We start from the raw sequence: 115343 nt of genomic DNA, 5'->3' as shown, positions 1-115343 counted from the left end.
GGGTTAAAGGGAGAAACGTGGAAAGCCTTATCGTTCTCCCAGTTTTTACCGGCTGGAATCGCGTAATAGTGACGCTGATTCCAAGGCGTATTGCTCACTTCTGCAAGCATGTATCGCCAGTTACCGTCTTCGTCATACAGGTAGTAAAAATTGACTGGGCTAAAATACACACCGAAATAGCGCAAATGGCATAGCGCCAACACTTTCCCGTTATGACGTTCTCCCGTCAGTTCAAATACCTTGTCTTGGACGGCTTGTTTTGTATCTGTACGACCTTGCAGATAATCGGGACGATGAAACGTGGCAACGCCCCACTTTCTCAGTGAAAACCCTCTCACGTTTTTCGCAAGTGATTCCACTTCGTCTAAATCAATCAATGGCATGAACATCGGGTATGTGAATCGATGCTCAACGGGCGTAAAGCGCCGATGACGAACACTGCCAACATACAAGCCACTGAGCGATTCCGTGCTCATGAAGCGCTCCTCAAAGGGATCGGCATGGAATGGATGCTCTTGACGACATCCAATGCGCTTCGAACGCCGTCTTCATGGAAACCGTTGTACCAGTAAGCACCACAGAACCAGCTATTGTTATCTCCAGAAATCTGAGCGCGTTTTTGTTGCGCATCGATACATTTCTGGTCAAACACTGGGTGGGCATAGACGAATTGACGCAAGATCTTGCTAGGGTCGATGTTGTCTGACTGGTTCAAGGTGACACAAAACGTTTCCGGCGAATCAATCCCCTGCAGAATGTTCATGTTGTAAGTCAGTGCAGCCGGTCTCTCTTCACGGCCTGTGCCTTCACCGAGGTGATAATTCCAGCTCGCCCATGCAGCTTTACGACGAGGAAGTAGTCGCGTGTCGGTATGTAAAACAACGTCGTTGTCTTGATAATCAATGGCGCCCAATATCGCGGTTTCATCTTGTGTTGGCTGTTGTAACAAGGCCAAGGCTTGGTCGCTATGACAAGCGAAAATCACCTGATCAAATACTTCTTCGCCATCTTCAGTCACCACGACAACGTGGTTTGCTGAACGCTCGACATGTTTGATTTTAGCGTTGAGCGTAATACGGTCTTCAAACGCCGGGATCATCTTGCGAACATACTCTCGTGAACCTCCAGGAATGACATACCATTGCGGGCGATTAGTAACGTCAAGCAAGCCGTGGTTTTGGAAGAAACGCAGGAAGAACTTGAGCGGGAAAGCGCGCATGTCTGACAACGTTGAAGACCAAATCGCCGCGCCCATCGGCAGAATATAGTTCTGACAGAAATACTCGCTGAAGTGGCGTCGGGTAAGAAAATCACCGAGTGTCTGCTCAATCAGCGGGTCGCCATGCGTTGAGATGCTGTATGCCTCTCGCGCTTCTTTGTTAAAGCGCAAGATTTCAGAGATAAATTTGTAGAACTTTGGATTCAAAAAATTACGCTTCTGAGCGAACAGTGAAGCAACGCTATGACCATTGTATTCAAGGCCATTGTCTTCGTTGCGAACGCTAAAGCTCATTTCAGAATCTTGCGCGCCCATGCCAATGTCTTTCATGAGGTTTTGAAAGTTAGGATACGTGCGGTCATTGAAAACGATAAAACCCGTATCAATGGCGTACTGACCAGACTCGACTTCTACATCGACAGTCGCGGTGTGCCCACCGACGTAGCCATTCGCTTCAAACAACGTAATATCGTGCTCTTTGTGCAAGTAATGCGCACACGTTAAGCCTGAAATGCCAGAACCGATAATTGCTATTTTCATTGTGCATCCCTTGTCATTTTTCTTACTAGCGCCAATTGAAATGCCATAGGCAAAGAGGAAATCAGTTTGAGGAAAAAACTAAACTTTTTCGGGAAGTGAACTTCTGCTTTCTTTTTCTCCAACCCTTCTCGAATAGCCAGCGACGCTTCTTCTGGGGTAATCAGCATGGGCATCGGGAAATCGTTCTTGTCGGTCAGCGGTGTCTTCACAAAACCCGGAGAAACAAGTGACACCGTCACGCCTTTCGATTCTAAATCAACAGAGAGCGAGCGTGCTAGATAAGAAACCGCCGCCTTTGATGCACCATAAGCTTCCGCTCGTGGCAAACCTAAGTAGGCAGCGGTCGAGCCCATCAGGGCTAAATGCGTTTGACTGGAAAACGTCGACTGGAGCGCTTGAATGCAGTTGAGTAACCCAAAGAAATTAATATCAAAAACACGCTTAAACATGCTCACATCAATCACACCGTGATCGACGTATTCGCACGTGCCCGCGTTAAGGATAATCAGGTCACAAGGTGCGCCTATTGTCCCCAAAGCACGCTGTGTTTCTTCCTCGTTGGTGGCGTCGAAGCCCAAGATGGTGACAGTGTCACGATCTTCAGCCCACCTTGAGAGTTGTTCTATATTTCGGCCACAGGCAACAACATGCCAACCTGCGCCTTCATAGTCTTTCGCCAGTTGTAAACCAATCCCTGACGTCGCACCGGTTATCAATACACGCTTCATTGGCCCAACCTTTTCTTAATCATTTTCACTGCAGAACCAAGCACCGGTAATGCTTCATACAGCATTTCGCCAAGGTCAAAGTAATCACGATGAAGGACTACTCGACCTTCTTTAAGGACCAAACGCGTACAGCCATTGACCTCTCGTTCCGCGCCACCGGACAACTTAGGATGAGACAGACTCATCGTCCAACTGATGAAAGCAACATCACCGTTAATTGCCTGTTCGTGAATATCAAATCGACAGTCGTTCACGTTGGTATACATCACTTCAAAATAACGCGATAAATTGTCATAGCCTTCGATGCGATGTGCAGGATCCTCAAACACAACATCTTGGCTATATATCGTGTTCAACGTTGATAAGTTATCTTTGCTGAGCGATGTATAAATCGATATAAATCGCTCTAGCGTGTCATGCTGGGGATTGGCGGCAGTTTGCATCATGATTCGGCCCTTTTCGTATTCTGTTGGGACTTAGCAATTTCAAACATTGAAATTGCCGTCTCGCGTGCGGCCTTGTGATCAACAATCGGACGCGGGTAAGCTAAATCAATTCCTTGCTTCTCTGCCCACCGATAAGGTTCGTGTAGTGCATTGTCCGGAACTGATTCTAATTCTTTCAACCATCTACGGATAAAACGCACATTAGGATCAAACCGTTTGCTCTGCGCTGTGGGATTAAAAACACGAAAATAGGGCTGGGCATCCGTGCCTACAGAAGCAGACCATTGCCACCCACCATTGTTGGCGCCGAAATCACCATCAATGAGCTTGTTCATGAAGTACTTTTCGCCCCAACGCCAATCAAGGTGCAAATCTTTCACGAGGAAGCTGGCAACAATCATTCTCAACCGGTTATGCATCCACCCTGTTTCGTTGAGCTGACGCATAGCAGCATCCACGATGGGAAAGCCAGTTCTCCCCTGCTTCCAACGTTCAAACTGCAACTCATCTTGGCTCCATGTAATCGAATCCGTCCATGCTTGAAAGCTGTGTCCTTTACTGATTTCCGGATAAGACGCCACGATGTGCTGATAGAACTCTCTCCAAATAAGCTCAGAAAGCCACACACTCGCCCCGCTGCTATTCATATCTATGCAGTCCGGACATTCTGTCAGCAATCTGGCTATACATTGTCGAGGTGAAAGCGCGCCAATCGCGAGATACGGTGATAGCTGGCTAGTGGCAGGAATAGCGGGGAAATCACGAGAGGCTTCATATTGGTCAACACGATAACGGCAGAAATCTCTGAGTCGTTGAATGATGGCGTTGTCGTCGACAGGCCAACCCACTGAGTCTGTTTGAGGGTAGGCAAATTCAATGCTGCCTTGTTGCTTAAATAACGCGTTAACCAAGGCATTGGTTGCCACAGGTGATGGTGTGGTCACCGGCGTGATATTTCCTCGGCGATAATGCTCAAGCCATGCTTTTTTAAATGGCGTAAACACGCGGTAAATTGTTCCTGCACCCGTTGTGATGCTGCCCGGCGCAAACACACATTTATAATCAAACATGTTCATTTTGGTGCTAGTGAGACTGAGCAAGCCCGCAATGGAATTATCACGACTCACTTCATCAACTTCGTAATCGCGAACACAGTAGATATCAGAAATTTGATATTGCTGGCAGAGTTCAGCCAGAGACGGATTAATGTCGCTAAACACTGGAACCCGTTTAAACAAAAGTGGAATATTTAACTTCTCAAGATCTTGCTGCAATACTTGTAGACGACGACGGATGAGATCAGCTTGGATGGGTGCCATACCATGAGATTGCCACTGAACAGGCGTTTCATAGTAAATCGCCATCACTGGCTCTCCACTTTCACACGCCTTTGAAAGCGCAATATTGTCTTTCACCCGCAAGTCTCGTCTAAACCATACTAATTTCATTGTCTACGCTCCCAAGTTGTCAGTTGATGGCGCAGCAGCTGAGCCAATCAAATCAGGATGAATGAGGCGACATTGACCCACCAAATCAGTCTCAAGAACTGCGTTTTCAAGTACTTCTTCAATGTCACGACGAAGCGGAGCAGAGAAGGACTGGTCGGAGTAAATCACTAATTTTTCGATTTTTTTCTCTGAAAGTGTCTTGAATAGCAACAACATTCCTGACTCCATGCCCTCTAAAACCGTGACGTTGTAACCTTCACCTTGAAGTTTCAACGCTTCGATGTACACAAGACACGTTTCATCACCGAACATAGACACTAACCAACAGCTCTTTTTCGTGTGTACTTTGTGGTTGTTGTGAAAACGATGAATCAGCACATTGCTTAACTGCGTTTGCCAAAAATCGCTGCACAATTTCGCCACTTCGCTATTTTGATGTTCGAATCCTTCGCTCAATGGTTTCAGAACCGTCGCGCTAAGTGTTTTAATCGGGTAGTTCCGAGTGAGATCTGCTAGCAAACTATGAACGGCTTTTGAATCGAAGCGTGTAATGGCATCTTTAAGGGCGATCAACTCAGGGACTCGTTGTGACTCACTAGACTCAGCAATCTCTTTTTTACCTAACAGGGTTTTCACTTGGCTTACGGCAACACCTTTTTCTAACCAAGAAAGGATTTCTTTAATAAGCAAGACATCTTGATCTGAATACAAACGGTGCCCTTTGGGTGTGCGCTGGGGCTTCAACAACCCATAACGCCTTTGCCATGCTCTTAACGTCACAGTGTTAACACCCGTGCGTTCTGACACATCACCGATCGACAAGTGCGCCTGACTAGAGTCCATAACGCAGCCTTAGCGTTTCAGGATAAGGATTGAGGTAGCTCTGCTGACGCAGATAATCATCAGGATGTTGTTGAAGGTGGTGGTTAATTAGCGTCAACGGCACCAGAAGCGGCATGATCCCTTTGCGGTAAGAATGAATAAGCTCTGCTAATTCTTCTTTCTCTGTCTTGTCCAAATCACGCTTGAAGTAGCCTTGCAGGTGCATTAACACATTAGTGTTATTTTTACGGCTAGCGCGATTGGCAATGGCTTGCATGAAGCGCGTGCGATATTCAACGTAAAACTCGTCTAGATCGTACTCGGCGATCTTAGCAACAAACTTACCGAGCGATTTATACTCCATTGGGCAGTGGGCCATCAGCACGAGCTTATAGCGGGAGTGGAACTCGACAATGGCACGGCGAGTCACACCATCAGCCATGCAATCGTAGAAATCTCTTAGCGCAAAAATTCTAAAAACAAAATTTTCGCGAAGTACTGGGTCATGAAGTCTTCCATCTTCTTCAATTGGTAACCAAGGCATGCGAGCAATAAGCTGCTGGGTGTACAAACCAACGCCGTTTTTCTCTGCCGCAACGTATCCATTTTCTTGATATACCTTGACGCGTTCCATGCCACAGGTCGGAGATTTCGCACAGACCACGTACCCACACAAATCCATACTTGCAAGATGATCAACTTTCTTGCGGCTGAATGCTGTCATTTTATCGGTGTAGTCTGCATCCGGATTTTTCGTCTCTACCAGTCGAACACCAATCTCATCACCACGATCTAGAAGGCGAATGGTTGGACGCGGCACAGACATACCGATACCGACTTCGGGACAAACGGGAACAAATTCAAGGTAAGGTGAAAGCTCTTCACAAATGAAGTGGTTGCGTTTATGGCCGCTATCAAAGCGGACCTTATCTCCGATGACACATGCGCTAACGCCCAATTTGATTTTCATGATTGCATCCTTGTTGTACACGTTTACTTATTTGTACAACAGAAGGAGGAAAAAGGATCATGAATTGTACAAAATAATTTTTTTGTACAACAAATAACAAGGGCTCGTCACACAAATGATATGACGAGCCCATGATATGTCATACGGTAAATTATTGATTATGTGCGATATTTTGTTCTTTCGCGATGGCAATATCAATTTGCACTTCAAAGGCTTTTAGGCGTTTGTAGATCGACATTAGCTCGACAATCGTGCTCCACGAGTGAACAAGAAATTGGAAAGAATCTTCAACTTTACCGAAGGCACGAAGAATTTGCTGCAGTACACCGAGGGTAATCGCACCGGATACAATGGTCGGTCCCATAAAGATATACGGCATGATCACGGTGTACTGAATGTATGACCATTTGGCGACGTCGAAATACAGATAGTGGCGGTAGAGGTTGAAGTAGTTACGACGTACGTTAACAAAAAGCTCTTTCACCGTTTCAGGTTCGGCGCGAGATTCATGGTCTTCCCCAAGTACCAACTCTTTTCGATAGGCCGCTTCTACTTTCTGGTTCTTAAACTCCAAGCCCGGCAGTTTAATCCCCACGACGGCGAGCAACACGGTACCCAAAATGGCGGACAAAATGGCTAAATAAACGAGTGAATGCTCAACCGGCCCGATCCAAGGAAGCTCTGTCACGTTTTTGCTCAAGGTCCAAAGGATGGGCAAGAAAGCCACCAGCGTCATTAACGAACGCATGAACGACACGCCCAAGCCTTCTACAATACGAGCAAACCGCATCGTATCTTCTTGCACCCGCTGCGATGCCCCTTCGATATGACGAATTTTGCTCCAATTCGACATGTAATAGTTGTTCATCGCCGTACGCCACCGGAACACGTAATGACGAACAAAAAACTCTAAAATAACGGCAATAATGATATAGAGGGAAACAATGTTGAAAAACTCTAGACAGGCGGCGAGAAACTCGTCGAACTCAACGGCATTTGGCGTGGTCAGTGCTTTTTGTACAAGGTTATAGAAAGAACCAAACCATTCGTTAACTTCAACATCTATTTCTACTTTGTACCATGTGACATACAGGATCAGTGCAGTGCCTAAAATAGACCAATGAAACCAGCGTCTATCGAGAAAAAAAGATTTAAACATGAACACACATCCTTAATATTTGTGCATTTAACTCTGAGTGCTTAAAACCCTAGCAACTTCAAACTTGGTGTACGCTCCATAATGGTGTTTCTTGACTGCCTCAGCGAAACGAAAAGACGATTTGATTCAGCATTCAGTAGACCATTTTTCCTTTTGGTTATTTCAAGTCTAGTCGTATAAATCCTCTTTTACTCGAAGTAAATGACATTATCTTATTGATTAATCTATCAAAAAACAGGAGGATTTCAATTGAATTTATCGCAATTTTCTCTTTGAAGGGGCACAGTGAAAACTGGGATTCAAAGACCCAGCGCAAACATACCGACGCGAGAAGGTAAGCTTAGCGCGACGCGATAGGCCTTACCGTTAACGGTAAATCGCCATCTAGCGCGTCATTGTCGAGGTCTTTTTTGAATAAATGAAACGGAATTGGGTCACCAAAGTAGGAACCTTGAAGCATTTCAACACCAGAGCGAATCAAGTATTCCGCTTGCACTTTGGTTTCGATCCCCTCTGCAACCACATGCAATCTAGATTCACGCGCAAAAGCAAGTATCGAGTCCAAGATAGTATTTTTGAAGTCTTCGAGTCCAATACCATCGACAAACATTCGATCAATTTTGATGGTATCTATATTGAGGATATGCAAATAAGAAAATGCTCCATAGCCCGTTCCACAATCATCAAGTTTTATCGAAATACCTTGTTCAGTGAGCGCTTCGATACATACTGCGGCCTTGTTGAGGTCGCTGAACTTTGTACGCTCAGTGATTTCAAGAGACAACAAATGAGGGTCTAATTCGTGCTCCGCCATTTTGTCGAGCAGCTTGGTGGCAGTATCCGTTTTTTCTAAATAACTAGGAGACACATTAACACTGACAAAGAAGTGTTTCGGCAAGGACAACGTCTTGATGTCGTCGAGGACATTGTCGACGAGCTGATCGGTGATCTTGTCAATCGAGCCATTTTGCTCAGCAAGAGGAATAAAGGTATCAGGGGGAATGTATTCGCCATTGCTGGCCAACCAACGTACCAAGACTTCTGCACCAACGATACGATACCCGCCCCCCTCAATGGGTTGAACGATAGGTTGATAAAAAGGGATTAATGCGTTGGATTCAATGGCCTCGTTGAGCAGTCCGCTCAACCCTTTTCGATCGGATTGGTTAAGCTCAACACCAACCGCTATCAAAGCACCAATCAACACCACTAAAATGGAGAATAAGCTAACGAGGTCTCCGACTAAATACTGCACCCCTTCTTCATTAATGAACAATTTTACGCCGATATTTTGCCCTAAATTACCATCGTAGATTTCATGGTATGGCGTTTCATTTCGCTGATAGAGTGTGATGTCTTTGTCGTTAACATGAACAACCATAAAAAGGCACTTTTCACAGTTGGACAGGAAGTTTTTTGGCTGCTGAAACACAAATCGAAGAACACCATTTTCTCCATGAAATCGCATTTCTTCAAATTGGCTTTCACTCAGTATTAGCGAGACATGTGAGAATTTAATTTCATTTTCAGGCTTCGACATCATTAATGCGCGGCCTGCTTTTTCATTATTATAAATAGAACAAGACCTACCATCGTTTAGATGAAGATCGACATATTCGATAAAAATATTATTGCTCCGTACCTGGCTCATCAACTCGATGTCGTCATTGTCACAACGGTAAAGAAGCATGTCTGATAAAGAATGCATTTGCTCGAAGCTTTGTCGATAAAGCTCAGTGTATAGCTGAGAGAGAACTGCAACATCTTCATGTATTTTTTTCTGTACAAGCCAGTTTGACACCACGACTTGCGAAAAATAAGAAAAGAGTATTGATATAAAAATGATAATTAGCGCTTTTGCGTGCTTCTTAAGCCATTCCACTGAGGCTTCCGTTTTATCCCTGAACGTTGAATTTAATAATAGGACATTTGCCACGAAGAAAAATGCAAAAATACCGAGACGAAGCATCAATTTTCGTACCGAGAAACCCATAAAAAAACAAGTCACTTGAAAATATGTGATCTCAGAGGCCATCTGTACTTTCAATTTAGGTGATTTATGCCGGCAATTGCCATTGTATTTCATCAGTCAATCAATACAGCGAACGCACCTAGGAGACCCTCTGAACGCTTGTTGGCGGTGTTCTCGCAGTTATCAAATCTACAGTTATCAAAATTGCGCTGCTATCCAGTTTGCTGACAAACTCCATGTGCGGGAGGAATCTACACTTCTTTCATCCATCGCGCTTGAATGTGCTTTGCGACATAGAAGTGCGGTATGAACCTAACAAGAGAAAGATAGCTCAAGCCTACTCTTTCAGTTTGTAAGATATCCGCAAGATAATCATGGTGTTGAGCTGTGTTAAACTCACCATCTGTCAATTTTCACTTTCATCGCATTAAGTTTGTAAAACTATGACATCAACCCCGACATCCCCAAGCGTCGTTCTTACCATTGCTGGCTCAGACAGCTCGGCTGGTGCCGGTATTCAAGCGGATCTGAAAACCATCTCAGCCCATGAAGGCTATGCATGTACCGTGATTACCGCAGTGACCGCCCAGAACACACTGGGTGTAAATGACGTATTGGCATTACCAGCGTCACTCGTTGCATCACAAATTGACGCTATCTTTTCTGATTTCAACGTCTCTGCGGTCAAAATTGGCATGCTGGCGAACATCGAGATTGCGCGCGTTGTCGTGGAACGCTTGCTGGCACATAGAGCAAAAAACATCATCGTTGACCCTGTCATGCTCTCAACCAGTGGACGTGAACTTTTAAGTGATGAGGCAGTTTCTTTTTGCAAAGAACACCTTTATCCCATTAGCACGTTACTGACTCCAAACCTACCTGAACTTGAAGCATTAACGGGGTTTGGCAAGTCTCTTGAAGTCACTTCGACAGCGCAAAAAGCGCGACAACAACTGGGCTGCGAATGGTTGCTGATTAAAGGTGGACATGGTGACGACCCCCACCACTCAACCGATTATCTTGTAGGCGCGGATACAACGACCAAGTATTGCTCACCACGCATCGCATCTCGCAATACTCACGGCACTGGCTGTACCCTGTCTTCAGCTATCGCCACCCTTCTCGCTCAAGGACACTCAATGGACGAGTCCGTTAATCAAGCGAAGCAATATCTGTCGCATGCTATTGTTGGCGCCAGCCAACAAAATCTGGGGCAAGGACATGGGCCATTACGACACTTTAACTAGCGTCGTAAACATACCCTGCATCCAATCCTTTCAACGTCGCTGAACATATTGGATTTTAGCGACTTTTTCTTTCCCTCACGTTGCGAATTGCAGGTTATGACATAGACTTATTTGAGAGACACTCGACGCACAAATGAGGTTACCACTCTTGTCATCAGATATAAGTCACTCTGACCGCGCTTCCGAACAATCCACTTCTTCTCCTCGATTGACATCCTTAGCTGCAATCACACTCGTTTGCACCTTCATTCTGGTTTCCACTTTTACGCTTTATCACAGTGCACAATCTCGTCAGCTTGAGCTACAAAATCACATGTTAAACGTCGAGACAAATCGTGTTCAGCGAGCCATTGAAGTTAACCTTCAAAAAGAAGCCTACTTCATTGTATGGCTAGCCAATAGTTTGCAAAATAAGGGAGAAATTACTGATCGCAATTGGCGTCACAGTACAATTGGTATCAGCTCATCGTTTCCTTTTTTTGCCGGCGTGTATTGGCTGGACTTAAACCATGATCCTCAATGGTCTGCGCCTGATAACTTCACCCCCTATCCAGATAATGCCGATTGGCATATTTCGCCGTCAGTTCCTCTCAACTCTATTCCTGTTCTGTCTAAGCTTACTACCTCGAAGGTTCAGCCTGGTGTCAACGGTAAGCTCACGATAGAAATGCTACACCCTGTTTCATTTGATAAAAGAGTCTCGGGCTACCTCGGTGCAAGCTACAACATCAAACTCATGCTCGAAGCAATTTCACAGGAATTTCTACGACCTGAACAGCATCTGGTGCTGAGTAGCAGTTCATCGACGTTTTATGGTGAACTCCCCGTCGAGCATGGCGCGCTAATCAACAGCGTTGATATCAACGCCCTCAACGGTCAATGGCAACTGACCATTTGGCAACGTTCCAGTGCAGATCAAGCCTATTTTTCGCTACCTATGCTGATATTTATCTCCGGTATTGTGGTGACGGGACTCGTGGCGATGTCGCTGTATCTTTTGGAAGTGAATATCATAGGACGTCGCGCAGAATCGAACATGGTGTGTAAATTAAAAGATGAAATAACTCTGCGGAGAGAAACAGAAGACCAACTCAAATTCATCGCCAACCATGATCCTCAAACCCATCTTCCTAATCGTTTCGCGATGGAGCAATACCTAGAAAGAAACCTGCGTTCAGACCAAGAAATGGTGTTGATGTGTATCGCGCTCGACAAGTTTCAAGAAGTGACCGATATGTATGGGCACCTTGTCGCCGATCAATTGCTGTTTGAAGCCGCTAAACGCTTTAAAACTGTCCTTCCACCTCATGCAATCTTGGCAAGAATTACCAATGATCACTTTATGATTGCGTGTGCAGGTACATCACAATTAGAAGCTGAGATGCAAGCCAATCAGCTGCGAATGTGTTTTGAAGAAGAATTCTACATTGAGGACAACGACATCCTCACGTCATGCGCTATTGGTATTGCCTACCGTTATGACAACCAGCTTCGCGCGGAAGACATGTTACGCCATGCGGATACCGCGGCAAATAAAGCGAAGGCGTTAGGCAATCGCAAAGTGGTGGCGTACAACCAAACCATGCAAGAGCAACTTAATCAAAAGAAAGAGCTTGAGCGTGCCATCCGACAAGCCATCAATAACGACGAATTAAAACTGCACTTCCAACCGCAAGTTGATTTAAGAACCCGACAAATTGTGGGCGTTGAAGCTCTGGTTCGCTGGGAATCACAAAATGGTGCGGCAATTAGCACAGATATCATCATTAAAACCGCAGAAGAAACCGGCTTGATGCAACGCTTAGGGCATTGGGTTGTAGACACCGCGCTAAAAGAATTCTCGCGCATGTTGGATGAGCGATGCGCCCCTAAATGTATCGCCATCAACGTGTCGGGCCATGAATTCCAAGATGGCTATTTGGCCGACTACGTTATTCGATCTGTTAACCGATATGACATTCCTGCGTCGCGCGTACAAATTGAACTCACCGAACAGGTGTTCATTGAAAACCTAGAACGCAACCAACACATTTTGAACCGTTTAACGGCGTCAGGGATTAGCCTCGCGATTGATGATTTTGGCACCGGGTATTCTTCGCTGGCTTATCTTAAGCATTTCCCTGTGAATACCGTAAAAATAGACCGCGGGTTTATCAAAGATTTACCGCAATCCAAAGATGATTTGGTGATCTGTCAGGCGGTGGTTAGTATGGCGAATTTGCTGCAGTTAAAAGTGGTCGCGGAAGGTGTGGAGACGATTGATCAACAAGAACTGCTGCGCAACATTGGTTGTAACTTCGCGCAAGGGCACTATTACTACCCCCCAATGTCATCAGATGCTTTGATGGTGGTACTTAAGGAACAAAGAGCCGGGCGTCTCTACCCGGCTTCTTAATGTACCCAAACAAACTAAAAGTCAGGATTCAGGCTGTCTGGGTCGTCATGCAGAATGCAAAGCATTCTGGTTATACTGCCGCAGTTTTCCATACATCAGGCTGGATAGACACCACAGCATCCCCAATCGAAAACCAAACCTGTCCGTCTTCGATGGTTGCTTGAATGGCCATCGTACGGGATGACGCAGCAGCTGCAGCGTTTAGCACTTCATCCATGATGTTAATAACGGTTAGGTTTTTGAATGGGTGAAGTTTATTCAGTTGTTGAGACTTCCACACATTGGCTGCGTGATCGTCATAAGTGAATAGCACGACTTCCTTTGCCAAAGAGCACGCCTTCTTCAAGCGTTTTTCGTCAGGCAAGCCAAGCTCAACCCACAGCTCAATTTCGTCGCTATAGTTTTTGATCCACAGCTCAGGCTCTGACTCATCACAAAGCCCTTTAGTAAACTGCAAACGCTCATCCGCATACAACGTCCACGCGAGAAGGCGAAGCATCAAACGCTTATCGGTTTCGGATGGGTGCTGCGCCAAGGTTACGGAATGATCGAGGTAAACACCTCTTGTCATGTCCGCGACATTGATTGACGCTTTATACACCGTTGCTTTAAGTGCCATGGTATTTCCTAGATTATTGTCTGTCGTTAAATAAGACCAAGATAAGGTCGCTTTCTTTGCAAAGACGCTCCTTGTCTCGTTTGGCAAGTCGCTTTATTTTCCACTCAAGCGACATAGCCTTTTGCTTCGCTCCGACCTCATGAGACCAAGCTAGCGTGAGAGGCTGTTTGCCTCTCAAATATTTAGCAGTTTTCGTGCCATTCTCTTGATGTTCACCAAATCGGCGCTGAACATCCGTCGTCACACCGCAATACAGCGCATTTTCACGGGTACGAATGAGATAGACATACCACGGCGCTTGGGGCCGTGGCGGTGTCTCTTCAAGATCGGTTTGGGTATCAGTATTTGTTATTGAACGCTTGTTGCTAGACACAAACTACTCTGAATCAGCGTTAAGTAACTCATTCACCAAGGCTTTTAGTTCTTCCACTTCACGCTCTAACGCTTCAACACGTGTTGTAAGCGAAGAGGTTTCGCTTGGTGTTTGATCAAAAACAGGCTGCGCTTCAGTCTCCGGCGTGTCAGAGCCAAACAAATGCACATAGCGGCTCTCACGTTTACCCGGTTCACGAGGAAGTTGAGCCACATAGCCTTTTTCAACCAAAGCAATCAAAGCAGATTCCACTTCCTTCACATCAGCAAATTCGCAAAGGCGGTTTGTACGCGTTCGAAGCTCACCTGGCGTTTGAGGGCCTCGAAGCAACAGGACGCAAATTATGCCCTTTTGCTGCGCTGTAAACTGCAAAGTACCGAATTCCGTATTGCAAAAGCGATGCTGGTATTTGGTTACTCGGCTACCGAAGCCTTCTACATCACTAACCATACGTTTGGTTTTAAGTTGCTCGACAGTATCGAGCACCTCTGCTTCAGTCAGTGAATAGACAGGATCACGATTACTCTTTTGGTTGGATGCAGTGGTTAAACTGTTCAACGTGAGCGGATAGAGTTCTGGTGTCGTCACTTCTTTTTCTAGCAAGCAACCGATAACACGTGCTTCGTTGGGAGTAAGTTCAATCGCCATGGTAAATGCCTCTGAATAATCCTTATTGCCCGAGGTTATAGCAATCAACTGTGGTGGCATCAATCACTTATATTGATAAACGCGTAAAAGACACAAACGACTGATAGATCTTTCGCCTAAATGCCGTATTCGCACCAATATAAGCATCCTCTTTCTTACCATTAGGCAGCAATACACCGGTCTCCACCCCTCTCATAATCTCTCCTTATTGTGATGGAATGATGAACATGTAAGCTCCCTCGGCCACTGTTCATGTGGCCAACCACTACAAACCAGCCTGAAGATGCTCAATCATTGATGACCATTTACCGAATACAGCTCTGCAAATTTGTCGCAGCCATGTGATTTCGCCTGAATCAGACAAATTTTTGTCACGCTATGAGTCAATATTCAGATAAGATCCTTTCAACGATCTCGTTAAGTAGTATTTGTCTCTTCCTCTTTAAGCGCGAGAAGAGACCAAAGGAGTAGTAAATGGGTCTGTTTGGTAAAAGTGCTGCGTCTATGCCAGCCATGTCATTAGTGGCAAAACAATGCCGCGTTGTCGGCGAGTTTGATTTGGAAGGTGACATTCAGTTCGACGGACAAGGTGAAGGCACCATCATCCGCGCACGTAATGTTGTCATCTCTTCTACTGGCCACTTTAAAGGCGACATATACGCAGAGCACGTTACGATAAATGGATTTGTCGAAGGCACTTGTGCTGCACGCGAAGTAAATATTTTGGGTAATGGCAAAATGAAAGGCCAAATCCAAAGCGAGCAACTCACCATCGCAAAAGGTGGTGTGCTGTTGGGTGAAAATAAGCTCAAAGAAGAACCGTCACTCAAGGTTGTTGCTGAAGAAAACGCCGCATCACCAAAAGAGACTGCAAAGGCGACTTCTGAGTCGAAAAAATCACACGCATCTGCTTAGTCGACGTTCAGAAGGTAGATATTGCTGTATTCGTCAACACTCGGCGAACATAGTGGCTATCTTCTGTTGACTTCATGCTTCAGCAAGCTAGGATGCGCAATAATATGCGTTATCAGGAATTAAAGAGATGTCTGAACAAGCTAACCAAGCAGTAGAAACCGTGAAGCTTGAAGATCTGTCTGCAGAACTTCAACAAGTGATTAAATTTGAGCAAGTACCTGTAGAACTGTTCACCATGCTAGCATCTGTTCACGAAGCGTCAGAAGACGTCGTTCGTGAAACGTGGAACACGCTACCAGCAAGTGCTCAAAACATTCTGGATAACTTCGAACAGTTCCATGCGCTTGTTAGCCTAAGCCAAAGCTATGCTGGCATTGATTTCATGACCGAAACTCAGGACATGAAATTTGACGATATGACTGACGAACAAACACAAGATTACAAAGCAGGTCTTTTGGACAAACTGCTTCATAACTGTGTAAAAGATCTGGCTAAGCAACTTAAGCAAGCTCGCTTGAAGCCTGCAATGAAGCGCGAATTCCGCGAGATCTTTACCAAGTAATGTAATGTCCCGTTAAATACGAGATATAGCGAAACAAAAAAAGGAGGTGACATTGTCACCTCCTTTTTATTTACCTTTTTCCAGGCGCTGCTATTAGTTCAGCTTCTAGTGCCGCTTCTAGTGCCTAAGTCCTGAAAAGAACCTTCACCACGTGGTAGCCAAACTTAGTTTTCACTAGGTGTGGTGTCAGCACCTCGCCGGTAAAACAAATCTTGTCAAATTGTGGCACCATCTGCCCACGACGAAACTCACCCAAGTCACCGCCGTTTTTACCAGAAGGACAGGTCGAGTATTTCTTCGCAAGCGTTTGAAATTTTGCGCCTTTTTTTAGCTGACCCATGATGTCGTCAGCTTGTTCTTTATGCTTCACCAAAATGTGAAGTGCATGTGCAGTGCTGGCCATAACGCACCCCTATTCTACTGCGTTTCGATATGGGCGCTGATTATACCCGTATACCCAAACAATCTGAAGATGCAGGATTCAGCGAAGTTGATTGGGTATATAACGCTCAGTGTCACACATCGCGTTTTGGAGGTAAGTCTGCCAATGGCAGCCAATTAACCTCAACACCTGCTTGCGAGAACATATCCGCACTCACTTTGATTTTCTCCCCCCAACGCGAAAGAAAGTCTTCACTTTGCTCAGGGCAAAAAACCTTAGTAATACCCGTTTGAATAATTTTCGCTGCACAGTTCGGGCAAGGAAAATGCGTTACCCAAATTTCGCACTCAGCCAAATCTCGTTTTGCGAAAAGAATGGCATTCTCTTCCGCATGAAGCGTTTTAAGAAGCTTCATTTCACGATCATCAGTATCGGCACTGTCTGAAATGCCATGAGGGTAACCATTGAAGCCCACAGAAACGATACGATTACCTTTGGTAATCACCGCACCTACCTGTGTTGAAGGGTCTTTACTCCAAGAGCCTACAAGCTCTGCCATTTGATAGAAACGTACTGCCCACTTAGAGATCATCGTATTTCCAATATGTTACCCATGTGTATGGCGCTATTTTGCAAAACTGCCGCCAATAGCTCAATACAAAAAAGCGACCCAAGTGGGTCGCTCCGTCGATTTTGTTCAATTTTTACTAGAACGCAGCGCTATTAATGAATAAATGGGTGAAAATGGAGGCGATATAGCCCAGCAAAATCACCGGTGCCCATTTGAGGTGACCAAAGAAAGTATACATGCCTCTCGCCTGCCCCATCAGTGCTACGCCCGCCGCTGAACCCAGAGACAGTAAACTACCACCTACGCCCGCAGTCAGTGTTACCAGTAGCCAATTGCCTAAAGACATATCTGGTTGCATGGTCAGTACCGCAAACATGACTGGAATGTTGTCGACCACGGCGGAGAGCAGCCCCACAATGGTATTGGCCCAGATAGGATCCCACTGCAAATACATCACATTGGAAACCAAGCTCAAGTAACCAATCAAGCTCAGGCCACCCACACACATTACAACGCCGTAGAAAAACAGCAATGTGTCCCACTCGGCGTGAGATACACGCCTGAACACATCAAATGGCACCACCGACCCTAAACGTTTCAGCGCGGCTTCATCTTGTTTAGCCTGTGCTTTCGCGCGTTTTCTTGCCAATGAGCGTGGCAATGTTTTGCGAAGGTAAAAACCAAAGAACTGCAAATACGCCAAGCCCATCATCATGCCGATGACTGGTGGGAAGTGAACAAGACCATGGAAGCCAACGGCTGTCACAATGGTAAGCAAGAACAACACGACAATACGTTTTGCTCCACGCTTTATCTCGACAAACTCCTGCACCACATTCGGCTGTTCTTTAGGAACGAACATCGACATGATAAAAGCAGGCACCAAATAGTTGACCACAGATGGAACAAACAGGCTGCCGAATTCTGCAAAAGAAACGATACCTGCCTGCCACACCATTAACGTTGTTATGTCACCAAATGGGCTGAACGCCCCACCAGCATTGGCAGCGACGACAATGTTCACACATGCCAAGTTGATAAATCGTGGATTATCCGCACCAATTTTCATCACGACCGTACACATCAACAACGCCGTAGTGAGGTTATCTGCAATCGGGGATATGAAAAACGACAAAATACCGGTGATCCAAAAGAGTTGTCGAAGATCGTATCCCTTACCTAAGATCCAAGCCTTAAGCCCATCAAAGAGCCGACGTTCCTCCATTGCGGAAATGTAAGTCATTGCCACGAGTAGGAATAGCATCAATTCGGCATATTCGAGCAGATTGTGTTCAATTGCGCTTTTAGCGACCTCGATATCACCTGAGCTTGAATAGGTAAAACCAATCAATAACCAGATTAATCCTGCCGCTAACAATACTGGTTTGGATTTTCTAAGGTGCAGCTGCTCTTCCAACATCACTAAGGTGTAGGCAGCAGCAAATATAATGAGGGATATATATCCCACGGGTGAGTTTGTTAAATCGAGAAAACTGGCATCACTGCCAGATGCGAGCGCATTGCTAGAGAATAGCAACATGAGCCCTAAAAAAAGCTTCATCCTTGTGCCTCCGAGCGAACCTAAAGTATTCCAATTCAGGGGCGGTCAAATGCGCAGAGTTCGTATCTCATTATCGTTCGCGCAACGCCCCAATAAGCCAATATTTTTATAGTTATATACCCAAGTAACCTGAAGATTCAGGATACTTGGGTATATGGATTCCCCATCAATCGTGCCGCGGGTTAAGAGAATGGTGAATGACGAGGATCATATATGCTGAGTGAGAATATTTCAGGGTAAATTACGTGCTTTTTGGTTTGCTCCACAAACATGCTTATATTTTCACCAATACCGAAAGGGGTATTGGTAAATGAGAGCAAGATCTTTCATTTCAAAGCCAAAAGGTGATATCGACCTAACCTTTCGGATCGGATGAGTCGTCAGGATCGTCAGTTTACAGTGTAAAAATCTGTTCGATCGTCATACGAAGATCAAACTTTCTTATAAAAAGCATACCTAACCAGCCGAATTACGTTGTGGCCTATCTTTCACTATCTTATAACTTAAAGGCGACATATTTATTAACAATTGAAGCTTGCACTAATTTAAACCTCTACCAAGGAACAGAGTGAGCGAAATTTGAGCACCAATGGGTTTTCTGATTTTATTCATATAGTTAACAGTAAATATGCAAGCAAAGGCATGATGTGGCTGCATCTATGAAACAACATAATGCACTTTAGTGCCTGATTTGACGTGAAATTTTCGATATAACAATGGATTAACACGTGACGGAGAAATTGGTGCATTTTACCAATGGTCACTCTTCAAGGAGAACGAGATGGATATTTCAAAACTACTTGTATCGGCGTGCTGTGCCGCGACACTTTTTTCAGCCCCTTTTGCGGTATCAGCAGAAACGGCCAAAGTCGCCGTTTCGCAGATCGTTGAACACCCAGCACTTGATGCAACACGCCAAGGTTTACTTGATGGCCTTAAAGCCAAAGGCTATGTCGACGGTGAGAACCTCGAATTCTCCTACCAAACGGCGCAAGGCAACCCAGCTATTGCCGTTCAGATTGCTCGCCAATATGTTGGTGAAAGCCCTGATGTACTCGTCGGTATTGCGACACCTTCTGCTCAAGCACTCGTAGCCGCAACAAAATCTATTCCTGTGGTATTCACAGCCGTGACAGATCCTGTTGGCGCAAAGCTTATTAAAGACATGAACAAACCAAGCGCAAACGTGACGGGTCTTTCTGACCTATCCCCTGTTGCTCAGCACGTTGCGTTAGCGAAAGAACTTCTGCCTAACATGAAAACTATTGGTGTGGTTTACAACCCAGGTGAATCCAACGCAGTTGCACTGGTCGAATTGCTTCAAGAAGCCGCGAAGAATCAAGGTTTGACGGTTATTGAAGGCACAGCACTAAGAAGTGCTGACGTTCAATCTGCTGCACAAATTGTCGCGTCAAAAGCCGATGCCATTTACGCACCAACAGACAACACAGTGGCAAGTGCCATTGACGGTCTTATCGGCGCGGCTAACCAAGCTAAGAAGCCGGTTATTGGCGGCGCAACATCGTACATTCCAAATGGCGCAATCGCCGCACTGGGTTTTGACTACTACCAAATTGGTGTGCAAACCGCAGATTACGTCGCTGCCTTGCTTGACGGCAAAGAAGTCTCTGCACTTCCTGCAAAAGTGGCTGTCGGTTCTGATCTTGTGATCAACCAGAAAGCCGCACAAAAACTTGGCATTACTGTGCCTCAGGCTCTGCTTGACCGTGCAACGTCTGTAGAAAAGTAATTAGGTAGGAGTCGTACAACATGACCTCAATTGCCTTTTTTGGCACGCTGGAAGTAGGTCTGGTTTATGGCCTAGTTGCTCTAGGCGTATATCTTACCTTTCGGGTTCTTGATTTTCCGGACCTGACTGTTGATGGCAGCTTCCCAATGGGAGCTGCTGTTGCAGCCACTCTCATCATCGCGGGTGTTAACCCTTGGATTGCCACCTTTGCTGCCATATTGGCAGGTGCGTCTACGGGGCTTATCACTGCGTTTCTGACCGTGAAATGCGGCATTCTTAATCTGCTCGCCAGTATTCTTACCATGATCGCTGCGTTTTCAATCAACATCCGCATTATGGGTCGCCCCAATATTGCATTGTTGGGCGTGGATACGATCTTAACGCCATTTGAAAACATGGGCATTGACCCCGTCTACGCTCGCCCACTGGTGGTGTTTGTGCTGGTGGTGTTAAGTGCGCTCTTTATCATCCGTTTACTCGCGAGTGATTTCGGCTTGGGCTTACGCGCTACCGGCGTGAATGCCCGCATGGTAAAAGCACAAGGTGGCAGTACCGCGTTTTACACCTATGTAGGACTTGCCCTTTCAAACGGCTTTGTTGGCTTCTCTGGTGCGCTGTTTGCGCAAACAAACAGCTTCGCAGATGTCACCTCTGGCGTGGGTACAATCGTCGTAGGTCTTGCCTCGGTGATTTTGGGTCAAACCTTAATTCCCGGTCGTAAAGTCTGGGTCGCTGTTGTCGCTGTTATTTTAGGCTCCGTGCTTTACCGTCTTGCCGTCGCATTTGCGTTGAGTTCCGGCATGTTTGGCTTGAAAGCGTCGGACTTGAACCTCGTTACTGCCCTTCTTGTGGCATTGGCATTGATCGCACCTAAGATGCGCCAGCAATACCAAAAGAACAAGAAAGTCAAAGAAGCAGGGGCAGCAAGATGATTGAATTAAAAGACATTCAGGTCACCTTCAACCCAGGTACCGTGCTGGAAAACCGAGCACTTCGCCGCGTGTCGCTGACCGTACCCAAAAATCAGTTTCTCACCATCATTGGCTCGAATGGCGCGGGTAAGTCCACGCTTCTCGGCGCTGTCAGTGGTGAAACGCCTATGGTGGGCGGCAGTGTGATCATTGATGGCATTGATGTCACCAAACAACAAGTCCACCAGCGCGCCAGTTTGGCAGCAAGGGTGTTTCAAGATCCCCTTGCTGGAACCTGTGCCTCACTGACCATTGAAGAGAATCTTGCTTTGGCTTTCAAACGCGGATCGCATCGTGGTTGGAGCATGGCACTCACCAGAAAGCGTCGAGATATCTTTAAAGATCGCATTTCGATTCTTGGGCTTGGGTTAGAAGATCGTCTCGGTGACAGCATTGGCTTACTATCTGGTGGTCAACGCCAAGCAGTGAGTCTGGTCATGGCAACGTTGTCTGACAGTAAGTTACTGCTGCTTGATGAACACACGGCGGCACTCGATCCGCGCATGGCGGCATTTGTGATTGATTTGACCAAGAAAGTCATCACCGAGTTTGGGTTAACCGCACTCATGGTTACTCACTCCATGAAAGACGCCCTCGCTTGTGGTGACCGTTCGGTCATGCTCCATCAGGGGGAAATTGTATTGGATGTGGCAGGCGAAGAACGCGCCAACATGGGTGTGCCTGATTTGCTCGAGATGTTTAGCAAAGTGCGCGGAGAAGAACTTGCTGACGACAGCTTACTTCTGAGCTAACCCTCTATTTCGCCTCACGAGATCAACAGTAATAACCAAAGCGGCTTCGGCCGCTTTTTCAATTATTGAAAAATACTCTGAATCCGGATGCGGGGATATACCCAACTAATCTGACTCAATTTTGATAATTCTGCGTGGCAGGCTTTAAGTGTTCTGACATCAAATCATCAAAATCGATAGGCTAGTTAGCGATACCCAAGCAACCTGAATATGCAGTTTGGGAACAAAAAGGAGCGAACATGGTTAGCATTGAGTTTTTGATCACATCACTTGTTGTGGTTCTGATCCCTGGTACGGGTGTGCTGTATACCGTTTCGACGGGGCTGTTAATGGGATTTCGATCGAGCATTTGGGCCTCTGTCGGTTGTACATTCGGCATTATCCCCTCTCTCATCGCCAGTATCACAGGCCTCGCCATTATTCTTCATACAAGTGCTCTAGCGTTTCAGATCGTGAAATACGCAGGTGTGGCTTACTTGATGTATCTTGCAGTGTCTATGTGGCGCTCTAGCGGAGCGTTGTCGCTCAGCGATAAAGCCAACAACAGAAGCATGTATGGCATAGCGATCAAAGGCTGCTTGATGAACATTCTGAACCCTAAGCTCACCGTGTTCTTCATGGCATTCTTACCTCAGTTTGTTCCAGCGAGTGTGGTTGAACCCACTGCTTACATGTTGCTACTAGGCGGTATTTTCATGACGATGACATTCGTGGTATTCATTTTTTATGGTGCGATCGCGGTCAGCGTGAGAGATTTCATTATTCATTCTGAACGCGCTTCAATCATATTGCAGCGTGTGTTTGCCGGGAGTTTCGCGGCGCTTGGCCTGAAATTGGCCTTCTCTGAAAAACAGTAACTAAGCCCCAACGCCGGCCGCTTAACGGATTAGTCTCTGCTGCATTGGCCCAACAGCCTCATTTCACAACAAACACCACCAACAAAAACGCCCCATCGAATGACGGGGCGTTTTTGTTTATCAAGGAGACGTATTATCAGAACCGTTTTAACAAACGTCCCATCAGCGATGGATGATAATCCCAAACATGATCAAACATGCTCATGAGTTTTGGGTTGCCATATTTGGACAGATTAACCGCATGAAAGCGATTGTGCTGACGCTTTAAACCATCGACCTGTGCTTGCACCGCTTCTGGTTGCTCAGGCGCAATGAAGTCTGAGATCACCACAAGATCCGCATTTCGATACTTATCGGTTCCCATCAGATCAATGGAATGCGTTAGAACGGGCGAAAGATCGGTGCCGCCATGAAAACTGTACGACAAGAAGTTAAGCGCCTCTTTCAAACCACCCTCACCCGTCAATTCATAACAAATGTGATCGGTTGAAAAGATCATCACAGTACAGTCACGATCTTCTTTCACTGCGATTTGCATCAGTGCATAGGCCATGGCCTTCGCGCATTGTTCAGGAAAGCCACTCATGGAGCCTGAAGCATCAACACAAATCAAAAACGGGCCTTTCTCAATATCGACCTGTTTGTTTTCCGGCTTAAAGGCTTTGACCTTACGGAGGGAGCGTTGCATCCCTTGCATGCGGTAAGTTAACAAGCGCTTATCTGCAAAATGCTTATAGAAAAGGATTTCCAGAGCAGGCTCTGCAAGGTAGATAATCTCATTTGGGACTATCTTTTCAAGATTATCACTTTGGTGAACACCCACGATATCATCGGCAACATTGTCAGCGGGCTCTTCTACCATTTGTAACTCTTCAGCTGGAGAGCGATGCAGTGAGGGATCATCGACATCATTAGCCATTCGACCCAATGTCTGAGCGATGTCTTGTAAATCCTGATTATCTTTCAGAAACGCCACGAATTGCTTGAGCAATTCTACGTCAGACTGAGTGACTTTGGACGAAGCCAAATCCCAAAGACGGCCGACTTTTTCAAGCGTGCCTCGCTCTTCAACGTTTTCTAGCGTCTTATACGTTTCTATTCGCTGATAAAGCTCATTAAGCAGCTTGTCCTTGTGCGCCTCTAACTCTTTTTGTTGGGCATCTTTTATAGACGCGGCTAGATGCTCATACCATTTATTGCAGAAATACGATTGGAACATGGGTGTTTCTTGAGACATGTTTTTCTCAAGCATGCCTCTCGCACCTAGATAGAATTCGGACTTCCCTTCAAGTTGCTTAATCATGCTTTTGGCGCGTTGCGAAAACTCAATTTGTGTCAGTTGCACCGCCTCTTGATACAAAGCGATCTCTTGCTTGAGTTCTTCAGTAATGCAATCGTTACTCAAACGACGTTTTACCGAGTGCCGCCACTTGCGGATATGCCTTCTCACGGCAGATTTTGCCGTCGGGCTAGTTTCCGTCACTAGCAACAGTTGCGGTTTTGCCATCACCTCAGTCACGGCATGTTCTAACATACCCGTTTCGGCGAGCATCATGCCGAGATGGAGACTTTCTGGACTTATCATTGTGCCTCCTCTTTACGCGAAGTAATCAGTCAGCATACGCACTCTAAATGCGCTTTTTTCAAATTTAACCGTCTGTCTTTGCAGCGACTCTTCTGCATCAGTAATGCTGCTTGCAATCACTTCAAGAAGATCTGAATTGGCAAAGTGATGCGGTAAGGCGGCATTAAGCTGCACTCGGGCAATACGAATAAGGTGCTTCGCTTCCTCAATTTTAGCGATGGCCGCTTCGTTCTTAGTTTGCCATTCGTCAAACGCATGGGAATCGTTATCGTCTACGCCTGCAATTGCGACGGATACCGGACGGTTAGCAATGTCTTTGATCACCAGACAATGCTCGCCATCTACATCAAATTTTAGCACACAGAGATTGGTGTTCTTGTTGACGTACCCATGGACGTCACAAGCGCCTCCCTTAATCTTCTTCTCAAACTCGGCGGCATCAACGTAAACCCAGCGGCTGTCCCCTTTTTCTTTCTCTGAAACTGATGGGTTGGAATCAAGCATGACAAGCTTGATCAAATCATTCGACATATTCACCGAATAACGACGCGCATGGCTCAAATCAACTTTGTTTTTCTCTTTGCGCATCGACAGTTCGGTATCTACCGTGTGGCCAAGCACATCAATGATCTCTTCAGACAGCGATTTGGTGTCTTCACCCGCTTCCAACGCAAGTGCCAAAGCCTCTTGTTGATTGAAACAGATGTTCGACGCAAATTGATGCATGATATTGCCAACCACTACGCGCGATTCAGGGCTGTGCCATAAACACTCTTGTAGCAGCAATAAATCCACCGGATTCACGTCTTTGCGTCCATTAAAGAACGCGCTTGCCTTCAGAAGACGCACGGCTTTCTTCCAGCGTCGGTCAGAGATATATAGCTCTTCGACAGGAAAGGAATGGCTAGGATCATTGGCTTCTTTTTCTAGGAGCATCTTCAATGCATAGATTTTCTCAAACACATCGTCAGACAATGACACATGATCAATCTGAGTTTGCCATTGCTGGTACTCTTGCGTCTTGATCGTAATGTCTGAGCTGATTTCAACGCGGGCATCGCCGTTTTCGTCAGTAAGAAGACGTTTAAAATTGCTCTTCTCTTGAATGCGATTGACGAATATACGCACCAACATTCGATCATAAAGTGCATCTAAGCCGCTATCTGGTTCAGGTAATTCATTGGATGCTGTCACCAGCAGTCGCATTGGGACGGGCAAGACTTCACTACCGTTGCGATAAACACGCTCGTTGACCACGGTAAGAAGGGTATTAAGAATAGCTGGGCCGGCTTTCCAGATTTCATCAAGAAAAACCACATCTGCGGAAGGCAGATAGCCTTCTGTTAAACGAACATACTTTCCATTGTCTTTGAGTTCTTGAATTGAAAGCGGACCAAAGACCTCTTCTGGCGTCGAAAAGCGCGTCATCAGGTACTCAAAAAACTGACTATCGTCGAAGGCTTCTATCAACCGCTTTGCTATGTAACTTTTTGCAATGCCTGGAGGGCCGAGCAAGAAAACACTTTCACCGCTTAACGCAGCGAGCAGGCACAGACGTATGGTATCTTCTCGTTCATACACGCCACTAGATAGCGCTTGAACAAGCTTTTGAATTCGCTCAGGAAGTAAAACGTTATTTGTTGTCATCGCGATTTGATTCGTCAAGTTGCTGCTCCATATTGATTAATCAACAACATGAAACCAGTCATAACACATTGTTAACACCATGTAACCATTAATACTTGGTTACATTCTGTATAACACTTCAACTTTGATCTGATCCACCCTTAAAACTTAGTTTGCATTTATGAGAACATCAAAAATCACTGCCTGATCATGGTTTTACTGAGAATTTTGTTCATAAAAAAACCTCCATTAAGGAGGTCTTTAACCGCTATTCCGACACAATGGGTAAGGATGGGTCGCTTCCCCATTCACTCCATGATCCGTCATAAACGGTGATTGGTTTGCCGAGCGTTATTTCACTGGCCAGAGAAAGAATGCAGGCAGTAACACCTGAGCCACACGAAGAAACGTTAAGAAGATCTTCAGACACGACAGGCGCTATCAGTTGTTCCAAGGCAGATTTGTCTTTGAATTTCCCATTCAAGATAAGCTTCCCAAACGGCAAATTCTTTGCGTTTGGCATATGACCACTGCGAACCCCTGGGCGAGGTTCTTTGACTGAGCCAGAAAACCGATCCACGGGACGCACATCGATGACATTAAGGGATACCGCTGAAATACCTGCAAGCAAGGTGTCTCTGTCTATCACACGTTCGGCATCTAACTCAGCGACATATTGTGTCGCGACAGGAATTCGCGGCGTTTCCGTATCTATCTCTCCGCCAGCAGATATCCATGCAGGAAAGCCACCATCAAGAACCGCTGCGGATTTATGGCCCATTGCCTTAAACATCCACCAAACCCGCGGCGCTGAAAAGATACCAGCACTGTCGTACACCACGACGGTATCTTCGTTACTAATACCCAATGCACTAACTGCCTGCTCAAACTGCTCAGGTGACGGTAGCATGTGGGGTAACGGTGATGACTTATCGACAATCTCCGCATCAAAATCAAAATACACCGCACCTGGGATTCGTTGACTCATCCATTCAGACTTTGCATTTCTCTCGCTGCCCGGCATAAACCAGCTAGCATCAATCATCTTAAGATTTGGGATATTTAGGTTATCCCTTAACCATTCGGCACTGACAAGTGCACTTATAACCTGTTGCAAATCACTCTCCTTGGAAGCCAGCATCGTCAACGTACAATGAATGGTATAGCATATCCACCAAAGCATACATTGGTCGCAATATTGGCGGTATAACCGCCTTTACGTCGAATATTAGGATTTTATGTTATCACGCAGCATTTTCGGGGCATCTCTCTTCGTCGTCCCTTTTCTTAGCTTATCTGTCCACGCCGCGTCAATTTCGTTAACGGTAGACAATGATGGCGCACTTGGAACCGACAGAGACTATACCAGCGGACTGGGTTTACGCTGGTCTTCCGACCCCGGAACCATCGGTTATAGCATCGAGCTTGCTTCGCAAATGTGGACGCCGACTGATATTGAGTTTGAAACGCCACAACCCAATGAGCGCCCTTATGCTGGCCTGCTCTATTTGCAAGGACGTGCTTACCACCAAACAGATACTGTCGCCTATCGTGGTAGCTTAATGCTTGGTACTGTTGGGCCAAGTTCAGCCGCCGATTCGGCACAATCAATCGTTCACGAGATTGTCGGCTCTACAGACCCTCAAGGTTGGGACTATCAAATCTACGATCAGTTCGTTTATCAGGCGGGCTTTGAGGCGCATCAACTGATTTCCAGAACACCCATTGGGGAATTTAGTGTTTTTGGACGCGGCCAGGGCGGTAATTTTCAAAGTGAAGTCGCTGCAGGCGGTACATATCGTATTGGTATCGACTTGCCCAACACCTTTGGTGCAACATCGGTCATCGCACAAAACAGCGTTGATGTGGGCATGTTAAGTCACAGCGATGATGGGTTCTTCTTCTTCACCACCGTTGAAGCTCGATACCGTTTTAACGACATCACCATTGAAGGCGACAAGCCACCAGAAAATGATGATCTTGAAATTCAACGCAACCAAGCGTCGATTTCAGGCGGGTTTTCTTGGTATTCACGTCATTGGGGGGCAGTTGCATCTGTCACCGCCTATAGCAAACAGTTCAAAACATCGCGTCTCGACCAACATGGCTATGGCAGTTTCACGCTATTCTATCGCTATTAACGTTTTCGACTGACTACCTGAACACATAGGCAAAAGAGGCTGGTTTCCCCAGCCTCTTTGCTTTCGTCACGATAAAATCTTAGTGGCTCTACCCAAGCAATCTGAAGATGCTGGATTCAGGGTGTTTGGGTATTATGACTGTCCGCTTATTTCCTTCGCAATCAGTTCAAGCAAATACGTTTCACGAACAATAGACAACCCTTGCTTATCACTTTCTGCCATGGTTTTTTTATTGTGTTCGATGGCTTCGTGAATATTCATCCATACTGGGCGCATGCCGTTTTTCACTTCATAATCTTCCAGTGACACTTCACCTAACTCATCATCAATATCACACCAAAAGCAGTAAGAGATCATGTGAACGACATCGAAATCTGGCTTATGCCACGGACGAAACTCTTCATATGAACCAAAAGGTCGAATGTTGCGGATATTTCTCGCGCCCGTTTCTTCTTTTAGTTCACGGACTAATCCGTCAACTTGATTTTCGTTTGCGTCTATTCCACCACCCGGTAACGAGTAGTCGTGATAACGCTCAGTGAATAGCAGTAGAATGTCATTATCACGGACAACAATTGCTCTCGACGCTAATCGTTGAAATAGCGATTTACCTTCAAGAGGAAGTACATCTGGATGGGTCGAGGTTTTCAGTGTTCGCATTCTGCACGCCTAAATTATCAGCAACTGGCCGTCATTTCGCCAAATCAGTCGCGCACTCTAACGAGACACAAGCCGCTGGGCAAATGGAAAACGTGAATTAATTCGCATTCGAAGAAGTAATCGTCACATTCATTGCTATGAATATTGGGTGTCCACCATTAAAATACAGTCGATTTTAACAGTCTAATCAGTACGCCTACCCATAAAGGACAAAAGATGTACGATTTTTCGGTTAACCTTCTATTTTTCATGGGTATACCTACTACGCTTTATATGGGCATAGATAGGATAATCAGTACGACATACTGGTAGGCTGTATATTTATCGACTGAATTAGGCAAAAATAGGCCAAACTGTTGTATTTTGTATATAGTTGTAATTATCAGTTGCTATCAGTGATGTGGCACTAAATCCAGTTTTAACTCATTTATCAATAACCACTTAGTCACAACCCGACCCAGATACGGAGCCCACATCAATGTTGCAAAAAATCGCCATTGATAGCGTAGAGATTGGAATGTATGTCGAGCAAATCGAATCTCAACGTGCGCGCACCAAGATGAAGAAGCCTGGGTTCATCCGCCGTCAAGAGACCATCGACAACCTCCGCAACAAAGGCGTTCTCTTTGTCTACGTAGATGGAGATCAAATCACATCGGACGAAGATCTCCGCTACCGCGAAACCAAAGTGGGTAAACATTCGTCGATTAGTGGTAACGACGAATACAGCGCAGCAAAACAGCTAGTAGACACCTCCAAAAAGCAGCTAAGTAAACTCCTTCGCGATGTTTATGAAAATAAGCCTGTCGATATAGAACCCGTTAAAGAGATCAGCGCCAACATTGTTGAGAGCATCTTTGAAAAACGCGAAGCTGTGCTTTGGATAAGCGGTATTCGAGAAAAAAGTGCTTACCTACTCGAGCACTCGATGAATGTCGCGTTCCACCTTGTTAACTTTGGGCGTTTTTTGGAGTTAGACAGAAAGACACTTGAAGAACTCGCCGTAGGTGGCTTGGTACACGACATTGGTAAAATATTGGTGAGAGACGAAGTACTCAACAAACCCGGTAAGCTCACTGATGATGAATTCGTCCATATGAAAGAGCACCAAACACTGTCTCAACCCGTCCTCGAAAACATGGTCGACCTACCCTCCACCAGCAAAGATGTCAGCTTAATGCACCACGAAAAAATTGACGGAAATGGCTACCCAAGAGGCTTAAAGGGTGACGAACTGCCATTAATTGGCAGAATGTCTTGTATCGTTGATATCTACGATGCGTTAACCGCCGAGCGTTGTTATAAACCCGCGCTTTCTCCATCAGAAGCCTTCAAAATCATGATCGGACTAACCCCATTCCACCTCGATGCCGATCTACTCAAACAATTCATTCGCTGTATCGGCTTCTATCCGATAGGTTCTGTCGTTGAACTTAGCAATGGTCGAGTTGGATTAGTCTGTAAGGAAAACCCTGACGATCTCATGACACCGACAGTAAAACTCTTCTATTCAGCTCGTACCGATTCTTTCCGAGAAGTTGAATACATTAATCTAACCAAGCGCCCCGACCTTAAAATCGTCCGTGGTCTGACTGAGGCTAAGCTCAAAACCAGCTTCAGTGAGTTCCGCTAATACGACGTTTCCTCTCGCTTACACGTCAAACTCGTCATTTTTTTGCCTTATTCTGCGTCGATCGGCCTGAGTTCCTATCTTTACTCATGACCCGCGCCCGACTTTTGCCTATAATGCTTGGTTCATTAACTCGTGGAATAAGAAAAATGCGAATTTGTGCTGTCGATTTTAAAAGCAACGAAGCGAACATCTGTCTATTAGAACTAAAAGAAGGGTTGTTCGAGGTGCCAGATTGTCGCGCTCGTAAATTTACCATCACAGATGGCTCCAGCACCGAGCAAATCCGTCACTTCCAAAAGCAATTCGCGCAACTGATGAACGACTACAAAGTAGATAAAGTCATTATTCGCGAGCGCCCAATGAGAGGCAAATTTGCAGGAAGCGCGGTTGGCTTCAAACTAGAAGCGGCACTGCAACTACTTCAAGATATGGACTGTGAAATCTTCACTGCATCTGAAATGAAGGAATCACTAAAGCGTAACCCAGTGATGGTTTCGCTTAAAGAAGTGGGTCTTAAGCAGTTCCAAGAACTCGCTTTCACCACAGCATGTGCTTACCTGAACAAGTAAGTACCCAATCAGGCTGCTTTCTTGCAGCCTGATTTCTCTCCGCACTGTCAACCACCTCTTCCCTGCGTTGTTTTACCGTCTAATATCTGTCTTCTGTCTTCCGGCCTCAACCACTAACAACCTCAGCTTTGAATTTGCTCACCTCACTACGTGACAATCAAGGTGCAAAGCTCAGTATTGAGTTCCGATTCTGGCGACACCTACAATACTGCGGTGCTATTGTGACTACAGATTAACTCACATGAGAAAGATGAGATGGATACCACTACGCACTTTCAACAAGCCCGCCTTTCTCGCGACGCACGTTTCGATGGCCTGTTTTATACGGCAGTGGTTTCCACAGGAATTTACTGTCGACCAGTATGTCCGGCTCCACCGCCGAAAGAAGAAAATGTGCGCTACTATTCAACCGCCTATGAGGCAGCATCACAAGGGTTTCGTCCATGTCTTCGTTGTCGTCCAGACAGTGCTCCAGGGTCCCCTGCTTGGCTCGGTAAACGAACAACGTTTCAAAGAGGTTTAAGACTCATTGATGAAGGATATTTGCAGGACAATAGCATCCCGATGCTTGCTGAAAAGTTGGGTGTGTCAGATCGCTACTTGAGAAAACTGTTTACCGAATCACTCGGTTGTTCTCCCAAGCAATACGCGCTGTATCAGCAAATCCTTTTTGCGAAAAAGCTTCTCCATGAAACGACGATTTCCATCGCAGACATTGCGTTTGCGTCCGGATTTAACAGTATTCGTCGTTTTAACGATTGCTTCCAGCAACAGCTCGCATTGTCTCCAACGCAAGTCAGAGGAAAACAATCGACCCAGTCAGACTCACTGATCGTGACGCTCAGTTTCCGCCCGCCATATCAATGGCAACAATTCCATTCTGCCATCAGCAAAAACCTGATTCCGAATGTCGAGTGGTTGAGCGAAAATGCTTACGGGCGAACATTCATGCTGGGAACGCAATGCGGGCAGTTTACGGCAACGTTGGAACCCGAGAAGAATCGCTTTGTCGTCGAACTCACGCTGTCAGACCCCAAATTTTTGTATGCGGCACTCAACCATATAAGACGATTGCTGGATTTAGATACAAACCCTGATGCTATCTCATTGGCTCTGTTACCACTGATCCCCTCAAACCAACCCGTGATCACAAGGATCCCTGGTGTCTGGAATACGTTTGAAGCGGGCATTCGCGCCATTTATGGTGAATCACTCAGCAACAACGGAGAAACCCATTCATCGCTCGAACCGCTATTGATCAAGGATTCACAACAAGACATCGCTTATTTTCCTAGTGCAGAGTGGCTGGCCAAAAACCTAGAGTCCTACCCTCTTCCTGTGACAGAAAAACAAAGACTGTCGTCTTGGGCTAAATACTGTCTGTCCAAGCATGCTGCCAGCGACTTTATCGACGAGCAAGATCATCCTCTCACTGAAGAGCAATATGATTACGCCTGTCTTCGTGGAGCCGGATCGCCTGATGTATCAGCCTTAGCCAGCACTGCATCACCGCTGGCTGACAACGCACAACCTTGGCGCAGTTACTTCGCATTGAGCACCCACTATAAGGAAATATCATGAAGCAATATCGTTACCTCTATACGTCACCGTTAGGCTCAATCACACTGACTGCTTCTGAACATGGCCTGACGTCACTGTCTTTACCTGAGTACAAGTACGATATACCGGTTTCAGACGATGAATTCATCACAAAGGAGCCATTCGAAACGGTCATTGAACAGTTAGATCGCTATTTTTCTGGCGAGCCTGTTCAATTTTCAGTGGCCTTGGATTTACTCGGTACTGAATTTCAACAACAAGTGTGGGCGGAACTTCAAAAAATCCCAGCAGGAGAAACCCGTTGTTACGGCGACCTAGCAACATCGATTGGTAAACCTTCCGCATCTCGCGCTGTTGGGGCGGCTAATGGTCAAAATCCCATTGCCATTATCGTGCCTTGTCATCGTGTGATCGGTAAAAGTGGAAAGCTAACTGGCTATGCGGGAGGGCTCGATGCGAAAGCATGGCTGCTCAAGCACGAGCAAGCCATGTCTTCTGACGCATTTAACTTGCAGCCACCAGCACACGTTGAGCCAACAGCTTGATAAATCGAAGCGGCGTAATGCGATAGCCAAGGTGCAGATAAAAGCCATGGGCCTCCTCGCGGCTGATATGACTGGTCACTTCAATACGCATACAGTTCTGTTGCTTGAGGTATATCTCAGCATGATCAAGAAGCTGTTTACCGATAGTCATGTCACGGAAATTTTCATCGACGACCAGCGAAGAGATTCTGCCCCATGGCTGGACATCATGCACGACATCGACCGTGTGTAAGGTGATGAAACCCACCACCAAATCACACACTTCGGCCACAAATAGAGCATCTCGATGTTGTTTCATCACCCGCGATAGTTGCTCTTCCGTTTGTGCCAGAGTTGGTGAGTATCCTAAGGTTTGGCAGAGCGCATTAATGCGCTCCGCATCTTCCAAGGTGGCTGGACGAATATTCATCATCCACTCCTTATTGATTAGCGGCCGTTTGACCACCTGAAACTGAACGCAAACTAACACGACGGTCAAAGAAGTACCCTTCACGGTCACCTTCAGTTTCAATGGCTAATTGGTTCCCATACGCGGTTTGGATCAGCTGCTCAGTTGCTACGCCCTGCTCAACCAAATACTCATAGACGGCTTGAGCACGCTGTTGCGACAGCTGTAAATTGTATTCTTGATTACCACGAACATCCGCGTGCCCTTCCAGATCCCAACGCACCTCAGGCTGTTGGCGCATTAACTCGGCAACTTCATCAAGCTGACGTTGAAAATGAGGTTCGATCTCGGACGAATTAGTGCGGAATTGAATGTCCATCGCCAGCTCAAGATGAATGTCTTTTTCTTTCATTGATGCTTTCAGATTGGCGAGTTCTAATTCATTGTTCGCGTAAAGATCTCGGTAAGTGGCTAACTGAACATTTTCTTCGTGCATATCGGCGATGATTTGTTCTTGCGCCACATTTTGTTTGTCTGAACTCGCGATTTGACCAATCAAACCGCCTACCAACGCGCCAGCCACTGCGCCAACAGGGCCACCGACAACTGCACCGAATGCCGCGCCACCACCGAAACCAATCATTTCAACCGTGCTGTCACGCTCGGCGTGAGTCAGTTGGTCGTTGGCAAATGCGGTAGATACTGACATTGGAACCACCAAAGAAATCGCTAGCATTGTTTTGTTGAATTTTTTCATTGTGCTTTCCTCATCCTAAGTAGGGATTGGGTATGTACCCAGTTGTTGTTTCGATGAGGTCATTAAAACAAGTCAAAGTGGCATGTAATGGGAGCAAAAATGGCAATGTGACGAGCAAATGTGGCAAAAAAATGGCTTTTGCGGTTAAACGCTTTCAAGGCCTTTTACCGCTTTCATTTTCAGGTATAGTCAAATCATCTTGTGGTTGATTATCTGAGTAAAAATGAAACGTATTGCCATCGTAGAAGATGAACCCGCTATCCGTGAGAACTACGCGGACGTATTAAGAAAGCAAGGTTACGCCGTCTCTACTTATGCTAACAGGCACGATGCTGAGGACGGCTTTAAACAGCGTTTACCCGATTTAGCCATTATCGACATTGGCCTTGCTGATGAAATTGACGGTGGGTTTCAACTTTGCCAAACAGTGCGCGCGATGTCGGCCACGCTGCCAATCATTTTTCTTACCGCCAGAGACAGTGATATCGATACGGTCGTTGGGCTACGCATGGGCGCTGACGACTACCTCACCAAAGACATCAGCCTGCCGCATTTGATGGCGCGTATTGCTGCACTTTTCCGCAGAAGCGAGTTGTTGAAACAGTCAGCCACTGACAGTGAGTCTTTGCTGGAACGAGGAAATCTCACGCTCGACTTGAATCGCATGCAAGTCAAATGGAATCAGCACACGGTTGATCTCACTGTCACCGAATTTTGGTTAGTTCATGCCATGGCGAAACGCCCTGGGCATGTTCGTAGCCGTCAAGATCTGATGCAAGAAGCCCACGTGGTGGTGGATGACAGTACGATCACATCGCACATCAAACGCATTCGTAAAAAGTTCATCGCCCTTGATACAGATTTTGATTTCATCGATACGGTTTATGGCATGGGCTATCGCTGGGACAGCAGCAAATGAGACTCTTTATAGAACAGGTTTGGCGCTGGGTGTCCGGCATTCGCGCCAAAGTCGTCCTGCTCTCAGGTCTACTTCTATTGTTGCCGTTCATTGGTTACAACTATGTGTGGGAATTAGAGAATGTGCTTCGCCAAGGGCAAGAGCAAACACTCATGGGGTCGGCGCGTGCATTTTCCATGTCACTCAATCAACAACCCGAGTTATTTGAACGCCAATTAGCGACAAAGCCACGCTTAGAGAGAGGCAAAGATCTCTATGCGGTGGCACTTCAGTCTCACATTGATATCGATGGTTCAACCCTAGATTGGGATCGCTACCAAGCCTACAAACACAATTATGCGCAAGACAACGTCATATTCAGTCGCTCTCCTTATCGCTCTGATGACTTGAATTTTGATCTCACGCTCACCAGTGATGGCGATGAGATCTTTGCTCTCGTCGATGTCGCAGACCGCTCGCCCGTGATGCGTCGAAGTGGCTCGCTGCGCATCGATCGCAATGACCATCTTATGGTCACGCTCACCACGTTAGAGGGTGAGTTCAAGCGTTACGCTATTTCAGCCGCACAAAGCGGGCCCGCTGATGTTTCTTTGATTGAAACAACAATTTCAGATACCGAACACAACTTTCCCTCTGAAGCGATTCGTGCTTGGTGGCAAGAGACGGCCAATGGTTATGCCATTGAATTAGCAATCCCCGATTGGCTGGTGGGCGAAAAACTCAGCTTTGCCTATTACAACGTTGTCGACCCTTTTAACAGAGATATTGAAACCATCTTGGCAACGTCTAATCCGCGCAGTGCGGAAACACTCGGCACCTTACTCGTTCCCTCTCCGGATCTTGAGCGGGTTCTCACCAAAATCAACGACGGTAATTCACGGGTTTGGGCGGTGGACAAACATGGTCGTGTGCTCGCAAAGACGGGAGATTTACAGTCTGCTAATGGGGTGTGGGAGACAACCATAAAGTACCAGGATCCTCCTTCAGGGGTAATGGGATGGATACAAACTGAGATCCTTAACCCGCTTTACTATCAAATACTGCAGCGCCCACCGGAACACATTGTTGATGCAATGCAGCATGCCGCTGTGTTTAGAGGTGTTGAAGTACAACAAGCGCTTATTGGACGCCCTTATGCTAACTGGCGAGTGACCGACGACGAAAGTGCAATGATCCTTTCTGCCGCGTATCCAATAAAAGTCAACGATGACATTGTTGGTGCTGTGGTCGTCGAAGAAACCACGAATGGCATCACGACGCTTCGCAATAAAGCGCTTGAGCAATTGTTCAATGTACTATTGGCAGTTATTTGCACCGGTGTAGTGGTTTTGCTCCTATTTGGCTCACATATTTCCAAGCGAGTTAGAAGGCTAAGAGACGATGCTGAAAGTGCCATTGACCCACAGGGGCGTGTTCGCCATCAACTTGATCCAATCGAAAGCAAAGATGAGATCGGCGATCTCTCGCGCACGCTATCAACCATGGTCACAAGGCTTTCTGATTACAACAGTTACCTTGAGAAGATGTCATCCAGTCTTTCCCATGAGTTACGGACACCGGTCGCTGTTGTGCGTTCTTCGTTAGAGAACCTTGCTTTTGTCAATACGGATGATGACCAACGCCGTTATATCGACCGCGCTCAAGAAGGCGTGGCAAGGCTCGCAACCATACTGTCGAGCATGACCGAAGCAACGAGGCTTGAACAAAGCTTTGAGCATGCGGAAAAGACGTCTTTCCCACTGGATAAAGTCATTACCGGCTGTGTACAAGGCTATGAATACGCCTACCCTGACCAAGCATTCACTTTGCGGATTAAAGATGGGCAATATGACATGGAGGGCGTGCCTGAATACGTCGCTCAGTTACTCGACAAACTCATCGCCAACGCTGTCGAATTCAGAACCCCCAACACACCGATTGATATTCAATTGGTTCAACATGAACACCGCGCTTGCATCACTGTTTCTAACCTTGGGCCAAATTTACCCGAAAATATGGGAAATCAATTGCTGGCTTCCATGGTCTCAGTGAGGGATGAAAACCAGAAATCCGACAAGCCCCACTTAGGGCTCGGCCTTTACATTGCGCGTTTAGTGGCAGAGTTCCACCATGGTGAACTCACTATCGCCAATCGTGTGACGAACAATGGCGTTATAGTGACCGTGTTGCTGCCAGTGACTTACACTTAAGATCGACCGACCCGAGTAGGGCATATCAAAACAGGGAATGTTTATGAAGTTGTACGAGAAAGCGCCCACACCCAATTCACTCAGAGTTAGCCTTTTCATTGCTGAAAAAGGCATTGAGATCCCAAGAGTCGATGTGGACATTCGCGGTGGAGAGAATGTTACCGACGAATTTAAAGCGAAGAGCCCCAACGGAAAAATCCCTTTGCTAGAACTCGACGATGAAACAACCATCTGTGAGTCTGTTGCTATCTGTCGCTACATTGATGCGGCGTTTCCAACAAACCATCACTTGTTTGGAGAAGATGCGCTGGCTATCGGACAAGTCGAAATGTGGAATCGCATTGTTGAATTCCAAGGGCTTTATGCTGCTTTTCAAGCCTTTAGAAACATAACTGGCATTTACAAAGACAGAGAGCGTTGCGTGGAAGCATGGGGAAAGGAATCCAAACAACGTTTGGAAGAGTTTTTGCCTGAGTTGGAAAAACGCTTAACAACGTCGCCCTATGTTGCGGGAGACAAATTCTCGGTTGCAGACATCACGGCGTATGTCCTTTGTGGCTTTATGAAAAATCTTGATTTACACCTTGATGAATCATTGCCCGCGTTGTTGGCGTGGCACCGCAAGATCAGCGAACGCCCTGCATTCATTGAAGCGTCGACAAAGTAAAAACACGATAAAAAACAGCCATCCTCAGATGGCTGTTTCTACAATTGCTTCACGTATTCGATAAACACTTGGTTGTCAGAATATTCAACCTTGGTGACCTTTCCGTCCACGGTCAATGACGTATTGACAGAAATATCTCCCGTCATTACAGACACGTGATTGCTTTTCAAACTCGGCAACGAATGATTAGGATCTAAGCCGATTTCTTTACAAAAACGAAGGACAAACCCTCTATCGAGAGGAACATCACCACGCAGCGTTTTTGAAAAATCCAACTGACTAACGCCTAGGCGCTTTGCCATTTCAATTTGAGTAATGCGAAGTTTCGCTTTGTAAGACATCCAAGCATCGTAAAGTGTTTGTCTGTCATGATAGGTAAATTCCATTGTTTTCCCTCTGATACCCTATCAACGGATGAGCCTTATACTAGAGAAACCCCCATTTTTTGTGTCAGTTAACCGTAAGCCCTATGTAAGCACTTGTCTCACCCTGCACTCTTCGCTATGGTAGCGCCGTTAATCAATGAACGAGATTTCCCATGAGCGACAATCTAGCGCTGCTTCCGGCAGATGAAAAACAGAAAATAGAATTGGATAAACAAGCAGCTTACGCCGTATGGCAAGTAAAAAACGCGTTAGCCGAAAGAAGCACGTTTGCGCAGCAAGCGCAGGCGATGTCGGATGAGAATGAAAGAGCACACTTCATTGATTGTGTGGAAAAATATTCAAAAAAAATGGGGCTGTAAACAGCCCCATTTCCTATTCGTAAAATAACAGTACTCGATGAAGTAGATATTGTGATTAGCCTCCATGTAGTGACAACGTCACAATAATCACTTTATTGATTGCCAAACACTTACACCCCTGCTGCTATCGTTTCGTCAATAACGCCACGTACTTGTTACTGTCATCGCAGTAAACGATGCGACAATTGAAGTTATGGCTATCCGCTACCTGCCTTAACGTGGACATACCAATGTCGAACCACGGGATTTCTTCACTCACTCGCCCATCGAATTCAAACGTTAAATGCCTGGTACGGTAACCTTCATACTTGAGGTTTTCCGAACTCAAGATAAGCCGTCCACCAGGGTACAAGTTCCGATGCGCCAGATTGAGAAAGTGGAAAAAGTTACGGATGTTGCCGAGCTTGCCCACGACGCCACGCAGCGCGAGCCAAGAGAAAGAACGGTCAAACATAGGGTGTTGGTCAAATAGGTCGCCACAGATAACAGAAGGGACACCACGTTGATGCATGATCGCACAAGCGATAGGCGAATTGTCGATAGACGTGACTTTCATGCCTTTGGCAACCAGAAACAGAGAATGCTCCCCTCCGCTCGCGCCAATATTAAGCACACTACGACGGCAATATGAAAGCGCGATTCTGTCCGTAGCAACGTCCTCTGGGCGTCGAAAAAACTCCGACGTCGGAATGACTGACGTTCCATTGTTTTCTCTTACAATGAGCTTTCCAGACTTGTTACCATTAAAATAACTCGCCAGTGCCGTACCAAACACTTCAACAACGCTCTGCATGATGTCCAATCCCCTATGTTATTCAACTGAGAGAATACGCTGAAGCAATACAGAGATGTGTCTCATTTTAAAAACAACTGAACTGTATCAGCATAAAGTGCTAGTACTTTCCTTATCACATTGGCGTCATTGACCGATTGTATAAGGCTTTCTTCCTACGCTTATTTTGATACATGGTTTGGTCAGCAACGCTAAGCCATTGTTCTGCCGATTGAATATCAGACGTCAGTTCTTTCTCACCCAATGTCAAAGAAACAGTAATGTCACTGGGCAACCCATCAGAATGAATATCTTGACACAGTCTTTCCAATATTTGAGGAACTTCAGACTGCGCCGTATGACGCAAAAGCACGACAAACTCGTCACCCCCGATTCGACCTGCCACATCAGAATCTCGAATATTACTGGTGAGGTGCTCGGCAATTTTCACCAAGACTTCATCACCAATTTTGTGTCCGTAGGTGTCATTGATGCCTTTGAAGCCATCAGCATCGATATACACCAGCATTGAAGGATCGCCCGTCATGGCGTATTGCTGATAGGTTTCTCGAATATCATTCATGATCGCATGGCGTGATTTAATGCCGGTAAGAGAGTCATACTCCACTAATTTACGCAAATGGTGCGCCATGGTAACCACCGTATCTCGCTGATCAATCTCAGAGGTGATGTCCGTCATGGTGCCAACACGGTAAATGAGTTCGTGGTTTCCATCAAAAACGCAATGCCCGCTATCTCTGATGTGTTTAGTGCGACCATCAGGGAACAGAAGTCGGTAGTTAACGCTCCATGAATCAGTCGAAGAGGAAAATCGCGTTGACGCTGCTAGATCTCGATCAGAGGGGTGCACTCTATTTAGAAACGCACGAGGATCACCATATAGTGACTCAGCGGGTTCTTCCCAAATATTGTTGTAACATCGGTTTGCATAAAAAAGCCGCATGGGATCGGGCGCAGAGATCCAAACCACTGAACTGACGTTTTCTGCAATGATTCGAAAACGCCTTTCTGAGGTTGAAATGACGTCTTGAAGCTGTTTTTCTTCATGAATATCAAACACAGACACAACAAAATTGATGGAGCCCATACTGTCCGAAGGAACCGCAGAAACAAAGGTTCTAACCCAAATTTGATGGCCATTTTTATGAATGTAGCGCTTATCCACTTGATAATGCTCTCGGCATTCAGACAATAGCTGTCGTCTTAGTGGTTTTTCGCTGTTTGCGTCTGATTCAAAGGTCAGTTCAAAGTCGCTCTTCCCTTTTAACTCGTATTCGCTGTATCCAAGAAGTCGATAAAACGCTTTATTGATGGTGACAAATTGGCCTTCAGGATCGACCACCGCCATGCCGTAAGGCAAGCCGTCCATTTTCAGTTCATCATCGCTCTTCTCGTGTTTCGCACACTCAGAAATCGCAACAATATAGATATTGCTGGACGCGCTGGTATCCAAACTCACTTTTAATTGGCAAGGTTTATTGGATTGAGAAAGGCTTACCACCTTATGGAAGGGTTCAAACTGCGATAAAGACGGCGAAGACGCGAAGTAATGTTTAATGTCATCCCAAACACCCACCGAAAAATAGCCATCTAAGTGATGACTCCCGTTTTGAAATCGTAGAGTACTTTGACACTCTCGATTCCCATGGACGATTTCTCCCAGCTCATTAAGAATAAGCATGGGAACAGGTGCAATATCGAAATACAGCATCTGAGAATGGTTTTGAATCTGGAACATCCGAGTTCGTTATTTCCTAGCGTTACTGAGACATATTCAAGAAAGCGCTCAAATTATCAAGCGAAACACTCAGGCAATATACTAGCGATAAAGGTGGAAGACGTTTGATTCACTTTTGATACACACACTCAGAAAGCGCTTTCACTCTTACCAGCTACGTCGGATTTGGATAAGGAAGGTGCCCTACTTTCACCCAAAGTAATGTGTCTTCTTCAGCAAAAGGGTTGTATTCAAACATATGGGGAGTGCGCATCCATACGCCTGCTGGGTATTTGGCGAATTCATCACGGTACTCACCACCGATGACAAAAATTTCTTCACCACAGAAATGAGAAATAGAAAAAAAGTGCTGACCAGCGGGCCATCGGATCATCGCAACTTGTTCACCATTAAACTCATGAAGTGGAAGTATCTTCAGCCTACCTTGACCATCGATCCACTGAGACTCATCGCGTGTGTTGATTCTGATTTGATGGAAGTCATTACTTGAAAACTGGTGTAATTTCACCAGCAGCGTACAGCCTACAGTACTAAATGGTGTGTGAGAGGTACCCGGTGGATTTCGAAGATAAGTACCTGCGGGATAGTCACCATATTCATCCGAAAAAACACCATCGAGAACCAATATCTCTTCACCTAATGGATGCTCATGATGAGAGAATTCACTCTTAGGCGCGAATTTTACAATGCTAGTAGCATGGCCCCGCTCTTCCTCCTCTCGAGCGAGAGGTTTTCTGAGTACGCCTTCGATGGGTGATGGCTGCCAGTCAAGTTCGTTGGTGTTAATGATCACCCGTTGGTCAAATTGCATATTCAACATAAGACAATCCTCAAACAGGAAATAATACCAAAAGCTTAAAGATGCTCGATTTAAGAGGCCATCAGAGTATTCAATTTAAGCTGGCAACATAAATAATATAGTCTTGGAGTATCTGAGCTGTCGTCGCATTCATTGGAAGTGAGAGACAAATTCAGGACACCGCCACGTATTGATATACCGAAGCAGCCTAAAGATGTCTTTTCAACGAGCGTTAACGATTTAGCAATTACTTTCAATGCATCATGCTTGGAAACCGAAAACAACAGATACAAAAAAGCCGACTTTCGTCGGCTTTTTTAAGGTCATTTCAGTACTGATTATGCGTCAGCTGGACGACGGTCAGAACGAGCGCCCGCAGGGCGACGGTCGTTACCGCGGTCACGGTTGAAGCGACGCTCTCCACCACGGTCTGAACGGTTGCCACCGTTACCGCCGCGTGGACCACGCTCTTCAAAACGACGACCACCGTTACCGCCTGGCGCACCAGAACGATCACCGCCGCTACGACGACGAGGTGGCTCCATGTTAACGTGACCTTCAACTAGCTGTGCATCAGTCGCTTTCTGGCGAATACGCAGTTGCTTCAGTTGTGCCATGATTTCGTTAGGCATTTTCTTAGGCAATTGAACGTAAGTGTGACCCGTTGCTAGCTTGATAGAACCAATGAATTGCTTCTCTAGACCTAGTTCGTTTGCGATAGCGCCAACGATGTCTTTAACTTGAACACCTTGATCACGACCAACTTGCAATTGGTAAGTATCCCAATCAGCAGCGTTGTAGCTACGACGCTCACCGCGCTCTGGACGGCTACCGTCACGTGGACGCTCATCACGACGAGATTCGCGACGTTTGTTTTCACGCTCGATTGCAGTGATCATTGGATCTGGACCATTGTAGAACAATGGACGCTTACCTTGTTGACGCTGAAGAAGCATCGCTGCCAAGGTTGCTGCGTCAACTTCGATTTGCTCTTGAAGCTTCTCGATAAGACCAACAAACGCTTCTAGGCTTTCAGCTTCTTTCTGCTCAAGCAGGTCACTTGCTAGTGCAGCAAGACGCGCTTCAGCAACCTTGTCACGCATTGGAAGTTGAATTTCTTCCATACGAGTAGACGTTACACGCTCGATGGTGCGAAGCATACGGATCTGGTTAGTGCGAACCAACAAGATTGCTTTACCAGCGCGACCAGCACGGCCAGTACGACCGATACGGTGAATGTATGACTCAACATCGAATGGGATGTCGTAGTTAAATACGTGGGTGATACGTGGAACATCAAGACCACGTGCAACAACGTCAGTCGCAACAAGAATGTCGATAACGCCACGCTTGATGTGATCAACAGTACGCTCACGAAGTGACTGAGGAATATCACCGTGCAATGCAGCAGCTTTAAAGCCACGTGCTTGCAACCAATCAGCTAGACGCTCAGTGTCCTGACGAGTACGTACGAATACGATAGACGCATCAGTTTCTTCAGTTTCAAGAAGACGAGACATTGCTTCGTCTTTCTCTACGCCTTTCACTACCCAGTATTGTTGTTCTACTTTCTCAACAGTACGGTTGCTACCAGCAACGTCAATGCGCGAAGGTTCACGTAGGAAACGGTCAACGATTTCTTTAACGATTGGAGGCATGGTTGCAGAGAACAATACACGTTGTGCAGTTTCTGGCGCTTGTTCCATGATCCAAGTAACGTCGTCAACGAAGCCCATTTTCAACATTTCGTCGGCTTCATCAAGAACGAAAGTTTTCACTTCGTCTAGTTGAAGGCGTTCGCGGTTGATAAGGTCTTTAACACGACCAGGTGTACCAACAACAATGTGAGCACCAGAACGTAGAGCACGCATTTGCTCAACGATTGAAGCACCACCGTAGATCTCAAGTACTTTCAAACCAGAGATTTTTTGGCCCAGAAGTTTAACTTCTGCTGCAACCTGAATAGCTAGCTCACGAGTAGGCGCCATAACAATAGCTTGTGGCTTATGCTGGTTCAGATCGATTTTGTTTAGGATTGGTAGAGAAAACGCAGCGGTTTTACCAGTACCAGTTTGTGCCTTACCTAGTGCATCAACACCAGTAAGAAGCAAAGGAATCGAAGCCGCTTGGATTGGCGTAGGTGATACAAAGCCAATTGAATCTAAAGCGGAAAGAAGGTTTTCAGCTAGGTCTAGCTGACGAAATTCAGTAACGATATCTTGCATTGGGATCCCAATATATAGACAAAAGTAACGGGGCCCCTGCTAGCGGTTTCGCACTGTTATATTTTACTGATGCAGGTTCACTTTGATACAAACAGTGATTTCCTACTCTCTGCAACAGCAACTAACGCTACGGGCCTCGACAAATAAGGGTCAGAATTCTGCGCCAATAAACCAAAAAAAGCCAGAAAAAATTGAAGGAGTTCACAATTTTTTCTACGGCTGATGACTTTTTGACTGCAATCGCCTAATTCGCTAGCAAATTGTCGTTAAATTGGGCTTCCATTCACGCTTTGTCTATTTATCTTAATCCACACAAATTCGATTTCGCCCGAGTTTCCGAGCCATCAAACGTTGTTTTTCTGCATTTTTTAGCAAGTGACTTGCTCGATTGAACAAAGAAATCCCTCCCAACACCACACCCACACTCAAGGTGACACGTTGATAAATAGCAGATGCGCGATTGCGTACATTGCGGTGGTACATCGAATTAACCAAGGCTTCACTCATTTCACGCAGGTGAACTTCGTTTTCGTATTGCACCAAAATCAGGAATTCACCCGTTGCTGTCGTTGCGCACAAATGAAATGAGTAACCGTCGGTGCTTTCTTCAATCAATATTGCGATTGAACGTAGTAAATTCGACGCCTCATGTTCACCGTATAGCTTTTTATAGCCACGGAAGAAATCTACCTCAATGGATATGGCGGCCAATGCGCCTTTTTGCTTGCGAGAATCAGAGACAATCTGTGGGAGACTCAACGCCAAGTATTTTTCATTAGGGAGGTCAGTGACAGGATCAATGGTGTTAGACCAAGCGCCTTGTCGGTTAACACTATCAAGCTTAAGTCTCAATTGCGCCAACTCGTGTCCTTGACGCATGTTCAATTTTTCAAGTTCACCGAAACGCTGATTACTCAGTTCAGTTTCACGCAGTTTGGTGATTTTCTGACAGACTGACGCCGCCAGCAATTTAATCGACTCTTTCTTAGGCTCATCCAATACCGAGCGATAGATCAAGTTGTCGGCAGCTAGCCACCCTATACATTCATCACCGTTCCACATCACCATCATGACGTTCCAACCGATACCCACTTGTTCTCGGCCAAAATACAAAGGGACATTCTCTTTTACGATGAGTTGATTCTTTGTCGTGAAAGCCTCTTCCATAAATAATGTGTTTGGCATTTGCTGACAAAAATCGCTGCGGTCAACCACGTTGCCATGTGGATCGGTTCCCCACGTTCCCCACATTTTGTCCTTTTCTAGATCACAAAGAAAAATGCCCATACGATCAATTTGGAGACGGTCTCGCCCTAGCTCAATGGCGATACGGCATAACGAATGAATAGACGTGGCTTTAGTAAAACGAAGAGATATTTCGTGAAGGCTTTTCAAATACGTCAATTGAGACGACAAGGTTTGGTTATTAAGAGCCAGATCTAATTCGTTTTGATGTTTCGACAGTCGTACTTGAGCAAGTTGATGTGCCAATAACTTACATTTCAACTGAAACGCGGCATCTCGACGCAGCCAATCGAAACTCTCGGAACGAAGTCGTCGCATTTTATCGGGCGTTGCGACTTCAACCAAGACATAGCCAAGCAATGAACCACTTTTACTCAGCGGGATAACAGCATGTTCCCACATGACATTATCTTGTTGCCAACCCGCATTGAAGGGCAACTCGGAAACAAATGAGAAATCGTCAAGATGTTTGCTCGCGAGGAAAGCCCAGTCAATGGCATAACCGCTATATTCTTCACTGGGTTTAAATTGAGAATAGAAATTGAAAACATGCTGCGTTTGGCTCGCAGCAAGAACTAATTCACTATTAACCCACAAAAATAACGCCGAATTCTTGGCATCATTTTCAACACTTAAGCGATGGAAAACTCCTTCGCACCATGCTTCTAACGTGTCATCTATGATCGGGGCTGCAATCGGACTTTCTAACTCAGCACTTTCCATGCGCTTACTCGTTTGCTTCATTCCTTGAGAGTCATTCTGTCATCGGCATTAGATTTCGCATTCCCGTTACATCAACTTTGGGAGTAAACACGAATATTTAGCCTGTCTTTATCAACAAATTGTTAGATTACACACCTTGGTTTTAGCGGCACGAATACGTATAGTGTGGCGGTTCACATTTTGAGATCAGGCTAATGTTTCAAGACAACCCGTTACTTGCACAACTAAAACAACAGATTAAAGAAACCATTCCTAAAAAAGAAGGTACGATAAAAGCGACTGAAAAAGGCTTTGGCTTTCTTGAAGTAGACAGTAAAACTAGCTACTTCATACCCCCTATCTACATGAAAAAAGTCATGCATGGTGACAAGGTCGTAGCTCTGATCCGCACCGAAAAAGAGAAAGAACTGGCTGAGCCGGATGAGTTATTAGAGCAATCTATTACACGATTCATTGGTCGTGTAAAAATGATCCGCGACAAATTGAATGTCGTGCCTGACAGCCCACAGCTTAAAGACGCTATTCGCGCAAAAACTCGCAAAGGGTTGAGCCACGACGCGCTATCTGAAGGCGATTGGGTTGTTGCGACCTTGATTCGCCACCCACTGAACGGTGAGAACGGCTTTTTCTGTGAAATCAGCGAAAAGATCACCGATGCAAACGACAAAATCGCACCTTGGTGGGTAACGCTGGCAAAACACAATCTGCCAAATCAAGAGCCAGCACCTCAAGACCATTGGGAAATGCTGGATGAGTCTTTGGTTCGCGAAGATCTCACTCAATTGCCTTTCATCACCATCGATAATGCATCCACGAAAGATATGGATGACGCGCTTTACACCGTCGCGAATGCCGATGGAACATTTACGCTAACTATCGCCATTGCCGACCCAACTGCTTATGTGGCCGAAAGCACGCAGTTAGACAAGCAGGCGCGTGATCGTGGCTACACGATCTACTTGCCAGGCCGTAACATTCCAATGTTGCCACGTGAGTTGAGTGACGATTTGTGTTCTCTGCGTGAAGAAGAAGTGCGCCCTGCCCTTTGCTGCCGAGTGACCGTGCAAGCAGATGGCACCATCACTGAAGACGCAAGCTTCTTTTCTGCCACGATTAAGTCTCAAGCCCGTTTGGCATACGACAACGTGTCAGATTGGATTGAAAATGGTCACAGTGACAACTGGCAGCCTAATGAGGTGATTGCAGAACAAGTGTCTGCTCTTCACAGCCTTGCAAAAGCACGTGTTAACTGGCGCGAAACCCATGCTGTTACCTTCCCAGATCGCCCGGACTACCGTTTCGAGCTGAGTGAGGACAATGATGTTGTTGCAATTCATGTCGATGCTCGACGTATTGCAAACCGCATGGTCGAAGAAGCGATGATCACTGCAAACATTTGTGCTGGTCGCACCCTTCGTGAACATTTCGGCTTTGGTGTGTTTAACACGCACGCAGGTTTTTCACCGGAAAAAATGGCCGATGTGGTTGAGCTAATTAACCAGCATGGTGGTGATGTTTCTGCCGAAAACCTCGAAACTATCGAAGGGTTCAGTGCCCTGCGTCGTTGGTTGAACACTCAAGAAACGAGTTATCTTGATAACCGTATTCGCAAATTCCAGTCATACAGTGAAGTAGGTAATGCACCATTGCCACATTTCGCAATGGGCCTAGATGTCTATGCGACGTGGACATCACCTATCCGTAAGTATGGCGACATGATTAACCATCGCTTACTAAAAGCTATCGTTCGTGGCGAAACAGCGGCACAAACGCCCGACGACATGATCGGTGACGAGCTTGCGCTGCATCGTAAGCACCACCGTATGGCTGAACGTGATGTCTCTGATTGGTTGTACGTACGCTTGTTGAAAGACAGCGTACGTGAGAAGAAAACCTTCCTTGCGGAAATTTTCGATATCAACCGTGCTGGCATGCGTGTTCGTTTACTGGAAAACGGTGCAATGACGTTCATTCCTGGCTCTTTGGTTTGCGAAAACAAAAAACGCGTTGAATGCAATGCAGAGGCTGGAACCTTATCTGTTGATGGCAACAAGGAATTCCAACTTGGCGATCAAATTGAAGTGATTATCACTGACATCAAAGAAGCAACGCGTTCAATTGTTGGCAAGCCGACAAAAGAATTTGCGGTGATCGCAGAGAAGAACGAGACTGACGAAAAAGTTGTCGCTAAAAGCGAATAATCACTCAGCGTCGTAAAAAACCGCAAAAGCCAGACCTCGTCTGGCTTTTTTTTTGTCTGACGCATGTTGCATTGTCTATACCCAAGTTTCCGGCCAACTCACAAATTTTGGGCAATAAAAAACCCGGTCCATGGAGCCGGGTCAGGTTACTATTTGACTTTTCATTGCTTTCGCAAAGTAAAGTCCAGCTATGCAGTAACGCCAAAAATTGGACCAATTACTAGGTTGTCGGCGGCCAAACCAAATCCTGATAATTGTTTAATGTCCAAACCAGTTTGCTCTATGCAAACCTCGTTTTTATTCAAGTCTTCCAGATAAACAACAACACTATTAGATGTCTAAATCACGTTGTTACTCATCATGTTATATAAATCTTAGACCCTGAAATTAGAATTATCCAATTTCATGTCCAATTAGTTTCACAATTTATCTGTGTGAATTCGCCTCAATCACGAACAACATCACACCACAGTTGGATGACAAACATATTAAAGACACAAACCCATTCAAGCTGCCTCATTGATGAGACCAATGCCAAACTCGCTTTCACGAGATCTAAAGCAAAAAAAAACCGCATCTTCATTAAAAGACACGGTTGGATATGCGATGCATACTGCCAAAGGACTCGTTTCGGTAAATCTGTTCGTTAAAAAGTTTTTTGGCGCCTTAGCTGTCTAATTTTGTGGTCAACTTGAGCGCGAGTGAGCCCAACATCTAACAAGAAATGCTCATCGTTTCGCTTGTGCTCAAGCTCACTGATCAGTTGATACCTGCGCCATTCAGACCACGCACGATGAATCACATTAGCAATGAAGCCGCCTTTTAGATTTGTCTTTGCGTGAGAATGCTTAATGGTTTGCTGCACACACGCTGATCTTGCTGCTTTACTCTTCATGATGATTCTCCTCGTGGTCTTGTTTTAATTCGCCTCCCGACTTGACAGTTCAATAATTAAACAATTTAATTGTTTAGAAAAGCCAATCTTTTTAACAAAACACTTCAACGGAGCTGAAGTATGACGAATTTTGACATCGACCAACTCAGAACCTTGGTTGCTATCGTCGACTGCGGTAACTTCGCAGCAGCGGCCAATAGCGTTCACAGAACGCAATCCGCAGTCAGCATGCAAATGAAAAAGCTGGAGGAAGTCTCTGGCGTAGCGCTTTTTCAAAAACAAGGCCGACGTCATGTCCTTACCTCCCACGGAATGACGTTGGTGAGTTATGCTCGGCAAATGCTCGTGTTGAATGATGAAGCGATGGCACATTTTCACAGCCCTGAAATGAATGGCACGGTGAAACTCGGGGTATGTGATGATTATGTAAACCTCGTCTTTCGACGCATTCTTACCGGATTTTCTGAGCGTTACCCTAACCTTCAGCTATCTGTTCAAAGCAACAGCAGCCAACGTTTACTCAAACAAGTACGCGATGGACGCCTAGATTTGGCTCTTATCAATATTCATGACCAAAGCTACCCCGCGACGCAGTTATTTACGGAGCAGTTAGTTTGGGCTAAAGCCAAGCATGTGACGTTTTGCAAAGATCGCCCTTTACCATTAGCCGTTGAAGTGGATTGCCGCTGGGGACGACTTGCCATGGACATTCTGGACCGCGCTGGCGTACCCTATCAGGTGGTGTTATCTGCTGCAGATTTTCACGGTTTGAATGCAGCCATCGAATCAGGCATGGCCGTTTCGCTTATTGCAGCATGTTCAGTCACTGAAAGCATGGATCTGTTGGAGTCGCTAAACGGACATTCTTTGGAAACATCGATTGCCAGTGGATTAAGTCTAAAACCTGGCGCGAGTGAGCCCGCGGTGCTTGCTTTGGCTGATTACATCACTGAGTGGTATATCCGACGCAATCAAAATGCGGCTTAATTGACGTTGATGCAGTGTCTTATTGCCTTATTCGTGAGAAATATCAAACACCGCTGAACAATAGCTATTGCTCAGCACGATGTGCATATTTAGACTCAGAATATCGACCAATAGCAGGTGTTTTACCTAGAAATGCGCAAACTGATTACTTCAAATGCCATTGCACTCACCTGTATGCTGCTCATTGGTTGTGAATCTACGCAATCCGAGAATGCTTCTACAACAACTAACGCCTATTACAACACCAATAGACCCAACTCATTAGCGCCTATGGTTGACCCAGAAAAACCATTGGATCTCGCTCTCATTCAATATTTTGAAGAGTGGCAAGGAACACCGTATCGCTGGGGTGGCGCTACGAAAAGGGGCATTGATTGCTCTGCGTTTACCCAGCAAGCCTATCAGGCTGTTTTTCAACACTCGTTGCCACGAACAACAAGACAGCAAGTCACCCAAGGAAATAAAACGTCTCTCAAATCAGCCTCGTTTGGTGATCTCATCTTTTTCAAAACTGGCTCAAGGCGTTACCACGTTGGCATATATATCGGTGACAAGCAGTTCATGCACGCTTCATCCTCAAAAGGTGTGATTATCTCAACGCTTGATAACCCCTACTGGTCTGCCAGAATTTGGCAAATTCGAAATTACTTACCTTAGATTTTCCTAAGACCTACGTCGACCCGTCGAAGGCATTATTTCTACCAAGGAATCACTGACCCGTCATGGTGGAAAAGATGGCCTGAATGGCTCGCATCCATCGTTTCAAATTGCGTAAGTATTCGATTGGCTGTGACTGACGGCGTGTACAGCTTTTCCTTTGGCCAATTAGTGGTGAATGGATCTGACAGTGAACTCGGTGTGGTTCCGGGATGCATAGCAACAACGACACAGTTTTTCGCGCGGCGTTGCCATTCAATCGATAGGGTTTTGATCAACATATTGAGAGCCGCTTTGGTCATACGATAGCTGTACCACCCTCCCAAGTTGTTGTCTTCAATACTGCCGACTTTTGCACTCAGAGAGATCCATTTCAGGCATGATTGTGACGTGAGCAATGGCCCTACTGCTTGTGCAAGGTGAAGATGAGGTAATACATTCCCCATCATCGATTTTTCTAGCCATTCATCGGTCACTTGGCCCAGATTCTTTTCCGGCTTGTAGTGATCGCTATGAAGCACACCAGCGCAGTTAACAATGCCCATAACTTCAGGCATATGAGGCTTAATCCATTCGCGAATAACATCAATATTTTGTGGATCGCTCATATCAACACACAAGTGATTTGGGCTGTCGTTCGACTGCCTACGACTGATCGTTATCACCTCGCATCCTTTAGATGAAAACGCGTCAACTAAAGCCTTTCCAATCCCACCGTGTGAGCCAGCCACCAATACCGTCTTCTGCATCTTATTCCCTAAGTGTATTCTGCTAAAATCATGTAATTATTGATTAACAAACCATTCACTGATCTTTTTGTTCGCTTATTCGTACTGTGTTCGGCAAACAGAAATGTGCTTACCTCGGACTAGTTATATATGACTCAAAACACCATAGTGATCACCGGCGCCGGACAAAGAATTGGTTTCGCTCTTGCCAGACACTTTGCCGAGAGTGGCAGCAAAGTGATTGTGTCTTATCGAACAGACAAACCTGGTGTAGAGACACTAAGAAAATGTGGTGTTGAGTGTATTCAAGCAGATTTTGGTTCTGATGGAGGAATCCACCAGTTTGCCCGCACGTTGGCCGAAAAAAATATTTCTATCCGAGCGCTTATCCATAATGCTTCCGATTGGAATGCTGAAAAAAACACGGATGATTATGCAGCCCTTTTAGACCAAATGATGCAAGTACATGTTAAAGCGCCCTATCTGCTTAATCAGGCCCTTGCGCCATTTATGTGCGCAAATAATCAGGCAGGCAGTGACATCATCCACTTTACTGATTATGTTGTAAGAAAAGGCAGCGCAAAGCACATAGCCTACGCGGCAAGCAAAGCAGCATTGGAGAATTTAACGCTGTCTTTTGCGCAAAAACTTGCCCCACAAACCAAAGTGAACAGCATCGCGCCCGCGTTGATTATGTTTAACGATGATGACAACGAAGAATACAAACAGAAAGCGCTGTCGAAGTCTTTGATGAAACTGGCACCTGGAGAAGTTGAGGTGGTGAATGCAGTAGACTTCATTTTGAACAGCAATTACATGACTGGCCAAAGCGTCAATCTTGACGGTGGTCGAGCACTAAAATAACAAAACGGAATGACAGCTATGCAAAATGCGATTATCACAATCACCAATCTTCGCCTTCGCACTTACATCGGCTTTAATCCCGATGAACAAGAAAAGAAGCAAGATGTCGTACTCAATCTTGAAATTCACTACCCTGGCGACAAAGCATGTTCCAGTGATGTGGTCGATGAGGCGCTCAATTACAAAGTGATCACCAAAGCGATTATCGACCACGTCGAAAATGGGCGTTTCCTATTGCTAGAGAAACTGGTTTCTAGCGTACTAGACATCGCCAAGAGCCATCATTGGGTGACATTTGCACGCGTGACCATAGACAAGCCCCATGCTTTAAGGTTTGCAGATTCGGTCTCGCTTAGTCTGAGCTGGCAGCAAGAAGAATAGCTTCTCCCTTGCACCAATTCTCTGTTGACCAATAGTTTCTTCTAATTTTTCGAACAAGTCGTTCAGGGTTAGCGTCTTAACCTTTTCGATTAGTTGATTATAATTCTCATTAACACTAATCATATGGACACGTAACGGAAATGGAAAGAAGTGAGCAGTACGGCCTTACTTTGCGCTTAATACACTGGCTAAGTGCTCTGACTGTCATTGGGTTGTTTGCAGCAGGTTGGTGGATGGTCGATTTGACCTACTACAGCACCTGGTACAAAACAGCACCTCACTGGCATAAATCTGTTGGTATTTGTCTTGCCGCTCTAACGATATTTCGTCTTGTTTGGCGTTCAGTCAAAGGAACACCAAGCATACAAGGCAACCGATTTGAAAAGATCGCCGCGCATGCAGCGCACAACATCATCTACGTGCTATTGCTCGTGATCTTTACTTCAGGTTATTTAATTTCCACTTCTGATGGGCGTCCCATTGAGGTTTTTGACTGGTTTTCTGTGCCATCATTCGGGGAGCTATTTCCCGATCAATCTGATATCGCAGGGAACATTCATTACTACGCCGCTTATGGGCTAATTGGCTTGGTGATTTTGCATGCCGCCGCTGCACTTAAGCACCACTTTATTGATAAAGATAATACGTTACGGAAAATGATTGGAGGCAAATCACAATGAAAAAGACGCTTATTGCTCTAGGGCTTGGTGTAGCAACTGTATTCTCTACCGCAGCCTTGGCTGATGACTATGTCATCGATACAAATGGCGCTCATGCATCAATCAACTTCAAAGTGCCACATCTCGGTTACAGCTTCATCAAGGGTCGTTTTAACGATTTCGGTGGTAACTTTTCCTACGATCCAAGCAATGTTACGGCTTCCAATATCGTCGTAAACATCGATACAACTAGTCTTGATTCTAATCACGCGGAGCGCGACAAACACCTGCGCAGCGATGATTTCATCAATGCTTCAAAGTATTCCACCGCTACTTTTAAAAGCACATCAGTCGAAGAAAACGGCGATGGTACGCTCACCGTCAACGGTGACCTGACTTTGCATGGCAAGACTAATCCAATTGCAATTCAAGCCAACTTCATTGGTGAAGGCAGCGACCCATGGGGTGGTTACCGTGCTGGTTTCGAAGGTTCAACGCGCTTAGCGCTTAAAGACTATGGCATCGCTGTCGTGGGTGCTTCAAGCTATGTTGACTTGGAATTGCATGTCGAAGGCATCCGTCAATAACATCGGCATTTCTTAACGCATTATTCCCCCTATAGATAAAGGGCAGGCTAACGCCTGCCCTTTTTGCATTTTGCAGAATCCTTGCTTCAGTAGACTCAGATTTGTCGAAAAACAACTCTGATCTGATCACACTTTATAGTCGATCTAGATCACATATTTAGCTCATGTCTGAGCGTAGAGTGTGGGGCTGATTTCTGTGAGCTTGGTGGAGCAATGTTCAACCCAATTCTGTTTCGGCACCATTTACACAAAATGCCAGAATTGTCTGGTGAAGAAAAAGAAACGAAAGAAGTGATTGCGCGAACGTTACGTTCATTTGGCTATGAGCCTATAGAAGGCGTTGGAGGTCATGGGGTTATTGTTAAGATTGAAAGTGATCAGACAGGCCCTCACCTTTTGTTTCGGGCCGATATGGATGGGCTTCCTATCAATGAACGCGCAAAGCATGAGCATGGTTCACAACGCATTGGTGTGATGCATGCTTGTGGTCACGATGGCCACTCTGCGAGCTTAATGGGGTTGGCGCATCGGCTTTCTGAACAACAGTTGCAACGGGGTTCAGTCACCTTACTCTTTCAACCGTCAGAAGAAAATGGCGAAGGCGCACGCTCAATGCTTGCTGATGACAATTGGTCACAAGGCTCGATTGATTATGCCTTCGGCTATCATAACGTTCCTGGCTTCGCTCTAGGGCAAATCCTCTGTCGAGATAACACCTTTTCTTGCGCCTCAACCGGTGTTTCTATCAAGTTTACCGGAACCACAGCGCATGCGGCTTATCCAGAAACGGCAATTAACCCTGCACGTGCCATTCGACAACTGATGATTGATATCGAAACCTTTCCTTCAACCATTACGAATGGGTTAACCATGTCGACCATCGTTCACATCAATCTAGGTAAACCTGCGTTTGGTACGACACCGGAAACTGGCGAGTTAATGGCAACCCTGAGAAGCGACAGCAATAAGAGTTTTGCATCCCTTTGTGACCACGTGAAAGAGCGAGCGCAATATTACGCGAACCGTGACGGCTTGAAACTGGACATAACTTGGGTTGATTCATTCAGTGCGACCATTAACCACAGTGAAGCCAACATGCTACTCAAACAAGCATGTAAGGACCTAGGGTTCGATTTCATCAATCTTGAAGAACCCATGCGATGGTCAGAGGATTTTTCAGAATATTCGAAGGTGTGGCCTTCCGCTTTTTTTGGCATTGGCAGCGGTGCTGAACATCCACCTCTTCACGATCCTCATTACGACTTCCCCGATACCTTGATAGATATCTCCAGCAAGCTGTTTGAACAAATCATTAAAGACATGAACGGGCTTAGAGCCCAAGGCTGATTTAACGCGGGTTCTCTATATCAGCCATTCCAAGCACCCGGAAAACAAAAAGGATGAGCCAAGCTCATCCTTTTCATTATTGTCATCGCTTAAATTGTTTTCGTCAGTACGAGATCATGATAGCGAATCTCAGCTATAGCTCACCGCGCAATTCAACAAGCTTGGCTTTAATGGCGCGTGCTTTTTCTTCAGACAAATCATAATTCCACATTACAAGAACGGCGAGTGCTGCTGTCGTCGCAGGGATCAGAATGTCTGCAAGGCGCAATTGAATCAACGTCTCAGCTGATTGACTAGCGGCACCTGGGTCAAAGCCCACCATCTTAATCACAAGACCACCGAGGATAAGCGCCAGTGCTTGACCGAGTTTTACCATCAACCAATAGATAGCACCGAATGTCCCTTCGCGACGTGGCATGCCGTTATCCAGTTCATCCATATCACAAACGTCAGCAGTCATGCTCATCATGAGTGTAAACAAACCACCAATACCGAATGACATCAAAGGAATCGGCATGAAAATTAGCCAAGGATTAGACGGGTCGAAGCTGAACCATTTCAGGCCGTAACCAACAATGGAGATCAAGGTTGAAATGATAAATGCATTTCGCTTACCGAATTTTCTCGCCATGTAGCTAATGATTGGAATGACCAAAAATGCTGTGGTCATTGCACTCACTGTCGCAAACCACGCTGGCCAGCTGCCCGTTGCTCCGTAGTCACCATCGAACATGTGGAAAACGATGATGAAGAAACTAAACGAAGCAACAAGCTGGAAGCCATTGAAAACAAGGAAAGTTGCGCCACAGAGTTTTACGAATGGGCGATTTTTGAATACTTTCTTGATGCCGGAAAATACAGAAATCAAGTTAGTCCAAAGCGTAGCGAAAGAGATTTCAGCTCGGTTCTCCATCTTGCTGTCATCAATACCCTTACAAAACAAGCCCGGCAAAATACCGAGAACGATACATGCACCTGCAACATAAAGTGACAGTTCACGCACGCCGTCCGCTTGTGTAGGGAAGAGATCAGGGTCAGCAATAAGTACCCAGAACCAAGGAACAATCATCCACGCAATTTGCCCCATTGTTTGAGCAAACGCCATCAAGCGCGTACGCTCGTTGTAATCCGAGGTCATTTCATAACCTAGTGCCACAAACGGCGTAGCAAACATGGTGTTACCGATAGTGAAGATCAGCGAGAAAATGAGGAAATACCAAAAGTTGTACGCTTGAGATGCTTCAGGATCGAGTTGCCAGAGTAAGGCGAAAAATACGCCACTAAGAATGGCACCAACAACAATGTAAGGTCTTCTTCGTCCCCAACGTGATTTCGTATTGTCCGTAATAAAACCCATAATTGGGTCAGTCAGGGCATCAAAAAGTCTTGGTAAACCACCCAGTAAACCTGCCAAGAATGGGTCGATACCAAATGCGGTAATCAGGAAGAACGAGAACACACCTAATGCACCGGGCAATAAGTTGAGTACTAGTGTACCCGAACCGTATGCACCCTTTTGAGTCGTAGGCACGCTTTTTTTCGCTTCCATAGTGTGATTTTCTGTAGCTTCTATCTGTGACATCGCTCTTCTTGTTAACCGTTTGTGAATTTGGTATCGCAATACTAACTAGGTGTTGCGCGTCACATCAAACTGGTATCAAAGAAGAGTTGACCACATTTAATTACTTTGAAAGCGCTTTCTTTTGTGGTGGAAAATGAAAATCACAACATTTACTGTATAAAGCATGCTTTAACCACCTGTCACAGAACTATCAACTAAACTGACATGAAAATGCAGTATTTTACGCATAAGTGATAAAGCAGACAGTAAAATGGATATTGATGTAACAAGTCTCAATAATGACTCGTAATTCATAGCGATATAGCGCATCTGACGTATTCAATATTGATAATATAAATCAATGACTTAATTTTTCGCATCAAATACTCAATACCCTAACGTTGTTACGCGAATGTAACGAAAGCGCTTTCTTTAAATATTGAAAATGGTGCGGGTTGCATACTGTCGTGCACCACTTTGGTGAGTGCAATACGCTTTTAAGTAAGTCATCTAAACTGCACAGGTCGCACGTAAAGATCAAGAAAGCCAGAAGGTGAAATTCACCTTCTGGCTTTGGATTTTAGTTTCTCGCGAAATTGGCGTGTCTGATTAACGCTTATTTAGCTGCGCGACGCTCGTTGACTGCATCCGCCAAACGTTGAAGCACTTGCTCAGTGTCATCCCAACCAATACAAGCATCGGTGATACTCTGTCCATAAACAGGCGCTTTGCCATCAACAAGATCCTGACGACCTTCGACCAAATGGCTTTCAATCATCACACCAAAGATTGCATCGTTTCCACCAGCAACTTGATTTGCTACATCATCCGCAACAACAACCTGACGTTTGAAATCTTTGCTGCTGTTCGCATGACTAAAGTCGATCATTAGCTTATTACGCAGTTTCGCCGCATCTAGCTGAGCCGTGATCGCTGAAACATGTTCAGCCGAGTAGTTTGGCTCTTTACCGCCACGAAGAATGATATGGCAATCTTCATTACCCGCCGTTTCTACAATGGCAGAGTGACCGTATTTAGTTACAGACAAGAAATGGTGCGGTGATTCAGCCGAACGAATCGCATCTGTAGCGATCTTGATGTTGCCATCCGTGCCGTTTTTGAAACCTACAGGGCATGACAGACCAGAAGACAGTTCACGGTGAACCTGTGACTCGGTAGTACGAGCACCAATCGCACCCCAGCTGATAAGATCACCCATGTACTGTGGCGTAATCATATCAAGGAACTCACCAGCAGTCGGCAGACCCATGTCGGTGATATCAAGGAGCAGTTTACGACCAATTCTTAAACCGTCGTTAAGCTGGAAACTGTTATCCATGTACGGGTCGTTGATTAAGCCTTTCCAGCCGACAGTGGTGCGTGGTTTTTCGAAATATACACGCATAACAATTTCAAGCTTATCAGCATGAAGTTCACGCAGTGCTTTTAGTTTCTTACCATATTCCACAGCAGCTTCTGGGTCATGGATAGAACACGGACCAATGATAACCAGCAGTCGGTCATCATTGTCATTGAGAATATTGTGGATTGCCTGACGAGCATTAAACACTGTCTCAGACGCTTTTTCAGTGGCCGGAAACTTCTCCAACACTGCCACAGGTGGCAAGAGTTCTTTGATGTTGCTAATGCGTACGTCGTCTGTTTGATAAATGCTCATTCTTTCACCTTGCTGCTCGCTAAGCATTGTTCATACTTGAAGTTGAACAATGTGTTTCCCTACATAATGAGTGATAACTTATCGCCATTCCGAACAGAGTGCAAACCTATTTTTACAGATATTTTATAATTTTTATTGCATCAATATATTGACCATCGAAAAATATGTGCTATTAGAATAATGATTTTTCGTTCAAAAGTCGGCAGGCCAAAGCTTGTTGAGATCTAACGATGCTTCCAATGCGTCAGCTAATACATTGATACTACGCTCTCTTTCAGCTTCTAAGCTTATTTCTTCCACTTCACCCAAACCCGCCCATGAGAGCAATAGCGAACACGCTTCGGGGGAATCAAAAACGCCATGCCAGTAGGTACCCAATACGTTGTTATCTGCGTTAATTTGGCCATCCAACCCATTTTCTGACGAAATCAGCGGCTCACCATTTGACGAAGTCACGCCCATGTGAATCTCATAGCCGGTTACTTTTGCTTGCTCGCCACAGAGTGTCAGTGTGCCTTCTGTTCGAGTCAGTACCTTCTCACGCTCAATCACCGTATGTGTATCCAAATAACCAAGGCCATCGGTTTTGAGCATCGGCCCCTCAATCTCATGAGGGTCTTCTATGACATTACCAAGCATTTGATAGCCGCCACAAATCCCCATCACTTTGCCGCCATAACGAAGGTGTTTAGCGATTTGTTGATCCCAGCCATAATCGCGAATCGATTCCAAATCAGAAATAACGCTTTTGCTACCTGGCAGAATAATGAGGTCACAAGGCGGTAGCGGTTTACCCGGCGCTGCAAACTGCAAGTTCACTTGAGGATGAATTCTTAGGGCGTCAAAGTCCGTATGATTGCTGATTCGCGGTACAACGGGAACAACGATGTTAAGCACGTCACCGTCTGCTAACTGAGTCTGAGAAACATCAATAGCATCTTCGGCATCCAACATCAGCCCCTGAAGATACGGAACAACACCAATCACGGGTTTTCCTGTTTTCTCTTCGAGCCAATCAAGACCCGGCTCTAACAAAGAGATATCACCCCGAAAGCGATTGATCACAAAACCAATAACACGATCTCGTTCTGACTGAGACAAGCAGTCCAAGGTGCCCATTAAGTGCGCAAAGACACCCCCTCTATCAATATCGGCAACAATGATCACGGGAACGTCAGCTTCTTCTGCAAAGCCCATGTTCGCAATGTCGTTCTCACGCAAATTTACCTCTGCGGGGCTTCCTGCTCCCTCAATCAACACGCAGTCGAACTGCCTTTGAAGAATGGCGAAAGACTCCATAACTGGGGTCATTGCAAACTGCTTGTATGATTGAAATCCAATCGCGTTCATGGACTGCGTCGCTTTGCCTTGAACAATGATTTGCGCACCGCAGTCTGAGTTAGGCTTAAGCAAAATGGGGTTCATATGCACGGTTGGTTCAACGCCGCAGGCAAATGCTTGAAAGGCTTGTGCTCGGCCAATCTCTCCCCCATCAGCCGTGACTGCACTGTTCAACGCCATGTTTTGAGATTTAAACGGAGCAACATGAATACCACGGCGAGCAAGTACGCGACCAAGCCCTGCGACAAGCACGCTTTTTCCAGCGTCAGACGTTGTACCTTGCACCATGAGAGCGCGAGAAGTTGAAAGCATGAGAAGACCTAATTCTATTTTTTGAATCTAAAGCACTGATGAAGCGTGCAAAGATACCACACTGTTTGCAAAAAAATGCCAACGCAACCAGTTGCTAAGAAATTGTTTGCCATAGTGGTCAAAATTATGGACCTCCCTGCTAAAGGTTTACGTCAGTAACTCATACACTTAATACATTGTTACAAGTTCAGACAAGGCAAGGAATGCTGTGAAACGATTATTTAAGTTACGCGTCATCCAATGGGTATTCGCTTTAATGGGTGCGTTCTCTGCATCCTCTATGGCTACCAATTTCAACTACACCAATTTAGAAATTGGCTTCACAGGTAACCCTTCTGGCTTGGGCGCAACGGGCAAGTTAGTTTTTATGGACGGCGCACATTTTGTGGTGAGCGGTAGTAGCCAATTTGAAGGAGACTGGATTGCTTCCGGCGGAGCGGGTTTTCATGCGCCTATTAATGGATTTGTTGATGTTCACGGAGATGCTCGCGTTTACTCAGTGAAGTTCCCTGAAGACGACAAACATGATTTTGGCGAGCTTGCTTACGGTGTCAATGTTGGTGTGAGGGCTTGGATCCTGCCGCAGATTGAAGCAAACGTACTGGTAGGACAGGTTGCTTTTGACTCCGACGACACACGAAGTGTTGTTGAATTGGGTGGGCGTTTCCACTCCACCGACATGCTATCCATCGGGGCAAGTTACCGTGCCAATGGTCTATACAAAGAGCAATTTTACTTTAACGTTCGTTTCGAGTTTTAGTACTGAAAGACTATCCAACAACACCCTTCATTTACACCAAAAGCGGCAAGTTTCGACTTGCCGTTTTTTGTGGATTCGTAGCACGCAATCCATGTTCCAGTTAACCAAGCGAACCGATTAAAGAACGAGCTTCACTCGGTGTAAACCCAAAATAGCGCTTAAATTCTCGACTAAATTGAGACGGACTACTGTAACCAACCCCGTAGGATACTTCAGCCACTTGAAGCCCCGATGAAAGCATCGATCGGGCTTTATGCAGTCGTAATGACTTCACATACTGCATAGGTGATACCGATGTGACTTTACGAAAATGTTCATGCAAGGTGGATGAACTCATGCCCGCAACGCGAGTAATTTCTTCGATATCAATATTACGCTCGAAATGCTGCTCTAGGTAATGAACGACGCGAGCAATGCGATTCGCGCCAGCATGATTGCTCACACTGTTTCTTAGCAACCCTCCACACGGGCCCTTTAAAACGTGGTAATACAGTTCTCGCTTCAGCGATCCTGCCAGTATTTCTTCATCCATTGGGTTATCAAGTGTATCCACCAAGCGCCGAATCACATCCGCAATCGGGTCGGTTAGATTCGTCGAATGCGTCAGCGTCATTTGTTGTTCTTCATTCGACTCTTCTTGCCAAGGTGCCATCTCCATCATCAACTGACCCACTAAGTGCTGATCGATAGCAAGACTGAGCCCGACATAAGGCTTGTCTTTACTCACATCAGACAATGTCGCTTCAACGGGCCTGGTCACCGAGTTAATCAGATAGCTGTGAGCATTGTATGTGTAGGACGTTTTACCCGTGACAACACGCTTCTGCCCCCTCAGCACAAAGCAAATCGTCGGCTGCAAAACGATGGGGATGACCGACACATTCGAGGAGCATAGAAACAAATTCATGCCGTCTATTTTCGTGCATTGGCAGCCTTCACTTTTGATTTTCGCAGCCACTTTATCAGCCAAAAACGACTCAAATTGCATATGTCATTCATCCCTATCTCAGTCCAACATTTCGTAGAATTATGACACTGAATGAGCAACTAAAGTGAAACCAAACTGATATTCCGTAGTTTTAGGCAAGGAATAGAGAAAATTTCGATAACGAGTTGAACAAATATTCGCCATGGTTAGTACTCGTGCTTTTTACAAATGGTGGCATTTGGGTTTTTACGAATGCCGCTATAGAGCCAATGTCGATAATGAGCTATGTCAGACAGAGCCGAACTATGGAAGGAGATCACCATGGCCTTTTCCGTCAATATCAACGGACAAGATTACCTATTAGACGTACCCGCCGAGACTCCGCTATTGTGGGCTATCCGCGACAATTTAAAAATGACTGGTACTAAGTTTGGTTGCGGCCTTGCTCAGTGCGGTTCATGCACCGTGCATTTGGCGGGGCAGCCAATACGTTCGTGCGTCACCCCTGTTTCGGCCGTTGTCGGACAGCGTATTACGACAATTGAAGGTGTCGATTCGCAAGCAGCATCCCTCATAAAAACCGCGTGGGAAAAACTTGAAGTTCCTCAGTGTGGCTACTGTCAATCTGGTCAGATCATGGCGGCAAGCGCCCTGATAACCAACAACAGCTCTCCAACAGATGCCGATATCGATGCCGCCATGTCTGGCAATATTTGCCGCTGTGCTACCTATGTTCGTATTCGCCAAGCCATCAAAGATGCTGCTAGCGAACTAAAAGAGGGCGCATAACATGAGAAATATATTTAATGGTTACTCCCCTCAGCGAAACGAGCAGCAACAAGACGCTCAGGGCGAAACAGGAACAAGCCGCAGGAGTTTTATTAAACTGCTTTCAACCGCAAGTGCGGGGCTCACACTTGGCGTCCATTTGCCAACCATCGCAGCGGAAAGTGGTACAAGCGCAAATACCTCTGGTTCCGAATTTTCACCCAATGCATTCGTTCGTGTCGGAGCAGATAACACAGTCACGATTATGATCAAGCATTTGGACATGGGCCAAGGCGTCACTACCGGACTTGCTACCATTGCAGCGGATGAACTTGATGCTGACTGGGCAAACGTTTCCACAGAGGCCGCTCCTTCTAACGCGCAAGAATATAACAACCTTCTCTTTGGCCCTGTTCAAGGAACAGGCGGCAGCACAGCCATCGCGAACTCCTTCATGCAAATGCGATATGCCGGTGCCAAGGCGCGTGCCATGCTCGTTAGTGCTGCATCAAAAGTATGGAAAGTTCCGGTCGCAGAAGTTGTCGTCAGCCAAGGTGTAATTTCCCATCATGCATCGGGAAAATCCGCTACCTTCGGTCAAATGGCTGAACTGGCAGCACTGCAAACCGTGCCGACTGATGAGCAAATCACGCTCAAAAATCCCGAACAATTTACCCTGATCGGGAAAACGGGCACGTCGCGCAAAGACAAAGGTAAAAGTAATGGGACAGCCTTGTTTACCCAAGACGTGCAATTGGAAGGCATGTTGACAGCTCTCGTGGCTCACCCTCCCGCTTTCGGCGCAAAAGTCATCTCTTTTGATTCGGCTGCAGCGAAGCAATCCTCCGGCGTGATCGACGTGGTGCAGATCCCCACAGGGATTGCTGTTATCGCTAAAGATTTCTGGAGCGCAAAAGTCGGAAGAGACAAACTACAAATCGAATGGGATCGTTCAGCATTCAGTAAAAACACGGCGGAAATGAAATCAGATTACGTCGCTCTTGCCCAAAAACCAGGCTTACCTGCACGTAACGACGGCAATGCACCGGATGTTCTTTCCAACGCCAAAAACGTGGTGGAAGCGACCTACTACTTCCCTTATCTCGCCCACGCCGCGATGGAACCAATGAACTGTGTGGTTGTGGCCGATAGTGAGAAAGCGGAACTTTGGTATGGTGCTCAGCTTCAAACCGTTGACCAAATGTCAGTCGCGGCAGTGTTAGGTTTGAAACCAGAAAACGTGAGTATTAATACGCTGTTTGCTGGAGGGAGTTTCGGTCGTCGTGCAAACCCTCAGTCAGACTATGTTCTTGAAGCCGCACACATCGCCAAGAGCCAACCCGGCGTGCCTGTGAAGCTTGTTTGGACACGAGAAGATGACATGAGAGCAGGCTACTATCGCCCTATGTATGTGCATAAAATTCGCGGCTCCCTCGATGAAGATGGAAATATCGAAGCGTGGGAGCAGCGCATCGTTGGGCAATCCATCGCAGCAGGCACGCCTTTCGAAGGCTTCATGGTGAAAGAAGGTGTCGACGCATCATCTGTTGAAGGCGCTTCCACCCTTCCTTATGCGATCCCTAACCTTTCCGTGCAACTTCATACCGTGAATCTTCCCGTCCCTGTCGTCTGGTGGCGCTCGGTGGGTCACACACATACGGCGTTTTCAACAGAGACATTTTTTGACGAACTGGCTCACCAAGCTGGCAAAGATCCCGTCGAATTCCGTACAGCATTACTTAAAAACCACCCTAGACATCTTGGCGTTTTGAAACTTGCAGCTGAAAAATCCGGTTGGGGAACACCATTGCCTAAAGGGCGCGGACGAGGCGTCGCCGTGCACGAGTCGTTCAACAGCTTTGTGGCACAAGTGGTAGAAGTCACGGTTGAAAATGGGCAGATACAAGTCGATCGCGTTGTCTGCGCCGTAGATTGTGGCGTTGCCATTAATCCCGACATCATTCAAGCCCAAATGCAGGGCGGTATTGGGTTTGGGTTGTCACCGGCTCTGTTGAGCGAAATCACGCTACAAGATGGCGCGGTGGTGCAATCAAACTTCCATGATTATCAGGTATTGAGGGGCCCTCAAATGCCCGACATTGAAGTACACATTGTCCCTTCTGCAGAAGCGCCAACAGGTGTAGGCGAACCTGGAACGCCACCTATCGCGCCTGCGGTGGCTAACGCAGTATTTGCTGCGACGGGTAAGCGTCTCTATGACTTACCCATGAAGTTGTCATAAAGGCGATGGTCATCTTTGTTCAAGAATGGATGCGTAAACTATGTCAAACCACCTTCTTCATATATTGAGTCAGTGGTATCCCGAAAAAGACAATGCCGAGTGGGTACTCGGCACTGTCTTCAAAACCGAAGGCCCTTGCTATCGTAAAGCAGGTGCCATGATGTTATTTAGCAGCTTTGGCCAGCAGCTAGGTATGCTAAGTGGTGGGTGTTTGGAATCAGACATTCAACGCCATGCTAAAAAGGTAATGGCAACGGGAAAAGCCATCACACAGGTTTACGACAGTCAGGATGAAGATGACCTTTCTTTTCAACTTGGCATTGGGTGCGGCGGCACGGTGCATGTCATGCTTCACCCTGTTTCACAAGATAACGGCTACCTATCACTTAACACTGTGTACGAGCACTTATTAGCTCGAGAGTCAGGTCATTACTTTCAACATGTTCCCATGGCATCCTCATCTGCATTCACTGGTGAAGACCATGCTCAATTTGTTGTGTCCCAAACGCCACACAAACTGCGTAGCGATCAAGAAGCCATTGGCGAACAGTTCATGGAAGGCGATCAAACTTGGTTGAAAACCTATGTACAGCCTCCTGTTCATTTACTGATTGCGGGCGGTGGTTTCGACGCGAGGCCACTGGTTAACCTCGCCCACCAAATGGGTTGGCATGTCACGCTCTGGGACCCTAGACCCGCAAATGCACGCCGTGACTACTTTGAACATGCTGACAATATCTTGCGCGGCTCAGCAGACACGCTAACCGCTTACTGCAACGACCACTGTGTTGATGCCGTGGTTGTCATGACACACAGCGTGACACTCGACGCCGCCGTGTTAACAGCTTTAACCCCAACCAGCATTGGCTACCTTGCCCTATTGGGGCCAGTTCACCGTAAAGAAGAAGTCCTCTCTGTAGTACAAGTGTCTTCATCGCAGTTCCCATGTAAATTGCATGGACCTGCCGGATTGAATCTAGGCGCAGCATTGCCAGAAGGTATTGCAATCTCTATGCTTTCAGAATGTATTGCAACGCTTAACAATGCGAACGCTTTGTCGTTCAGTGGTGCCCTATCAGAATGAAAAAAATCGCCGCCGTAATTCTTGCTGCGGGCAAAGCCTCGCGGTTTGGCAGCTGCAAAGCACTTGCTCTAATCAACGATCGTCCCCTCATCGAATCAAGTATCACGGCTGCCAACGTGGTAACCCCCGATGTGTATATCGCGACTGGATATTGGCACAAAGCACTGTCTCAAGCTGCGACGGACAATCAGTGGAAAGCGAAATTACTATATATCGATAATTGGCAGCAGGGTATTGGGGATGTGATATCCCATGTCACTCACACCCTGTGTGATGATTATGATGGACTGTTATTTTTATTAGCTGATCAGCCTGCTATTACTGGCGACAATGTCGCGCTGCTTTGTCAGGTCTATGAGCGCCACCAATCAGACGCAGCATGCTGCCAATACCCTGATACCATTGGCGTTCCGGCTATTATCAATGCTCGCGTTTTCGACGAACTCAAAGCGCTCAAAGGCGACGAAGGGGCAAAGAAACTGCTCATGGACAGAGCACATCTCATCGACAAGCTTGCCTTGGATCAGTGCAATATCGATATCGACACACCAGAAGACTTAGAGAACTACGTTCACTACCTTACTCACATGTCATCTCTCTGGTAAGAGACAAATTGAAAAAAAAACCATCCCAATTGGGATGGCTTTTCATCAATTAAATTCAAATGCGCTACGCTTAGCCGACATCACACTCTTGGTGATGCGGGCACCATTTCAGCAGTATTCGCTTCCGCATTCTGTCGCATCATTTCTCTAATGGTCATCGGTGCACACACCAAGGTAACGGCAACCAAAAGTGATACAGGGGCGGCGGTAATCACAATGAAAGACTGCAGAGCTCCCAAGCCTCCCTCGCCTGCCATCAATAACACGCCCGCGACGATACCCAACATCAATGCCCAAAACAGTCGGTGGTATTTTGATGGGGTTGTGTTTTGCGAAGTCACAACAGCAATTGAATACGCCATTGAATCTCCTGTCGTCGCCACAAACGTCGTGGTGAGCAGCAAGAATGCAGGAACAAGAATGAACTGAAGCGGCAGCTGTTGCAGCATAGCGATCAGCACTGCCGGTAGTCCTGCATCAGCCAAGGGGGCTGAAATGCTTCCCGCTTGAGTGAGTTCGAAGAATATTCCCGTACCGCCAAGGGCACTGAACCAAAAGTTGGTCGCAATCGGCGCACAAACAGCAACGGCAAAAACGAGGTTGCGAATACTTCTTCCGTCAGAGATCTTAGCAATGAATATTGCCATCATCGGTGCAAAGCCAATAAACCATCCCCAGAAGAACCACGTCCAACCCGTCATCCAACCTGCGTCGTGTTCACCAAGGCTCATTGAAGGGAAATTGACAACGTAGTGACCAAATGCTTGACCAAACTGCTCAAAGATAAACGTCGTCGGCCCAAGAATAAGCACTGCAACCAATAGCCCTACTGCACCAATGACGTTGACCTTAGACAACCACTGCAAACCTTTGTCCATACCGGAAAAAGCGGAAATGGAATACGCGGCAACAACAGCAGACAGGATACAAAGTTGAAGCGTTAAGCTGTTTTCCACACCGAACAGAGATTCAACGCTGTAACCGAGCTGACTCGCCAGAAACCCGATAGGGCCAATGGTACCTGCCGCGACACCGATAATTGATACCGTATCGACAACCGCACCAAACCAATGATTTTCTAACCGCTTTCCGAACAAGGGATACAGCAGTGCGCGGGGCCTGAGCTTTAGCCCTTTTTGATGATGTGCATGCATCAAGATGATCGTGGACAATGTGCCAAGAACAGCCCAAGCAAGAAAACCCCAGTGGAAAAAACTTTGGCTGAGTGCCGCAGAAACCGCTGAACTTGACGCAGACTCAACATCTGAAAACGTGGGAGGCACTGACATGAAGTGATAAACAGGCTCAGCCGCCGACCAAAACACGCCTCCCCCAGCCAGTAAAGTACACATGATCATCGACAGCCATCGGAATGTACTGATTTCAGGCTTAGCACGTTTACCTAGCGTCATACGGCCTGCTGGCGAGAGTGCAACAACGAGGGCAAAAATGAAGTTACCCACCATCAACCACTGCCAGAATGGGCCGAATAAATTCGCGGCTTGGCCAAAAAGCGTATTGATGATGTTAGAGAAGTGCGAGATGTCCATCGTCGCTGCGAGTAGAAAAACGGAAAAGAATCCGATAGTCAGAATAGAAACGAGTTTATCGCTAGAAATTATAGATTTAAAAGTCATGCTGCTCTCACAATGGGCGTGAGGGAAAGCACTCTACCAGCACATCAATGAGATCTCCATCACTTTATTCGTGCACTAAGCATATTCCGTTACATTATCAATCACCCAGAGACCCAAACCACCCTCAAACCATTGTTTATAAACAACATCAACTTACCATGTCATGGTAAATGCTTTTTTCAGAGCCCTTAATCTCAATGAGGTCTAAGTATTTACGGTAGTAGTCTTCACTTGTTGTGGGGATAATCGCGTACCCATAGCCCGCCTCTTTCATGGCATTCAATGTCTTATGAACCAATTGCTTTCCTACCCCTTTTTCCCTAGCCAGCTCACTGACCCCCAGAGGTCCAAAAAAACCTTTAGCCGTTCCGTCAAAACAAGAAAAGCCCAAAATCTCCTGACCTTCAATGGCGATAAACAGGGAATTGTTTCTTGAATAAGCGGAATCTGCTTCACTTTGCCAGCGCTCATTGAAGTGCTTACCTATCCAGTTCATTACCGCGTGTTTTTCCGGCCCTATTGGTTTTCTTATCGTAAATGTTTGAACATCATTTAGTGTGTCGAGAAAAGGGGTTTGATATAACTTAACGAGATAGTCCACGTTTCTTCTTCCTTTGACATAATTGGAACAACGATCGAATAACTCCCGACACTCCAGAAGCTGCTACCAACAGCAATCTAACACAACATACCAAAACAACCTGAAGACGCTCGATTTCAGAGGCCATCAGTGCGATCACTACATCAGCAAGGGGACGCCTAGATCATAGCGGCAGTAAATCTCGCTGAATCCTGCATCTTCAGGTTGTTTGGGTATAACCCTATTAAAATTAACAATTTCCACGCAAAAAACCCTCCAAAACCACCATATCGTTACTCCTTTGAGTATCTATTGTTAATGGCAAAAAATACTCAATAATTTTCCGTGTTTTGCGATCGAAACATCCATACAATCACGCCTAGCATCAATATGTATGTTTTGACTCAAGGAAATAAGAATGGCTTTTTGGAACAACAAAGAGCGTGAGATGGCGCTTTCCGCCCAGATCAAAGATCTTGAAATTAGTTATCAAGACAAACTGACAAATATGACTCAACAATTAGAAGAAAAGGATGAACAAATATTCGCCTTGAAGAGTCATATAGAAAACCTATTGAAAACCAGTCAGTGCCAGCAGCAAGGTGCTGAAATGTTGGAAACCATTCGAGAAGGTCTACTCAGTAACGCAGATATGCTTGTTGCAGAGAAAAATGAACTTGCTGCTCTTGATGATATGTTCTCGCAAACCCTTTCTGCCGTTGCAAACCTTTCAACGCGTGCAAACAGAATCACTCAAGAAGCACTGAGAAACCAAGAAGCCGTTGCTGAATTGACGCAAACAACAACATCGATCAATCGTTTTGTCGCTGCAGTGCAGGAGATCTCCGAGCAAACTAACCTTCTTGCGCTAAACGCAGCGATAGAAGCGGCTCGTGCTGGTGCGGCGGGTCGAGGATTTGCTGTCGTTGCCGATGAAGTTCGACAGCTTGCAAGAAAAGCGGGTGAAGCCAGCAGCCAAATTGAGACTCTGGTTAAAAAGGTGATCGATCAGAACCGTGACATTCAGCTACTCGTAGAAGAAAGTAAGCACGGTGCAGAAGACGTCGCGACCTCTTCTTCTCAAATCGAAACGGTGGTTTATCAAGTCATCGATAAATCCAAAAACATGCAACGAGTGATACAAAACGCGGCGGTTTCATCGTTCCTAAATACGGTAAAACTGGATCACGCGGTATGGAAGAGCGCCGTCTACAAACACATCAGCAATAATGAGTTTGGCCAGCAGGTCAATAACCACTCATCGTGTCGTCTAGGTAAATGGTATTTCAATGGTGAGGGTGCTAAGAACTTCAAATCATTCCCATCGTTCAGTGCCATTGATTCACCGCACAAGCAAGTGCATGACACGGGACGATTTGCCCTTGAAGCAGGAAACCGAGGGGATTTGCTTTCGATGGTTGAACATCTTCGTACCATGGAAAGCAGCAGTTTACAGGTGACGACAGCCATCGAACGACTGATCAACGAAAGTGCCATCAGGTAACGCTACAAACGCGCGTTTCATCTCTACCAATCAATACTAGGTGAGAAAATCGTCGACCAAAAAAAAGCCTGATTAGTCAGGCTTTTACTTTTCTACGTTTCTTCGCATTAGATTCGATAATCTGCTTATGCAACGCCAGCGCGGCCCGTTGTAATCTTGGATGCAACTGAACCTTCTGACTTTCAACCAGTGTCTTATTTAAATTGATTACTGAGGCTGTAATACACGCCGCTACTTTGATTTGACCCAACTTGTGCGCGTACATCGCGGTTTTTATTGCCATGAATGCACGTTGGTCTTCTTTCTTGTAGCTTTGGGTAGCGAACCGTTCAAATCTCAGAAAATCCTTATGATACGAATCATGAATTTTTGAGACGTGTTTGTCGTAATACTCTCTATATTTGCTGTAGCTACCCGTTCGGTTAGCTTGCATGAGCTTTTTAACCCACTCCGTCGACTTGATCGTTTCTTTCTTAAACAAGCCGGTTAGCCATGCAAACATTTACTTCTCCTACTTGCTCATACCCAATCGCACTCTTCTAGAGTATCCAATCCGCATGAGATAACGCCCTTAATCTAAAGCTCTCTTACCCGATTTGCGGCACATCGCACACTATTCGGTATCGGCAGATTCTACTCAAAAATGGGCCACAGTGCGCAAGTAAATTGTCATTAAATGCGATGATTCTGTGCCAAATCGCCTCGAGCAATACTCACGCCTTTAAGTTGCGCGAACACTTCTTGCCCAACCGATAAGCCAAGTTCATCTAAAGCCCATTGAGTAATATTTGCCAGCAATGTCTCATCACCAACGCGCAACACTAACTGACAATAAGCACTGTCCGACGAATTCGCGTCTGCACGTTCGATAGCATGAATGATTGACGGGATGACATTACGAATACTCGTGTCCTTCGGCTGTGTTTTAGCGATAGAAATGTCATTCGCGTAGACCCGCAATCGCAGCGATATGCCCTTATCTTGTTCAACACTTGGTACCCAGACTGGCTGACCTTGTAAATCGAGCTGCGTCATGGGATAGACGGGATGATTTCCGATCACAGTCGCTGTGACCAAGGCGCTCTGTTCTTTCGCTGAAAGCCAAGGTCGCATGGGCGGCGAACCCCAAATCTCATGCAAAGGGCCATTGGCAATCACCTCCCCCTGATTGAGCATCAACATATGATCCGCAAGTTGTAATATTTCATCCAAGCTGTGGCTAACATAGATAACGGGGATATGAAGAGATTTCGCCAAACGTAGTAAATAGGTAATAAGCTCTTGTCGACGAGGCGCGTCTAACGAAGCCGTAGGCTCATCCATGATGAGTAATTCGGGGTCAGATAACAAAGCGCGGCCAATGGCCACACGCTGCTTTTCGCCACCAGATAAATCATGAGGGTAACGCGTCAACAAGGTATCAATACCTAACAAGGTGACCACTTCATCAAATGTGCTGGGGTCATAGGCTTTGCAACCATATTTTAGGTTCTTAGCCACAGACATATGCGGAAAGAGCCTAGCGTCTTGGAAAACATAGCCAATGCGTCGACGTTCTGGTGGGAGGTTAGCACCCGTTTCACTGTCAAAAAGCACTTGGTCGCCAATCTGAATACAGCCAGTGTCCGGCGTAACAAGTCCACTAATGGCGTTAATCAAAGACGTTTTCCCCGCCCCTGAACGACCAAAAATGGCGGTGATGCCCTCAGAAGGTATGGAAGCGTTCAATGACAGAGAAAAATCTTCGCGCTTTAGCGCCATGTTCAACTTAATCATTGCATGCCCATCCTTCGCTTCATTCGGCGACTGAGCCACTCTGACCCAAGAAGCGACATCAAAGCGATGACAATGGATAGAACGCAGAGCCGCGCTACACTCTGTTCTGCCCCTGGGGTTTCAATAAAAGCAAACATTGCCAATGGAATGGTCTGCGTTTCTCCCGGAATGTTTGAGACAAAGGTGATCGTTGCACCAAACTCTCCCAAACTACGAGCAAACGCCAATACCAGCCCCGATAAAATCCCCGGCATGATCAATGGCAATGTGATGGTAAAAAATACGCGCCAAGGAGAAGCGCCTAAGGTGCGAGCGGCTTGCTCGAGTTTCTGATCGACAAGCTCCAATGACAAACGAATGGCTCTAACCAGCAGAGGAAATGCCACGACCGCAGAAGCCAAAGCGGCGCCTTTCCAACTAAACGAGAATGAAACACCAAATGTTTCATACAGCCACTGACCCACTGCACCTCTTCGGCCCATCACAATCAATAATAAGTAGCCGATAACCACAGGCGGTAAAACAAGAGGAAGATGAATCATTCCATCCACAATGGATTTTCCCGCGAACTGCTTTCTGGCGAGCACCCAAGCCATCGCAATACCTAAAGGTAAGCTTGCAGCCACGGCCACCAAGGAGATTTTCAGACTAAGTTGCAGCGCTTCCCACTCTATGGGTGTTAATAGCATATTTTACAGTTGCTCTTGTGATGAATGGATAACGACGAAACCGTTATCCTGCAAAATTGATTGGGCTTTTTGCGAATCTAAATACGCAAAAAAGCGTTGGGCTTTGACAGATGTATTGGGTGTCATCGCTTTAGGGAAAACAATCGCGGTATGCGTGTCGCTGGGAATATCTGCCACTACGCTGACGGATGAAGACGCAAGAGCGTCAGAAAGGTAAACCACACCGAGCGGCGCTTCTCCTCGCTCAACTAGCGCAAGTGTTGCGCGAACGCTGTTAGATAGCGCGAGCTTATCTTCAATGACACGCCATAATCCTAACGATAACAGGGCCTGTTTAGCGTAAATCCCTGCTGGCACATGGTTAGGATCTGAAATAGCGATACGACTATTTCCTATCGCTGTATTGATAGCATCGGCGGTTAACGCCACCCCACCAACCAGATCGTGATGGGCAATGACCACCAACTCATTTTCAACCCACGGTGAGACGGTTTCGGGATCAATTGCCGATTCAGACACCGCATATTCCATCCATTTCTCATTCGCTGAGATATAGATATCTGCAGGTGCTCCATACGCAAGCTGACGGGCTAACGCCGAAGATGAGGCGTAAGAGATAGTAATTGCTTGGTCAGTTTCTTGTTCATAGGTTTGCGCGATCTCATTCAATGCGGTTGTCATTGATGACGCTGCAAACACGAGAACTCTCTCTTCAGCGGAAGAAACTTGGGGGAACAGAGAGGCTGTGATGAACAAAAACAGAAAGATACGTTGCATACGACCCCTAACTGGTACGCGACAGAAAGGCGTTATCATAACAAGTATTTTAGTGAGACACGTATTCAAACCATGAAGAATTGGTCGGCCTGCTGATAAAGCAAACAACGCAACGCAAATTCGACATAATCTTTACTGCGTGGCCGACAGCGTCGCTTCGTTTTGTATCACTATGCTTCAGTATTGATGACAATGGTGTATCGATTGTCACCCGCCACCAGCATATATAGAATTTGTTGCCCCATTGAAGGATGCGAGATCAGATAATTTCCCTGTGGGAATTCTGCGTCCTCCGGACCGACAAGCACCATGGTGTAATGTTCAACCAGTCGACCGTCAATGGTTGTTTGGTTTCCGGCTTCTTCCTGCACGGATTCTACCAAAACATCGTATTCATTTTCTGCACCGTCGATCAGCTGAACCGTACTTCCAGCTAATTTGGAAACATTTTCCCAAGACAATACATTCATTGTTATTCCCCCGACATCCGTGTTGGCAACTTCATCGTGTCAATTTGAAATAAGAGTTGGCTTCTAACCACCAAACTCGATAAGAAAGCTTTGGTTAAAGTGTAGCCACAAGCGAATCAACAAACTGAATTTAAGTATGATTTTCTGACAGTTGCCCCAAAAAAATTCGAAATATGTAGGAAGCAGTCAGATAGCAAATGGCAACAGGCCAAAAACAGAAGATCTGGATAGAGAACAGAGAATGTACTAGCAGGTATATATAGAGGAATGAAAAACAGGTCGAGTTGGATTTAAGGGATTATAACCAGAAACGTCATAAATGACGTTTCTGGATCTTGCTGCGCTTAGCGCATTTTCAAAGGACGCGAATCTTGCGATTTACTTTGATGGTAGAACCACAGGCGTCTGGTTTTATTAGTCATAATAAACACCCTTATTATTAGCTCAGGTTTAAAGAGAAACACCCATACTGTTTTTAGGCAGTAAGCTCAATTAACGACCTGATAGATATTAAAAACACTTCGTCTAAACACAATGCCATTGACTGGCGTATCCCCCTCATGATTTTAGAGGAGCGCTTCTGTTAGAGTGGTGCATAAACTCATATGTGTTTAAAGAAGCTAATGATATGACAGGGGAAAATGAATAAAATTCCCTACATCGTCACGATATCTATATATTTATTACAATCACTTGCACTTTTCAAGTGAATCAGCCCCAATACATGCCGCCCAAGTCACAGTTCAGTTTAATGTTCCTTAAATTACAGAGATTTGACAGACTTATACCCAAGTAACCCTAAGATGCAGGATTCAGCGCTCTGATGGTCTCTGAAAACCAACATCTTAGGGTTGCTTGGGTACAATGACCCCTTGTCATAGCCAAAACCGCATTTCGTACTGCTATCTTAGACGGAGTTCAGCTACACTCCGCACATCAGCCATAAGAGAGTGACTATCATGTCGCATGAAGAAATTGAAGTAGAAGCCATTGGCATCGAAGTATCCGCCCACCCTGTCGAACTTTATAAGGTACTAAAGATCGCTAACGCGGTTAGTGGCGGCGGTGAAGCGAAGATGGCTATCGTCGAGGGCTATGTGGCGGTGAACGGTGAAATTGAAACTCGTAAACGTCGTAAAATTCATGACGGAGATGTTATTCAGTTCAATGAAGAATTCTACGTTTTGCTATGTGATGCGCCACCAACAGCTGTTGAACCTCGCCAAGCAAAACCAGTAAAACCTAAAAAAGAAAATGCTCGCGCTCAGAAGAAAGCCCCACAACAGAAGCCAGCGTCTAGCACCGCTGCTAAAAAGCCTGAGCCTAAAAAGCCCGAGCCGCAAAAAGCGTCACCCAAGCTAAGTAAAAGTGCGGATGAAAAACTGAACAAGACGCCAAAAATTGAAAGACCAAAGCAAGGCAAGTCAGCAACGGACAACTCAAAAAGTGATACCGCTACTGGACGCAAGCCGCTTTCTTTCTGATTGACGCTAGCAGCTTAACAGTCAGACTATTGAAATAGTCTGTGCGCCGCTTTTGATGAGACGGTCATAACAAATGAAAAAGCCACCTAAGCGGTGGCTTTTTTGTTAGCTCTAAAAGTTGAAAATCGAATACTGTGTGGTGTTCTAAAGTTTACTTGCCCTACATTGCTCACTACGTTGAGCTTCCTTACCTCGTGCGTTTCATTGCATGGGTTCTTTGGAAAGTAAGGTCTTACGTTCACTTACGATGCGTATTTCCTACGCCGATGTAACAGTCCAAATTGTTGTGCAACCCAGTATCAGTGCCAGTATTTTGCTATCAAAATGTGTCTATGTGTACATGGAATTGGCTGGCACGCCGAGCTTGGAGCTCATCCTCATTCGTCAGTCATGTTTTGGTTGCAATTTGAGTATATGAAAACCTACAAGACCTGCCATGTCACATTTCTATGATTGTGATCCGGTTTCAGAAATCAGTTTTTTGATAGATTGATCACCAATAGTCGGCAGGGATTATGCTTTAAAAGCCAATATGGTCTACTCAAAACAGCCGGTGACTGACTGTGATTTTTCCGCGCTTGTCCCTAGCCATATAAAAACAAAAAGAAATTATATTCACCTCATCACAATCTGATGTTGTCTGCGTATAATACGCTCCTATTCAGCCGCGCTAATTCGATTCCATGGATGACAGATTGACAGCTTTCCGTTCCCCATTTCGATTCATCCCAACAGCTCAAGCTTCTCTGGCTATGGCGTACTTTGGGCTAGGCGTTGCATGGTCTCTCTATCATCCATTCACCGGTGACATATCTCGGCCTTTACTATCCGCAGTCGGCATACTTCTGATTGGTGGCGTGTGGTTAAAGTACGCATTTGAACCTAAGCGCTTCTTCCAAGATCTTCGTGACCCGCTATATGGCAGTCTCATGGCACCAATGACCATGTCATTGTTACTGATGGCTGATTTCCTCAGCGATATCAGCGTTCGTGCGGCAATGTACATTTGGTATCCCGCGGTGGTGATGCACATATTCATGATGTGCTACTTCTTCTATCACCAATTCAAATCCTTTGAGAAGTGCCATATCTACCCCAGTTGGTTTCTCTACCCTGTAGGATTGATAAGCAGCACGCTTGCCGGGCCTAAGCTCGGGTTTGGAGACGAATCTGAACTGGTTGCACATATCTGCATCGGTGCGTATTTCTGCATGTTGCCGTTTGTATTGTATCGCTTGTGTTTCTTAGACAGCTTGCCAAGAAACTCGCGTCCTGTTCTCGCGATCATGGCAGCGCCCGTCAATCTCGCATTGACCGCGTACCTAGTGAATATGACTAACCCCGACCCTGTGCTGGCAGGCGCACTTGCTGGCGTGGGTATCATGATGACCTTGTTTGTTTACCTATGCTATTTCGATTTGCTGCGAGAGCCCTTCCAGCCCACCTTAGCGGCATTAACCTTCCCTTCGGTGATTAGCGCCGTGGCCATGGAACGATTAACGCTTTGGCTTGGGACAGATTTCCCGCATTGGTCGTGGTTGGAACGCTTGGGTCTGGTCGAATTGACGGTAGCCACCTTGCTCGTCAGTTGGGTCAGTTTTGGCTACGTTCGACATTACGGCTTTGGCAAGTAACAAAAATACGAAAGCCCCATGCAGGGGCTTTTTTCACCGTCGGCGCTACACAAGAATACTTACTCCACTTCCATGGCCTCGATAAGAAAATCGATAAAGCAGCGTACCTTTGAAGACATATGTTTACGACTTGGGTAAACAATAAAGACATCGATATTAGTTCGCGGAAAATCACTGAACAACTCCACTAATTCTCCCGAGTCCAATTCCCCATTCAAGTTAAACAGCGGCATTCGCGTTATACCTTCACCAGAGAGGCACAATAACAGCTCCAACTGCGAACTGTTGCTGACGACAAAACTCTGCAGTTCAACATCTATCGCGCTACCGTCATGGTCTTTATAGCGCCATGTGTTATAAGAAGGGATATTGCTGTAGCTGATGACTTTATGATTAACGAGATCTTTAGGGTGTGTCGGAAACCCATGCTTTTCAAGATACGCAGGCGTTGCAATCGTAGCTGCGTGTGACGAGTGTATTTTTCGGCTGATCAAGCTTGAGTCATTGAGCGCCTGTGAGGCCCGAATCGCGATATCAAACCCTTCTGCCACCAAATCGATTTTCCGGTCATTAAGCTCTATATTGAGAGAAATATCGGGATACGCTTCAGAAAAGCCACGTAGAACGGGCGCTAAACGAGTTAAGCCAAAACTGGTTGGGCAACTTATTTTAAGGTTACCCCTTGGTGTAACCTGACGACCCAGCATGGCGTTTTCAAGTTCTTCTGCGTCCTGAACGATCTGTCGGCACTGCTCATAATAAAGCTCGCCTTCCGGCGTTAGGCTCAATGAACGAGTTGTTCGGTGCAAAAGCCGCACACCTAGGCGTTCTTCCAGCCTATTGATTTCCTTGCTTATATAGGAAGTAGAATGCCCAGTACGATCAGCAGCTTTGGTAAAACTGCCATACTTCATCACTTCTCTAAATATCACCATTCCATCAAGTAATTGTGTATTCATGTCTAACGTCTCATACCTTACCCATGGGTTAGCATAATTAATTACATGTCATATGGAAACAATCATTCTACAAAAACACTATTAATCTTCGTATGGAATATATCTATAGTGACCTCAAGACATAAGACGTCAAACAAACTTACAGGCTTATGACCTGACGCCACTCGGCGAAAACAACACGAATTCTTAGAGGAAAACACAATGAAAGTATTAGCATTTGGCGCAACCAGCAGCTCTCAGTCAATCAACAAACAACTGGCAGTTTATGCAGCAAACCTTATTGAAGGCGCAGAAGTAGAAACGATTGATCTTAATGATTTCGAAATGCCAATCTACAGCTCAGACCGCGAGGCGGTATTGGGTCAGCCAGAGCAAGCAAAAGCATTTTTTGCAAAAATTGGCGAAGCTGATGCTGTCATCATCTCTTTTGCAGAGCACAACGGTTCTTACACCGCGGCCTACAAGAACGTGTTCGACTGGACGTCACGCATCGACATGAAAGTGTTCCAAGGCAAGCCAGTAGTATTTCTTGCCACATCACCAGGCCCAGGCGGTGCAAGTTCTGTGCTTCAAGGTGCTGTCGGTTCTGCCCCTTACTTTGCAGCAGACGTAAAAGGCTCACTTTCTGTGCCAAGTTTCTTCGATAACTTCGACATGGAAACGCAAAAAATGCGCAACGACGAACTAAAAGCCCAGCTTCAAGAAGCGGTAAATGCACTAACAAAATAATACGGGAACGAATGCATGGATAGCGCATCGTCACCACTGCTTACACAGCCTATTCGCAGAGCGCTGCTCACCATGGCAGCGCCTACTGCGGTAGGTATGCTACTCACGTTTCTTTTTCAGCTCGTCGATACCTACTTCATCGGACAACTGGGTGTTAACGAACTCACCGCCATCAGCTTTTCCTATCCCATTTACATTCTCATTATCGGCCTTTTCATGGGGCTCTCTACGGGGGTTTCTGCAGCTGTCGGCAAACTGCTTGGCGAAGGCAATACGCCACGCGCCGCCTCTCTCATTGCCATAGCCATCATCTCAGTGAGCGTGGTTGCCATCCTCGTTGGCGTATTGGGTACAACGTTTTTGCATTCCTCGTTTTCACTGCTGGGCACACCAGCAGGTTTATCCCATCTTGTTTCTGAGTACATGCTGCCGCTATATACAGGGCTCGCATTGTTAGCGGCTGTGTTGGTAGGCAATGCAGCACTCATGGCAAAAGGCGTGATGATTAAGCCCATGCTTGTCATGGGGATCGGCGGATTAATTAACTTAGTGCTGGATTATGTGCTGATTTTCGGTCTGGGTGATATACCCGCAATGGGGCTTTCTGGTGCGGCATGGGCAACGGTGATTTCTTGGTTCATCATGCTCATCTTAATGATATTGCTATTGATTCGAGAGGAACTGATCGCGTTACCACGTAACGTAAAATCGATAGATATTAAGAATGTGCTTTCACTTTCCATTCCCGCGGTTGCAGCACAAATCCTGACACCCATTTCAGTTGCTATCATCACCCGCATTGTATCGGGCTTTGGTGATAATGCCGTCGCTGCTTACGGTATTGTCGCGCGTATTGAATCACTCGCCTTAACGGGAATATTGGCATTAAGTGTAATTATTACGCCACTGGTTGCGCAGAATTATGGTGCCGCGTTTGGGGAGAATAAGTCAGAGTCACGCATATCGCCGTTAAGGTTGGACAACATCGTCGCCTTGTCCGGTCGAATGACCGTGTATTGGGGGATGGTTGTCTATGTGGCCTTGTTGCTGCTCGGAAAGCCCATTATTGGCTTGTTCACGGACAACGCAGACATTATCCAGATTGGGTATCTGTATATCGCCATCGTCGGGCTCTCTTTTCCTGCCTTTGGCTTGGTCTTGATTACCTCGTCTTTCTTCAATGGCGTGCAAAAGCCCATCATTTCGTTGAAGTTGACGCTCGTAAAAGCCTTGCTGTTCTCGGTACCCTTTGCACTTATCGGGGCTTTGTTTAGCGCCCCCTACATATGGATAGGCCTTGCGATCGCGAATATCTCTGGTGCGATTTATGCGAAAGCCCTGCTCGATAAATGGCTTACCGAGCATCAATCGAGTTTGACTGAAGATGAGGCTTCAATTGTCGGTGACTATCTCAACGACATGAAAGCCATCATCAAAATGGTTTTGCCAAACTAGAAAACGCGGGCAATTAGCCCGTTTTCTTTAACATTCCCGCCGTTTCGATAAAATCGATAATGTCACTCAACCCCTGCTTCTCTTTGAGATTAGTGAACACGTAGGGTTTGTCTTTGCGCATCCGTTTGGTGTCGGCTTCCATCACGTTAAGATCTGCGCCGACATAAGGCGCTAAATCGATTTTGTTGATCACAAGCAGATCTGAGCGAGTGATCCCAGGGCCGCCTTTGCGAGGAATCTTTTCACCTTCTGCCACATCGATAACGTAGATCGTTAAATCTGCCAATTCTGGGCTAAACGTCGCACTCAGGTTGTCACCGCCACTTTCCACGAACACCACATCGAGATCTTTGTGAAAACGGGCTAAACCATCCACGGCTTCAAGGTTCATCGACGCATCTTCTCGAATAGCAGTATGCGGGCACCCACCCGTCTCCACACCCACAATACGGTTTGCATCCAATGCCTGTGCTTCGGTCAAAATGCGCTGATCTTCACGGGTATAAATATCATTAGTGACCACAGCAATGCTGTATGTGGTTCGAATGGCCTTACACAATACTTCAAGTAATGCAGTCTTTCCTGACCCAACAGGGCCCCCCACACCAACACGTAAAGGTTGTTTGTAGCTCATAGCTGTTCTCCTTGTCGTCCTCAACCATAGGGGTTAAGACCTAAATAGTCGTGAATATTGTGTCTCATGAAGGCTCGATGCTATCGCTTGCGCCGGAGCAAACCCGCCCACCTGCTCGTCCATCACGTCGTATGAAGCCGATACCACATCATCCAAGACAGGAGTGAGTGCCATTAGCACCTGCTGTCCTGCCGTCTGACCTAATGGGATCAACTTTACGCCCGCCATGACCGTGTTTTCTAGCCAGCTCCAGATGTAACCTTCACACAGCGTTTCTTCGTCAATTCCCCAACGAACACCCGCCAATGCAAACCCCGCAATTTGGCTTTGTTGCGCAATGCCTGCCCAAACGTCACCGTCTTCCACCACTTTCAGTTGCTTGAGCAAGGTCAACATGGTTCTGCCGCGCTGGATTTCTTCTTTTCGAAACTCGGCAGTTTCGCGGCTGGCATACAGCCATTGGCACCAATACTCCGCGGCTTCAACATCCTTGGCTTCAAACGCTCGATACAAACGCCGTAACACTGGCAATTCGAGGTATTGCATGGAATCAAACGCCAAGCTGTTTAGCCAATCCGTCAAATCAGATTGACTCCCTACCCAACCGCATTCAATCGCCCACTCAAGCCCTTGGGAGTAACTGAACGCGCCAACGGGTAGCGACGGACTAATGAGTTGAAACAGGCGATACTTTGCAGTCATCCGCTGAAGTCTCTTGTTCGCCATCTTTCCCCACGCAAGTCTTCGTGGAGTTCACGCCACCCGCATGATCATGCGTGACTGTATTGACCACGGCATCACCACTGGCAGATTCTTTATGGGGATGCGCTGTCACTGGCATTGCCACTGATGCCATCAGTGCTGCGAAGACGATGGCTGATAGGGTTTTCTTTTCCATGCTCTTACTCCTGTGTTTCTTTGTTATTCATTTTGTTGGCTATGTATTTAATGATGGTGGTGATGACCTGAAGATTGACCGCCATAAGCCCCTGCCTCGGGTTCAAACGGTGCCATTTCGACAATCACGTTTCCGCCAAGTAACCCCACCATGTCATCCAGTACATGATCGTGCTGATAACGCACCCATCCATCGCCAACCTGCAGCGGTACATGGCGGTTACCAAGGTGATAACTCAATCTTGCCAGCAAATGAGAGGTGTCGGCATGCGCAGTCGATACCTTCTCTTCCGCTGCTACAACGCGCACTCGTGTGCCATCAGTAGAAATCAGCACATCGCCGCCACGAAGGGTTAAACCTCTAGGCAAAAACAGCCCTGCATCACTGCCGTCATCAAGGGTGATTTTGATTCGGCTTTTTATTCGAGCCTCAATACTTAAGTGCACGGTAGGCAGGTTTTCTGAACCTTCCGGTGCATTACTGACTTGTGTAAATTCGATCATCCAAGATCCTCGCGAAAAGAGACTTAAAACCTAAAGCGTTAAAACAGAAGCGTTAAAACAGAAAATATCGCTGCGCCATCGGCAACACATCTGCGGGCTGACATACCAATAGCTGCCCATCCGCTCTCACTTCATAGGTCTGCGAATCAACCTCAATGTTTGGCTGCCAGTCATTCAATTTCATGTCGCTTTTACGAATATTTCTGCAGTTCTTGACCGCGCTGACACCACTCTTCAAACCCAACATTGCCGGAACACCGCTATCGACAGATGCTTGAGACATAAACAGCAGAGAGCTTTGCTCAGGCCCAGCGCCATAAGCACCAAACATAGGACGATAGTGAACAGGCTGTGGAGTAGGAATGGAACCGTTGGGGTCTCCCATCGGCGCGGTGACAATCAAACCGCCTTTGATGACCAATGAAGGCTTCACGCCAAAGAAAGCGGGTTTCCAAAGCACCAAGTCGGCCAATTTACCTTCTTCGATCGAGCCCACTTCGTGGGAGATACCGTGAGTAATGGCTGGATTGATGGTGTATTTGGCGATATAGCGCTTGATGCGGAAATTATCACTGTGGCTCGGGTCACCTTCTAACGCGCCAAACTGCACCTTCATTTTGTGTGCGGTTTGCCACGTACGCATGATCACTTCGCCTATCCGACCCATCGCTTGTGAATCTGACGAAATCATAGAAAACGCACCCATGTCATGCAGCATGTCTTCTGCCGCAATGGTTTCACGGCGAATACGCGATTCCGCAAAGGCGATGTCTTCAGCAATCGACGGCGATAAGTGGTGACACACCATCAGCATGTCTAAGTGCTCATCCACCGTATTCACCGTATAAGGGCGTGTTGGATTGGTGGAAGAAGGCAGAACATTCGGCAAGCCTGCCGCTTTAATGATGTCTGGCGCATGACCGCCGCCCGCACCTTCCGTATGGTAGGTGTGGATGACACGATCCCCGATTGCGCCTAGCGTTGCTTCCACAAAACCACATTCGTTTAGCGTGTCGGTATGAATCGCCACTTGTACATCAGTGACATCGGCGACACTCAAGCAGTTATCAATAGCTGCCGGTGTAGAGCCCCAATCTTCGTGTAGCTTTAGGCCGCACGCACCCGCTGTGACTTGCTCGTCCAACGCGTCAGGCAAGCTCGCATTACCTTTACCCAACAGACCAAAGTTCATGGGAAACGCATCAAGAGATTCCAGCATACGATGAATGTTCCAAGGCCCGGGCGTACACGTGGTGGCATTGGTTCCTGTTGCTGGCCCAGTGCCGCCACCAATCATGGTCGTGACACCGGATGTTAGCGCTTCGTCGATTTGCTGAGGGCAGATAAAGTGAATGTGGGAATCAATGCCGCCCGCCGTGACGATTTGGCCTTCGCCAGCAATTACCTCGGTTCCCGGGCCAATGATGATGTCGACATTGTCTTGCACGTCGGGATTCCCCGCTTTGCCGATACCAGCGATCCTTCCGCCTTTTATCGCCAAGTCGGCTTTCACAATGCCCCAGTAATCCAGTACGACCACATTGGTGATGACTAAGTCTGGCGTTTCAAAGCTCGGGCGTTGGCTTTGACCCATGCCGTCACGGATTGTTTTGCCGCCGCCAAACTTCACTTCATCGCCATACTCGGTGTAATCTTTTTCCACTTCGAGCCAGAGATCGGTATCCGCCAGCCGAACACAATCACCTGTGGTTGGGCCAAACATCTCGGCGTAGGCTTTGCGCGAAATACGTGCCATATCAATCGTCCTTATCTGCGGTTCCGGTGCCATCTAATGGCCCCATCACTTTGCCTTGGAAACCATAAACATGCCGAGAACCCGCGTAGGCCACCAATTCGACGGTTCGGCTTTGACCCGGCTCAAAGCGCACTGCCGTGCCAGAAGGAATGTTTAACCGAAAACCACACGCAGCAACTCTGTCGAACACCAAGGCATCATTCACTTCGAAGAAATGATAGTGCGACCCGACCTGCACTGGACGATCGCCGGTATTCGCGACATCAATTGAAACCCGTGCTTTGCCCACGTTGATTTCGATGTCGCCTTCTTTCGTTCGCATTTCTCCCGGCACCATGGCGGAACCTGAAGACGTTGAGACAGTTGTCTGAGACATATCGCTTTCCTCACACAATGGGATCGTGAACGGTCACCAATTTGGTGCCATCAGGAAAAGTGGCTTCGACTTGCACATCGTGAATCATGCTCGGGACGCCTTCCATGACGTCATCAACGGTCAAAATCGTACGGCCAAAGTCCATCAATTCAGCCACCGTTTTTCCGTCCCGCGCGCCTTCCATAATCGCAGCGCTGATCAAAGCAACAGACTCAGGGTAATTGAGCTTCAAGCCACGATCTTTTCGCCGCTCTGCCACTAATGCTGCCGTGAACAACAGCAGCTTGTCCTTCTCTCTGGGTGTCAACTCCATGGTATTCACTCCTCACTGTGTCGCACGCTTACATTGCGCGACGTTTTCGTGTTTTATGTCCGCCAAATGCGCGGAATATCCGGTATTTCTCCAGTCCAGTGCTGGCGAATTTGTTGCCAGCACAAGGCCATTACGTTGAATAACGCGTCGGTTTTTAACGCCAAACCGCGCACGACAAGCAAGCCATCGATAACGGTAATGCCGAGCTCAATGCCCGTTAGATTGCTCATGTCCGAGCGTGTATATCCTTGTTCCTGTTGCTCGCTCCACCATTGCTTGATGATCTCTACCAAGGCGTCCGCATCGCCATACGCGATCAAGGTGCCGCATACCGAATAGCCTCGAAGTCCCGCAGCCGAAAAACGTGTTTGTTCAGGGTTCACGCGAAAACGCTCGCACAGAATCAAGCGCTCATCGACAAACACCGAAGTAAGGCCGTCGATTTCGCCATTCTCGAACAAGGTTTCCGTTGCAGGCTGCCCGAGGGTCCAAACATCCCAGCCAATAAATTGAGAATGTGGCTTCAATGAAATGGTAGTGCGAGTGCGCAAACGCGCATTGGGAAAGGCAATGTTTTCTAACGGTAGCCATTCAAGTCTTGCGCTATCAGCCACCGTAAGCGTTTGGGTAAGATGCCCAACACGACCATCTGAACGATAAAATCGCGTTGCGCCAGGGGTAGTAATCAGTGCCTGCGAACCTTCAGCAAGATCCACGTGCACATCCAGTGAATCACCGCCTACAACACCGCCGGGCGGGTGTAAAAGATGGGTGTGGCACACGCCGCCTTCAGGGTAAAGTGAACGTTGAACTGCCAGCGGGCCTTTATGTGTGCGATGTTTAAGCACGGTTTTATCACCACGCGCCACAAAGCCGAGCTTAAGCTCAGCTTCCCAGCATCGGGATGGCATGTCATTCGCGGTGTGGATCGACCAATCAATCACAGTTTGCGCCATGCGCTCTCCTTTACACCGTTAAATACTGCCGGATAAGGTCATCAGACAGATCACCCATGTCACCACTCGCCACGTCACGCCCGCGATCTAACAAGCAAAATCTATCCCCGACTTTTCGCGCAAACGGCAGCTTTTGTTCAACCAAAATCACCGTGAGCCCCATTTCTTGATTGAGCTTGTAGATAATGTCGCCGATCTCTTGAACAATATTAGGCTGAATACCTTCTGTCGGTTCGTCCAACAACAAGAGTTTAGGATCAATCACCAATGCACGAGCAATCGCTAACTGTTGTTGCTGACCGCCTGACAAGTCGCCGCCAAATCGCTTTTTCATTTCCGCTAGCACGGGAAACAATTCATAAATAAACGCCGGAATTTTCCGGTCATTCTTAGGCCGAATCGGCAACCCAATTTCCAAGTTTTCTTCCACGGTCAATCGCGGGAAGATCTGCCGCCCTTGAGGCACATACCCCACACCTAAGCGCGGACGCATTTCTGCGCGATGTTTAACGAGATCCTCTTCTTCCAGTATCATCTCGCCGCTATCAACCGCCAGTAATCCCATGATGCTTTCAAGCAACGTCGTTTTACCGACGCCGTTTCTTCCCATCACCACGGTGCACTTCCCTTTGGGGGCATTCAGCGTCAAATCCCAAAGCGTTTGGCTTTCCCCGTATCGCTGATTTAATCCATTTACACTCAGCATGACGTTTCCTGTTTGATTGCCATTTGCGCTCGCTGCGCGTTCAATGCTCTATTGCCCCAAGTAGACTTCGCGAACCCGAGGATCATCTTGGATATCTTTCATTTTGCCTTCTGCCAATACATGTCCTTGATGCAACACAGTCACCGTTGAGGCGATGCTGCGAACAAAATCCATGTCATGTTCCACCACCATGATCGAATGCTCTCCAGCCAGTGACAGTAAAAGCTCAGAGGTTCTGTCCATCTCTTGGTGAGTCATCCCAGCGACAGGCTCATCCACCAGCAGCAGTCGCGGTTTTTGCATCAACAACATGCCAATTTCTAGCCATTGTTTTTGACCATGTGACAGCTTTCCAGCCTGCATTTTGTAGTGTGTTTCTAAGCCTATAAGCTCCAACACTCGCATGATGTCGCATTTTTGGTCACTCGACAGAACTGCTCGAAACAGATACCAAGTGCCTTTATTCCCGGCCATTGCTAGCTCTAAGTTCTCCCAAACCGACAAGGCTTCAAACACGGTCGGCTTTTGGAATTTTCGTCCGATCCCTGCGTTAGCGATCTGGGCTTCATCCATATTGAGCAGATTGAGCTGTTGGCCTAACCAAACATCACCCTTATCGGGCCGAGTCTTCCCCGTGATGATGTCCATCATGGTGGTTTTACCCGCACCATTTGGGCCGATAATGCAGCGAAGTTCGCCTTCCTTGATGTAGAGGTTTAAGTCGTTAATCGCTTTAAACCCATCAAACGAGACAGACACACCTTCGACATAAAGCAACATGCCATTTTTGACATCGACCTTTGGGTTGAATGGAGGTTTCAAAAAGCTGAATACTTGGTCACGGCGTGTAAGATCTGAAATAAACTCGCCGCTCCCCGTTCGTTCTGGCATATGCTCTGCTTGGTAACGAACACCTTCGCTCCACAGTGTTTTCGACATCATGAATTCGTCTCCTGTTTACGCAAGAATCCGCTCACACCCTTCGGCAGATACAAGGTAGCAAGCACAAACAATGCACCCAACGCGAATAACCACACTTCGGGAAATTCCACGGTGAACCAGCTCTTGGCATAGTTAACAAGGAGTGCGCCAATAATCGCGCCATATAGCGTGGCCCTGCCGCCGAGTGCGACCCAGACCACCACTTCAATGGAATTCAACGGAGCAAACTCACCCGGGTTAATAATGCCGACCTGTGGGACATACAATGCCCCAGCCACGCCTGCAATAGCGGCAGATAACACGAATAACCACAGCTTGCTTTTCTCCACCGCGTATCCCACGAAACGTGTCCGTGATTCAGCGTCTCGAATCGCGATAGTGAGCGCCCCTAATCGGCTGACAACAATCGCGCGACTCAGCATGTAAGCGAGCATCAGCGCAATCACTGTGGCAACGAAAAGGGAAACGCGCGTGAAGTCGCTTTGAAGGCTAAAGCCGAGAATATCTTTGAAATCGGTCAGGCCGTTGTTTCCGCCAAACCCCATTTCATTGCGAAAGAATGCAAGCATCAGTGCAAAGGTCATGGCTTGGGTCATGATCGACAAATAAACGCCCGACACGCGTGAACGAAATGCCAACCACCCAAACACAAACGCCAACGCACCGGGTATCACCACGGCCATGATGCAGGCGAACCAAAACTGGTCGAAGCCCATCCAGAACCAAGGTAATTCCTGCCAATTGAGAAAGACCATGAAGTCCGGCAATTCAGGGTTGCCATACACACCGCGGTCGCCAATCTGACGCATCAGATACATGCCCATGGCGTAACCACCCAATCCAAAAAAAGCGGCATGACCCAAACTCAGTATGCCAAGGTAGCCCCACACCAGATCGACCGCCAACGCGAGAATGGCGAAACTGAGGTATTTGCCTAGCAGTGAAACGGTGTAAGTTTCCAAGTGGAATGGGCTGCTCTCTGGTACCCACAAATTCATTATGGGCACCAGAATCACGGCCAGCCCAAGGATCACCATTAAGATGATGCTGGGTTTATCAAACAGTGGTTTGTATATCCCTAACTGCGGTAACGCCTGAGGGTCCGTTTGTTGATTGTCCGACAGTTGCTTTTCCATGATGGGTTAATCCTCCGCCATACGGCCGCGCTGAGGAAAGAGTCCTTTCGGGCGTTTTTGAATAAACAAGATGATGAAGACAAGAACCAGAATTTTGGCCAACACAGCACCAGCCCATGGTTCCAAAATTTTGTTGAATACGCCTAGGCTTAACCCCGCCGCCAACGTTCCCCAAAGGTTTCCAACGCCGCCAAACACCACCACCATGAAAGAATCTATGATGTAGGCTTGCCCCATGTTAGGCCCAACATTGGTTAACTGAGACAAGGCAACACCCGCAACGCCAGCGATACCAGACCCTAAACCGAAGGTCGCCATGTCCACCCATTCAGAGCGCACACCCATGGCTCTCGCCATCGGACGGTTTTGTGAAACCGCGCGAACTTGCAGGCCCAGCGACGTTCGTTTAAGAATGAACAGCAACGCGAAGAACACCATTAAGCAGAAGATAATGATGTACATGCGACTGGTGGTGAGCTGCAGCATTGGGGTGACTTCAATCATGCCACTCATGAATTCTGGTGTGCTGACAGAACGGTTTAGCGGAGAAAAAATTGAGCGCACAGCCTGCTGGAGAATGAGGCTAATACCAAAGGTTGCTAACAGTGTTTCGAGGGGGCGTCCGTAAAGGTGACGAATAACAGAGCGTTCGATCGCCACGCCAACCAATCCAGCGACCAGAAATGCTGCTGGGATAGAAAGTAACAAGGCGATGCCCGTATATTCCGGTAACAACAACTGCATGACATAGGTGGTATAGGCACCGATCATGATCAGTTCACCATGGGCCATGTTAATCACACCCATCACACCAAAGGTAATCGCAAGGCCGATACCCGCCAATACTAATACCGACCCCAAACTCAGTCCAAAGTAGAGGGTTTGGGCAATGTCTACGACGCGCTGCGTTTCTTCATAGCTGGCAATCGCACCATCAAAGGCACGCTGGACAGCCTCTGGAGTGGCATCCGTTGTCTGAGCTTTTGCTGCCTTTAGCGCTTCATAAGCTTCGGCTAATCCCGATGTTTCAAGTTGATCGATCGCGGATAACCGGGCATCCACCGAGTCCTTATCGTCAAGCTGAGTGATGGACACCGCAGCAGTTAGGTAGCCTTTAGTGACAGTGTCACCTTCCGTAACGAGCAGTTCAGATATAACAGGGACGAGATCATTATCCACTTGCCCAAGCAAGCGTTTTGCCCCCGCTCGCCTAGCGTCAACGTCATCACCGGTCAACGCCAGTGTCGCCAACGCCGTTTTAATTTTTGTGCGCATTCTGTTGTTTAGCGACACCGTTCTATATTGTCGTTTTTTCTCAACGGTCACCGTTTCTCCAGTGCCGAGATTCATTAACGTACTGCCCTTTTTTAAGGGAGGGTTCTCTAGAAACCAAATGGCTTTGTCTTTCTTGTCATATACCACTTGTTTATTCACTAACCCATTCAACAGTTGTGTCGTGGCGGGCAAGTCAGAGGCAACAAGCAATGACACCGCGGCTTCTTTGTCTGTAAAAGATTTGCTCGTCAGCAAGGCTTCAATATCAGTCAATGACGAGCCTGACGAGTGAGATTCTGACGTAGAGGGACTGGCTGCCGAAGCACCAAAAGAAGTGATAAAAACAACAAAAAGAGCCGTCAAAAACCGACAGACGTTATTCCATCGTCTTGTCTGTTTACACATAAACGCGTTCCTTTGAAAAAGTCCTGCCAGTACGGAAAAAATGTGGAAACAAAACCGCAAGGCAGGCAAATAAAAAGCGTAAAACGTTGGCGAGCAATGTCCGTATCCACCCGCCAACATTATTTTTCTAATTGATTATTCGGCCACGCCAGCGCATTGACCGGTTTCTACGTTAAAGCTGCCGCAAGACATAGGTTTCAACCAGCTCGCGAATAAGTCTTTTGAACCCGTAAGGAAATCTGACCAAGCATCCCCTGCTACCACATCCGGTGTTTCCCAAACCGTAACGAACTGACCATCGTCTTGGATTTCACCAATAAGAACCGGTTTTGTGATGTGGTGGTTTGGCATCATGGTGGCGTAGCCGCCCGTGAGGTTAGGTACCGTCACACCAATGATGGATTCTTGAACCGCTTCAGAATCTGTCGTTCCCGCTTTTTCAACGGCCTTAGCCCACATGTTGAAGCCTAAGTAGGTGGCTTCCATCGGGTCGTTAGTTACACGCTCATCGTCTTTGATGTAGGCATGCCATTTTTCGACAAATTCATCATTCTGGTCCGTTTCCACACTCATGAAGTAGTTCCATGCAGCAAGGTGTCCGACCAAAGACGACGTATCCATACCTGAGAGTTCTTCTTCACCCACTGAGAACGCGACAACAGGAATGTCTTCTGCTTCTACGCCTTGTGCTGACAATTCTTTGTAGAAAGGCACGTTTGCATCACCATTGATGGTAGAGACCACCGCGGTTTTCTTGCCTTGAGAGCCAAACTTTTTGACGTCAGAAACGATCGACTGCCAATCGGAATGGCCAAACGGCGTGTAGTTGATCATGATGTCTTCTTTCGCGACACCTTGGTCAATCAAGTAAGCTTCGAGGATTTTGTTCGTAGTACGCGGATAAACATAATCTGTGCCTGCAAGCACCCAGCGTTTCACGCCCATTTCATCTTTCAGATAGTCAACCGCTGGAATCGCCTGTTGGTTTGGTGCAGCGCCGGTGTAGAAGACATTTTTAGACGATTCTTCGCCTTCATACTGAACGGGATAGAACAGTAAGCTGTTGAGCTCTTCAAACACAGGAAGCACAGATTTGCGAGATACAGATGTCCAGCAGCCAAATACCACGTCGACATCTTCTTTCTCAATTAACTCTCTGGCCTTCTCTGCAAACAATGGCCAATTTGATGCGGGGTCAACCACAACGGCTTCTAGCTTCTTACCCAGCAAGCCACCATTTTTGTTCTGCTCATCAATCATCATGAGCACTGTATCTTTCAATGTGGTTTCACTGATTGCCATCGTCCCTGACAACGAATGAAGTACACCCACTTTGATTGTGTCTTCCGCCGCCACAGCCTGTAACGACAGTCCACCCAGTGCAATCGCACTTACCCAATTTAATGCAACCTTATTTCCTTTCATTGCAACAGCTCCTTAATGAGTACCTGCGGAACAAGAGAGCAAAAGGCTTGCCAATCTAGGGGTATGCCTCGCAATTAATTGGTAACACCATGAAAAAAATAACTGTTTAACCGTTCAGCGTGCGCTTTTACGGAAAGCTCTCCGATCCATTTGCTTGATTATGGTGCAGACCATTCGATGCAGCGCACCGACAATGAACGTGCACAAATACAGTGCGGCGTACGTTAAAAGTGCGGATTGAAACTATTAAGACTAGGCTTTCGTATTGGTACTGAAATCCTTAATTGATAAGGGGGCCTGCATGCGTGCTCTGAATCGACTTAGCGTTTTATTGCTGCTGTTAGCGTCATCACCTAGCATCTCTTACCCTTTCTATGGACTCATCGAGCCACATCGAACACTGATTTTCTTTGCGCCAAGCTTCGACGATAAAGTACGCGCATTTGAACGCCTCATGCTTATTCATAGTTGCCAAATTGATGATCGCGACCTTCACCCTGTCATTCTCAACATGCAGGATCTGTCTGACTCACAAGGGCTCTTTTCTTCGCAAGAAATTCTCAAGCTCGGCCAAAAATATGCTGTGGACACCAATGAGCACATTGCAGTGTTAATTGGTAAAGATGGCACTGAGAAATTTCGCTGGCGGCAAACCGTAAATATCAACGAATTGGTTGAAGTGATTGATGGCATGCCTATGAGAAAGGCGGAAATGAAGCGCAGGGGAAATCGATGCAGCATTTAGCGTTTTCTACTATGACCCAAGCCCAAATTAATGAATAAACTCAAATGAATACAACCTAATGGTATTGAGATCTCTCAATGAATCGCTTAGTGTGATTTTACGCACTAGGTAGGGAAACTGTGCGTTATCTGACATTTCTCTAAGGCGATTTTGAGGAGACAAAATGCCCAAGTACCAGTTTTTTTGTAAGCCTGATTCCAACCGTAAGGAATTCACTTATGTCGACATGGGATCTGAGACGTTTTTAGCCGAAAAGGCTCAACTCATCGACCTCGGCTTTGAAGTAGAAGACGACGTGATTTACGCCGAATCATCGGAGGAAGCCATTGAGAAGTTTAAATCCAACTTCTGTGCCCCATTAGAAGACTATGCCAATTCAACGTCAGCAGGTGGCGCAGCGACGTTCGTATTTGAGTTGTATAAATCAGCATTTGGTAAGAAGAAACAGTCCTAGCTTATGCTGTTAAATTGTATTGTGGCGTAAAGCAGCACTGCGCAGCTAGCAAAGCAGAACGCTGATCTCAAAGACACAAGTACCGCAATACACGAACACATGCGTGGCTGAAAGCGCAAGATTCAGTTCACGCATCTTCCCACTATTCCTTACCTCTGTGTGAAATCTTCTTAATCGAGTGACTATCACAGCCATTGAAGGCCGCAAAAAACTGAAGTTCATCTTCTAACGCCGACATAAACGCCTCACTTCGCTTCACCGATGGCTCCAAAGAGAGATGATTAACGATTAGCGTGGATGTCGCTTTGTCCGTCTTGCAGTCCGCTCGTGCCACCAACTCTGCATTCCAGAGAATGGGCAAAGAAAAGTACCCAAACCTACGTTTTGGCTCTGGCACATAACATTCGATGAGGTAGTCAAAATCAAAAAGTGCGCTTGCTCGCTTTCTTTGGATCACTAGGCTATCAAACGGGGAAAGGATTTTTGCTTGTTGTCGATTGAGCCGCCGATTGAGCAATGCTAATGAGGATGAAGCTGCAAAATATGGCACATCACCAATTCGAATGGGTTCAACCTTCCCTTCATCACACAATACATTCAGTGCGTTATTCACTAACGACTTCACCCCTTTCAACAAATACGTCATTTCTTGCACCGTCCCCACCCCGTGCGCATTGAGATAATTGAGCACCAAATAACGACCGTATTCTTCATCTGAAGGCCGTGTCTTGTTGATTTTCTCGGGAAGAACTCGTTCGGTGAGATCATACACTTTATGGAAATTCTCACGCTTCGGCACCATGAGCTCACCCTGCATATAGAGGTTTTCCAACGCTTGCTTCGCAGGTTTCGTCCCCCAACCTTGGTGCTTTCGACTTGGGGAGTCGAAATCTTTCGCCATCAATGGGCCTTCTTCTTCTATTCGCTTGAGAATGGCATCCATCATGGTGTGATCTTTCGAATACCAGTGTTTATGTTCACCAGATTTGATCGCCGCTTTACGCGGAAGTGTAAATCGAAAGTCTTTCATTGGAAGAAAGGACGCGGCGTGAGCCCAGTATTCGAACACCGTCTTGTCCGCCAATAATTGCGAAAGATGGCTTTCGCGATAAGTCGCGTTTCGGCTCCAAAGGACATGATGATGAGCTCGCTTAACGACGGAGATGGTGTCGATTTGCACGTAACCCAGACGCTCAATAACAGATAGCGTTGATTCGAGGTCAGTGAGGTTGGTTTTGTTGGCAGAGAAGCCTTGCGAAAGCAAGATGAGCTTTCTTGCTTCCGCTTTAGTGATTGATTGCATAGCACCTATCTGAAGGGGGAATTCATCTTACTACCCACCGTACAGGATGTTGGCACCGCAACTCTACTGTTCTTTAACAATACTAATCGTTAACAATACCGGTCACTAACAAAACTGTTCATTAACGATACTGGCGGTTTACCCGTCGGTTCGCCTTCGCTATTCCGATAGCAGTGCATCCGTTTTCGCTGCACAGATAAAGTCGTTTTTGTGCAATCCTTTGATTTTGTGCGTCCACCAAGTCACAGTACAGCGCCCCCATTCAAGCAAAATGGCTGGGTGATGGCCTTCTTCTTCAGCGAGTTCCGCAACAAGATTAGAAAACGCCCACGCTTGCTTAAACGTTCTGAATGTAAACACGCGTTGAAGTTGGTCAATCCCATCAACATTCATCACGTTCCACTCTGGAATGCTCGGCATCAAGGATGTCGCTTCCGTTTCAGTCACGGCGGGCGCATCTGCGCGGCATGCTTCACATTGTAATTCTGATAATTCGGCCATTAAACTTACTCTCCTTTTTCCGCCTTTAATTACGCGATCTTTTCTCGATAACAGGGTGGATGAAGTCCCAACGACATGGCGCGATGAACACAAGCCATTAGGTCTAACTGTTGAAGCTCGTACAAGGCATCAAGCGATTCCAAGTAGAAGTAAACTGGCTGAAGAATGTCGATACGATATGGCGTTCGCATTACATCAACAACATCCAGCTTCTTCCTCAATGGAACATGGCTGCTATAAGCATAATCCGTTTCGGCGGGTGACGATAAAATCCCACCACCATAAAGTGACCTATGACCGGACGACTCAATTAAGCCAAACTCTACCGTAAACCAATATAGTCGCGCTAAATACACACGTTCAGCCTTTGTCGCCTTAACGCCAAGTTGCCCGTATAACTGGGTGAAATCTGCAAAAGCTTTGTGAGTGAGCATGGCACAATGGCCAAAAATTTCATGAAAATAATCTGGTTCCTGCAAGTAATCAAGGTCCGCAACTGAACGCAAAAATGTCGCTACCGGAAAACGCTTAGATGCAAGCAAAGCAAAGAAGCGGTCAAAATCAATCAAGGCGGGAACGGGTTCGAGTTGCCATCCCGTTGCCTTATCGAGCACCTTATTGATATCTGTTAACTGAGGGACATGATCCTCCGAAAGGTTAAGCATGGACAACCCTTCTAAGTATTCGTGACAGGCTTTACCTTCGATACAGCTAAGTTGCCGAGAGATCAGGCGCTGCCAAATGTCATCTTCTTCCCTGCTCCAAGCAACCTTCCCGAGCGCGTTAAGAGGCTTTGATTCATAGTGACTCAGTTTCATACCTGTCATCCCTCTACTCGTTCCACTCTAAAACGATAGACTCTCCCTTCGGAAACTGGCACTAGATGCTTGGCGTTACAGTATGAACGTATGTAAAAATTATTTTACGCTACGCTTTTACATCACTATTTTTATAGAGTGAGTGTCTATCTAACTTGCCATTTGAATTAACAACATGTTCTGTTATTGGGACACACTATTGGCACAGATCACATAAACAGTTTGGGCGCTGTAAGCATTTATTCTCTCAATGCTTTCTTTGCCGTACTATGCGTTCAATCAACAGGAACAAGCTCCCAGCATGCGGTAAGAGGAGAAACAACGTCGTGGATAACCACTTGAGAACCAGGGAAGCATTTGAACAATGCTTGAGCACCGATGAAACCGGTGAACTCATTGCTTTGTATGATGATTTGGTACTAAGAAGTGTCTATCAACCTATATTTCGCGGCGATGGTTCAATTGTGGGCTTTGAAGCGTTAGTAAGAGCCAATAACCCAGATGGGGAGGCTGTTTGCCCTGCCCATTTATTTCGGCACCTCGATCAGCAACATCCTGACTACCGCTCTCAGATAGATATCGATAGGCTAGCCCGAGTAATCCATCTTCGGAATTTCGCTCCTTATGCTGGTAAACACGCGATTTTCATCAATATGTTGCCTTCTTCCGCCGTCGCGGCAATCTCAAAATTTTCAAACCAAAACCTCATGGTGAAACGGCTTGAGGAGTTAAACATTCCTCGTCATCACGTTGTTCTGGAAGTTGTCGAGCATCTTCATGACGATGTTCAAGCGCTCGCTATTGCATCTGCTATCTCAGTTGATAATGGTTTCCGTATTGCCATCGACGACTACGGTGTGAGCGGCTCGCAAGACGCTCGCGTCCACTCCCTTAACCCAAGTATTATCAAAATCGACCGCTCGTTGTTGCAGTCCTATATGCAAGGTGACACTCAGCCTATGCTAGATGGTATCGCCATCGCCAAAGAGGTATTTGCAGAGGTGCTGGTAGAAGGGATCGAAAACGAAGCGGAGTACATGGCAATGAAAGCATTGGAGATTGACTACTTCCAAGGTTTTCATTTAGGCATGCCGCAAAAGATAACCGATTATTTCGGCGATATTGTTCAAACCGAGATCACTCAGCTAACGGTCGGCTAAATCGCCTCGCCGCTTAGATGTCGTGATGACGAGTCGATGATGGCTTATGAGCGCCATTCTGGTTACGTCTTGTTCATTATTTTTCTAATCCTCACAACCTTTTCCGTTGTCATCAGTAAAGTGTTAAAATCCCCGCCATATTAACGCCCAAGCGACTATTGCCCGTCAATTAAGTCCCTTTTCCCGGCGATAACACCGATTTATTAAGGCAATCATTTTTATGATTAACAACTCTATTCAGTGGTTTCCTGGCCACATGCACAAAGCTCGTAAAGAGATTGAAGAAGTCGTTCCTAAAATCGACGTCATCATTGAAGTTCTCGATGCGCGCATTCCGTTCAGCAGTGAAAACCCACTGATCCGACGCATTCGCAAAGACAAGCCAGTCATCAAAGTATTGAATAAACGCGACCTTGCTGACCCAGAGATGACAGCCCTATGGCTTGAACATCTTGAGAAAGAGCAAGGCGTAAAGGCGATGGCTATCACCACAGATAACGTGGGTGAAGTGAATAAGATCATGGATCTTTGCCGCAAGTTAGCGCCTCATCGTGAAGACATGGGCAAAAGCATTCGCACTATGATCATGGGCATTCCGAACGTTGGAAAATCGACCATCATCAATACATTGGCAGGCCGTGTTATCGCGAAAACCGGTAACCAACCTGCGGTCACGCGTCAGCAGCAGCGTATTAACCTGCAAAATGGTGTGATCTTGTCAGATACACCAGGGATTTTGTGGCCAAAAGTAGAAAACCCACACAGCGGTTTTCGCTTAGCCGCCACTGGTGCGGTTAAAGACACGGCGATGGAATACGACGAAGTCGCATTTTACACCGTGGAATATCTGGCAAAGGCTTATCCGCAACTCCTGAAGAATCGTTACAACATCGAAGAGTTGCCAGATAGCGAAGTCGAGTTGATGGAAGCCATTGGCGAGAAACGCGGTTGTTTGCGAGCTGGTGGAAGAATCGACATTCACAAAGCGTCTGAAATTCTGATTAACGATCTTCGTAACGGCACGCTGGGCTTAATCACCCTTGAGCACCCAGATATGATCGACAAAGAATTGGTCGAAGTGGAAGAAGCCGCCACACTAAAAGCTGAACAAAAAGCCAAAGTGAAAGAAGAACGCCGTAAGCGTTATTTGAAGAACAAACGCTAATCCCTAACGCCCTCGTCTCGAGGGCGTTAACTTTTACGCCGACAAGATCCATCTGTTTACTGTCTCCTATATCCCTTTCTCCATGCCGCTTTCAAACTCACGCCATTTTCGTTTCGTCTCGTCTCGTCTCATTCCTACCCCACTTTGCCTAGCAAAGCTGTTCTATTCTGACGTGAGGTAAGAAATCACCCGATCAGAGGATAGGACGAACTATGAACGAACTTGCTTCAATGGCACAAATTGGCGCACTGACCGACCCAACCACCCACGCAGAGTTCTTAACCTTTGTGCTAAAAGACCAATGGCTAACGGTGGACGACATCAATGACGCCTTGTCTCAACTGCCGGGTATTCAAAAATCTATTCGGCAAAAAGATCCTTCCGCCAATATCTCTGTCACCATCGGGTTTTCTGCCAACGCTTGGCCTTTGCTGTTTCCTGACCTTTCTCTTCCCGCTGAATTACATGTATTTCCCGAAATGACCGACGGAGCAAGGCACTTCCCTTCGACCGCGGGAGACATATTTCTAATGGTGAAATCTGAACGGAAAGATCTGAATTTCCAAATCGCCAAGTACTCAGCCAAAGCGCTATCCGGCGTTGCTGATTTAACGGAAGATATTCAGGGCTATAAGTATCTCGATAACCGCGACATGATCGATTTTGTTGATGGCACTGAAAATCCCATCGATGAAGAGCGTCTCGAATCTGTCCTTGTAGATGATGAAAACGACACCTATCGAGGTGGAAGCTATTTGGTGGTTCAACGTTATATTGATCGCCAATCGCTGTGGGATGACCAACCGACGGAGCATCAAGAGAAAGTCGTCGGACGTACCAAAATGGATGACATAGAACTGGACGATGAAGAGAAGCCCGTTTGGGCGCACAACAACAAAAGCAAGGTTGAGATAGATGGCGAAGAGGTAAAAATGTATCGCCAGAATCGCCCTTACGGCAATGCCATTGAGCATGGCACTATGTTTGTTGGGTTTTCGAAAACACCTTCAATCATCGAAACGTCGTTAACTCAAATGATCAATGCAGATGAAAACGGCGATTATGATCGTCTGTTAGATTTCGTTGAAGCCAAAACAGGTGCAAGTTACTTTGTTCCGTCCCAGTCATTCATCGACGCACATTTTGACGATTAACGCATACACCCTCTGAAAATGACATTGCGTGAATAGAAGATAAAAGGCTGACAAAATGTCAGCCTTATTTATCCATGAATGACTCTTGATGTGTCGGTTTGAACGCTTTCTTTCAATCTCTCGCTTCAAAGTGACGAGAACCGACGGTTGAGCCTAATCAGTACCGCCTCCAAGAATCAATCCAATACACCGGATCAAAATTCCATTTTGGAGATCATTCACAGAACGAGATTTTCAGTGAAAATAAAGCGAATTAAAATCAATCAGTAACAGTGAAATCAGGTAGGATTCCTTGTTATCGATTGACAAAACATCGTGTTTAATTTCGACATTTTTCCACTAATACACTGTTATAAACCGATCAATCTTCGGAGTTCAACTTGTACAAATTATTCTATTACCCGCGCAATGCTAGCTGGGCTCCTCATATGCTTCTTGAGGAAATAGGCGCTGATTATGAACTCGTATTAGTTGATAGAAAATCAGAAGAGCAAAAGTCAAACGACTACCTAAAGCTCAACCCTACTGGACGAATCCCCACTCTAGTTACTGATGATTTAGTTATTTTTGAAAGTGCGGCGATTTGCGTACATTTGTGCGATGAACATCCACATTCAAATATGATCCCAAATATCGGAGATAAATACCGCCCAGAATTTTATCAGTGGCTCTTTTACCTAACCAGTACCATCCAACCAGAGATGATGTTGTATATTTATCCACACAAACATACATCATGCATCAATACTGCTGAGTCAATTTCAAGGACTCAAGAGGATCGTGTTACTGAAATGTTCAAACTGATCGATAGTCAATTAGAAAACAAAACGTTTTTAGTTGGCAACCAACTGAGCGTTTGTGACTTTTTCCTATTTATGCTTTCGTATTGGGCAAGTGGGTTTAAAAAACCCCCGCTGTCATTTGAACATTTAGCAAGGTATCTGAAAGAGTTAGCTAAAAGACCATCGGTTAAGCATGTGTGTGATATTGAAGGAACAAGTTTAGATGCGTATAGATAGCATGGCTTTTAATTGAAGCTTCTCTCAAATCACAAAATCTAATAATTAATGCGATTCCCACGACGGCTTGCTATGCAATTATATAATTTATTCATAAAGAAATGACAGGGTGTTTCATGAGCAATCGATTTTGTGATAAATGCGGCAAAGAAGCACAACATAAAGAGGTAATGAAGCAAAAACCATCTAAGTATGGGAAAAGCAGAAAAGAGCAGTTTAAGGCATTTCTAGATGGATTTTTTAGCGGTTCGGCCTCCTCGTTACCCGGCGGTGGTTCTTTAGAAGTGACTGACAGGTACCTAGTATGCACTCGGTGTGGCAAGCATACTCTTGAGAATCATGGTTTGGAGTTTCAATAATTGGGCTACAACCAACCCACATCTCAAACGATGAAATGAGCCACAAAATCAAGCAGTTTGGGTATGATGCCGTGTTATTAACGAACAAAACTTCGCGTTTGATTCCGACATTTTCCACCTAATACACTTTTACATTTACGAAGGAAGATTATGCCGTTCACTCCATTTCATATGGGCTCAGGAATCCTTATTAAAGCAATACTCCAAGGGAGCTTTAGCTTAATGGTATTTGGGTGGTCTCAAATCATAATGGATCTGCAACCATTGTGGGTACTGCTAAATGGTCATGGTCACATGCATGGTTTTTCTCATACATTTATTGGTAGTTCATTACTGGCAGTAATATCAGCTTTATCGGGCAAATACCTTTCAGAATTTGGCTTAATTATTTTAAAAATATCTAAAGATTCTCAACCAATTAAAATCTCTTGGTTAGTCGCATTCATAAGTGCATTTATCGGTTGTTTTAGCCACGTCATTCTTGACGGCATCATCCACTATGATGTTCAGCCTTTTTATCCTTTTACATTAAACAACCCAATGTTGGGGAATGTGTCTTTTGCTAGTATGCATAAGCTTTGTTTATATGCGGGACTATTTGGTGGCGCATTATTTTACCTTGTACAGTGGCATAATCGTAAACCTAAGAATTCCAAATAGAGTGGCTTTGCATAAAACTTTCGAATTTATGGGAATTGCAGGCATTGTTCGTGTGAAAACTGAGTATCAACTTTGAAGTGCAGCATAGCAATGACATCAAATATCGCTCGCCGTTTACGACAGCGTTAGAAATTAGGGAAAACTCATACATGGATGCAAGATATAAGGACTATTTTCAGTCCTATACCAACACATTGCCTGATTCTGAACTAGCAAAAATTGGTGGTGTAGAAACGACATATTTTTGTGATGATGAATACAATACTAATGAGTGTGCACGCCTAGTTGCAGAAGGAAGAAAACAAGCAACATGCAGTGTCAAAGAAGCCTACAAAATTGAAGATGTTGACTTCCCTCAAGTCGGGCAACACCAAATAGTCCTTGATTGGGATAAGAATCCTGTTTGTATCGTCAAGATCACCAATGTTTCGTTCCGCCCATTTGGTCTTGTTAGCCGTGAGTTTGCTGAGTCTGAAGGCGAAGGTGATGGCACTTACGAATGGTGGTACAAGGCTCACAATGACTTTTTCACAGAGGACTGTAAATCGTCTTATGGCATCGATTTCAATGATTCTACCGAGTTGGTCTTAGTGTCATTTGAGCGAGTGTTCAAATAAATTGCTTATAAGAACAGTAGTAACGGACGTTATATAACAAATTGGGAAGTATATTGAGAGAGTTTAGGAAGGCATTACCTGAAGATATTGATGCAATATCATTGATCTCAGTCGAAGGCTGGAAGTACGCTTACAAAGGCATCATGTCAGATGAGGATTTGAAATCTATCAATCCAAAGACGAGGGCTAAACGTAGAGTAAAACTCACGAGTGAAAACCGTCTATCAACTTTTGTTTGTGGCTATCAAGGTTCGTTGGTTGGGTTTGTAGACTTCGAAAAATCCCGAGATGATGATAGCCACGATTGTGTTGGAGAGGTTTGGGCTATTTATATACTCCCTCAATTCATTGGCAAAAACTTCGGAAAAGAACTCATAGCTTTGTCGCTTCAGGAGTTATCTCAAATGGGCTTCTCTGAAGTTACAATTTGGGTTCTTGAAGATAACCAATTAGCCAGAAGGTTTTATGAGCGGCAGGGTTTTCAGCTCGATTCAAAAGAAAAGCTTTACCAAGGTTTAAAGGAAGTAAGGTATCGTAAGAAATTAGAAAATAATTCGCCACAATTCAACAGACAGTAAATTAATTTTGATTGTAGATTGTAGATTGTAGATTGTAGATTGTAGATTGTAGATTGTTTTTAACCCTACATGATATTTGTGCAGCAAAAATTTCAAAACAAAAAAGGCTTAAAGCGTCAACTCTAAGCCTTTTTAGTCCGATGGTAACTTGCAGTACCATCCAGTATGAGTCAGTGCAATTACATCACACACTCTTGAGCGGCTTTCGCTTTCTCTATGCCCTTGTCGATGACAGACAATGCATCTTCGTTACCGATCGAAGAAAGTACGGTGTTCAGCAATTTCTCGGCTGTGCTTTCTGACGTGGCATCAACCAAACAGCTGTATGCGTTGGCGACTTGTTCTCTCACTTCAACAAGTGCTTGTGGGTCGGAAAAATCAGCTTTGACTGCTTCTTCGACGGACATTGCCAGTGCTTTCGCGGAATCCGCCGCGTCTCCAAATTGGTCTAGATTTAATTCGCCTAAATCTACGGATTCAATTTGCTGCTGAAGACCGTCTACTGCTTTGTTAGCCGCATCTTGCGCCTGATCAATTGCCTTCGCAGCGTCATCACAACCCGTCAAAGCAAAAAGAAGTACCATGGCTGTTATGGATTTTTTCATCATATTAGACCTCGAAAGCCGATTCTTGTTGGCAGATCTTAATTGAATAAATGGTGGCAAGAAACAGGAATAGCGTAACGAGGTGTTATCTGCTGAATAGTTAAACATAAATGCTCTCATTTACTCAGCAAATCACTGCTATCACTCTTTTCCTTTCACATCCGCCAGCGTCCAAGCACACACATCGTCATCAGTAAGCCTTTCGAGCTTAACCACCGACAGTTGGAACTTCTTAGCATGGGAGAGAAAGTCAGGCAGGTAGGCCGCTATCGTTTCGTTACAAGAGAGATAAAGTCGCTTCTTGGTTTCTACCGCGATGTCGACAAGTTTGAGAAGATCTAGCGGCTTCAATAGATGGGCATCGTCGACCGTTATGAATGGGCAATCACGAGCGACAATATCATTCCATTCTTCTTCTGTAACACTGGTATCTCCACCGCAATAGGCGATTTTGGCCTTGGAAACATCGATGAGGAAAGAAAACCCGTCGTATTGTTCACATAGGAACCTTGTTTTGTCTGTTCGATTCGGGCCTACGATAAGGCTAATGTCGTGAAGTTTAAGTTGATGGTCGACCTTGTACCAGAGCATGCTTTCCCTATATGCAACTGTGAGTGAATGACAAAAGGTATCGTAGTTGCGCTTCTCGTTCATGTCTATTTATATGAACTTTTTTATACCTAAATGAAGACGACAACGACGAGAATAGCCCTCTGCATTACTGAACCTCAGTGAAAACGTGCCACGAGCACATATGATCGCCAGTCATCAACCAATTAAAAATAAAATAAATATTTACTTTTCAATATATTAACACTGCCTGCAATTAAAATGATCTGGTTCAAACTCTTGGCACACGCCACCATCACCAGACCCGTCGTTTGATTCAGATCAAAGTGCATCGCGCTCAATAAATGCTAAAAAATCTAGGCACGGACAAGATGGGCGACATACTCACCCTCTGCGTCTAACTAATAATTATTAACGTGATCATCACGGAGAAACGAAATGACAAGTGCATTTTACATCCCTACAGTTAACTTAATGGGCGCAGGTTGCCTTACCGACGCTGTCAACGCGATTCAGTCACACGGTTTCAAAAACGGTCTGATTGTGACCGACAAAGTATTGAATGAGATTGGCGTCGTCGAAAAAGTCACGGCTCTACTCTCAGAGCGTGGCGTAATGACTGCCGTTTTTGATGGCACTCAACCCAACCCAACCATTGGTAACGTTGAGGCTGGACTAGCGATACTTGAAGCAAATAGCTGTGATTTTGTTATTTCACTGGGTGGTGGTTCACCGCATGACTGTGCAAAAGGCATTGCTCTGGTAGCCGCAAATGGCGGTAAAATTGGTGACTATGAAGGTGTCGACCAGTCAGCGAAAGCGCAGCTTCCTCTCATTGCTATCAATACCACAGCCGGTACTGCATCTGAAATGACTCGCTTCTGCATCATTACCGATGAAGAGCGCCACATCAAAATGGCTATCGTGGACAAAAACACCACGCCATTAATTTCAGTGAATGACCCAGAATTGATGCTGGCGAAACCAAAATCTCTGACTGCCGCGACGGGTATGGATGCGTTAACTCATGCGGTTGAAGCCTACGTTTCTATCGCAGCATCTCCTATCACTGACGCTGTGGCGATTAAGGCGATTGAACTCATTCAAGCACACTTACGCACCGCAGTTAATGATGGACAAAACCTAGAAGCCCGCGAGCAAATGGCTTACGCGCAATTCATGGCTGGCATGGCGTTCAACAACGCTTCTTTGGGTTACGTGCACGCAATGGCTCACCAGCTTGGTGGTTTCTACGACTTGCCACATGGCGTGTGTAATGCCGTTCTCCTTCCACACGTTCAAAAATATAACGTACAGGTATCAGCGAGCCGTTTACGTGATGTTGCGAAGGCAATGGGCGTTAACGTCGATAACCTAACCGCAGAACAAGGCGCTGAAGCCGCAATTGAAGCGATTCAGGTTCTATCTAAAGACGTAGGTATTCCAGCAGGTTTGGAAGCGCTAGGCGTAAAAGCCGATGACTTCGCTGTTCTGGCTGAAAATGCACTGAAAGATGCGTGTGGTTTTACGAATCCTAAACAAGCGACCCATGCTGAGATTTGTGAAATTTTCCGCAGCGCAATGTAAGCGTCGTTATTGAATAGTTCAATGTACAAAAAAGGGCAGCGTGTTTGTCGCTGCCCTTTCGTTATGATTCGTTCGGTCGCCAATTACGACTGGAACTCTTCGCCTGCCGCAGCGACAAAAGCCATTTCAACTAAGTAGCCAGGATCGGCAAGTTCCGCTTTCACACACGCGCGACTTGGTGCTGTGCCCGCTTCAAACCATGCATCCCATACACTGTTAAGCGCTTCTAGGTTTGCAAAATCGGTAATATAAATGGTCACAGAAAGGATGCGCGTTTTATCACTAGCCACTAACGCCAACATTTCTTCTGCTTGCTTAAGTACCTGAGCAGTTTGGCCAGCGATATCGGCAGTTAAGTCGCTTTCTGGCACTTCTACGAAGTGAGCAATGCCATTGAATACAGTAACATCTGACCAACGCTGAGCCGGGTTAATACGATGAATTTTCATGATTTTTATCTACGTTATCTATTGAATGCATGGGAAAACAAAGCCAGCACAATGCTGGCTTTATCGAAAACATAATCTCGAATGGCTTATTTAGAAACAGCAATCAAGGCATCGGCTAAGTAATCAATACGCGATTCCGTCAAACCCGCGACGTTAATTCGGCTGTCACCAACTGCATAGATGCCAAAATCTTCTCTTAACTTAAGCATCTGCTCCGGCGACATCGCCAGCATCGAAAACATGCCTTTGTGTTCTTTAATGAAATCGAAGTGACCGTCACCGGTACGGGCACTAAGTGCTGCAGTTAAGCCATCACGAAGAGACACGATGCGACCACGCATGCTATCCAACTCTTCACGCCACACCTTGGTGAGTTCATCACTGGTCAAAATCGTTTCAACAATCGCTGCGCCGTGATCAGGTGGCATGGTGTACGTTGAACGCGCCAACTGCAGAATACGGCCTTTGGCATTGGTGGCTTCATTGGCATTTTTGCCGATAACAATGGCTGCGCCAGTGCGCTCGCGGTACAGGCCAAAGTTCTTTGAACATGACGTCGCAATCAGCATTTCTTCTACTGAGTCAGCCAGCACACGAAGTCCGTAGCCATCTTCTTCTAAGCCTTCACCAAAACCTTGGTAGGCGATATCAACAAAAGGCGTAAAACCGTTCTTTTGTGCCAACTCGTTAATCGCTTGCCAATGCTCTGGGCGAATATCCGCACCTGTTGGGTTATGGCAACAGCCATGCAGAAGTACGACATCATCCGGGCCCGCTTTGCTCAAAGCTTCGAGCATTGCTTCAGGGTTTACTTGTTTCGTCGCCGCATCAAAGTACGGGTAAAATTTGACGTGTAAACCTGCAGCTTGCATGACGGGCTTATGGTTCACGTAGCTCGGGTCAGTGATCCATACCGTTGTCACTGGCTTGGCGAGATACATCAGATCGCCCAACATACGAAGCGCACCACTTGCGCCTGGCGTTTGAACCGTGGCACAGCGTGAGTAGCCATCAGTGCCTTTAAGAAGAAGATCAGTCATGACTTGGTTAAATGTTTCGTTTCCGGCGAGCCCCACATAGCTTTTTGTGGTCTGAGAATCAGCCAGTTGCTGCTGCGCGGCTTTGACTGCCTGCATAATAGGTGTGTTACCTTGGCTGTCTTTATAAACGCCAATGCCCAAATCCATTTTATCCGCACGAGTATCTCCGCGAAATGCAATGGAAAGAGACAGAATGGGGTCTTGTTGCGCCGGAGAAAGCAGATCTAACATGGAATAACATCCTTATTTAACGGCAATAATTACGTACCTTACCCAAAGACAAGCGTGGTGAAAACAAAAAACCGCGATGTTCGGTCTTTCCCTTGTCATCATTGGTTTACGGCAGTTTCCGGTTTGGTTTCCGGTTTAGGCTGAACGTATTTTCTGCTCACATCAACGAGCGCGGTATGTTTCAAATAGGTTCGTCCAAGCAGCACCGGAAAATTGAGGTGATTACGATCACGCAGCGTAAATTCCGTGTCCATGGTGGTATCACCAATCGTGATCGGCAGATTCACGACATATCTTCGCTCATAGCCTTCTGAACTGGATTGAATAATTCTCACGGTTCGCTCAACCGCTTTCTCAATCAGCGCGCTTTGCCCCTCATTGTGAGCCAAGCGAAACTTCACCCACTTGTCTCCATCACGTTCGAACGATTCAATATCAATTGCGCTGATAGAGGATGTTGTCGCCCCTGTATCGACGCGGGCCATGGCAACAACACCAAGTTCATCGACTCTGACCCACTCTTTCTCACCCATGATCATTTTGCCGTTGGGAGAGTGTTCGTAAACAGGAGGTGTGGTATCGGTATTTGCAACGGCATGACCAATTGGAAGAAGGAAAGTGCAAAACAGCAAGGTGGCAATTTTACGATTCAAGGCGGCACTCCTTAATAGTGAAATTCAACGATACCATCACAATAAATTGGTACCGAAAACAACCGTTAGGTCTCATATATCGACAATCATTAAAGCCATAAGTTCTTGTTATATTTTGTCATTATCGAAGGCTTTTTTGATTCAATGCGAATGGGCTTTCATGGGTTATATCAGCAACCGCAATCTTTACGCTCTTCGTAGTCTATGACGCTGCCGTTTTTATCAAGCTTTAGCTCACAGCACTCATTGAACAGTGCATTGATTTTTGAGCGGCTTTTCTGAAGGCGTGATTTGAGCGTGGAGTAGTTCATACCGTATTTTTCAGCATAAGCTTTCTGAGACTGCCCATATAGTTCGATAGCCGTCAGCATGTCGGCATCTTCACGCGGCAATGCTTGAATAAAAGGCAACATACATTCAGACAACTCTTCACGGACATCATCTTTGTCATGCTCAAACCAAAGGTCATCTTGTGTCAGGTGTTTACCTTTGCCCTTTTGACGGTAGAAGTCGATGATGGCATTGTTCGCAACCTGAAACAGCCAAGACTTTATCTTGGTATTGTCTCGGACCTCTTCTAGGTGCAGGTACGTTTTTAGCACGATGTCTTGTAACAGATCGTCCACGTCATCAGGGTTTGACACTTTCGCATGCAGAAAGGCTTTTACGCTTGATTGGTATTCGCCCCAAATGGTTTCTATCGTCATCGTCTTACTCAAAGATAAAGACCGCGAGATCCGCGGCCTTAGTGGTTCAGAAGGAAGTATATCAGTCAATCAGCGTAATGGAATCAAGTATCCCTTTTCCACTGTGAATGCCACCTTCGTTTTCTTTGGCCGGTTTGCTTCGAACAAGATAACCGGCATAACCCGCGTGTTCTGTCATTGCCTGACCATTGAAAAATGCAGTGAACAAGCCAATCTCACTGACCAAATCATCAACTTTGGTTTGAACCCCGTTACGCACCGCAAGGGTCGGACGCTCACGTTCGTGCGGGTATAACCGCTGCATTAACGCCCATGCGTCATATTCTTCTGGATTGAGCAAATGCAATTTCGCGCTAATGTCCTCACCAAAAATACAATGCCCTCCACCCTCTCCTTGGTTTTTTAGCACCCAATCCTGCTTAACAGCTTCATTTTCAAACCATGTAATTGTCGACGAAGACACGGGTAACATGTCGGCCAAGACGCTGTTGACGAGCACCGCTTCTTCTTCGGTTAGTCCCCACTTTGTCAGGGCTGATGTCTTCATCATCGTCAGGATCATTTGCATCGTCTTGCTGGTCGCCAATTGCTGGCTCACCGTCGCGTTCACCGCCACGTTGTGTTGCTCAATAAAAACGCGGATCTGGCTTAGTGTCGCACAACAGTTTGGTTCAAGCAGTTCAGGCGCGAAGTAATCCGAAAACTGATAGCCTGCACGCAGATAGACCACGTCTAGCGCGCCGACGTTTTCTAGCATCAAACGTTGATTATCGCCCGAGTACAATTGCGACGACAGTTGGTGGAAGGTGCGACGAACTGTGCGGATACCGAGAGATTGTAATGCCACTTCCAACAAGTGCTGGTCATACACATTGTCTTCGTCTTTTTGTACGACCATTAGGAAAGTGGGTTTTCCCTCTTCGCCAAACGCATCTCGCACTTGCTGTCCTGACGTCGCAATGGCGTTCGCTAGCTGCTCCAAGCATTGGTTATCGGCCGGTGTCGCCGTTGGGGATTCAATCCAGTCTTGATACGTTTTTGGCCATTGGCGACGCATGAAGTCGTGCAACTCATTGGCTCGTTGACCAAAGGGTCCCATACCCGCGGCGATACCATTAAACTCGATAACTTTCGCCCCTTGTTGACGGTCATCCATGTAATCCGTCCGCATCAGCAGTAAAGGCTGACGAGGTGCCGCCTTCGGCGCTTCCTCAGTACCGTGGATCTGCTCGTGCATCCAGAATAAACGGTCGAAAAACGGATCGGCTTTCGCCATGTCGGTCAGCGATGCTTTAAGGAATGCATGATCTTCGGACACCGCACTGATCAGCTTGGTCAGAATCGGGGTCACCTTTAGCAAATGCTCGTATACACGACGCTTCATCGTCATTGGTGCAACGCTAAACGGGCAATGGCGCGCCGTTCCGTCTGCATTTTTAATCGCCACACCGTGCATCATCGCCCACTGTAAGGCTTCGTCGGTAATTTGTTTGTCAATCAAAGGGATATTCAAATTTTTCATCGTACTACCTTCATTGAAAAATGCGTCATGCGATCACGAGACCAAGATGGGCATTTTCAGAATCATGTTCTTCTTTTTCTTTCTGCGCTAAATCCAGCTCTCGGTATTCACCTGGCTGAGACACAAGCGAATCGTGAGTGCCACGTTGAACAATTTTCCCTTTGCTCATTACCAGTATTTGGTCGGCATTTCTTATCGTTGAAAGGCGATGAGCGACAGCAATAACGGTTCGTCCATACTGAATGGCAGACAATGCCTTTTTTACGGCTTCTTCGGTTTCGCTATCAATATTCGCGGTTGCCTCGTCCAATAGGTAAATCTCTGGCCCATGTGCGAGTACACGTGCCAATGCAACCAGCTGTTTTTCGCCCACAGACAGTGATGCACCGCCATGCCCGGGTTGATGGTCATATCCATCTGGCAATCTTGTAATAAAGCTCGATGCATTGACCGCCTCCGCTGCTGTCTCGGCAACATCAGAATCCGTACCACGTGATGCAGATAAATCGATGTTGTCTCTGAGAGAACCCGAGAACATATAGGGGTCTTGCGACACTAGCCCGATCAATTGACGTACCTGCGCGTCTGGTAACGACTGAATCGGCATGCCACCGATCAACACCTCTCCTTGATGATGCTGATAAAAACGCATCAGCAAGTTAGCCACGGAGCTTTTCCCACTGCCGCTGTGACCGACGATTGCCGTGAATTCACCGCTTTTTGCCACAAAGCTGACATCGTCCAATGCGTTTATGCCCTCTTCATACGCCATTTTGACGTGACGAAATTCGATATCTTTGTGGGCGGGTAACGTCACTGGTGCTAGGTGCGTGTTGTGCGTTTCATCCGTCGGCTCATCCAATAGCTCAAACACTCGCGCTGACGAGACCAATGCCACCTGCATTTTTCGTAATTCCATCGACAGCTGACGGAACGGTTCAAAGAAACGCTCGATGTAATTCAAAAACGCATACAAAGTACCGATTTCAACCACGGTTTGAAGCGACGCCATACCAAACCATGCCACGATGGCTAACGCGGCAAATGCGCCAATCAAGCGGGTAAAAGGCAGAAGCATCAAGCTATCAATAGCAATCGAACGTGCTCTGAACGCAAACCATGCATCGTTGTCTTGCTTGAATTTCGCTCTAAACGCTTTTTCCTGACCAAATGCCTGCACCAGCGACATTCCCTGTAGCGATTCACTGATCCGGTTGTTGATATGACTAATTTGAACCCGAATGCCATCCAGTACTGGCGTAGACAATTTGCGATAAGCGTTCATGGTCAATAGCAGCACTGGGATGAGCACCAAACTCAGCATCATCAAACGCCAATCCAGCAGAGAAATGGCGATAAAAATGCCCGTGATACGCAAACTGCCTTGAATGATGGTCGGCAAGGTTGAGACGAACAAATCTCGCAAAGACTCGGTGTCGTTGGTGACGTAGGAGACCATCCGCCCTGTTGAAGAGCGGTCAAATGCAGCAATCGGCAGCTTCAACACATGATCGAACAATTGCTTTCTGACATCGTTCACCACCAGCAGCGCGCCGTGGCGAAATGAAACAGCCTGTAAATACTGGAAGCCACATTGCACGACATATAGGCCCAACACCGCGCCACTCAGTAACAGCAGGTGTTGCCAATTAAACTGGGTTGGAACAATCACGTCATCGATGATGATCTTGGCTAACCAAGGAATCGCCATTTCCGCGACCACCGCGACAAACAAAAAACCAAACGCCACGGCAAAACGAAGTTTATGAGGGCGTGTATAGCCCATGAGTCGCTTAAACGCGAAAGACTGCCGGGCACGCGGTACGTTTTCCTGCCCTGACTTGTTGTTATGCATGGTTGACCTCCACGGCATTATTTCTCGCTGTGTCACCGCTCACTTGTGGCGCGTCTAGCCCATCTATGTCTTGCAGTGGGTGATGCGCCTGTCGTTCATACACCTTTGCATACCAGCCTTGTGCCTCCATTAATGCGCAATGATTACCACGTTCTGCAACACGACCTTGCTCGAGAACCAGAATGTCATCGGCATGACGAAGATTGGGTAAACGCTGGGTCACCAACAACATCGATTTGTGTGAAAAGTGTTTTTTCAAATTGTGTCGAACCAAGGCTTCGGTTCGCATGTCCAGCGCACTAAATGGGTCATCCAGCAATAAGATGTCAGCGCCAGTCAACAACGCGCGCGCCAAAGCAACACGCTGCCTTTGACCACCAGAAAGGTTGGATCCATTTTCTGAAAGCTCACTGTCGAACCCGTCTTTCATCGCATTAATTTCGGCAGTAATACCTGCCACTTCTGCGACGAATTCTATTTCTTTGCGTGTCGCTGTAGGGTTACCCAGCGCTATGTTGTCTGCAATCGTTCCTGAAAACAGTTGCGGATTTTGAGGTACCCACGCCATTGTTTGGCGTAACGCGTTAAAGGTCAGTTCCTCCGTCGAAATGCCAGCCAATGCGAGGTGTGAGGCGTTATCGCTCAGCGTGAACTGACGAAGAATCAGGCTGATTAGCGAACTTTTCCCTCCCCCAGTTGGCCCAGTGACGCCAATGAAACCTCCTTGATTGAGGTTGAAGTGAACGTTCTCAAGCACATTGTGCGTCGAAGATGGGTACGCAAATTCACGGATATCAACGTCTAACGTTAGGGGCGTATTCGCGGGAACCTCTTTTGTCCCTTCCACAACATCTGGTTGTTGCTTAAAGACCGTTTCAAGACGTTTCCAAGACGTATTGCCTCGCTGGAACACATTGAACTGCCAGCCAAATTGCAGGAAAGGCCCCAGCAATTGGGCAAGGTACAAAGTAAAGCTGGTAAACAAACCCACGGAGAGTGCACCGGTGTTAATCATCCATGCGCCGTACACTAAGGTGATCACAAACGATGAGCCGTAGATCAATTGAATGGTTGGGCCAAATAACGCATCCACTTTCGCCACTTCTATATTGGCATCCAGCGTTTCTTCTAAGTTATCTGCGAACCGAGCTTGCTGGCGTTGATTAATACCATGTGACCGTACTGCCCGAATACCCGCTACCGTCTCCCTCACTTCTTCATTCAGAAGAGAAAACGCGCCCTGCGCTCGTCCAAACCGTTTTTGCATGCCAGCGCCATATCGTCGCGTCACGTAGACCAACAAAGGAAATGGCAGTAATGCGACGGCAGTCAGATGACCACTCACAAGAAAAACCATACCGAAAATCACAGTAAAACCGGCGATCAGCGAGTCGACTAAGGTCATCACGCCATCACCTGCGGCTTGCTCAACCGCGTTCAGGTCATTGGTCGCGTGCGCCATTAAATCGCCCGTGCTGTGTTTATGATAAAACGACGGTGATAAACGCGTTAGGTGCGCAAACAGGTCAGTTCTCACCGCGCGGGATATTTCTATCGCTGCGCCGTACAGTTGACTGTTCCACACATAACGAAGCCCATACATGGTGATCGCCGCGACGACAATCCCAACCAAATGTAAGCCAAGGAAATCAGCTGTCAGTGTGTTGGTGCTAATTGCATCGACAATACGGCCAATCAGCCAAGGCGGCGCCAGATTCAACAGCGCAACCGTTTGTAACGCAACGAAGGCGATAAGATAGCGTCGGGTACACAGTCGCATGTACCCGCGCATTTTCCAGATTAATTCCATGAAGTGTTGTCTCGTATTAGCAGTCGCAGGTGATGGCGTTTTTCTTGCTGAGGAAATCTTCAAACGACACGGGTTGTTCTGCCTCTAGCACTTGCTGTTCGCGTAACGAACTTGGCACCATGGCGGTCAGTTGGTCGTGAAGATCGGGCTCTACTGAGAACTCTCGGTGAGTTTGCATATGAGCTTGAGACAAGGTGGTTACGAGAGCGGTGTAACCGATGCCTCCTTGCTGCATATCTGCGACCATCATTGCGGATGGCGTCAATGCAGGATCATGCAATTTCTGATTTTCGAGCATCAGACTTTGCGAATACTCATGGGTATCAAACGCACGGTCGAACAACGAAGCGACGTCTGCCATCTCCGCCAACAATTTCGTCCCTAACTCAACCAATGAATGGTCACCTGTCAGCGTCGGCAGCATCAAGTTCGGTTTACGTCCCATGGTCGCGACGCTCTCCATGCGTGACTTAATCACTGATTGCTCTTCCACCGTGAGCGATGGGCTCGGCGTTAAAGCACAGTACGTCAAAAACATATCCAAGAAATGACTTTGTGTTTCATTGATCCCGAGAGGTAAATACGGGTTATTGTCGACGGTGCGAAGTTCGACATATTCAACGCCCTTGCGACAAAGTGCTTCCAAGGGGCGCATGTCTTTCGCCACTACTTTCGGGCGAATTGCCCCATAAAGCTCCGCTTCCAACTGCAAGATCGCCGCATTGAGTTGCTGCCCTTCTTCAATCGACAGATATTTCTCACTCGGCTTAGCCAACAGCGCAGACACCCCTTGGAGGTAGGTGTTTTTGTCGTTGTAGCTAATAGGATATTGCGACTGTTCACTGTTGGTGTAACCAAAACGACTAAGACGCAATGATGTCGCCCAAGGCATGTAAAGCGTTTCGGAGTCCAATGCCTCCAACGCATCTAAATCTTGCTCACGGCCCGCCACATAGCTTTTGTCTAATGCGGGTGATGCGCCAAAGAGATACGCCACAATCCAACCATGGCGCATGGCATTGCGGATCAGGTGGAAATAGCGCTCTGAAATAAAGTCCGCCAATGACAAAGGGCTTTGCGCTTGTGCGTGTAGGATCGTCCAGAAGTTGTCAGGCAATGAGAAGTTGTAGTGAATACCTGAAATGGTCTGCATTCTTTTGCCATAACGATTCGCTAAACCTTGGCGATAACGCATTTTCATTTGTGCAGCATTGGAGGTGCCATAGTTCGCAATCTCAATCGCCTCTTCTTCTGGCAAAACCGGCGGTAAACTTCCCGCCCACAGCATGTCTTGATTCGCCAAGTTTCCCGCCACGAAATGGTGGAGTGACGCCAAATGTGAAAATACCGCGTGTTTATCCGTATAGGCAGGCGTGATCAATTCCAACTGCGCTTCAGCAAAGTCAGTGGTGATAAACGGATGCATCAATGCTGAACCCAGCGACTCTGGGTGGGAATGTGGAGAAATTGCCCCTTTTGGGGTGGTGCGAACGGTTTCCTTTTCGATTCCGCGGCGAATGCCTCCTAGCGTCGCTGCCAATGTATTTATCGATGTTATTTTCATTTAGTTCTTATACAGCAAGGAATGAGTCACAACGCTCAAGCTATCTCGAGCGTTCATTTTTATGTTCTTTGCCTATAAGACGGAGAAGACGCAAAAAAGACGAAAGAAATTGGAAATTATTTTTCTTCACGAAAGTGCTGTCTCGAATTGAGGCTGAAGGCTGTATCACATAAGACAAAGCCCCAGCGAAATGGCTAGG

General features: G+C 46.4%; 113 protein-coding genes (1 of these 113 cut by a window edge). 46 read left to right on the top strand and 67 right to left on the bottom strand.

Annotated features, from left to right (window positions below; all coding sequences use genetic code 11):
* The 9 genes from Q365_RS0106415 to Q365_RS0106375 form a co-directional block, all read right to left on the bottom strand.
* Positions 1-476 carry the 5' portion of a DUF1365 domain-containing protein gene (locus Q365_RS0106415; protein WP_028022568.1) on the bottom strand. The gene continues 262 nt to the left of window position 1, outside the view, so only the first 476 of its 738 coding nucleotides appear in the window; its start codon is at positions 474-476; the stop codon falls past the left edge of the window.
* Positions 473-1759, bottom strand: coding sequence for an NAD(P)/FAD-dependent oxidoreductase (locus tag Q365_RS0106410; RefSeq protein ID WP_028022567.1), 1287 nt, complete (start codon positions 1757-1759; stop codon positions 473-475). The genes Q365_RS0106415 and Q365_RS0106410 overlap by 4 nt, the downstream gene beginning before the upstream one ends.
* Complete coding sequence (locus tag Q365_RS0106405; RefSeq protein ID WP_028022566.1) at positions 1756-2487, bottom strand: SDR family NAD(P)-dependent oxidoreductase; 732 nt, start codon at positions 2485-2487, stop codon at positions 1756-1758. The genes Q365_RS0106410 and Q365_RS0106405 overlap by 4 nt, the downstream gene beginning before the upstream one ends.
* Positions 2484-2933, bottom strand: coding sequence for a nuclear transport factor 2 family protein (locus Q365_RS0106400; protein ID WP_028022565.1), 450 nt, complete (start codon positions 2931-2933; stop codon positions 2484-2486). The genes Q365_RS0106405 and Q365_RS0106400 overlap by 4 nt, the downstream gene beginning before the upstream one ends.
* A complete protein-coding gene (gene phrB / locus Q365_RS0106395) occupies positions 2930-4381 on the bottom strand; it encodes a deoxyribodipyrimidine photo-lyase (protein WP_028022564.1) in 1452 nt (483 codons plus the stop codon). The genes Q365_RS0106400 and phrB overlap by 4 nt, the downstream gene beginning before the upstream one ends.
* Before the next feature lie 3 nt (positions 4382-4384).
* On the bottom strand, positions 4385-5224 hold the full coding sequence (locus Q365_RS0106390; RefSeq protein WP_028022563.1) for a MerR family transcriptional regulator: 840 nt from the start codon (positions 5222-5224) through the stop codon (positions 4385-4387).
* Complete coding sequence (locus tag Q365_RS0106385; RefSeq protein ID WP_028022562.1) at positions 5214-6173, bottom strand: YbgA family protein; 960 nt, start codon at positions 6171-6173, stop codon at positions 5214-5216. The genes Q365_RS0106390 and Q365_RS0106385 overlap by 11 nt, the downstream gene beginning before the upstream one ends.
* Positions 6174-6324: 151 nt before the next feature.
* Positions 6325-7332, bottom strand: a complete 1008-nt coding sequence (gene sbmA, locus Q365_RS25515) for a peptide antibiotic transporter SbmA (protein WP_051563759.1) — start codon at positions 7330-7332, stop codon at positions 6325-6327.
* A 340-nt stretch (positions 7333-7672) separates the two neighbouring features.
* Positions 7673-8713 (bottom strand): EAL domain-containing protein, encoded by a 1041-nt coding sequence (locus tag Q365_RS0106375; RefSeq protein WP_245621509.1) that lies wholly within the window; start codon positions 8711-8713, stop codon positions 7673-7675.
* A gap of 1034 nt (positions 8714-9747) precedes the next feature.
* Between Q365_RS0106375 and thiD the strand changes: the two genes are divergently transcribed.
* Positions 9748-10551 carry a bifunctional hydroxymethylpyrimidine kinase/phosphomethylpyrimidine kinase gene (thiD, locus tag Q365_RS0106370; protein ID WP_028022560.1) on the top strand — a complete coding sequence of 268 codons (804 nt, stop codon included), beginning with the start codon at positions 9748-9750 and terminating at the stop codon, positions 10549-10551.
* Positions 10552-10684: 133 nt separating this feature from the next.
* Positions 10685-12946: a putative bifunctional diguanylate cyclase/phosphodiesterase gene (locus Q365_RS0106365; RefSeq protein WP_035024582.1), complete on the top strand. Its 2262-nt coding sequence runs from the start codon at positions 10685-10687 to the stop codon at positions 12944-12946.
* A gap of 70 nt (positions 12947-13016) precedes the next feature.
* Here Q365_RS0106365 and Q365_RS0106360 read toward each other — a convergent pair whose 3' ends face one another.
* The 3 genes from Q365_RS0106360 to Q365_RS0106350 are packed head-to-tail and all read right to left on the bottom strand — an operon-like array spanning position 13017 to position 14586.
* A complete protein-coding gene (locus Q365_RS0106360; protein WP_028022558.1) occupies positions 13017-13565 on the bottom strand; it encodes a YaeQ family protein in 549 nt (182 codons plus the stop codon).
* A 13-nt stretch (positions 13566-13578) separates the two neighbouring features.
* Complete coding sequence (locus tag Q365_RS0106355; RefSeq protein ID WP_028022557.1) at positions 13579-13917, bottom strand: GIY-YIG nuclease family protein; 339 nt, start codon at positions 13915-13917, stop codon at positions 13579-13581.
* 24 nt (positions 13918-13941) lie between these two features.
* Positions 13942-14586 (bottom strand): YceH family protein, encoded by a 645-nt coding sequence (locus Q365_RS0106350; protein ID WP_028022556.1) that lies wholly within the window; start codon positions 14584-14586, stop codon positions 13942-13944.
* 474 nt (positions 14587-15060) lie between these two features.
* On the opposite strand from Q365_RS0106350, the gene Q365_RS0106340 reads away from it, so the two are divergent.
* The gene (locus Q365_RS0106340; protein ID WP_028022555.1) at positions 15061-15501 is read left to right on the top strand and encodes a bactofilin family protein; all 441 of its coding nucleotides are present in this window, start codon (positions 15061-15063) and stop codon (positions 15499-15501) included.
* 127 nt (positions 15502-15628) lie between these two features.
* Positions 15629-16063 (top strand): DUF3069 domain-containing protein, encoded by a 435-nt coding sequence (locus Q365_RS0106335; protein ID WP_028022554.1) that lies wholly within the window; start codon positions 15629-15631, stop codon positions 16061-16063.
* Between the two features lie 124 nt (positions 16064-16187).
* Here Q365_RS0106335 and Q365_RS0106330 read toward each other — a convergent pair whose 3' ends face one another.
* The 3 genes from Q365_RS0106330 to nhaD form a co-directional block, all read right to left on the bottom strand.
* Positions 16188-16466 carry a peptidylprolyl isomerase gene (locus tag Q365_RS0106330; RefSeq protein ID WP_028022553.1) on the bottom strand — a complete coding sequence of 93 codons (279 nt, stop codon included), beginning with the start codon at positions 16464-16466 and terminating at the stop codon, positions 16188-16190.
* 112 nt (positions 16467-16578) lie between these two features.
* A complete protein-coding gene (locus Q365_RS0106325) occupies positions 16579-17037 on the bottom strand; it encodes a dCMP deaminase family protein (RefSeq protein ID WP_028022552.1) in 459 nt (152 codons plus the stop codon).
* Positions 17038-17152: 115 nt separating this feature from the next.
* Positions 17153-18577 carry a sodium:proton antiporter NhaD gene (gene nhaD, locus Q365_RS0106320; protein ID WP_028022551.1) on the bottom strand — a complete coding sequence of 475 codons (1425 nt, stop codon included), beginning with the start codon at positions 18575-18577 and terminating at the stop codon, positions 17153-17155.
* A gap of 781 nt (positions 18578-19358) precedes the next feature.
* Here nhaD and Q365_RS0106315 point away from each other — a divergent pair.
* From Q365_RS0106315 to Q365_RS0106300, 4 genes are all read left to right on the top strand, one after another.
* Entirely contained in the window at positions 19359-20327 is a 969-nt protein-coding gene (locus Q365_RS0106315; protein ID WP_028022550.1) for an ABC transporter substrate binding protein, read from the top strand.
* A gap of 20 nt (positions 20328-20347) precedes the next feature.
* Positions 20348-21259 carry an ABC transporter permease gene (locus tag Q365_RS0106310; RefSeq protein WP_028022549.1) on the top strand — a complete coding sequence of 304 codons (912 nt, stop codon included), beginning with the start codon at positions 20348-20350 and terminating at the stop codon, positions 21257-21259.
* The gene (locus tag Q365_RS0106305; RefSeq protein ID WP_028022548.1) at positions 21256-22050 is read left to right on the top strand and encodes an ABC transporter ATP-binding protein; all 795 of its coding nucleotides are present in this window, start codon (positions 21256-21258) and stop codon (positions 22048-22050) included. The genes Q365_RS0106310 and Q365_RS0106305 overlap by 4 nt, the downstream gene beginning before the upstream one ends.
* Positions 22051-22289: 239 nt before the next feature.
* Entirely contained in the window at positions 22290-22907 is a 618-nt protein-coding gene (locus Q365_RS0106300) for a LysE family translocator (RefSeq protein WP_028022547.1), read from the top strand.
* Positions 22908-23043: 136 nt separating this feature from the next.
* Here Q365_RS0106300 and viaA read toward each other — a convergent pair whose 3' ends face one another.
* From viaA to Q365_RS0106285, 3 genes are all read right to left on the bottom strand, one after another.
* Entirely contained in the window at positions 23044-24492 is a 1449-nt protein-coding gene (gene viaA, locus Q365_RS0106295; RefSeq protein ID WP_028022546.1) for an ATPase RavA stimulator ViaA, read from the bottom strand.
* Positions 24493-24504: 12 nt separating this feature from the next.
* Positions 24505-26139 (bottom strand): AAA family ATPase, encoded by a 1635-nt coding sequence (locus Q365_RS0106290; RefSeq protein ID WP_028022545.1) that lies wholly within the window; start codon positions 26137-26139, stop codon positions 24505-24507.
* 247 nt (positions 26140-26386) lie between these two features.
* Entirely contained in the window at positions 26387-27259 is an 873-nt protein-coding gene (locus tag Q365_RS0106285) for a sulfurtransferase (protein WP_035024619.1), read from the bottom strand.
* 97 nt (positions 27260-27356) lie between these two features.
* Between Q365_RS0106285 and Q365_RS0106280 the strand changes: the two genes are divergently transcribed.
* Positions 27357-28259: a lipid A deacylase LpxR family protein gene (locus Q365_RS0106280; protein WP_028022543.1), complete on the top strand. Its 903-nt coding sequence runs from the start codon at positions 27357-27359 to the stop codon at positions 28257-28259.
* A gap of 132 nt (positions 28260-28391) precedes the next feature.
* On the opposite strand, the gene Q365_RS0106275 is transcribed toward Q365_RS0106280, so the two are convergent.
* The gene (locus Q365_RS0106275; protein WP_028022542.1) at positions 28392-28919 is read right to left on the bottom strand and encodes an NUDIX domain-containing protein; all 528 of its coding nucleotides are present in this window, start codon (positions 28917-28919) and stop codon (positions 28392-28394) included.
* Between the two features lie 478 nt (positions 28920-29397).
* Between Q365_RS0106275 and Q365_RS0106270 the strand changes: the two genes are divergently transcribed.
* The 4 genes from Q365_RS0106270 to Q365_RS0106255 all read left to right on the top strand — a co-directional run bounded on the left by Q365_RS0106270 (position 29398) and on the right by Q365_RS0106255 (position 33226).
* Positions 29398-30552 (top strand): HD-GYP domain-containing protein, encoded by a 1155-nt coding sequence (locus tag Q365_RS0106270; protein ID WP_028022541.1) that lies wholly within the window; start codon positions 29398-29400, stop codon positions 30550-30552.
* 146 nt (positions 30553-30698) lie between these two features.
* Positions 30699-31121, top strand: a complete 423-nt coding sequence (locus tag Q365_RS0106265; protein WP_028022540.1) for a DUF3010 family protein — start codon at positions 30699-30701, stop codon at positions 31119-31121.
* 255 nt (positions 31122-31376) lie between these two features.
* Entirely contained in the window at positions 31377-32702 is a 1326-nt protein-coding gene (locus tag Q365_RS0106260) for a bifunctional transcriptional activator/DNA repair enzyme AdaA (RefSeq protein WP_028022539.1), read from the top strand.
* Entirely contained in the window at positions 32699-33226 is a 528-nt protein-coding gene (locus Q365_RS0106255) for a methylated-DNA--[protein]-cysteine S-methyltransferase (RefSeq protein WP_028022538.1), read from the top strand. Before Q365_RS0106260 ends, Q365_RS0106255 begins: the two co-directional genes overlap by 4 nt.
* On the opposite strand, the gene Q365_RS0106250 is transcribed toward Q365_RS0106255, so the two are convergent.
* Positions 33186-33635 carry a GNAT family N-acetyltransferase gene (locus Q365_RS0106250; protein WP_028022537.1) on the bottom strand — a complete coding sequence of 150 codons (450 nt, stop codon included), beginning with the start codon at positions 33633-33635 and terminating at the stop codon, positions 33186-33188. The genes Q365_RS0106255 and Q365_RS0106250 overlap by 41 nt on opposite strands.
* Positions 33636-33645: 10 nt before the next feature.
* The gene (gene pdsO, locus Q365_RS0106245; protein ID WP_028022536.1) at positions 33646-34371 is read right to left on the bottom strand and encodes a sortase-associated OmpA-like protein PdsO; all 726 of its coding nucleotides are present in this window, start codon (positions 34369-34371) and stop codon (positions 33646-33648) included.
* Between the two features lie 223 nt (positions 34372-34594).
* Between pdsO and pdsR the strand changes: the two genes are divergently transcribed.
* From pdsR to Q365_RS0106225, 3 genes are read left to right on the top strand one after another with little or no spacing between them, the layout of a single operon-like run.
* Positions 34595-35290: a proteobacterial dedicated sortase system response regulator gene (pdsR, locus tag Q365_RS0106235; RefSeq protein WP_028022535.1), complete on the top strand. Its 696-nt coding sequence runs from the start codon at positions 34595-34597 to the stop codon at positions 35288-35290.
* On the top strand, positions 35287-37479 hold the full coding sequence (pdsS, locus tag Q365_RS0106230) for a proteobacterial dedicated sortase system histidine kinase (RefSeq protein WP_028022534.1): 2193 nt from the start codon (positions 35287-35289) through the stop codon (positions 37477-37479). The genes pdsR and pdsS overlap by 4 nt, the downstream gene beginning before the upstream one ends.
* Before the next feature lie 43 nt (positions 37480-37522).
* Positions 37523-38146 carry a glutathione S-transferase family protein gene (locus Q365_RS0106225; protein WP_028022533.1) on the top strand — a complete coding sequence of 208 codons (624 nt, stop codon included), beginning with the start codon at positions 37523-37525 and terminating at the stop codon, positions 38144-38146.
* Between the two features lie 38 nt (positions 38147-38184).
* Here the strand turns inward: Q365_RS0106225 and Q365_RS0106220 are convergent, their stop codons facing one another.
* Complete coding sequence (locus tag Q365_RS0106220) at positions 38185-38532, bottom strand: helix-turn-helix domain-containing protein (protein ID WP_028022532.1); 348 nt, start codon at positions 38530-38532, stop codon at positions 38185-38187.
* Between the two features lie 152 nt (positions 38533-38684).
* Between Q365_RS0106220 and Q365_RS0106215 the strand changes: the two genes are divergently transcribed.
* Positions 38685-38891 carry a DUF3283 family protein gene (locus tag Q365_RS0106215; RefSeq protein ID WP_028022531.1) on the top strand — a complete coding sequence of 69 codons (207 nt, stop codon included), beginning with the start codon at positions 38685-38687 and terminating at the stop codon, positions 38889-38891.
* A 124-nt stretch (positions 38892-39015) separates the two neighbouring features.
* On the opposite strand, the gene Q365_RS0106210 is transcribed toward Q365_RS0106215, so the two are convergent.
* The 5 genes from Q365_RS0106210 to Q365_RS0106190 all read right to left on the bottom strand — a co-directional run bounded on the left by Q365_RS0106210 (position 39016) and on the right by Q365_RS0106190 (position 46435).
* Positions 39016-39684, bottom strand: coding sequence for a class I SAM-dependent methyltransferase (locus Q365_RS0106210; protein WP_028022530.1), 669 nt, complete (start codon positions 39682-39684; stop codon positions 39016-39018).
* Between the two features lie 115 nt (positions 39685-39799).
* Positions 39800-41422, bottom strand: a complete 1623-nt coding sequence (locus Q365_RS0106205; protein WP_028022529.1) for a diguanylate cyclase — start codon at positions 41420-41422, stop codon at positions 39800-39802.
* A gap of 154 nt (positions 41423-41576) precedes the next feature.
* Positions 41577-42242, bottom strand: a complete 666-nt coding sequence (locus Q365_RS0106200) for a cupin domain-containing protein (RefSeq protein ID WP_028022528.1) — start codon at positions 42240-42242, stop codon at positions 41577-41579.
* 317 nt (positions 42243-42559) lie between these two features.
* Entirely contained in the window at positions 42560-44446 is a 1887-nt protein-coding gene (locus Q365_RS0106195; protein ID WP_028022527.1) for a DEAD/DEAH box helicase, read from the bottom strand.
* Between the two features lie 303 nt (positions 44447-44749).
* A complete protein-coding gene (locus tag Q365_RS0106190) occupies positions 44750-46435 on the bottom strand; it encodes a GGDEF domain-containing protein (protein WP_245621507.1) in 1686 nt (561 codons plus the stop codon).
* A gap of 173 nt (positions 46436-46608) precedes the next feature.
* Between Q365_RS0106190 and Q365_RS0106185 the strand changes: the two genes are divergently transcribed.
* The gene (locus Q365_RS0106185) at positions 46609-48615 is read left to right on the top strand and encodes an exoribonuclease II (RefSeq protein ID WP_028022525.1); all 2007 of its coding nucleotides are present in this window, start codon (positions 46609-46611) and stop codon (positions 48613-48615) included.
* A gap of 646 nt (positions 48616-49261) precedes the next feature.
* Here Q365_RS0106185 and Q365_RS0106180 read toward each other — a convergent pair.
* Complete coding sequence (locus Q365_RS0106180; RefSeq protein ID WP_028022524.1) at positions 49262-49510, bottom strand: hypothetical protein; 249 nt, start codon at positions 49508-49510, stop codon at positions 49262-49264.
* 120 nt (positions 49511-49630) lie between these two features.
* On the opposite strand from Q365_RS0106180, the gene Q365_RS0106175 reads away from it, so the two are divergent.
* Together Q365_RS0106175 and Q365_RS0106170 are read left to right on the top strand one after the other, a co-directional pair.
* Entirely contained in the window at positions 49631-50497 is an 867-nt protein-coding gene (locus Q365_RS0106175; protein WP_028022523.1) for a LysR substrate-binding domain-containing protein, read from the top strand.
* Between the two features lie 132 nt (positions 50498-50629).
* Complete coding sequence (locus tag Q365_RS0106170) at positions 50630-51154, top strand: C40 family peptidase (protein ID WP_028022522.1); 525 nt, start codon at positions 50630-50632, stop codon at positions 51152-51154.
* Between the two features lie 41 nt (positions 51155-51195).
* Here Q365_RS0106170 and Q365_RS0106165 read toward each other — a convergent pair whose 3' ends face one another.
* A complete protein-coding gene (locus Q365_RS0106165; RefSeq protein WP_028022521.1) occupies positions 51196-51903 on the bottom strand; it encodes an SDR family NAD(P)-dependent oxidoreductase in 708 nt (235 codons plus the stop codon).
* Between the two features lie 129 nt (positions 51904-52032).
* Here Q365_RS0106165 and folM point away from each other — a divergent pair, with 129 nt between their 5' ends.
* The 5 genes from folM (at position 52033) to Q365_RS0106140 (ending at position 55720) form a co-directional block, all read left to right on the top strand.
* Entirely contained in the window at positions 52033-52746 is a 714-nt protein-coding gene (gene folM / locus Q365_RS0106160) for a dihydromonapterin reductase (RefSeq protein WP_028022520.1), read from the top strand.
* A gap of 18 nt (positions 52747-52764) precedes the next feature.
* Complete coding sequence (gene folX, locus Q365_RS0106155) at positions 52765-53127, top strand: dihydroneopterin triphosphate 2'-epimerase (protein WP_028022519.1); 363 nt, start codon at positions 52765-52767, stop codon at positions 53125-53127.
* Between the two features lie 140 nt (positions 53128-53267).
* Positions 53268-53807, top strand: a complete 540-nt coding sequence (locus tag Q365_RS0106150) for a cytochrome b (RefSeq protein WP_028022518.1) — start codon at positions 53268-53270, stop codon at positions 53805-53807.
* On the top strand, positions 53804-54373 hold the full coding sequence (locus Q365_RS0106145) for a YceI family protein (RefSeq protein WP_028022517.1): 570 nt from the start codon (positions 53804-53806) through the stop codon (positions 54371-54373). The genes Q365_RS0106150 and Q365_RS0106145 overlap by 4 nt, the downstream gene beginning before the upstream one ends.
* 213 nt (positions 54374-54586) lie before the next feature.
* Positions 54587-55720 (top strand): amidohydrolase, encoded by a 1134-nt coding sequence (locus tag Q365_RS0106140; protein ID WP_028022516.1) that lies wholly within the window; start codon positions 54587-54589, stop codon positions 55718-55720.
* A 133-nt stretch (positions 55721-55853) separates the two neighbouring features.
* On the opposite strand, the gene Q365_RS0106135 is transcribed toward Q365_RS0106140, so the two are convergent.
* From Q365_RS0106135 to Q365_RS0106125, 3 genes are all read right to left on the bottom strand, one after another.
* On the bottom strand, positions 55854-57269 hold the full coding sequence (locus tag Q365_RS0106135; protein WP_245621506.1) for an MFS transporter: 1416 nt from the start codon (positions 57267-57269) through the stop codon (positions 55854-55856).
* A gap of 628 nt (positions 57270-57897) precedes the next feature.
* Positions 57898-58953, bottom strand: a complete 1056-nt coding sequence (gene aroG / locus Q365_RS0106130; protein ID WP_028022514.1) for a 3-deoxy-7-phosphoheptulonate synthase AroG — start codon at positions 58951-58953, stop codon at positions 57898-57900.
* Positions 58954-59151: 198 nt separating this feature from the next.
* Positions 59152-60612, bottom strand: coding sequence for a cobyric acid synthase (locus tag Q365_RS0106125; RefSeq protein WP_028022513.1), 1461 nt, complete (start codon positions 60610-60612; stop codon positions 59152-59154).
* A gap of 208 nt (positions 60613-60820) precedes the next feature.
* Between Q365_RS0106125 and Q365_RS0106120 the strand changes: the two genes are divergently transcribed.
* Positions 60821-61372, top strand: a complete 552-nt coding sequence (locus Q365_RS0106120) for a hypothetical protein (RefSeq protein WP_245621505.1) — start codon at positions 60821-60823, stop codon at positions 61370-61372.
* Between the two features lie 100 nt (positions 61373-61472).
* Here Q365_RS0106120 and Q365_RS0106115 read toward each other — a convergent pair whose 3' ends face one another.
* Positions 61473-62360: an AraC family transcriptional regulator gene (locus Q365_RS0106115; RefSeq protein ID WP_028022511.1), complete on the bottom strand. Its 888-nt coding sequence runs from the start codon at positions 62358-62360 to the stop codon at positions 61473-61475.
* Between the two features lie 261 nt (positions 62361-62621).
* Between Q365_RS0106115 and Q365_RS0106110 the strand changes: the two genes are divergently transcribed.
* The 4 genes from Q365_RS0106110 to Q365_RS0106095 are packed head-to-tail and all read left to right on the top strand — an operon-like array spanning position 62622 to position 66999.
* Positions 62622-63089 (top strand): (2Fe-2S)-binding protein, encoded by a 468-nt coding sequence (locus Q365_RS0106110; RefSeq protein WP_028022510.1) that lies wholly within the window; start codon positions 62622-62624, stop codon positions 63087-63089.
* Position 63090: 1 nt separating this feature from the next.
* The gene (locus Q365_RS0106105; RefSeq protein WP_028022509.1) at positions 63091-65310 is read left to right on the top strand and encodes a xanthine dehydrogenase family protein molybdopterin-binding subunit; all 2220 of its coding nucleotides are present in this window, start codon (positions 63091-63093) and stop codon (positions 65308-65310) included.
* Between the two features lie 40 nt (positions 65311-65350).
* Positions 65351-66394 carry an XdhC family protein gene (locus tag Q365_RS0106100; protein ID WP_028022508.1) on the top strand — a complete coding sequence of 348 codons (1044 nt, stop codon included), beginning with the start codon at positions 65351-65353 and terminating at the stop codon, positions 66392-66394.
* Positions 66391-66999, top strand: coding sequence for a nucleotidyltransferase family protein (locus Q365_RS0106095; RefSeq protein WP_028022507.1), 609 nt, complete (start codon positions 66391-66393; stop codon positions 66997-66999). Before Q365_RS0106100 ends, Q365_RS0106095 begins: the two co-directional genes overlap by 4 nt.
* Positions 67000-67079: 80 nt before the next feature.
* Here Q365_RS0106095 and Q365_RS0106090 read toward each other — a convergent pair whose 3' ends face one another.
* Together Q365_RS0106090 and Q365_RS0106085 are read right to left on the bottom strand one after the other, a co-directional pair.
* Positions 67080-68636: a BCCT family transporter gene (locus Q365_RS0106090; RefSeq protein WP_028022506.1), complete on the bottom strand. Its 1557-nt coding sequence runs from the start codon at positions 68634-68636 to the stop codon at positions 67080-67082.
* A 148-nt stretch (positions 68637-68784) separates the two neighbouring features.
* The gene (locus Q365_RS0106085; protein ID WP_028022505.1) at positions 68785-69237 is read right to left on the bottom strand and encodes a GNAT family N-acetyltransferase; all 453 of its coding nucleotides are present in this window, start codon (positions 69235-69237) and stop codon (positions 68785-68787) included.
* 397 nt (positions 69238-69634) lie between these two features.
* Between Q365_RS0106085 and Q365_RS27505 the strand changes: the two genes are divergently transcribed.
* Positions 69635-70720: a methyl-accepting chemotaxis protein gene (locus tag Q365_RS27505; protein WP_028022504.1), complete on the top strand. Its 1086-nt coding sequence runs from the start codon at positions 69635-69637 to the stop codon at positions 70718-70720.
* Between the two features lie 76 nt (positions 70721-70796).
* Here Q365_RS27505 and Q365_RS0106075 read toward each other — a convergent pair whose 3' ends face one another.
* From Q365_RS0106075 to Q365_RS0106055, 5 genes are all read right to left on the bottom strand, one after another.
* Positions 70797-71222 carry a hypothetical protein gene (locus Q365_RS0106075; protein WP_028022503.1) on the bottom strand — a complete coding sequence of 142 codons (426 nt, stop codon included), beginning with the start codon at positions 71220-71222 and terminating at the stop codon, positions 70797-70799.
* Positions 71223-71392: 170 nt separating this feature from the next.
* Entirely contained in the window at positions 71393-72496 is a 1104-nt protein-coding gene (modC, locus tag Q365_RS0106070; protein ID WP_028022502.1) for a molybdenum ABC transporter ATP-binding protein ModC, read from the bottom strand.
* Complete coding sequence (gene modB / locus Q365_RS0106065; protein ID WP_028022501.1) at positions 72493-73185, bottom strand: molybdate ABC transporter permease subunit; 693 nt, start codon at positions 73183-73185, stop codon at positions 72493-72495. Before modB ends, modC begins: the two co-directional genes overlap by 4 nt.
* Before the next feature lie 3 nt (positions 73186-73188).
* Positions 73189-73962, bottom strand: a complete 774-nt coding sequence (gene modA / locus Q365_RS0106060; RefSeq protein WP_028022500.1) for a molybdate ABC transporter substrate-binding protein — start codon at positions 73960-73962, stop codon at positions 73189-73191.
* A gap of 170 nt (positions 73963-74132) precedes the next feature.
* Positions 74133-74432 carry a DUF6916 family protein gene (locus Q365_RS0106055; protein WP_028022499.1) on the bottom strand — a complete coding sequence of 100 codons (300 nt, stop codon included), beginning with the start codon at positions 74430-74432 and terminating at the stop codon, positions 74133-74135.
* Between the two features lie 959 nt (positions 74433-75391).
* Here Q365_RS0106055 and Q365_RS0106050 point away from each other — a divergent pair.
* A complete protein-coding gene (locus Q365_RS0106050; protein ID WP_028022498.1) occupies positions 75392-75916 on the top strand; it encodes an RNA-binding S4 domain-containing protein in 525 nt (174 codons plus the stop codon).
* A gap of 683 nt (positions 75917-76599) precedes the next feature.
* Positions 76600-77550 (top strand): TDT family transporter, encoded by a 951-nt coding sequence (locus Q365_RS0106045; RefSeq protein WP_035024574.1) that lies wholly within the window; start codon positions 76600-76602, stop codon positions 77548-77550.
* Positions 77551-77609: 59 nt separating this feature from the next.
* On the opposite strand, the gene Q365_RS0106040 is transcribed toward Q365_RS0106045, so the two are convergent.
* Positions 77610-78509 carry a LysR family transcriptional regulator gene (locus Q365_RS0106040; RefSeq protein ID WP_028022496.1) on the bottom strand — a complete coding sequence of 300 codons (900 nt, stop codon included), beginning with the start codon at positions 78507-78509 and terminating at the stop codon, positions 77610-77612.
* 201 nt (positions 78510-78710) lie between these two features.
* On the opposite strand from Q365_RS0106040, the gene Q365_RS0106035 reads away from it, so the two are divergent.
* Together Q365_RS0106035 and Q365_RS0106030 are read left to right on the top strand one after the other, a co-directional pair.
* The gene (locus Q365_RS0106035; RefSeq protein WP_028022495.1) at positions 78711-79238 is read left to right on the top strand and encodes an NADPH-dependent FMN reductase; all 528 of its coding nucleotides are present in this window, start codon (positions 78711-78713) and stop codon (positions 79236-79238) included.
* A gap of 15 nt (positions 79239-79253) precedes the next feature.
* On the top strand, positions 79254-80693 hold the full coding sequence (locus tag Q365_RS0106030; RefSeq protein ID WP_028022494.1) for an MATE family efflux transporter: 1440 nt from the start codon (positions 79254-79256) through the stop codon (positions 80691-80693).
* Between the two features lie 13 nt (positions 80694-80706).
* On the opposite strand, the gene ureG is transcribed toward Q365_RS0106030, so the two are convergent.
* From ureG to urtA, 13 genes are all read right to left on the bottom strand, one after another.
* Positions 80707-81327 (bottom strand): urease accessory protein UreG, encoded by a 621-nt coding sequence (gene ureG / locus Q365_RS0106025; RefSeq protein WP_028022493.1) that lies wholly within the window; start codon positions 81325-81327, stop codon positions 80707-80709.
* Positions 81328-81360: 33 nt separating this feature from the next.
* The gene (locus Q365_RS0106020) at positions 81361-82029 is read right to left on the bottom strand and encodes an urease accessory protein UreF (RefSeq protein ID WP_028022492.1); all 669 of its coding nucleotides are present in this window, start codon (positions 82027-82029) and stop codon (positions 81361-81363) included.
* A complete protein-coding gene (locus tag Q365_RS0106015) occupies positions 81995-82225 on the bottom strand; it encodes a hypothetical protein (RefSeq protein ID WP_028022491.1) in 231 nt (76 codons plus the stop codon). Before Q365_RS0106015 ends, Q365_RS0106020 begins: the two co-directional genes overlap by 35 nt.
* Before the next feature lie 47 nt (positions 82226-82272).
* The gene (ureE, locus tag Q365_RS0106010) at positions 82273-82728 is read right to left on the bottom strand and encodes an urease accessory protein UreE (protein WP_028022490.1); all 456 of its coding nucleotides are present in this window, start codon (positions 82726-82728) and stop codon (positions 82273-82275) included.
* A gap of 52 nt (positions 82729-82780) precedes the next feature.
* Entirely contained in the window at positions 82781-84484 is a 1704-nt protein-coding gene (gene ureC, locus Q365_RS0106005) for an urease subunit alpha (protein ID WP_028022489.1), read from the bottom strand.
* Between the two features lies 1 nt (position 84485).
* Positions 84486-84860, bottom strand: coding sequence for an urease subunit beta (locus Q365_RS0106000; RefSeq protein ID WP_035024572.1), 375 nt, complete (start codon positions 84858-84860; stop codon positions 84486-84488).
* A 10-nt stretch (positions 84861-84870) separates the two neighbouring features.
* Positions 84871-85173: an urease subunit gamma gene (gene ureA, locus Q365_RS0105995; protein WP_028022487.1), complete on the bottom strand. Its 303-nt coding sequence runs from the start codon at positions 85171-85173 to the stop codon at positions 84871-84873.
* A 53-nt stretch (positions 85174-85226) separates the two neighbouring features.
* Positions 85227-86129, bottom strand: a complete 903-nt coding sequence (locus Q365_RS0105990; protein ID WP_035024570.1) for an urease accessory protein UreD — start codon at positions 86127-86129, stop codon at positions 85227-85229.
* 10 nt (positions 86130-86139) lie between these two features.
* Positions 86140-86835, bottom strand: coding sequence for an urea ABC transporter ATP-binding subunit UrtE (gene urtE / locus Q365_RS0105985; RefSeq protein ID WP_028022485.1), 696 nt, complete (start codon positions 86833-86835; stop codon positions 86140-86142).
* Between the two features lie 48 nt (positions 86836-86883).
* A complete protein-coding gene (gene urtD, locus Q365_RS0105980; protein WP_245621514.1) occupies positions 86884-87726 on the bottom strand; it encodes an urea ABC transporter ATP-binding protein UrtD in 843 nt (280 codons plus the stop codon).
* Positions 87727-87773: 47 nt separating this feature from the next.
* On the bottom strand, positions 87774-88814 hold the full coding sequence (urtC, locus tag Q365_RS0105975; protein ID WP_051563771.1) for an urea ABC transporter permease subunit UrtC: 1041 nt from the start codon (positions 88812-88814) through the stop codon (positions 87774-87776).
* A gap of 105 nt (positions 88815-88919) precedes the next feature.
* Positions 88920-90593, bottom strand: a complete 1674-nt coding sequence (gene urtB / locus Q365_RS0105970) for an urea ABC transporter permease subunit UrtB (protein WP_028022482.1) — start codon at positions 90591-90593, stop codon at positions 88920-88922.
* A 135-nt stretch (positions 90594-90728) separates the two neighbouring features.
* A complete protein-coding gene (gene urtA, locus Q365_RS0105965; RefSeq protein ID WP_028022481.1) occupies positions 90729-92018 on the bottom strand; it encodes an urea ABC transporter substrate-binding protein in 1290 nt (429 codons plus the stop codon).
* 301 nt (positions 92019-92319) lie between these two features.
* Here urtA and Q365_RS0105960 point away from each other — a divergent pair, with 301 nt between their 5' ends.
* Together Q365_RS0105960 and Q365_RS0105955 are read left to right on the top strand one after the other, a co-directional pair.
* Complete coding sequence (locus tag Q365_RS0105960) at positions 92320-92763, top strand: DUF4174 domain-containing protein (protein ID WP_028022480.1); 444 nt, start codon at positions 92320-92322, stop codon at positions 92761-92763.
* 163 nt (positions 92764-92926) lie between these two features.
* Positions 92927-93217 carry a hypothetical protein gene (locus Q365_RS0105955; RefSeq protein WP_028022479.1) on the top strand — a complete coding sequence of 97 codons (291 nt, stop codon included), beginning with the start codon at positions 92927-92929 and terminating at the stop codon, positions 93215-93217.
* A gap of 142 nt (positions 93218-93359) precedes the next feature.
* Here the strand turns inward: Q365_RS0105955 and Q365_RS0105945 are convergent, their stop codons facing one another.
* From Q365_RS0105945 to phhA, 3 genes are all read right to left on the bottom strand, one after another.
* Entirely contained in the window at positions 93360-94520 is a 1161-nt protein-coding gene (locus tag Q365_RS0105945; protein WP_028022478.1) for a winged helix-turn-helix domain-containing protein, read from the bottom strand.
* Positions 94521-94679: 159 nt separating this feature from the next.
* Positions 94680-95021 carry a 4a-hydroxytetrahydrobiopterin dehydratase gene (locus tag Q365_RS0105940; RefSeq protein ID WP_028022477.1) on the bottom strand — a complete coding sequence of 114 codons (342 nt, stop codon included), beginning with the start codon at positions 95019-95021 and terminating at the stop codon, positions 94680-94682.
* A 29-nt stretch (positions 95022-95050) separates the two neighbouring features.
* Positions 95051-95839 carry a phenylalanine 4-monooxygenase gene (gene phhA / locus Q365_RS0105935; protein WP_028022476.1) on the bottom strand — a complete coding sequence of 263 codons (789 nt, stop codon included), beginning with the start codon at positions 95837-95839 and terminating at the stop codon, positions 95051-95053.
* A gap of 338 nt (positions 95840-96177) precedes the next feature.
* Here phhA and Q365_RS0105930 point away from each other — a divergent pair, with 338 nt between their 5' ends.
* From Q365_RS0105930 to Q365_RS0105895, 8 genes are all read left to right on the top strand, one after another.
* Positions 96178-96999, top strand: a complete 822-nt coding sequence (locus tag Q365_RS0105930) for an EAL domain-containing protein (RefSeq protein WP_028022475.1) — start codon at positions 96178-96180, stop codon at positions 96997-96999.
* A gap of 220 nt (positions 97000-97219) precedes the next feature.
* A complete protein-coding gene (ylqF, locus tag Q365_RS0105925; protein ID WP_028022474.1) occupies positions 97220-98164 on the top strand; it encodes a ribosome biogenesis GTPase YlqF in 945 nt (314 codons plus the stop codon).
* 212 nt (positions 98165-98376) lie between these two features.
* Positions 98377-99318: a Dyp-type peroxidase gene (locus tag Q365_RS0105920; protein WP_028022473.1), complete on the top strand. Its 942-nt coding sequence runs from the start codon at positions 98377-98379 to the stop codon at positions 99316-99318.
* Positions 99319-99698: 380 nt separating this feature from the next.
* Positions 99699-100337, top strand: a complete 639-nt coding sequence (locus Q365_RS0105915) for a glutathione S-transferase family protein (RefSeq protein ID WP_028022472.1) — start codon at positions 99699-99701, stop codon at positions 100335-100337.
* A 116-nt stretch (positions 100338-100453) separates the two neighbouring features.
* Entirely contained in the window at positions 100454-100696 is a 243-nt protein-coding gene (locus Q365_RS27120) for a hypothetical protein (RefSeq protein ID WP_028022471.1), read from the top strand.
* A gap of 150 nt (positions 100697-100846) precedes the next feature.
* A complete protein-coding gene (locus tag Q365_RS0105905) occupies positions 100847-101356 on the top strand; it encodes a metal-dependent hydrolase (RefSeq protein WP_028022470.1) in 510 nt (169 codons plus the stop codon).
* Between the two features lie 149 nt (positions 101357-101505).
* Positions 101506-101973: an ASCH domain-containing protein gene (locus tag Q365_RS0105900; RefSeq protein WP_028022469.1), complete on the top strand. Its 468-nt coding sequence runs from the start codon at positions 101506-101508 to the stop codon at positions 101971-101973.
* Between the two features lie 53 nt (positions 101974-102026).
* The gene (locus Q365_RS0105895) at positions 102027-102551 is read left to right on the top strand and encodes a GNAT family N-acetyltransferase (RefSeq protein ID WP_028022468.1); all 525 of its coding nucleotides are present in this window, start codon (positions 102027-102029) and stop codon (positions 102549-102551) included.
* A gap of 179 nt (positions 102552-102730) precedes the next feature.
* Here Q365_RS0105895 and Q365_RS0105890 read toward each other — a convergent pair whose 3' ends face one another.
* Together Q365_RS0105890 and Q365_RS0105885 are read right to left on the bottom strand one after the other, a co-directional pair.
* Entirely contained in the window at positions 102731-103156 is a 426-nt protein-coding gene (locus Q365_RS0105890; RefSeq protein WP_028022467.1) for a hypothetical protein, read from the bottom strand.
* A gap of 141 nt (positions 103157-103297) precedes the next feature.
* Positions 103298-103747 carry a hypothetical protein gene (locus Q365_RS0105885; protein ID WP_028022466.1) on the bottom strand — a complete coding sequence of 150 codons (450 nt, stop codon included), beginning with the start codon at positions 103745-103747 and terminating at the stop codon, positions 103298-103300.
* Between the two features lie 417 nt (positions 103748-104164).
* On the opposite strand from Q365_RS0105885, the gene yiaY reads away from it, so the two are divergent.
* Entirely contained in the window at positions 104165-105313 is a 1149-nt protein-coding gene (gene yiaY, locus Q365_RS0105875) for an L-threonine dehydrogenase (RefSeq protein ID WP_028022465.1), read from the top strand.
* Between the two features lie 83 nt (positions 105314-105396).
* Here yiaY and Q365_RS0105870 read toward each other — a convergent pair whose 3' ends face one another.
* From Q365_RS0105870 to gshA, 8 genes are all read right to left on the bottom strand, one after another.
* Positions 105397-105762: a RidA family protein gene (locus tag Q365_RS0105870; protein WP_028022464.1), complete on the bottom strand. Its 366-nt coding sequence runs from the start codon at positions 105760-105762 to the stop codon at positions 105397-105399.
* 86 nt (positions 105763-105848) lie between these two features.
* On the bottom strand, positions 105849-107033 hold the full coding sequence (locus Q365_RS0105865; RefSeq protein WP_028022463.1) for an amino acid aminotransferase: 1185 nt from the start codon (positions 107031-107033) through the stop codon (positions 105849-105851).
* A gap of 98 nt (positions 107034-107131) precedes the next feature.
* Entirely contained in the window at positions 107132-107686 is a 555-nt protein-coding gene (locus tag Q365_RS0105860; RefSeq protein ID WP_051563758.1) for an ATP-dependent zinc protease family protein, read from the bottom strand.
* A gap of 170 nt (positions 107687-107856) precedes the next feature.
* Positions 107857-108393, bottom strand: coding sequence for an RNA polymerase sigma factor SigZ (gene sigZ, locus Q365_RS0105855; RefSeq protein ID WP_028022461.1), 537 nt, complete (start codon positions 108391-108393; stop codon positions 107857-107859).
* A gap of 61 nt (positions 108394-108454) precedes the next feature.
* Positions 108455-109915 (bottom strand): glutathione synthase, encoded by a 1461-nt coding sequence (locus Q365_RS0105850; RefSeq protein WP_035024564.1) that lies wholly within the window; start codon positions 109913-109915, stop codon positions 108455-108457.
* Between the two features lie 25 nt (positions 109916-109940).
* Positions 109941-111770 carry an ABC transporter ATP-binding protein gene (locus Q365_RS0105845; RefSeq protein WP_051563757.1) on the bottom strand — a complete coding sequence of 610 codons (1830 nt, stop codon included), beginning with the start codon at positions 111768-111770 and terminating at the stop codon, positions 109941-109943.
* Positions 111763-113580, bottom strand: coding sequence for an ABC transporter ATP-binding protein (locus Q365_RS25510; RefSeq protein WP_051563756.1), 1818 nt, complete (start codon positions 113578-113580; stop codon positions 111763-111765). Before Q365_RS25510 ends, Q365_RS0105845 begins: the two co-directional genes overlap by 8 nt.
* A 16-nt stretch (positions 113581-113596) precedes the next feature.
* Entirely contained in the window at positions 113597-115144 is a 1548-nt protein-coding gene (gshA, locus tag Q365_RS0105835; RefSeq protein ID WP_028022458.1) for a glutamate--cysteine ligase, read from the bottom strand.
* Between the last annotated feature and the right edge of the window lie 199 nt (positions 115145-115343).

The sequence above is a fragment of the Enterovibrio calviensis DSM 14347 genome (genome assembly GCF_000621165.1).
Taxonomy (GTDB): domain Bacteria; phylum Pseudomonadota; class Gammaproteobacteria; order Enterobacterales; family Vibrionaceae; genus Enterovibrio; species Enterovibrio calviensis.
Note: the sequence above shows the minus strand (reverse complement) of the source record. Positions and strands in the feature narration are given on the sequence as shown.

What these genes read in the sequence shown, in the direction of transcription:
- Q365_RS0106410 (WP_028022567.1), bottom strand. Translation starts at nt 1,759, where the DNA reads ATGAAAATAGCAATTATCGGTTCTGGCATTTCAGGCTTAACGTGTGCG.
- Q365_RS0106405 (WP_028022566.1), bottom strand. Translation starts at nt 2,487, where the DNA reads ATGAAGCGTGTATTGATAACCGGTGCGACGTCAGGGATTGGTTTACAA.
- Q365_RS0106400 (WP_028022565.1), bottom strand. Translation starts at nt 2,933, where the DNA reads ATGATGCAAACTGCCGCCAATCCCCAGCATGACACGCTAGAGCGATTT.
- phrB (WP_028022564.1), bottom strand. Translation starts at nt 4,381, where the DNA reads ATGAAATTAGTATGGTTTAGACGAGACTTGCGGGTGAAAGACAATATT.
- Q365_RS0106390 (WP_028022563.1), bottom strand. Translation starts at nt 5,224, where the DNA reads ATGGACTCTAGTCAGGCGCACTTGTCGATCGGTGATGTGTCAGAACGC.
- Q365_RS0106385 (WP_028022562.1), bottom strand. Translation starts at nt 6,173, where the DNA reads ATGAAAATCAAATTGGGCGTTAGCGCATGTGTCATCGGAGATAAGGTC.
- sbmA (WP_051563759.1), bottom strand. Translation starts at nt 7,332, where the DNA reads ATGTTTAAATCTTTTTTTCTCGATAGACGCTGGTTTCATTGGTCTATT.
- Q365_RS0106375 (WP_245621509.1), bottom strand. Translation starts at nt 8,713, where the DNA reads ATGGTTGTTCATGTTAACGACAAAGACATCACACTCTATCAGCGAAAT.
- thiD (WP_028022560.1), top strand. Translation starts at nt 9,748, where the DNA reads ATGACATCAACCCCGACATCCCCAAGCGTCGTTCTTACCATTGCTGGC.
- Q365_RS0106365 (WP_035024582.1), top strand. Translation starts at nt 10,685, where the DNA reads ATGAGGTTACCACTCTTGTCATCAGATATAAGTCACTCTGACCGCGCT.
- Q365_RS0106360 (WP_028022558.1), bottom strand. Translation starts at nt 13,565, where the DNA reads ATGGCACTTAAAGCAACGGTGTATAAAGCGTCAATCAATGTCGCGGAC.
- Q365_RS0106350 (WP_028022556.1), bottom strand. Translation starts at nt 14,586, where the DNA reads ATGGCGATTGAACTTACTCCCAACGAAGCACGTGTTATCGGTTGCTTG.
- Q365_RS0106340 (WP_028022555.1), top strand. Translation starts at nt 15,061, where the DNA reads ATGGGTCTGTTTGGTAAAAGTGCTGCGTCTATGCCAGCCATGTCATTA.
- Q365_RS0106335 (WP_028022554.1), top strand. Translation starts at nt 15,629, where the DNA reads ATGTCTGAACAAGCTAACCAAGCAGTAGAAACCGTGAAGCTTGAAGAT.
- Q365_RS0106330 (WP_028022553.1), bottom strand. Translation starts at nt 16,466, where the DNA reads ATGGCCAGCACTGCACATGCACTTCACATTTTGGTGAAGCATAAAGAA.
- Q365_RS0106325 (WP_028022552.1), bottom strand. Translation starts at nt 17,037, where the DNA reads ATGATCTCTAAGTGGGCAGTACGTTTCTATCAAATGGCAGAGCTTGTA.
- nhaD (WP_028022551.1), bottom strand. Translation starts at nt 18,577, where the DNA reads ATGAAGCTTTTTTTAGGGCTCATGTTGCTATTCTCTAGCAATGCGCTC.
- Q365_RS0106315 (WP_028022550.1), top strand. Translation starts at nt 19,359, where the DNA reads ATGGATATTTCAAAACTACTTGTATCGGCGTGCTGTGCCGCGACACTT.
- Q365_RS0106310 (WP_028022549.1), top strand. Translation starts at nt 20,348, where the DNA reads ATGACCTCAATTGCCTTTTTTGGCACGCTGGAAGTAGGTCTGGTTTAT.
- Q365_RS0106305 (WP_028022548.1), top strand. Translation starts at nt 21,256, where the DNA reads ATGATTGAATTAAAAGACATTCAGGTCACCTTCAACCCAGGTACCGTG.
- Q365_RS0106300 (WP_028022547.1), top strand. Translation starts at nt 22,290, where the DNA reads ATGGTTAGCATTGAGTTTTTGATCACATCACTTGTTGTGGTTCTGATC.
- viaA (WP_028022546.1), bottom strand. Translation starts at nt 24,492, where the DNA reads ATGATAAGTCCAGAAAGTCTCCATCTCGGCATGATGCTCGCCGAAACG.
- Q365_RS0106290 (WP_028022545.1), bottom strand. Translation starts at nt 26,139, where the DNA reads ATGACAACAAATAACGTTTTACTTCCTGAGCGAATTCAAAAGCTTGTT.
- Q365_RS0106285 (WP_035024619.1), bottom strand. Translation starts at nt 27,259, where the DNA reads ATGCTGGCTTCCAAGGAGAGTGATTTGCAACAGGTTATAAGTGCACTT.
- Q365_RS0106280 (WP_028022543.1), top strand. Translation starts at nt 27,357, where the DNA reads ATGTTATCACGCAGCATTTTCGGGGCATCTCTCTTCGTCGTCCCTTTT.
- Q365_RS0106275 (WP_028022542.1), bottom strand. Translation starts at nt 28,919, where the DNA reads ATGCGAACACTGAAAACCTCGACCCATCCAGATGTACTTCCTCTTGAA.
- Q365_RS0106270 (WP_028022541.1), top strand. Translation starts at nt 29,398, where the DNA reads ATGTTGCAAAAAATCGCCATTGATAGCGTAGAGATTGGAATGTATGTC.
- Q365_RS0106265 (WP_028022540.1), top strand. Translation starts at nt 30,699, where the DNA reads ATGCGAATTTGTGCTGTCGATTTTAAAAGCAACGAAGCGAACATCTGT.
- Q365_RS0106260 (WP_028022539.1), top strand. Translation starts at nt 31,377, where the DNA reads ATGGATACCACTACGCACTTTCAACAAGCCCGCCTTTCTCGCGACGCA.
- Q365_RS0106255 (WP_028022538.1), top strand. Translation starts at nt 32,699, where the DNA reads ATGAAGCAATATCGTTACCTCTATACGTCACCGTTAGGCTCAATCACA.
- Q365_RS0106250 (WP_028022537.1), bottom strand. Translation starts at nt 33,635, where the DNA reads ATGAATATTCGTCCAGCCACCTTGGAAGATGCGGAGCGCATTAATGCG.
- pdsO (WP_028022536.1), bottom strand. Translation starts at nt 34,371, where the DNA reads ATGAAAAAATTCAACAAAACAATGCTAGCGATTTCTTTGGTGGTTCCA.
- pdsR (WP_028022535.1), top strand. Translation starts at nt 34,595, where the DNA reads ATGAAACGTATTGCCATCGTAGAAGATGAACCCGCTATCCGTGAGAAC.
- pdsS (WP_028022534.1), top strand. Translation starts at nt 35,287, where the DNA reads ATGAGACTCTTTATAGAACAGGTTTGGCGCTGGGTGTCCGGCATTCGC.
- Q365_RS0106225 (WP_028022533.1), top strand. Translation starts at nt 37,523, where the DNA reads ATGAAGTTGTACGAGAAAGCGCCCACACCCAATTCACTCAGAGTTAGC.
- Q365_RS0106220 (WP_028022532.1), bottom strand. Translation starts at nt 38,532, where the DNA reads ATGGAATTTACCTATCATGACAGACAAACACTTTACGATGCTTGGATG.
- Q365_RS0106215 (WP_028022531.1), top strand. Translation starts at nt 38,685, where the DNA reads ATGAGCGACAATCTAGCGCTGCTTCCGGCAGATGAAAAACAGAAAATA.
- Q365_RS0106210 (WP_028022530.1), bottom strand. Translation starts at nt 39,684, where the DNA reads ATGCAGAGCGTTGTTGAAGTGTTTGGTACGGCACTGGCGAGTTATTTT.
- Q365_RS0106205 (WP_028022529.1), bottom strand. Translation starts at nt 41,422, where the DNA reads ATGTTCCAGATTCAAAACCATTCTCAGATGCTGTATTTCGATATTGCA.
- Q365_RS0106200 (WP_028022528.1), bottom strand. Translation starts at nt 42,242, where the DNA reads ATGTTGAATATGCAATTTGACCAACGGGTGATCATTAACACCAACGAA.
- Q365_RS0106195 (WP_028022527.1), bottom strand. Translation starts at nt 44,446, where the DNA reads ATGCAAGATATCGTTACTGAATTTCGTCAGCTAGACCTAGCTGAAAAC.
- Q365_RS0106190 (WP_245621507.1), bottom strand. Translation starts at nt 46,435, where the DNA reads ATGAAGCAAACGAGTAAGCGCATGGAAAGTGCTGAGTTAGAAAGTCCG.
- Q365_RS0106185 (WP_028022525.1), top strand. Translation starts at nt 46,609, where the DNA reads ATGTTTCAAGACAACCCGTTACTTGCACAACTAAAACAACAGATTAAA.
- Q365_RS0106180 (WP_028022524.1), bottom strand. Translation starts at nt 49,510, where the DNA reads ATGAAGAGTAAAGCAGCAAGATCAGCGTGTGTGCAGCAAACCATTAAG.
- Q365_RS0106175 (WP_028022523.1), top strand. Translation starts at nt 49,631, where the DNA reads ATGACGAATTTTGACATCGACCAACTCAGAACCTTGGTTGCTATCGTC.
- Q365_RS0106170 (WP_028022522.1), top strand. Translation starts at nt 50,630, where the DNA reads ATGCGCAAACTGATTACTTCAAATGCCATTGCACTCACCTGTATGCTG.
- Q365_RS0106165 (WP_028022521.1), bottom strand. Translation starts at nt 51,903, where the DNA reads ATGCAGAAGACGGTATTGGTGGCTGGCTCACACGGTGGGATTGGAAAG.
- folM (WP_028022520.1), top strand. Translation starts at nt 52,033, where the DNA reads ATGACTCAAAACACCATAGTGATCACCGGCGCCGGACAAAGAATTGGT.
- folX (WP_028022519.1), top strand. Translation starts at nt 52,765, where the DNA reads ATGCAAAATGCGATTATCACAATCACCAATCTTCGCCTTCGCACTTAC.
- Q365_RS0106150 (WP_028022518.1), top strand. Translation starts at nt 53,268, where the DNA reads ATGGAAAGAAGTGAGCAGTACGGCCTTACTTTGCGCTTAATACACTGG.
- Q365_RS0106145 (WP_028022517.1), top strand. Translation starts at nt 53,804, where the DNA reads ATGAAAAAGACGCTTATTGCTCTAGGGCTTGGTGTAGCAACTGTATTC.
- Q365_RS0106140 (WP_028022516.1), top strand. Translation starts at nt 54,587, where the DNA reads ATGTTCAACCCAATTCTGTTTCGGCACCATTTACACAAAATGCCAGAA.
- Q365_RS0106135 (WP_245621506.1), bottom strand. Translation starts at nt 57,269, where the DNA reads ATGGAAGCGAAAAAAAGCGTGCCTACGACTCAAAAGGGTGCATACGGT.
- Q365_RS0106125 (WP_028022513.1), bottom strand. Translation starts at nt 60,612, where the DNA reads ATGCTTTCAACTTCTCGCGCTCTCATGGTGCAAGGTACAACGTCTGAC.
- Q365_RS0106115 (WP_028022511.1), bottom strand. Translation starts at nt 62,360, where the DNA reads ATGCAATTTGAGTCGTTTTTGGCTGATAAAGTGGCTGCGAAAATCAAA.
- Q365_RS0106110 (WP_028022510.1), top strand. Translation starts at nt 62,622, where the DNA reads ATGGCCTTTTCCGTCAATATCAACGGACAAGATTACCTATTAGACGTA.
- Q365_RS0106105 (WP_028022509.1), top strand. Translation starts at nt 63,091, where the DNA reads ATGAGAAATATATTTAATGGTTACTCCCCTCAGCGAAACGAGCAGCAA.
- Q365_RS0106100 (WP_028022508.1), top strand. Translation starts at nt 65,351, where the DNA reads ATGTCAAACCACCTTCTTCATATATTGAGTCAGTGGTATCCCGAAAAA.
- Q365_RS0106095 (WP_028022507.1), top strand. Translation starts at nt 66,391, where the DNA reads ATGAAAAAAATCGCCGCCGTAATTCTTGCTGCGGGCAAAGCCTCGCGG.
- Q365_RS0106090 (WP_028022506.1), bottom strand. Translation starts at nt 68,636, where the DNA reads ATGACTTTTAAATCTATAATTTCTAGCGATAAACTCGTTTCTATTCTG.
- Q365_RS27505 (WP_028022504.1), top strand. Translation starts at nt 69,635, where the DNA reads ATGGCTTTTTGGAACAACAAAGAGCGTGAGATGGCGCTTTCCGCCCAG.
- Q365_RS0106075 (WP_028022503.1), bottom strand. Translation starts at nt 71,222, where the DNA reads ATGTTTGCATGGCTAACCGGCTTGTTTAAGAAAGAAACGATCAAGTCG.
- modC (WP_028022502.1), bottom strand. Translation starts at nt 72,496, where the DNA reads ATGATTAAGTTGAACATGGCGCTAAAGCGCGAAGATTTTTCTCTGTCA.
- modB (WP_028022501.1), bottom strand. Translation starts at nt 73,185, where the DNA reads ATGCTATTAACACCCATAGAGTGGGAAGCGCTGCAACTTAGTCTGAAA.
- modA (WP_028022500.1), bottom strand. Translation starts at nt 73,962, where the DNA reads ATGCAACGTATCTTTCTGTTTTTGTTCATCACAGCCTCTCTGTTCCCC.
- Q365_RS0106055 (WP_028022499.1), bottom strand. Translation starts at nt 74,432, where the DNA reads ATGAATGTATTGTCTTGGGAAAATGTTTCCAAATTAGCTGGAAGTACG.
- Q365_RS0106050 (WP_028022498.1), top strand. Translation starts at nt 75,392, where the DNA reads ATGTCGCATGAAGAAATTGAAGTAGAAGCCATTGGCATCGAAGTATCC.
- Q365_RS0106045 (WP_035024574.1), top strand. Translation starts at nt 76,600, where the DNA reads ATGGATGACAGATTGACAGCTTTCCGTTCCCCATTTCGATTCATCCCA.
- Q365_RS0106040 (WP_028022496.1), bottom strand. Translation starts at nt 78,509, where the DNA reads ATGAATACACAATTACTTGATGGAATGGTGATATTTAGAGAAGTGATG.
- Q365_RS0106035 (WP_028022495.1), top strand. Translation starts at nt 78,711, where the DNA reads ATGAAAGTATTAGCATTTGGCGCAACCAGCAGCTCTCAGTCAATCAAC.
- Q365_RS0106030 (WP_028022494.1), top strand. Translation starts at nt 79,254, where the DNA reads ATGGATAGCGCATCGTCACCACTGCTTACACAGCCTATTCGCAGAGCG.
- ureG (WP_028022493.1), bottom strand. Translation starts at nt 81,327, where the DNA reads ATGAGCTACAAACAACCTTTACGTGTTGGTGTGGGGGGCCCTGTTGGG.
- Q365_RS0106020 (WP_028022492.1), bottom strand. Translation starts at nt 82,029, where the DNA reads ATGACTGCAAAGTATCGCCTGTTTCAACTCATTAGTCCGTCGCTACCC.
- Q365_RS0106015 (WP_028022491.1), bottom strand. Translation starts at nt 82,225, where the DNA reads ATGGAAAAGAAAACCCTATCAGCCATCGTCTTCGCAGCACTGATGGCA.
- ureE (WP_028022490.1), bottom strand. Translation starts at nt 82,728, where the DNA reads ATGATCGAATTTACACAAGTCAGTAATGCACCGGAAGGTTCAGAAAAC.
- ureC (WP_028022489.1), bottom strand. Translation starts at nt 84,484, where the DNA reads ATGGCACGTATTTCGCGCAAAGCCTACGCCGAGATGTTTGGCCCAACC.
- Q365_RS0106000 (WP_035024572.1), bottom strand. Translation starts at nt 84,860, where the DNA reads ATGTCTCAGACAACTGTCTCAACGTCTTCAGGTTCCGCCATGGTGCCG.
- ureA (WP_028022487.1), bottom strand. Translation starts at nt 85,173, where the DNA reads ATGGAGTTGACACCCAGAGAGAAGGACAAGCTGCTGTTGTTCACGGCA.
- Q365_RS0105990 (WP_035024570.1), bottom strand. Translation starts at nt 86,129, where the DNA reads ATGGCGCAAACTGTGATTGATTGGTCGATCCACACCGCGAATGACATG.
- urtE (WP_028022485.1), bottom strand. Translation starts at nt 86,835, where the DNA reads ATGCTGAGTGTAAATGGATTAAATCAGCGATACGGGGAAAGCCAAACG.
- urtD (WP_245621514.1), bottom strand. Translation starts at nt 87,726, where the DNA reads ATGCCAGAACGAACGGGGAGCGGCGAGTTTATTTCAGATCTTACACGC.
- urtC (WP_051563771.1), bottom strand. Translation starts at nt 88,814, where the DNA reads ATGGTGATCCTTGGGCTGGCCGTGATTCTGGTGCCCATAATGAATTTG.
- urtB (WP_028022482.1), bottom strand. Translation starts at nt 90,593, where the DNA reads ATGTGTAAACAGACAAGACGATGGAATAACGTCTGTCGGTTTTTGACG.
- urtA (WP_028022481.1), bottom strand. Translation starts at nt 92,018, where the DNA reads ATGAAAGGAAATAAGGTTGCATTAAATTGGGTAAGTGCGATTGCACTG.
- Q365_RS0105960 (WP_028022480.1), top strand. Translation starts at nt 92,320, where the DNA reads ATGCGTGCTCTGAATCGACTTAGCGTTTTATTGCTGCTGTTAGCGTCA.
- Q365_RS0105955 (WP_028022479.1), top strand. Translation starts at nt 92,927, where the DNA reads ATGCCCAAGTACCAGTTTTTTTGTAAGCCTGATTCCAACCGTAAGGAA.
- Q365_RS0105945 (WP_028022478.1), bottom strand. Translation starts at nt 94,520, where the DNA reads ATGCAATCAATCACTAAAGCGGAAGCAAGAAAGCTCATCTTGCTTTCG.
- Q365_RS0105940 (WP_028022477.1), bottom strand. Translation starts at nt 95,021, where the DNA reads ATGGCCGAATTATCAGAATTACAATGTGAAGCATGCCGCGCAGATGCG.
- phhA (WP_028022476.1), bottom strand. Translation starts at nt 95,839, where the DNA reads ATGAAACTGAGTCACTATGAATCAAAGCCTCTTAACGCGCTCGGGAAG.
- ylqF (WP_028022474.1), top strand. Translation starts at nt 97,220, where the DNA reads ATGATTAACAACTCTATTCAGTGGTTTCCTGGCCACATGCACAAAGCT.
- Q365_RS0105920 (WP_028022473.1), top strand. Translation starts at nt 98,377, where the DNA reads ATGAACGAACTTGCTTCAATGGCACAAATTGGCGCACTGACCGACCCA.
- Q365_RS27120 (WP_028022471.1), top strand. Translation starts at nt 100,454, where the DNA reads ATGAGCAATCGATTTTGTGATAAATGCGGCAAAGAAGCACAACATAAA.
- Q365_RS0105905 (WP_028022470.1), top strand. Translation starts at nt 100,847, where the DNA reads ATGCCGTTCACTCCATTTCATATGGGCTCAGGAATCCTTATTAAAGCA.
- Q365_RS0105900 (WP_028022469.1), top strand. Translation starts at nt 101,506, where the DNA reads ATGGATGCAAGATATAAGGACTATTTTCAGTCCTATACCAACACATTG.
- Q365_RS0105890 (WP_028022467.1), bottom strand. Translation starts at nt 103,156, where the DNA reads ATGAAAAAATCCATAACAGCCATGGTACTTCTTTTTGCTTTGACGGGT.
- Q365_RS0105885 (WP_028022466.1), bottom strand. Translation starts at nt 103,747, where the DNA reads ATGCTCTGGTACAAGGTCGACCATCAACTTAAACTTCACGACATTAGC.
- yiaY (WP_028022465.1), top strand. Translation starts at nt 104,165, where the DNA reads ATGACAAGTGCATTTTACATCCCTACAGTTAACTTAATGGGCGCAGGT.
- Q365_RS0105870 (WP_028022464.1), bottom strand. Translation starts at nt 105,762, where the DNA reads ATGAAAATTCATCGTATTAACCCGGCTCAGCGTTGGTCAGATGTTACT.
- Q365_RS0105865 (WP_028022463.1), bottom strand. Translation starts at nt 107,033, where the DNA reads ATGTTAGATCTGCTTTCTCCGGCGCAACAAGACCCCATTCTGTCTCTT.
- sigZ (WP_028022461.1), bottom strand. Translation starts at nt 108,393, where the DNA reads ATGACGATAGAAACCATTTGGGGCGAATACCAATCAAGCGTAAAAGCC.
- Q365_RS0105850 (WP_035024564.1), bottom strand. Translation starts at nt 109,915, where the DNA reads ATGAAAAATTTGAATATCCCTTTGATTGACAAACAAATTACCGACGAA.
- Q365_RS0105845 (WP_051563757.1), bottom strand. Translation starts at nt 111,770, where the DNA reads ATGCATAACAACAAGTCAGGGCAGGAAAACGTACCGCGTGCCCGGCAG.
- Q365_RS25510 (WP_051563756.1), bottom strand. Translation starts at nt 113,580, where the DNA reads ATGGAATTAATCTGGAAAATGCGCGGGTACATGCGACTGTGTACCCGA.
- gshA (WP_028022458.1), bottom strand. Translation starts at nt 115,144, where the DNA reads ATGAAAATAACATCGATAAATACATTGGCAGCGACGCTAGGAGGCATT.